At 70.6% G+C, this 112,667-nt stretch carries 109 protein-coding genes and 1 tRNA gene (2 of these 110 cut by a window edge); 49 read left to right on the top strand and 61 right to left on the bottom strand.

Annotation, left to right across the window (positions count from 1 at the left end):
• On the top strand, positions 1-463 hold the final stretch of the coding sequence (locus tag ACYQ77_RS20920) for a molybdopterin-dependent oxidoreductase (protein WP_459713722.1). The gene continues 1,676 nt to the left of window position 1, outside the view; 463 of the gene's 2,139 nt are visible here — the last part of the coding sequence; its start codon lies off the left edge, out of view; its stop codon occupies positions 461-463.
• A gap of 117 nt (positions 464-580) precedes the next feature.
• Positions 581-1,447 carry a helix-turn-helix domain-containing protein gene (locus tag ACYQ77_RS20915; RefSeq protein WP_459713721.1) on the top strand — a complete coding sequence of 289 codons (867 nt, stop codon included), beginning with the start codon at positions 581-583 and terminating at the stop codon, positions 1,445-1,447.
• 34 nt (positions 1,448-1,481) lie between these two features.
• Here the strand turns inward: ACYQ77_RS20915 and ACYQ77_RS20910 are convergent, their stop codons facing one another.
• The gene (locus ACYQ77_RS20910; protein WP_459713719.1) at positions 1,482-1,688 is read right to left on the bottom strand and encodes a DUF397 domain-containing protein; all 207 of its coding nucleotides are present in this window, start codon (positions 1,686-1,688) and stop codon (positions 1,482-1,484) included.
• Between the two features lie 149 nt (positions 1,689-1,837).
• On the opposite strand from ACYQ77_RS20910, the gene ACYQ77_RS20905 reads away from it, so the two are divergent.
• Positions 1,838-2,467: an AfsR/SARP family transcriptional regulator gene (locus ACYQ77_RS20905; RefSeq protein ID WP_459713717.1), complete on the top strand. Its 630-nt coding sequence runs from the start codon at positions 1,838-1,840 to the stop codon at positions 2,465-2,467.
• A 7-nt stretch (positions 2,468-2,474) separates the two neighbouring features.
• Here the strand turns inward: ACYQ77_RS20905 and ACYQ77_RS20900 are convergent, their stop codons facing one another.
• The 8 genes from ACYQ77_RS20900 to ACYQ77_RS20865 form a co-directional block, all read right to left on the bottom strand.
• Entirely contained in the window at positions 2,475-2,846 is a 372-nt protein-coding gene (locus ACYQ77_RS20900; protein ID WP_459713716.1) for a transposase family protein, read from the bottom strand.
• Positions 2,847-2,952: 106 nt separating this feature from the next.
• The gene (locus ACYQ77_RS20895) at positions 2,953-3,603 is read right to left on the bottom strand and encodes a TrmH family RNA methyltransferase (protein ID WP_459713714.1); all 651 of its coding nucleotides are present in this window, start codon (positions 3,601-3,603) and stop codon (positions 2,953-2,955) included.
• Positions 3,549-3,938 carry a DUF2784 domain-containing protein gene (locus tag ACYQ77_RS20890; RefSeq protein ID WP_459713712.1) on the bottom strand — a complete coding sequence of 130 codons (390 nt, stop codon included), beginning with the start codon at positions 3,936-3,938 and terminating at the stop codon, positions 3,549-3,551. The genes ACYQ77_RS20895 and ACYQ77_RS20890 overlap by 55 nt, the downstream gene beginning before the upstream one ends.
• Positions 3,939-3,958: 20 nt before the next feature.
• A complete protein-coding gene (locus ACYQ77_RS20885) occupies positions 3,959-4,627 on the bottom strand; it encodes a LemA family protein (protein WP_459713709.1) in 669 nt (222 codons plus the stop codon).
• Positions 4,628-4,669: 42 nt separating this feature from the next.
• Positions 4,670-5,224 (bottom strand): orotate phosphoribosyltransferase, encoded by a 555-nt coding sequence (gene pyrE / locus ACYQ77_RS20880; protein WP_459713706.1) that lies wholly within the window; start codon positions 5,222-5,224, stop codon positions 4,670-4,672.
• Positions 5,225-5,282: 58 nt separating this feature from the next.
• On the bottom strand, positions 5,283-6,107 hold the full coding sequence (locus ACYQ77_RS20875; protein ID WP_459713704.1) for a phospholipid scramblase-related protein: 825 nt from the start codon (positions 6,105-6,107) through the stop codon (positions 5,283-5,285).
• Positions 6,108-6,166: 59 nt separating this feature from the next.
• Positions 6,167-6,946 (bottom strand): SDR family NAD(P)-dependent oxidoreductase, encoded by a 780-nt coding sequence (locus ACYQ77_RS20870; RefSeq protein ID WP_459713702.1) that lies wholly within the window; start codon positions 6,944-6,946, stop codon positions 6,167-6,169.
• Entirely contained in the window at positions 6,946-7,644 is a 699-nt protein-coding gene (locus tag ACYQ77_RS20865; protein WP_459713700.1) for a type III secretion system chaperone family protein, read from the bottom strand. The genes ACYQ77_RS20870 and ACYQ77_RS20865 overlap by 1 nt, the downstream gene beginning before the upstream one ends.
• Before the next feature lie 120 nt (positions 7,645-7,764).
• Between ACYQ77_RS20865 and ACYQ77_RS20860 the strand changes: the two genes are divergently transcribed.
• From ACYQ77_RS20860 to ACYQ77_RS20845, 4 genes are read left to right on the top strand one after another with little or no spacing between them, the layout of a single operon-like run.
• Positions 7,765-8,157: a GntR family transcriptional regulator gene (locus ACYQ77_RS20860; protein ID WP_459713698.1), complete on the top strand. Its 393-nt coding sequence runs from the start codon at positions 7,765-7,767 to the stop codon at positions 8,155-8,157.
• Positions 8,154-9,035 (top strand): ABC transporter ATP-binding protein, encoded by an 882-nt coding sequence (locus tag ACYQ77_RS20855; protein ID WP_459713695.1) that lies wholly within the window; start codon positions 8,154-8,156, stop codon positions 9,033-9,035. The genes ACYQ77_RS20860 and ACYQ77_RS20855 overlap by 4 nt, the downstream gene beginning before the upstream one ends.
• Positions 9,032-10,009, top strand: coding sequence for a transporter (locus ACYQ77_RS20850; RefSeq protein ID WP_459713692.1), 978 nt, complete (start codon positions 9,032-9,034; stop codon positions 10,007-10,009). The genes ACYQ77_RS20855 and ACYQ77_RS20850 overlap by 4 nt, the downstream gene beginning before the upstream one ends.
• Positions 10,010-10,018: 9 nt before the next feature.
• The gene (locus ACYQ77_RS20845; RefSeq protein ID WP_459713690.1) at positions 10,019-12,145 is read left to right on the top strand and encodes an alpha/beta hydrolase family protein; all 2,127 of its coding nucleotides are present in this window, start codon (positions 10,019-10,021) and stop codon (positions 12,143-12,145) included.
• Between the two features lie 43 nt (positions 12,146-12,188).
• Here the strand turns inward: ACYQ77_RS20845 and clpB are convergent, their stop codons facing one another.
• Both clpB and ACYQ77_RS20835 read right to left on the bottom strand, forming a co-directional pair.
• Positions 12,189-14,780: an ATP-dependent chaperone ClpB gene (gene clpB / locus ACYQ77_RS20840; protein ID WP_459713688.1), complete on the bottom strand. Its 2,592-nt coding sequence runs from the start codon at positions 14,778-14,780 to the stop codon at positions 12,189-12,191.
• A 294-nt stretch (positions 14,781-15,074) separates the two neighbouring features.
• Positions 15,075-15,683, bottom strand: a complete 609-nt coding sequence (locus tag ACYQ77_RS20835) for a pyridoxamine 5'-phosphate oxidase family protein (RefSeq protein WP_459713686.1) — start codon at positions 15,681-15,683, stop codon at positions 15,075-15,077.
• 438 nt (positions 15,684-16,121) lie between these two features.
• Here ACYQ77_RS20835 and ACYQ77_RS20830 point away from each other — a divergent pair, with 438 nt between their 5' ends.
• Positions 16,122-17,225, top strand: a complete 1,104-nt coding sequence (locus tag ACYQ77_RS20830; RefSeq protein ID WP_459713984.1) for a globin domain-containing protein — start codon at positions 16,122-16,124, stop codon at positions 17,223-17,225.
• A 106-nt stretch (positions 17,226-17,331) separates the two neighbouring features.
• On the opposite strand, the gene ACYQ77_RS20825 is transcribed toward ACYQ77_RS20830, so the two are convergent.
• From ACYQ77_RS20825 to ACYQ77_RS20805, 5 genes are all read right to left on the bottom strand, one after another.
• A complete protein-coding gene (locus ACYQ77_RS20825) occupies positions 17,332-17,760 on the bottom strand; it encodes a heat shock protein transcriptional repressor HspR (RefSeq protein WP_459713685.1) in 429 nt (142 codons plus the stop codon).
• Positions 17,760-18,944 carry a molecular chaperone DnaJ gene (dnaJ, locus tag ACYQ77_RS20820; protein WP_459713683.1) on the bottom strand — a complete coding sequence of 395 codons (1,185 nt, stop codon included), beginning with the start codon at positions 18,942-18,944 and terminating at the stop codon, positions 17,760-17,762. Before dnaJ ends, ACYQ77_RS20825 begins: the two co-directional genes overlap by 1 nt.
• A 21-nt stretch (positions 18,945-18,965) precedes the next feature.
• Positions 18,966-19,679 (bottom strand): nucleotide exchange factor GrpE, encoded by a 714-nt coding sequence (grpE, locus tag ACYQ77_RS20815; protein ID WP_459713681.1) that lies wholly within the window; start codon positions 19,677-19,679, stop codon positions 18,966-18,968.
• Entirely contained in the window at positions 19,676-21,535 is a 1,860-nt protein-coding gene (dnaK, locus tag ACYQ77_RS20810) for a molecular chaperone DnaK (protein WP_459713679.1), read from the bottom strand. The genes grpE (ACYQ77_RS20815) and dnaK overlap by 4 nt, the downstream gene beginning before the upstream one ends.
• Positions 21,536-21,684: 149 nt before the next feature.
• Positions 21,685-22,395, bottom strand: coding sequence for a DUF4097 family beta strand repeat-containing protein (locus ACYQ77_RS20805; RefSeq protein ID WP_459713677.1), 711 nt, complete (start codon positions 22,393-22,395; stop codon positions 21,685-21,687).
• A 170-nt stretch (positions 22,396-22,565) separates the two neighbouring features.
• Between ACYQ77_RS20805 and ACYQ77_RS20800 the strand changes: the two genes are divergently transcribed.
• Positions 22,566-23,762 (top strand): MFS transporter, encoded by a 1,197-nt coding sequence (locus tag ACYQ77_RS20800; protein ID WP_459713674.1) that lies wholly within the window; start codon positions 22,566-22,568, stop codon positions 23,760-23,762.
• Here ACYQ77_RS20800 and dcd read toward each other — a convergent pair.
• On the bottom strand, positions 23,718-24,299 hold the full coding sequence (gene dcd, locus ACYQ77_RS20795; protein ID WP_459713672.1) for a dCTP deaminase: 582 nt from the start codon (positions 24,297-24,299) through the stop codon (positions 23,718-23,720). The genes ACYQ77_RS20800 and dcd overlap by 45 nt on opposite strands.
• Positions 24,300-24,347: 48 nt before the next feature.
• On the opposite strand from dcd, the gene ACYQ77_RS20790 reads away from it, so the two are divergent.
• Positions 24,348-24,418 (top strand) — tRNA-Gly (locus ACYQ77_RS20790).
• Between the two features lie 123 nt (positions 24,419-24,541).
• Here the strand turns inward: ACYQ77_RS20790 and ACYQ77_RS20785 are convergent.
• The 5 genes from ACYQ77_RS20785 to ACYQ77_RS20765 are packed head-to-tail and all read right to left on the bottom strand — an operon-like array spanning position 24,542 to position 28,694.
• Positions 24,542-24,958: a class I SAM-dependent methyltransferase gene (locus ACYQ77_RS20785; protein ID WP_459713670.1), complete on the bottom strand. Its 417-nt coding sequence runs from the start codon at positions 24,956-24,958 to the stop codon at positions 24,542-24,544.
• Positions 24,951-27,314 carry an ATP-binding cassette domain-containing protein gene (locus ACYQ77_RS20780; RefSeq protein ID WP_459713668.1) on the bottom strand — a complete coding sequence of 788 codons (2,364 nt, stop codon included), beginning with the start codon at positions 27,312-27,314 and terminating at the stop codon, positions 24,951-24,953. The genes ACYQ77_RS20785 and ACYQ77_RS20780 overlap by 8 nt, the downstream gene beginning before the upstream one ends.
• Positions 27,315-27,345: 31 nt before the next feature.
• Positions 27,346-27,756: a VOC family protein gene (locus ACYQ77_RS20775; RefSeq protein ID WP_459713666.1), complete on the bottom strand. Its 411-nt coding sequence runs from the start codon at positions 27,754-27,756 to the stop codon at positions 27,346-27,348.
• 10 nt (positions 27,757-27,766) lie between these two features.
• On the bottom strand, positions 27,767-28,210 hold the full coding sequence (locus ACYQ77_RS20770; protein WP_459713664.1) for a helix-turn-helix transcriptional regulator: 444 nt from the start codon (positions 28,208-28,210) through the stop codon (positions 27,767-27,769).
• 28 nt (positions 28,211-28,238) lie between these two features.
• Positions 28,239-28,694 (bottom strand): DUF4304 domain-containing protein, encoded by a 456-nt coding sequence (locus ACYQ77_RS20765; protein ID WP_459713663.1) that lies wholly within the window; start codon positions 28,692-28,694, stop codon positions 28,239-28,241.
• Between the two features lie 146 nt (positions 28,695-28,840).
• Here ACYQ77_RS20765 and ACYQ77_RS20760 point away from each other — a divergent pair, with 146 nt between their 5' ends.
• The 3 genes from ACYQ77_RS20760 (at position 28,841) to ACYQ77_RS20750 (ending at position 31,984) form a co-directional block, all read left to right on the top strand.
• Positions 28,841-29,560 carry a LuxR C-terminal-related transcriptional regulator gene (locus tag ACYQ77_RS20760; RefSeq protein WP_459713662.1) on the top strand — a complete coding sequence of 240 codons (720 nt, stop codon included), beginning with the start codon at positions 28,841-28,843 and terminating at the stop codon, positions 29,558-29,560.
• Positions 29,561-29,722: 162 nt separating this feature from the next.
• Positions 29,723-31,555: an acyl-CoA dehydrogenase gene (locus ACYQ77_RS20755; RefSeq protein ID WP_459713660.1), complete on the top strand. Its 1,833-nt coding sequence runs from the start codon at positions 29,723-29,725 to the stop codon at positions 31,553-31,555.
• Positions 31,556-31,705: 150 nt separating this feature from the next.
• Positions 31,706-31,984 carry a GlsB/YeaQ/YmgE family stress response membrane protein gene (locus ACYQ77_RS20750; RefSeq protein ID WP_459713658.1) on the top strand — a complete coding sequence of 93 codons (279 nt, stop codon included), beginning with the start codon at positions 31,706-31,708 and terminating at the stop codon, positions 31,982-31,984.
• A 65-nt stretch (positions 31,985-32,049) separates the two neighbouring features.
• Here ACYQ77_RS20750 and ACYQ77_RS20745 read toward each other — a convergent pair whose 3' ends face one another.
• The 8 genes from ACYQ77_RS20745 to ACYQ77_RS20710 all read right to left on the bottom strand — a co-directional run bounded on the left by ACYQ77_RS20745 (position 32,050) and on the right by ACYQ77_RS20710 (position 42,498).
• Positions 32,050-33,879, bottom strand: coding sequence for a VanW family protein (locus ACYQ77_RS20745; protein WP_459713656.1), 1,830 nt, complete (start codon positions 33,877-33,879; stop codon positions 32,050-32,052).
• Between the two features lie 13 nt (positions 33,880-33,892).
• Positions 33,893-34,186, bottom strand: a complete 294-nt coding sequence (locus tag ACYQ77_RS20740; RefSeq protein WP_459713982.1) for a GroES family chaperonin — start codon at positions 34,184-34,186, stop codon at positions 33,893-33,895.
• Between the two features lie 54 nt (positions 34,187-34,240).
• Positions 34,241-34,714, bottom strand: coding sequence for an SRPBCC family protein (locus tag ACYQ77_RS20735; protein ID WP_459713654.1), 474 nt, complete (start codon positions 34,712-34,714; stop codon positions 34,241-34,243).
• Between the two features lie 13 nt (positions 34,715-34,727).
• Positions 34,728-36,953, bottom strand: coding sequence for a translocation/assembly module TamB domain-containing protein (locus ACYQ77_RS20730; protein ID WP_459713653.1), 2,226 nt, complete (start codon positions 36,951-36,953; stop codon positions 34,728-34,730).
• Positions 36,954-37,029: 76 nt separating this feature from the next.
• Entirely contained in the window at positions 37,030-37,809 is a 780-nt protein-coding gene (locus ACYQ77_RS20725; RefSeq protein ID WP_459713651.1) for an amino acid ABC transporter ATP-binding protein, read from the bottom strand.
• On the bottom strand, positions 37,806-38,726 hold the full coding sequence (locus ACYQ77_RS20720; protein WP_459713649.1) for an amino acid ABC transporter permease: 921 nt from the start codon (positions 38,724-38,726) through the stop codon (positions 37,806-37,808). Before ACYQ77_RS20720 ends, ACYQ77_RS20725 begins: the two co-directional genes overlap by 4 nt.
• 2 nt (positions 38,727-38,728) lie before the next feature.
• The gene (locus ACYQ77_RS20715; RefSeq protein WP_459713647.1) at positions 38,729-39,715 is read right to left on the bottom strand and encodes an ABC transporter substrate-binding protein; all 987 of its coding nucleotides are present in this window, start codon (positions 39,713-39,715) and stop codon (positions 38,729-38,731) included.
• 95 nt (positions 39,716-39,810) lie between these two features.
• A complete protein-coding gene (locus tag ACYQ77_RS20710; protein WP_459713645.1) occupies positions 39,811-42,498 on the bottom strand; it encodes an MGH1-like glycoside hydrolase domain-containing protein in 2,688 nt (895 codons plus the stop codon).
• Between the two features lie 156 nt (positions 42,499-42,654).
• Between ACYQ77_RS20710 and ACYQ77_RS20705 the strand changes: the two genes are divergently transcribed.
• Positions 42,655-43,404: an ESX secretion-associated protein EspG gene (locus ACYQ77_RS20705; RefSeq protein ID WP_459713643.1), complete on the top strand. Its 750-nt coding sequence runs from the start codon at positions 42,655-42,657 to the stop codon at positions 43,402-43,404.
• On the opposite strand, the gene ACYQ77_RS20700 is transcribed toward ACYQ77_RS20705, so the two are convergent.
• On the bottom strand, positions 43,393-44,490 hold the full coding sequence (locus ACYQ77_RS20700) for an MFS transporter (RefSeq protein WP_459713640.1): 1,098 nt from the start codon (positions 44,488-44,490) through the stop codon (positions 43,393-43,395). The genes ACYQ77_RS20705 and ACYQ77_RS20700 overlap by 12 nt on opposite strands.
• 80 nt (positions 44,491-44,570) lie before the next feature.
• On the opposite strand from ACYQ77_RS20700, the gene ACYQ77_RS20695 reads away from it, so the two are divergent.
• The gene (locus tag ACYQ77_RS20695) at positions 44,571-45,623 is read left to right on the top strand and encodes an ADP-ribosylglycohydrolase family protein (RefSeq protein ID WP_459713638.1); all 1,053 of its coding nucleotides are present in this window, start codon (positions 44,571-44,573) and stop codon (positions 45,621-45,623) included.
• Here the strand turns inward: ACYQ77_RS20695 and ACYQ77_RS20690 are convergent.
• The gene (locus ACYQ77_RS20690) at positions 45,608-47,044 is read right to left on the bottom strand and encodes a M20/M25/M40 family metallo-hydrolase (protein WP_459713636.1); all 1,437 of its coding nucleotides are present in this window, start codon (positions 47,042-47,044) and stop codon (positions 45,608-45,610) included. The two genes, ACYQ77_RS20695 and ACYQ77_RS20690, sit on opposite strands and share 16 nt — an antisense overlap.
• A gap of 15 nt (positions 47,045-47,059) precedes the next feature.
• Positions 47,060-47,209, bottom strand: a complete 150-nt coding sequence (locus ACYQ77_RS20685; protein WP_459713634.1) for a hypothetical protein — start codon at positions 47,207-47,209, stop codon at positions 47,060-47,062.
• A 429-nt stretch (positions 47,210-47,638) separates the two neighbouring features.
• Between ACYQ77_RS20685 and pdhA the strand changes: the two genes are divergently transcribed.
• The 3 genes from pdhA to ACYQ77_RS20670 are packed head-to-tail and all read left to right on the top strand — an operon-like array spanning position 47,639 to position 51,189.
• Positions 47,639-48,844 (top strand): pyruvate dehydrogenase (acetyl-transferring) E1 component subunit alpha, encoded by a 1,206-nt coding sequence (gene pdhA, locus ACYQ77_RS20680; protein ID WP_459713633.1) that lies wholly within the window; start codon positions 47,639-47,641, stop codon positions 48,842-48,844.
• Positions 48,844-49,860: an alpha-ketoacid dehydrogenase subunit beta gene (locus ACYQ77_RS20675; RefSeq protein ID WP_459713630.1), complete on the top strand. Its 1,017-nt coding sequence runs from the start codon at positions 48,844-48,846 to the stop codon at positions 49,858-49,860. The genes pdhA and ACYQ77_RS20675 overlap by 1 nt, the downstream gene beginning before the upstream one ends.
• A gap of 3 nt (positions 49,861-49,863) precedes the next feature.
• Complete coding sequence (locus tag ACYQ77_RS20670) at positions 49,864-51,189, top strand: dihydrolipoamide acetyltransferase family protein (protein ID WP_459713628.1); 1,326 nt, start codon at positions 49,864-49,866, stop codon at positions 51,187-51,189.
• 80 nt (positions 51,190-51,269) lie between these two features.
• On the opposite strand, the gene ACYQ77_RS20665 is transcribed toward ACYQ77_RS20670, so the two are convergent.
• Positions 51,270-51,461: a hypothetical protein gene (locus ACYQ77_RS20665; RefSeq protein ID WP_459713627.1), complete on the bottom strand. Its 192-nt coding sequence runs from the start codon at positions 51,459-51,461 to the stop codon at positions 51,270-51,272.
• A 67-nt stretch (positions 51,462-51,528) separates the two neighbouring features.
• A complete protein-coding gene (locus tag ACYQ77_RS20660; protein WP_459713626.1) occupies positions 51,529-52,143 on the bottom strand; it encodes an SCP2 sterol-binding domain-containing protein in 615 nt (204 codons plus the stop codon).
• A 102-nt stretch (positions 52,144-52,245) separates the two neighbouring features.
• Here ACYQ77_RS20660 and ACYQ77_RS20655 point away from each other — a divergent pair, with 102 nt between their 5' ends.
• The gene (locus ACYQ77_RS20655; protein WP_459713624.1) at positions 52,246-52,902 is read left to right on the top strand and encodes a TetR/AcrR family transcriptional regulator; all 657 of its coding nucleotides are present in this window, start codon (positions 52,246-52,248) and stop codon (positions 52,900-52,902) included.
• Here the strand turns inward: ACYQ77_RS20655 and ACYQ77_RS20650 are convergent.
• Positions 52,899-53,381 carry a MarR family winged helix-turn-helix transcriptional regulator gene (locus ACYQ77_RS20650; RefSeq protein WP_459713623.1) on the bottom strand — a complete coding sequence of 161 codons (483 nt, stop codon included), beginning with the start codon at positions 53,379-53,381 and terminating at the stop codon, positions 52,899-52,901. The two genes, ACYQ77_RS20655 and ACYQ77_RS20650, sit on opposite strands and share 4 nt — an antisense overlap.
• 63 nt (positions 53,382-53,444) lie before the next feature.
• On the opposite strand from ACYQ77_RS20650, the gene ACYQ77_RS20645 reads away from it, so the two are divergent.
• The gene (locus tag ACYQ77_RS20645; protein ID WP_459713621.1) at positions 53,445-54,341 is read left to right on the top strand and encodes an EamA family transporter; all 897 of its coding nucleotides are present in this window, start codon (positions 53,445-53,447) and stop codon (positions 54,339-54,341) included.
• The gene (locus ACYQ77_RS20640) at positions 54,293-54,886 is read left to right on the top strand and encodes an NAD(P)-dependent oxidoreductase (RefSeq protein ID WP_459713619.1); all 594 of its coding nucleotides are present in this window, start codon (positions 54,293-54,295) and stop codon (positions 54,884-54,886) included. Before ACYQ77_RS20645 ends, ACYQ77_RS20640 begins: the two co-directional genes overlap by 49 nt.
• Here ACYQ77_RS20640 and ACYQ77_RS20635 read toward each other — a convergent pair.
• Positions 54,870-55,709 (bottom strand): MaoC/PaaZ C-terminal domain-containing protein, encoded by an 840-nt coding sequence (locus ACYQ77_RS20635; RefSeq protein WP_459713980.1) that lies wholly within the window; start codon positions 55,707-55,709, stop codon positions 54,870-54,872. The two genes, ACYQ77_RS20640 and ACYQ77_RS20635, sit on opposite strands and share 17 nt — an antisense overlap.
• Positions 55,709-57,031, bottom strand: coding sequence for a 3-oxoacyl-ACP reductase (locus ACYQ77_RS20630; protein WP_459713617.1), 1,323 nt, complete (start codon positions 57,029-57,031; stop codon positions 55,709-55,711). The genes ACYQ77_RS20635 and ACYQ77_RS20630 overlap by 1 nt, the downstream gene beginning before the upstream one ends.
• A 105-nt stretch (positions 57,032-57,136) precedes the next feature.
• Here ACYQ77_RS20630 and ACYQ77_RS20625 point away from each other — a divergent pair, with 105 nt between their 5' ends.
• The gene (locus tag ACYQ77_RS20625; RefSeq protein WP_459713616.1) at positions 57,137-58,408 is read left to right on the top strand and encodes an acetyl-CoA C-acetyltransferase; all 1,272 of its coding nucleotides are present in this window, start codon (positions 57,137-57,139) and stop codon (positions 58,406-58,408) included.
• Positions 58,409-59,056: 648 nt separating this feature from the next.
• On the opposite strand, the gene ACYQ77_RS20620 is transcribed toward ACYQ77_RS20625, so the two are convergent.
• Both ACYQ77_RS20620 and ACYQ77_RS20615 read right to left on the bottom strand, forming a co-directional pair.
• On the bottom strand, positions 59,057-59,203 hold the full coding sequence (locus ACYQ77_RS20620) for a hypothetical protein (protein WP_424231566.1): 147 nt from the start codon (positions 59,201-59,203) through the stop codon (positions 59,057-59,059).
• A gap of 228 nt (positions 59,204-59,431) precedes the next feature.
• Positions 59,432-60,628, bottom strand: a complete 1,197-nt coding sequence (locus tag ACYQ77_RS20615) for an AAA family ATPase (RefSeq protein ID WP_459713614.1) — start codon at positions 60,626-60,628, stop codon at positions 59,432-59,434.
• A gap of 137 nt (positions 60,629-60,765) precedes the next feature.
• Here ACYQ77_RS20615 and ACYQ77_RS20610 point away from each other — a divergent pair, with 137 nt between their 5' ends.
• Genes ACYQ77_RS20610 through ACYQ77_RS20595 form a run of 4 tightly spaced genes read left to right on the top strand, consistent with a single transcriptional unit; the run spans position 60,766 to position 67,471 of the window.
• Positions 60,766-64,878, top strand: coding sequence for a glycoside hydrolase family 38 N-terminal domain-containing protein (locus ACYQ77_RS20610; RefSeq protein ID WP_459713613.1), 4,113 nt, complete (start codon positions 60,766-60,768; stop codon positions 64,876-64,878).
• Entirely contained in the window at positions 64,875-65,636 is a 762-nt protein-coding gene (locus ACYQ77_RS20605) for a peptidylprolyl isomerase (protein WP_459713611.1), read from the top strand. The genes ACYQ77_RS20610 and ACYQ77_RS20605 overlap by 4 nt, the downstream gene beginning before the upstream one ends.
• Positions 65,637-65,640: 4 nt before the next feature.
• On the top strand, positions 65,641-66,510 hold the full coding sequence (locus ACYQ77_RS20600) for an ROK family protein (RefSeq protein WP_459713609.1): 870 nt from the start codon (positions 65,641-65,643) through the stop codon (positions 66,508-66,510).
• Between the two features lie 34 nt (positions 66,511-66,544).
• On the top strand, positions 66,545-67,471 hold the full coding sequence (locus ACYQ77_RS20595; RefSeq protein WP_459713607.1) for a bifunctional helix-turn-helix transcriptional regulator/GNAT family N-acetyltransferase: 927 nt from the start codon (positions 66,545-66,547) through the stop codon (positions 67,469-67,471).
• On the opposite strand, the gene ACYQ77_RS20590 is transcribed toward ACYQ77_RS20595, so the two are convergent.
• Positions 67,461-68,042, bottom strand: a complete 582-nt coding sequence (locus tag ACYQ77_RS20590) for a peroxidase-related enzyme (RefSeq protein ID WP_459713606.1) — start codon at positions 68,040-68,042, stop codon at positions 67,461-67,463. The two genes, ACYQ77_RS20595 and ACYQ77_RS20590, sit on opposite strands and share 11 nt — an antisense overlap.
• Before the next feature lie 62 nt (positions 68,043-68,104).
• On the opposite strand from ACYQ77_RS20590, the gene ACYQ77_RS20585 reads away from it, so the two are divergent.
• Entirely contained in the window at positions 68,105-68,434 is a 330-nt protein-coding gene (locus ACYQ77_RS20585; protein ID WP_459713604.1) for a YciI family protein, read from the top strand.
• A gap of 680 nt (positions 68,435-69,114) precedes the next feature.
• The gene (locus ACYQ77_RS20580) at positions 69,115-70,296 is read left to right on the top strand and encodes an RNA polymerase sigma factor (protein WP_459713602.1); all 1,182 of its coding nucleotides are present in this window, start codon (positions 69,115-69,117) and stop codon (positions 70,294-70,296) included.
• Between the two features lie 176 nt (positions 70,297-70,472).
• Here the strand turns inward: ACYQ77_RS20580 and ACYQ77_RS20575 are convergent, their stop codons facing one another.
• The 8 genes from ACYQ77_RS20575 to ACYQ77_RS20540 form a co-directional block, all read right to left on the bottom strand.
• The gene (locus ACYQ77_RS20575) at positions 70,473-70,691 is read right to left on the bottom strand and encodes a hypothetical protein (RefSeq protein ID WP_459713600.1); all 219 of its coding nucleotides are present in this window, start codon (positions 70,689-70,691) and stop codon (positions 70,473-70,475) included.
• A gap of 119 nt (positions 70,692-70,810) precedes the next feature.
• Positions 70,811-72,634, bottom strand: coding sequence for a phosphoenolpyruvate carboxykinase (GTP) (locus ACYQ77_RS20570; RefSeq protein ID WP_459713599.1), 1,824 nt, complete (start codon positions 72,632-72,634; stop codon positions 70,811-70,813).
• Between the two features lie 315 nt (positions 72,635-72,949).
• A complete protein-coding gene (locus ACYQ77_RS20565; RefSeq protein WP_459713597.1) occupies positions 72,950-73,708 on the bottom strand; it encodes a DUF6802 family protein in 759 nt (252 codons plus the stop codon).
• 88 nt (positions 73,709-73,796) lie between these two features.
• Positions 73,797-75,641, bottom strand: a complete 1,845-nt coding sequence (locus ACYQ77_RS20560) for a dynamin family protein (RefSeq protein ID WP_459713596.1) — start codon at positions 75,639-75,641, stop codon at positions 73,797-73,799.
• Complete coding sequence (grpE, locus tag ACYQ77_RS20555; protein WP_459713594.1) at positions 75,638-76,165, bottom strand: nucleotide exchange factor GrpE; 528 nt, start codon at positions 76,163-76,165, stop codon at positions 75,638-75,640. Before grpE (ACYQ77_RS20555) ends, ACYQ77_RS20560 begins: the two co-directional genes overlap by 4 nt.
• Positions 76,166-76,170: 5 nt before the next feature.
• The gene (locus ACYQ77_RS20550; RefSeq protein WP_459713591.1) at positions 76,171-77,745 is read right to left on the bottom strand and encodes a dynamin family protein; all 1,575 of its coding nucleotides are present in this window, start codon (positions 77,743-77,745) and stop codon (positions 76,171-76,173) included.
• A 77-nt stretch (positions 77,746-77,822) separates the two neighbouring features.
• Positions 77,823-78,203, bottom strand: coding sequence for a GntR family transcriptional regulator (locus ACYQ77_RS20545; RefSeq protein ID WP_459713590.1), 381 nt, complete (start codon positions 78,201-78,203; stop codon positions 77,823-77,825).
• Positions 78,200-78,982 carry a hypothetical protein gene (locus ACYQ77_RS20540; RefSeq protein WP_459713588.1) on the bottom strand — a complete coding sequence of 261 codons (783 nt, stop codon included), beginning with the start codon at positions 78,980-78,982 and terminating at the stop codon, positions 78,200-78,202. The genes ACYQ77_RS20545 and ACYQ77_RS20540 overlap by 4 nt, the downstream gene beginning before the upstream one ends.
• A 142-nt stretch (positions 78,983-79,124) precedes the next feature.
• Here ACYQ77_RS20540 and ACYQ77_RS20535 point away from each other — a divergent pair, with 142 nt between their 5' ends.
• From ACYQ77_RS20535 to ACYQ77_RS20500, 8 genes are all read left to right on the top strand, one after another.
• A complete protein-coding gene (locus ACYQ77_RS20535; RefSeq protein WP_459713978.1) occupies positions 79,125-80,282 on the top strand; it encodes a sensor histidine kinase in 1,158 nt (385 codons plus the stop codon).
• Between the two features lie 10 nt (positions 80,283-80,292).
• On the top strand, positions 80,293-80,949 hold the full coding sequence (locus ACYQ77_RS20530) for a response regulator (RefSeq protein WP_459713587.1): 657 nt from the start codon (positions 80,293-80,295) through the stop codon (positions 80,947-80,949).
• A gap of 230 nt (positions 80,950-81,179) precedes the next feature.
• Positions 81,180-82,133, top strand: a complete 954-nt coding sequence (locus ACYQ77_RS20525; protein ID WP_459713585.1) for an ABC transporter ATP-binding protein — start codon at positions 81,180-81,182, stop codon at positions 82,131-82,133.
• A gap of 4 nt (positions 82,134-82,137) precedes the next feature.
• Positions 82,138-82,899 (top strand): ABC transporter permease, encoded by a 762-nt coding sequence (locus ACYQ77_RS20520; protein ID WP_459713584.1) that lies wholly within the window; start codon positions 82,138-82,140, stop codon positions 82,897-82,899.
• A 328-nt stretch (positions 82,900-83,227) separates the two neighbouring features.
• Positions 83,228-83,836 (top strand): hypothetical protein, encoded by a 609-nt coding sequence (locus tag ACYQ77_RS20515; protein ID WP_459713582.1) that lies wholly within the window; start codon positions 83,228-83,230, stop codon positions 83,834-83,836.
• Positions 83,837-83,898: 62 nt separating this feature from the next.
• The gene (gene trmB / locus ACYQ77_RS20510; RefSeq protein WP_459713976.1) at positions 83,899-84,543 is read left to right on the top strand and encodes a tRNA (guanosine(46)-N7)-methyltransferase TrmB; all 645 of its coding nucleotides are present in this window, start codon (positions 83,899-83,901) and stop codon (positions 84,541-84,543) included.
• 135 nt (positions 84,544-84,678) lie between these two features.
• Complete coding sequence (locus ACYQ77_RS20505; protein WP_459713580.1) at positions 84,679-85,719, top strand: nitric oxide synthase oxygenase; 1,041 nt, start codon at positions 84,679-84,681, stop codon at positions 85,717-85,719.
• Positions 85,720-85,728: 9 nt separating this feature from the next.
• Positions 85,729-87,027: an amidohydrolase family protein gene (locus tag ACYQ77_RS20500; RefSeq protein ID WP_459713579.1), complete on the top strand. Its 1,299-nt coding sequence runs from the start codon at positions 85,729-85,731 to the stop codon at positions 87,025-87,027.
• Here ACYQ77_RS20500 and ACYQ77_RS20495 read toward each other — a convergent pair.
• The 6 genes from ACYQ77_RS20495 to ACYQ77_RS20470 all read right to left on the bottom strand — a co-directional run bounded on the left by ACYQ77_RS20495 (position 87,024) and on the right by ACYQ77_RS20470 (position 92,418).
• The gene (locus ACYQ77_RS20495; RefSeq protein WP_459713577.1) at positions 87,024-87,659 is read right to left on the bottom strand and encodes a hypothetical protein; all 636 of its coding nucleotides are present in this window, start codon (positions 87,657-87,659) and stop codon (positions 87,024-87,026) included. The genes ACYQ77_RS20500 and ACYQ77_RS20495 overlap by 4 nt on opposite strands.
• Complete coding sequence (locus ACYQ77_RS20490; RefSeq protein ID WP_459713575.1) at positions 87,659-88,348, bottom strand: SDR family oxidoreductase; 690 nt, start codon at positions 88,346-88,348, stop codon at positions 87,659-87,661. The genes ACYQ77_RS20495 and ACYQ77_RS20490 overlap by 1 nt, the downstream gene beginning before the upstream one ends.
• Positions 88,349-88,379: 31 nt before the next feature.
• Positions 88,380-90,428, bottom strand: a complete 2,049-nt coding sequence (locus tag ACYQ77_RS20485; RefSeq protein WP_459713574.1) for a PhoX family protein — start codon at positions 90,426-90,428, stop codon at positions 88,380-88,382.
• 124 nt (positions 90,429-90,552) lie between these two features.
• Complete coding sequence (locus ACYQ77_RS20480; protein ID WP_459713572.1) at positions 90,553-91,242, bottom strand: hypothetical protein; 690 nt, start codon at positions 91,240-91,242, stop codon at positions 90,553-90,555.
• Positions 91,239-91,754, bottom strand: coding sequence for a sigma-70 family RNA polymerase sigma factor (locus tag ACYQ77_RS20475; RefSeq protein WP_459713571.1), 516 nt, complete (start codon positions 91,752-91,754; stop codon positions 91,239-91,241). Before ACYQ77_RS20475 ends, ACYQ77_RS20480 begins: the two co-directional genes overlap by 4 nt.
• Before the next feature lie 31 nt (positions 91,755-91,785).
• On the bottom strand, positions 91,786-92,418 hold the full coding sequence (locus ACYQ77_RS20470) for an LUD domain-containing protein (protein WP_459713569.1): 633 nt from the start codon (positions 92,416-92,418) through the stop codon (positions 91,786-91,788).
• 109 nt (positions 92,419-92,527) lie between these two features.
• On the opposite strand from ACYQ77_RS20470, the gene ACYQ77_RS20465 reads away from it, so the two are divergent.
• Positions 92,528-92,902 carry a winged helix-turn-helix transcriptional regulator gene (locus ACYQ77_RS20465; protein ID WP_459713568.1) on the top strand — a complete coding sequence of 125 codons (375 nt, stop codon included), beginning with the start codon at positions 92,528-92,530 and terminating at the stop codon, positions 92,900-92,902.
• On the opposite strand, the gene ACYQ77_RS20460 is transcribed toward ACYQ77_RS20465, so the two are convergent.
• A complete protein-coding gene (locus ACYQ77_RS20460) occupies positions 92,899-93,990 on the bottom strand; it encodes an inositol-3-phosphate synthase (RefSeq protein ID WP_459713565.1) in 1,092 nt (363 codons plus the stop codon). The genes ACYQ77_RS20465 and ACYQ77_RS20460 overlap by 4 nt on opposite strands.
• 86 nt (positions 93,991-94,076) lie before the next feature.
• Entirely contained in the window at positions 94,077-94,640 is a 564-nt protein-coding gene (locus ACYQ77_RS20455; protein WP_459713564.1) for a PadR family transcriptional regulator, read from the bottom strand.
• Between the two features lie 266 nt (positions 94,641-94,906).
• Here ACYQ77_RS20455 and ACYQ77_RS20450 point away from each other — a divergent pair, with 266 nt between their 5' ends.
• The 3 genes from ACYQ77_RS20450 (at position 94,907) to ACYQ77_RS20440 (ending at position 100,031) form a co-directional block, all read left to right on the top strand.
• A complete protein-coding gene (locus tag ACYQ77_RS20450; RefSeq protein ID WP_459713562.1) occupies positions 94,907-95,311 on the top strand; it encodes a DUF5318 domain-containing protein in 405 nt (134 codons plus the stop codon).
• Between the two features lie 82 nt (positions 95,312-95,393).
• The gene (locus ACYQ77_RS20445; protein ID WP_459713561.1) at positions 95,394-98,354 is read left to right on the top strand and encodes a transglycosylase domain-containing protein; all 2,961 of its coding nucleotides are present in this window, start codon (positions 95,394-95,396) and stop codon (positions 98,352-98,354) included.
• Positions 98,355-98,441: 87 nt separating this feature from the next.
• Positions 98,442-100,031, top strand: a complete 1,590-nt coding sequence (locus tag ACYQ77_RS20440) for a glycosyltransferase family 87 protein (RefSeq protein WP_459713560.1) — start codon at positions 98,442-98,444, stop codon at positions 100,029-100,031.
• Between the two features lie 851 nt (positions 100,032-100,882).
• On the opposite strand, the gene ACYQ77_RS20435 is transcribed toward ACYQ77_RS20440, so the two are convergent.
• Genes ACYQ77_RS20435 through ACYQ77_RS20425 form a run of 3 tightly spaced genes read right to left on the bottom strand, consistent with a single transcriptional unit; the run spans position 100,883 to position 103,620 of the window.
• Positions 100,883-101,374: a hypothetical protein gene (locus tag ACYQ77_RS20435; RefSeq protein ID WP_459713558.1), complete on the bottom strand. Its 492-nt coding sequence runs from the start codon at positions 101,372-101,374 to the stop codon at positions 100,883-100,885.
• A 24-nt stretch (positions 101,375-101,398) separates the two neighbouring features.
• Positions 101,399-102,853, bottom strand: coding sequence for a glycosyltransferase family 87 protein (locus tag ACYQ77_RS20430; RefSeq protein WP_459713557.1), 1,455 nt, complete (start codon positions 102,851-102,853; stop codon positions 101,399-101,401).
• Positions 102,850-103,620 carry a deoxyribonuclease IV gene (locus tag ACYQ77_RS20425; protein WP_459713556.1) on the bottom strand — a complete coding sequence of 257 codons (771 nt, stop codon included), beginning with the start codon at positions 103,618-103,620 and terminating at the stop codon, positions 102,850-102,852. Before ACYQ77_RS20425 ends, ACYQ77_RS20430 begins: the two co-directional genes overlap by 4 nt.
• A 190-nt stretch (positions 103,621-103,810) precedes the next feature.
• On the opposite strand from ACYQ77_RS20425, the gene ACYQ77_RS20420 reads away from it, so the two are divergent.
• The 8 genes from ACYQ77_RS20420 to ACYQ77_RS20385 all read left to right on the top strand — a co-directional run bounded on the left by ACYQ77_RS20420 (position 103,811) and on the right by ACYQ77_RS20385 (position 111,046).
• Positions 103,811-104,827, top strand: coding sequence for a hypothetical protein (locus ACYQ77_RS20420; RefSeq protein WP_459713555.1), 1,017 nt, complete (start codon positions 103,811-103,813; stop codon positions 104,825-104,827).
• Positions 104,828-104,900: 73 nt separating this feature from the next.
• On the top strand, positions 104,901-105,197 hold the full coding sequence (rpsF, locus tag ACYQ77_RS20415; protein WP_459713553.1) for a 30S ribosomal protein S6: 297 nt from the start codon (positions 104,901-104,903) through the stop codon (positions 105,195-105,197).
• Between the two features lie 16 nt (positions 105,198-105,213).
• Positions 105,214-105,705, top strand: coding sequence for a single-stranded DNA-binding protein (locus tag ACYQ77_RS20410; RefSeq protein WP_459713552.1), 492 nt, complete (start codon positions 105,214-105,216; stop codon positions 105,703-105,705).
• 42 nt (positions 105,706-105,747) lie between these two features.
• Positions 105,748-106,002 carry a 30S ribosomal protein S18 gene (gene rpsR / locus ACYQ77_RS20405; RefSeq protein ID WP_396108879.1) on the top strand — a complete coding sequence of 85 codons (255 nt, stop codon included), beginning with the start codon at positions 105,748-105,750 and terminating at the stop codon, positions 106,000-106,002.
• A gap of 14 nt (positions 106,003-106,016) precedes the next feature.
• Complete coding sequence (rplI, locus tag ACYQ77_RS20400) at positions 106,017-106,469, top strand: 50S ribosomal protein L9 (RefSeq protein WP_459713550.1); 453 nt, start codon at positions 106,017-106,019, stop codon at positions 106,467-106,469.
• A gap of 398 nt (positions 106,470-106,867) precedes the next feature.
• A complete protein-coding gene (dnaB, locus tag ACYQ77_RS20395; protein ID WP_459713973.1) occupies positions 106,868-109,135 on the top strand; it encodes a replicative DNA helicase in 2,268 nt (755 codons plus the stop codon).
• A 43-nt stretch (positions 109,136-109,178) separates the two neighbouring features.
• Positions 109,179-109,757 carry an SLATT domain-containing protein gene (locus tag ACYQ77_RS20390; RefSeq protein WP_459713549.1) on the top strand — a complete coding sequence of 193 codons (579 nt, stop codon included), beginning with the start codon at positions 109,179-109,181 and terminating at the stop codon, positions 109,755-109,757.
• On the top strand, positions 109,754-111,046 hold the full coding sequence (locus tag ACYQ77_RS20385) for a nucleotide-binding domain-containing protein (protein WP_459713547.1): 1,293 nt from the start codon (positions 109,754-109,756) through the stop codon (positions 111,044-111,046). The genes ACYQ77_RS20390 and ACYQ77_RS20385 overlap by 4 nt, the downstream gene beginning before the upstream one ends.
• Here the strand turns inward: ACYQ77_RS20385 and ACYQ77_RS20380 are convergent.
• Positions 111,043-112,152: an FAD-dependent oxidoreductase gene (locus ACYQ77_RS20380; protein ID WP_459713546.1), complete on the bottom strand. Its 1,110-nt coding sequence runs from the start codon at positions 112,150-112,152 to the stop codon at positions 111,043-111,045. The genes ACYQ77_RS20385 and ACYQ77_RS20380 overlap by 4 nt on opposite strands.
• Before the next feature lie 65 nt (positions 112,153-112,217).
• On the opposite strand from ACYQ77_RS20380, the gene ACYQ77_RS20375 reads away from it, so the two are divergent.
• Positions 112,218-112,667: the 5' portion of a TetR/AcrR family transcriptional regulator gene (locus ACYQ77_RS20375; protein WP_459713544.1), read on the top strand. The gene runs 231 nt beyond the window's last position; the window shows 450 of its 681 coding nt (coding positions 1-450); the start codon lies at positions 112,218-112,220; its stop codon lies beyond the right edge, outside the window.

The following is a 112,667-nucleotide window of genomic DNA, read 5'->3' as shown; positions in this document are numbered from 1 at the left end:
GATCGAGCTGGCGCCGGAGGCGATCACCGCGGACGTGCCGCGGCTGCGGGACGTCCTGGCCACGCCGGTGAACGGCGAGCTGCTGCTGATCGGGCGGCGGCAGCTGTCCTCGAACAACTCGTGGATGCACAACCTGGCACCGTTGGTGCGCGGGCAGAACCGGTGCACGGCACAGCTGCACCCGGCGGACGCGAGCAGGCTCGGCCTCGCCGACGGCGGGACCGCGGTGGTCCGCTCACGTGCCGGGGAGATCAAGATCCCGGTGGAGGTCACGGACGCGATCCGGCCGGGTGTGGTGAGCATCCCGCACGGCTGGGGGCACGACGTCGACGGCACCCGCGCGTCGGTCGCGAAGGCCCACGCGGGCGTGAACACGAACGTGCTGGCGGACGACCGGCTGCTCGACGCGCTCTCGGGCACGGCGGCGCTGAACGGCATCCCGGTGGAGATCGAACCCGTCTGATTCGTTTTGATGCGCGATCGCCCTTGACAATGCACGTGCGCCTTTGTTGTGATGCTGCATCATAACGCATCATCTTGGATCATCCCGGGCTCGGATGACCGGGAAGGTTCACGGGACATGGACACCTCCGGCGAGGCAACGGGCAGAGAGCTGCTGGCGGCGGAGCTGCGGCGAGTCCGCGACCTCGCCGGGGTGTCCGGCCGCGACCTGGCGCAGCGGATCGGCATCAGCCAGTCCAAGGTCTCCCGGATCGAGTCGGGCGCGGTCGTCCCGTCCCTGCCGGAGGTCACTGCCTGGGGAAAGGAGCTGGGGGTGTCCGCCGAGACGCAGGAGCGGCTGACCGCCCTGATCGAGGCCGCCTACGACGAGGTCCACCCGTGGCGCACGGTCGTGCGCAGGCGCCGCAACCTGCAGGACAGCGTGCACGACCTGGAGGCGACCGCGGCCCGGGTCCGCACGTTCCAGCCCGCGCTGGTGCCGGGACTGTTGCAGACGGCGGAGTACGCGCGCCGCGTGATCACCATGTTCCGCAGGCAGTACGACGCGGCCGACCCCGCCGCCGAGGTCGCGGGCAGGATGAACCGCCAGCTCGCGCTGTACGAGCCGAACCGGCGCTTCGACTTCCTGATCACCGAGACGGCACTGCGGTGGCGTCCCGGACCGGTCGCGCTGCAGCTGGCGCAGCTCGACCGCATCGCGTCGGTCAGCACGCTGGAGAACGTCACCGTCGGGGTGATCCCGCTGGACGTCGAGGCCACCGCGCTGACGACCCACAACTTCGTCGTCTACGAGGGCGACGAAGGCGCGGACGCGACGGTCACCGTCGAGACCATCCACGCGGACATGACCGTCGACACCGCGGAACACGTGGAGCTGTACCGCACCCGCTGGTCCGAGTTGTGCCGGACGGCGCTCTTCGGCGACGACGCGCGGGAATTCCTGCGGGGCGTCGCCACCGCACTCCGCGACAGTCACGCCGAATAGGACGATGGGGTCACCGATGGTTCGAAACGGGGAATTATCCGCGGCAGGCGCGGGCGATTGATCCGCGCGCGAAGGCCTCCCAGGCACTCCGGGTGATCAGGAGCACGGGACCGTCGGGATCCTTGGAGTTCCGCACGCCGATGACCTCCGTCCTGGCCACCTCGACGCAGTTGCCGCCCTCGCTGAAGCTGCTCTTCGCGAAGGTCGCGTGCGCTCGTATCCAGTTCTCGATGCCGTACATGAGTCCATGGAAACCGAAGGCAGAAGATGACGAAAGAGGCCGGCATTCTTTCGCCCGAAAATGTCATGTTTCACCTCTTCGGCGAGGTCGGAACGGCACGGGAAAACGCACGTGCAGTTCTCGGTCCCGCCGATGAACAACGTTTGGTCGTGCCACTCCTGCTCGCGCGGGGCCGGGCGGTGTCCCGCCTCGAGCTGGCCGACTGGCTCGGCGACGACAGCTCCTTCGACGACATCGACACGCACCTGAGCGACCTCCGCCGCAGGCTCACCGCGCTCGGGTGCAGGCAGGTGCTGGTCAACCGGGACCAGTTGTGGCGCTTGAACATCGCGCCCGACCGGGTCGACGTGCACCGGCTCAGCGCGCAGGTCGCCGCGGCGGGCCGCCTCGACGACCGGACGGCCGCCGCACGGCTGCGCGCGGTGCTCGACCTGTGCGCGGGCGAGCCGCTCGCCGGGCTGACGGGCCGCCGGATCGCGAAGTGCCGCCACGCACTGCGCGAGGAACGCCGCAACGGGGAGATCGCGCTGGTCCGCGTCGAGTACCGGCTCGGCCGCGTCGGGCAGTACGTCCCCGACCTGGTCCGGCTGTCGCACGAGCGGCTGGCGGACACCGAGGTCGTCGGGCTCGCCATGCACGCGCTCGACGTGACCGGCAAGCGGGACGAGGCCGTCGAGCTGTACCACCGCTACCACGAGCACCTGATCGAGCTGGGTGTCTCGGTGCCGGAGCCGATGCGGGACCTACGGATGCGGATCAGCAAGGTGGAGAGTCACTGAGCGTTGTTCAGAAGTGGGTTGTTCCAGTGAGCGATTCGGTGCGGCGGTTCCCGACCGGCACGATCGTGCCGTCCACGACAACCACCCGCCCGCGCAGCACGTCGGGCAGGGGTGGCCGGTGCAGGCCGGTGACCTGCTCCAGCAGCGGCAACATCGCCCGGTAGACACGGGACACCGTGGGCTGGGAGATCCCGAACCAGTCCGCCAGCATCGTCTGCCCCGTGTTGGACCGCAGCAACACCAGCGTCAGCACCACCCGCCGGTACAACCCCAGCACCGGCCGCCGCCCCCGCTTCGCGGGGGCCGTGACCTGCTGGATCCGGGCGACCAGCTCCTGAATCCGAGCATGATCAAGACCCGTCGTAGCCTCGTACCGCAACAGCCCCACCCTGGTCGATCGTGTTCTGTGGAAGGAAAACGATCCTGGCCAGGCGGGGCTGTTGCGCTGTCTACAAGATCAACACTTCTGGATAACGCCCACTGAGTCACCACGCCTTGTCCAGGTCGGCGTGTTCGCGGATCCACGCGTGCATGACGATGCCCGCCGCGACACCCGCGTTGATCGAGCGCGTCGAGCCGAACTGGGCGATCGACACGACCTGGGTGGCCTGCTTGCGTGCGTCCTCGGTGAGGCCGGGGCCCTCCTGCCCGAACACGAGCACGCAGCGGCGCGGCAGCGACACCGTCTCCAGGCGGGCCGCGCCCGGGGTGTTGTCGACGGCCACGACGGCGAGGCCCGCCGCGGTCGCGAAGTCCAGCAGCGCAGCCATGTCCGGGTGGTGGTGCACGTGCTGGTACCGGTCGGTGACCATGGCGCCGCGGCGGTTCCAGCGGCGCCGGCCGACGATGTGGACCGCGCGGGCCGCGAACGCGTTGGCGGTGCGGACGACCGTGCCGATGTTGTGGTCGTGCTGGAAGTTCTCGATGGCGACGTGGAAGTCGTGGCGGCGGGTGTCGAGGTCCGCGACGACGGCGTCCCGACGCCAGTAGCGGTAGTGGTCGACCACGTTGCGGCGGTCGCCCTCGGCGAGCAGCGCGGGGTCGTAGCGGTCGTCCGCAGGCCAGTCACCTTCCCAGGGACCTACGCCGACGGGCTCGCCGAACTCCCACTCGGTCGGACCGGACTCCTCCGCCACCGCACCCACACTCCTGCGTACGACACGACCAGCAGCACGACCGCGCCGACCGCGACCACGGGGAGCAGCGGGCGGGGAATGATCTCGTCGTAGATGTAGTACTCGTTGAAACCGCCGGGCAGCGGGCCGAGGCCCTGCATGCCGCGGAACCAGTCTTCCAGGGCGGTCAGCGGGCACGGGACCGGCGTGACGTTCACGATGACGCCCCATGCCGCGAAGAACACGTGCACGAAGATCGATCTTGGCCAGTGCCAGGCCAGGAACCCGCCGAGACCGATGTACAGCAGCGCGACGAAGTGCACCACCATCGTCACATCGGCGAGTAATCCGGCCATACCGCCACGCTACCGAAAAATCAACCCTGGGGCGGCTGCTGCGCTGGTGGCGGGCCCGCGGACGGCGGCACGGCCCGCTGGCCGAGCGGCGGCGTCGGCGTGTTCAGCGCGTCGAACGCGCCCTCGAGCGACGGCGCCGCCCGCACGGTGGGGTCGTCGACCTCGTAGTACTCGCGCTTCTGGAACTTGCCGACGTTCGCGACGATGCTCGACGGGAACGTGTCGAACCGCGTGTTGTAGGCACGCACGTTGTCGTTGTAGGACCGCCTGCCCGCCGCGATCCGGTCCTCGGTCTCGGCCGTCTGCCGCTGCAGGTCGAGGAAGTTCTGGTTCGCCTTCAGGTCCGGGTACTGCTCGGCGACGGCGAAGAGGTTCGACAGCGCGCCGCTCAGCGCCCGCTCGGCCTGCCCCTGGGCGGCGGGGCCCGCGCCGTGCGCGGCGAGGGCCTGCGAGCGGGCGGCGACGACCTGCGTCAGCGTCTGCTGCTCGAACCGGGCCGACGCCCTGGTGACCTCGACCAGGTTGCCGATCAGGTCGTGCCTGCGCCGCAGCTCGACGTCGACCTGGCGCCACGACTCCTCGACGGTGTTCCGCTGCCGCGCGAACCTGTTGTACATCGAGATGAACGCGACCACGCCGACGACGATGATCGCCACCACGACCACGACGATGATCAGTACCGCTGTCACGCCGGTGAGGCTATACCGCGCACCGCGGGTCCGCGGCGTGACTCACAAACCCAGGTCGGCGAGATCCAGCAGGTAGCGGTAGGGGAGGCCGCGTGCCTCGATCGCCTCGCGCGCCCCGGTGTTCCGGTCGACGACCGTGGCGACGCCGACGACCCGCGCCCCCGCCTCCTCGAGCGCGTCGACCGCGGTGAGCACGCTGCCGCCGGTGGTCGAGGTGTCCTCGACGGCCAGCACGGGCTGCCCCGCGACCTCGATGCCCTCGACGCGCCGCTGCATGCCGTGCGACTTGGTCTCCTTGCGCACCACGAACACGTCCAGCACCTCACCGACGTTCGCGGCGGCGTGCATCATCGCGTACGCGACCGGGTCGGCGCCGAGCGTGAGCCCGCCGGCGGCGACGTAGTCCCAGTCGGCGGTGAGCTGGCGCAGCAGCCTGCCGATGAGCGGGGCGGCCGCGTGGTGGAGGGTGGCGCGGCGGAGGTCGACGTAGTAGTCGGCTTCCTTGCCGGACGCGAGCGTCACGCGCCCGTGTACCACGGCCAGTTCGGTGACGAGACGGGCGAGCTCGCCCTTAGCGGTGACGTCGAGGGTGCGCACAGGTCCACACTGTCTCACGGACCTGCGCCCTCGGCGTAGCGGCACGCCAGAAGTCACATCAGCCGAAGCCGCGTTCGTCCTGCTTGAGCGCGGTGTCCACGGTCAGCGCGGACGCGACGACCATGCTCGCGAGCGGGTCCTGCAGCGGCCGGTGGATCTGCACCACGTAGTTGTCGGCCGTGGTGAACATCGTCTTCGCGAAGCCCTCCCACGTCTTCGTGATGCGGGCGATCTCGGCGCCCGTGTGGTCGAGCACGGCGAAGTTCCACGCGCGCCAGTTCTCCGCCTGGATGCCGCCGACCTGCTGCTCGCCGACGACGAACGAGAACCGGATCTTGCCGAACACGTTCTCCTGCACGATCTGGCCGACCTCGTACCCGTCCGGCCGCTGCACGATGATCCGCGACTTGAACACCTTCGCGGGCCTGGTCAGCATCAGCACCGGCTGGTGGTTGACGTCCCGGACCTCCAGGCGGTGGGTGAGGAACTGGTCGTAGCTGGTGAAGAACCGGACGGCCTTCTTGAACGCGTTCTGCCCGACCTGGGCGACCGACCCGAGCTGCCTGCCGTGCTGGTCGAACACCGCGTACTCGTTGGCCATCTCGATGAGCTTGACCTTCTGGTTGACCACCAGCACGGGCTCGGTGAACAGCGTGCCGCCGCCGTACCCGGCCTGCCCGACGCCCGCGGCGCGGGTCTGCTCCCGGATCTTGTCCGGGTCAGGGCCCCTGCCGACCTGGATCTCCCAGGGACTGGCGTCGCTGCGCGGCGCCTGCTGGTGTTGCTGGGCCTGCTGCGTGTGCTGGGTCCACTGGCGGCCGTCCCACCAGCGGAGAACGGTGGACCCGGGCTGCTCGGGGTACCAACCAGGCGGCTGCGTCATGGGGGCAGCTTGTCATCGCGGACGGCCCGGCGCAGCCATTGTCCGAATACTCACGTACGTCAGGTGCGGTCCCGGCCGCTCGTCACCCTGGCCTCGAGGCGGCGCAGCACCGCGTTCGGCAGCAACCTGGGCACCGCCAGCAGCGCCTTGTACACGGCACCGGGCACGGAACGGGTCCGTCCCCGCCGGAGATCACGCAGGCAGTCGGCCACCACGCGGTCGGCGTCCAGCATGAAGCGGTCCGGCAGGGGTGCCTTGTCGTCGCCCGCCCGGTCGTGGAACTCCGTCTTCGTGAACCCGGGGCACAGCGCCATCACCCGCACGCCGGTGCCCGCGAGGTTGACGGCCATGCCCTCGGAGAACGCGGTCACCCACGCCTTCGACGCCCCGTAGGTCGGGCCGGTGGCCGGGAAGAAACCCGCCACGCTCGACACGTTCACGACCGCGCCGTGGCCGCGGTCGATCATGCCGGGCAACGCGGCGCGGGTCAGCCGCAGCACGCTGGTGACGTTCACGTCCAGCTGGGACTGCAGGTGGTCGATGCCGGTGGTGGCGAACGCGCCCCGGGTGCCGAAGCCCGCGTTGTTGACCAGCAGGTCGATCGGCTGCTCGTCGTCGGCCAGCCGCTCCTCCACACGCTTGCGGGCACTGGCGTCCGACAGGTCCGCGGCCATCGGCGTGACCGCGACGCCGTACCGGCCGGACAGCCCGGCCGCGACCTCCCGCAGCCGTTCCTCCGTGCGGGCGACGATCACCAGGTCGTAGCCCTCCTCGGCGAGCTTCCTCGCGAAGGCGGCCCCGATCCCGGCGGTGGCCCCGGTGACGAGTGCGGTGGGCATCAGTCCTGCCGCTCCCCGTGCCGTCCGGTCGGGTGCTCGTGCTCGCCGACCGGGTCGACCTCGGCGTCGAACGGGTCGATGACGTCCGCGATCTCACCCACGCCGCGCAGCAGCCGCTCCAGCCGCGACGGTGACGCGTGCGGCGCGACGCTCGCCAGCACCCAGCCCGCCTCGATCCACGCCACCGGGATGTCCGCGCCGATCTCCTCGGTCGCGTCGACCAGGTCCGGGGTGATCAGGCCGCGGGCGGCGGCGATGTCGGACACGAACGCGTAGCGCTGGCCGACCGGGCCGAGCAGCTCGGGCATCGTGTCCCGCTGGAACGGCGCGCTCGGCAGCCACAGCTCGACCACGGCGGGCAGCACACGCCTGCACTGGACGGCCACGACGACCGCGACGACGCGGCCGTTCGTCTCCAGGTCGAACACGTACACCTTGCGGCGCCCGTCCGCGGTGAACGTCGACCCGGCGACCACGTCGTGCGCGACGCCGCCGCCGTGGAACGCGATCGCGCCGCCCTCCCACTGGGTCGGCAGCAGGTGGTCCGTTTCCGCGAACTGCCAGCCACGCAGCGCGGCCCAGCGGCGCCGCTCCCGGTTCCGCGAGGTCAGGCGGGCGCGGTCACGCAGCAACAGCGCGGCGCCGGCCAGCCCGGCGACCACCGCCACGACGAACCACACCCATGCCGGTATGCCCACCCGCCAAAGAGTAGCCGTCACGGCGCCGGAACGAAGATCACAGGCCCCCTGTCATCCGGAGTGGCGCGCCGGCCGCCTGTTTATCTATAGTGCTAGTTAGCTAGATAAATGGAGGAACGCGTGATCGAGTTTCACCTGGACGGCAGGTCCGGCCTGTCGCCCTACCAACAGGTGGTCCAGCAGGTGCGCCACGCGCTCCGGCTGGGCCTGCTCCGCGAGGGCGACCAGCTGCCGAAGGTCAAGGACGTGGTGGCGGCGCTCGCGATCAACCCGAACACCGTGCTCAAGGCGTACCGGGAGCTGGAACACGAGGGACTCGTCGCGGCGCGGCCGGGCGTCGGCACGTTCGTGACGGCCACGCTCGCGAACAACACGCTCGCCGCCCACGGCCCGCTCCGCCAGGACCTGCGGCGCTGGCTCGCCAAGGCCCGCAAGGCCGGTCTCGACGACGAGAGCATCGAGGCGCTGTTCGTGTCCACGTTTCGCAGCGCCGCGAGAGAGGACATAGCGTGACCGTCTTGCGGGCCCGGGGACTGGGCAAGGAGTACAAGCGGCGGCAGGCTCTCGCGGGCTGCACGCTGGAGATCGAGCCGGGGCACGTGACCGGTCTCGTCGGCCCGAACGGCGCGGGCAAGTCGACACTGCTGAACCTCGCCGCCGGCATGCTCGAGCCGACGACGGGGACCATCGAGGTGTGCGGCGGCGTGCCGGGCAGCGGCCCGGAGCAGCTCGCGAAGGTCGGCTACGTCGCGCAGAGCACGCCGGTCTACCCGGGGCTGACCGTCGCGGACCACCTGCGGCTCGGCGAGCGGCTCAACCCGAACTGGGACGCCAAGCTCGCGCAGCGGCGGGTGGAACGGATCGGGCTCGACCCGCGGCAGCAGGCGGGGAAGCTCTCCGGCGGTCAGCGGGCACAGCTCGCGCTCACCATCGGCGTCGCGAAGCGGCCCGAGCTGCTGCTGCTCGACGAACCGGTGGCGGCGCTCGACCCGCTCGCCAGGCGGGAGTTCCTGTCCGACCTCATGGAGTCGGTCGCCGAGCACGGGATGTCGGTCGTGCTGTCGTCACACCTGGTCGCCGACCTGGAACGGGTGTGCGACCAGATGATCGTGCTCGTCGACTCGCAGGTGCGGATCACCGGTGACGTCGAGGACCTGCTCGCCACGCACCACCGGCTGACCGGTCCCCGGCGGGACCTCGACACGCTGCCGTCGGACCAGCACGTGATCTCCGCGAGCCACACCGACCGGCAGACCACCGTCGTCGTGCGCGCCGAAGGGCCGGTCCTCGATCCGTCGTGGACGGTCGGGCAGCTCACCCTGGAGGACCTGGTGCTCGAGTACATGAGCAACCCGGTCACCGCCCGTCCCGCACTGGAGGTGCTGCGATGACCTGGTTGACCTGGCGGCAGTTCCGCGTCCCGGTCGCGTCGGTGTTCCTCCCGGTGGTCGTGGTCTGCGTGTTCCTGGCGGTCACCGGCGCGGACCTGGTGCACCGCAACGACTTCTCCGACATGGACGCCGTGTACGGCGGCACGGCGTTCCTGCTGTACGCGCTGCCCGGCGTCATCGGGGTCTTCTGGGGTGTGCCGCTCGTGGCGCGCGAGCTGGAGACCGGCACGCACAACCTGATCTGGAACCAGAGCATCACGCGCACCCGGTGGCTCACGGCGAAGCTGGGTGTCGGCGTGGTGGCGGCGATGGTCGTCGGCGGGCTCCTGAGCGCCGTGGTCAGCTGGTGGGCGAGCCCCATCGACGCCGCGGCCGCCGAGCAGACGGACTACTTCTCGATCACGCGCATGTCACCGGTGATCTTCGGGGCACGGGGGATCGTGGCGATCGGGTACGCGGCCTTCGGGTTCGTGCTCGGGGTCGCGGCCGGGATCCTGTTGCGCCGCACCGTCGCCGCCATGGCCGTCACCCTCGTCGCGTTCGCCGCGGTGATGGTCGCGGTCCCGTTCCTTGTCCGCCCGTACCTCCTGCCGCCCGTGGAGCAGTCGCTCCCGATCACCGCGACGGCGATCGAGGGCATCAGGGGGAACGACTCCGGCGTGATCGACGAGATCGTCCTGCACAAGCCCGCGGGCGCGTGGATGCTCGGCAACGCGACCGTCGACCCGGCCGGCACGGCGGTCGCGCCGCTGCCGACGTCGGTGCAGGACTGCATCCCGTCGCGGGACCAGTTCCCGGAGCCGGGGACGTTGATCGACTGCGTCGCGCAGCTGGGCGAGCTCGGCTACACGCAACGCATCACCTACCAGCCGGGCAGCCGGTTCTGGCCGCTGCAGTGGATGGAGACGGGGCTCTTCCTCGTGCTGTCCGGGCTGCTGACCTGGTTCTGCTTCCGGCGAATTCGCCATGTGTAAGGGGGATCCATGCGCACGCTCACCGCGCTCACCGCACTCGCCGTCGCCATGACGGCCGTCGCCGCGACGCCCGCGGCCGCCGCACGGACACTTCGATTACCGGCACCGACGGGCACACAGGCGGTCGGCACGACCGCGCTGTACCTGAAGGACACGTCCCGGCCCGACCCGTGGGTGACTGACGTGCCCTACCGGGAGCTGATGGTCTCGCTGTTCTACCCGGCCGCGTCCGCCCACGGACCGAGGGCGCGGTACATGACACCCGAGGAATCCCGGCTGTTGCTGGCCGACGGCGGTCTCACCGACCTGCCGCCGGACCTGCTGAGCACCGTGCGCACCAACTCCGTCCAGGACGCCCGACCGTCCGGACGCGCACACAGCCTGCCGCTGGTCGTCCTGTCGCCCGGGCACAGCAAGCCGCGCGCCACGCTCACGTCGACCGCGGAGGACCTGGCGAGCCACGGGTACTTCGTCGCGGTCGTCGACCACACCTACGAGAACGTCGGGCAGTCCTTCCCCGACGGCCGCGTCACCACGTGCGTCACGTGCGAGATGGCGAAGGACGAGGCGGTCTGGATCAAGCTGAACCAGGGCCGGGCCACCGACGTGTCGTTCGTGCTCGACGAGCTGCTCCCGCGGTACCGGCAGATCGACCCGTCCCGCGTCGTGATGGGCGGCCACTCCGCGGGTGGCGCGAGCAGCGTCGCCGGGCTGCTCGGCGATCCCCGGCTCAAGGCCGGGTTCGACATCGACGGCAGCACCTACGACATCGTCCCGGAAACCGGGCTGGCGAAACCGTTCCTGTTCCTCGGGCGGGCCGAGCAGTACACGCCCGGCAGCGGCGACCCCGCGGCCACGTGGGACCGCACGTGGGCCGGCCTGACCGGCTGGAAGCGGTGGCTGCTGGTCGACGGCGCGAAGCACGTGTCGTTCACCGACGTCGGGATCCTGCTGGAGCAGATGGGTTTCGACACCGGCGCCACGATCGCGGCCGAGCGCGCGCAGGCCATCACACGCACGTACGTCCGGGCGTTCCTGGACCTGCACCTGCGCGGGAAGGCCCAGCCGCTGCTGGACGCGCCGTCGGCGCGGTACCCCGAGGTGTCGTTCCCGAAGGACCTCGCGCTGCCCCGCCCGACCGGGAACCGGCCCGTCGGGTCCCGGACGCTGTACCTGAAGGACACGTCCAGGGCCGACCCCTGGGTGCCGTCCGTGCCGTACCGGGAGCTGATGGTGTCGCTGTTCTACCCGGCCGCGTCCGCCCACGGACCGAGGACGCGGTACGTGACCGCGGCGGAATCGGCGGCACTGCTGGACGACGGCGGTCTCACCGACCTGCCGCCGGACCTGCTGACGACCGTGCGGACGAACTCCGTGGCGAACGCCCGGCCGGTGGGCCGGTCACCGCTCGTGGTGCTGTCCCCGGGCTACACGAAGCCACGCGCCACGCTCACCGCGCTGGCCGAGGACCTCGCGAGCCACGGCTACGTCGTCGTGGTCGTCGGTCACACGTACGAGAACTACGGCACGAGCTTCCCCGACGGCCGGTTCCTCGGGTGCGCGTCGTGCGAGGTCGACCACCTGCCCGGGTTCTGGGAGAAGCTCGCGCAGGGCCGCGCGCGGGACGTGTCGTTCGTCATCGACGAGCTGCTGCGCCGGTACCGGCAGATCGACCCGTCGCGGATCGCGATGGGCGGGCACTCGGCCGGTGGCGGCAGCGCGACGACGGCACTGGTCGCGGACGAGCGGATCACGGCCGGGTTCGACATCGACGGGCGGGCGTACCTCCCGCTGACCGAGGACCTGGACCGGCCGTTCCTGTACCTGGTCAAGTACCCGCCGGGGGCGCCGTTCCCGTCCTGCTCGGAGCAGTTCGTCGAGGACGACTGGGAGCACCTGACCGCGTGGAAGCGGTGGCTCACGCTGAACGGGGCGCAGCACGCGTCGTTCACCGACGTCGGCCTGCTGGCCGACAAGCTGGGTGTCGACATCGGCGCCACCGTCAGCGGGGCGCGGGCCACGGCGATCACGCGGGCGTACGTGGGCGCGTTCCTCGACCGGAACCTGCGCGGTGAGGAGCCTCCGCTGCTGGCGGCGCCGTCACCGGAGTACCCGGAGATCTCCTTCTGCGCATAGGAAAAGCGGCGCCTTCCAGGGGGAGGCGCCGCTTTCGCGTGTCCTAGAGTGCGCGGCCGACGATCAGCGCCGCGTTGTCCGGTGTGACGTCCACGCGGACCGTGTCGCCGTCGCGAATCTCACCGGCCAGCAGGGACTTCGCCAGCTGGTCACCGATCGCCGAGGACACCAGCCGCCGCAGCGGCCGGGCCCCGTACACCGGGTCGAAACCGTTGATGGCGAGCCAGTCCCGCGCCGCCGGGCTCACGTCCAGCGTCAGGCGCCGGGCCGCGAGACGACGGCCGAGCGCAGCCACCTGGATGTCCACGATGGACGTCAGCTCCTCGGTCGCGAGCGAGTGGAACACCACCACGTCGTCGAGCCGGTTCAGGAACTCCGGCTTGAAGTGCCGCTGCACCACCGACAGCACCGCGTCCTTGCGCTGCTGCTCGTCGAGCGTCACGTCCGCGATCGCCTGCGAGCCCAGGTTCGACGTGAGCACCAGGATCGTGTTGCGGAAGTCGACCGTGCGGCCCTGCCCGTCGGTCAGGCGACCGTCGTCGAGGACCTGCAGCAGCACGTCGAACACGTCCGGGTGCGCCTTCTCGACCTCGTCCAGCAGCACCACGCTGTACGGACGCCGCCGCACGGACTCGGTGAGCTGGCCGCCCTGGTCGTAGCCGACGTACCCGGGCGGGGCGCCGACCAGCCGCGCGACCGAGTGCTTCTCCGAGTACTCGGACATGTCGATGCGGATCATGGCCCGCTCGTCGTCGAACAGGAACTCGGCGAGCGCCTTCGCCAGCTCGGTCTTGCCGACACCGGTCGGGCCGAGGAACAGGAACGAACCCGTCGGCCGGTCCGGGTCGGCGACACCGGCCCGCGCCCGGCGCACCGCGTCGGACACGACGCGCACGGCCTCGGCCTGGCCGACGACCCGCTGCGCGATGGCGTCCTCCATGCGCAGCAGCTTCGCGGTCTCGCCCTCGAGCAGCCTGCCCGCCGGGATGCCGGTCCACGCCGACACGACGTCCGCGACGTCGTCCGGGCCGACCTCCTCCTTCAGCATGGCCTGCTCCTCGGCGCGCTCCGCGGTCGCCGTGGCCGCCTCGAGCTCCTTCTCCAGCTGCGGGATCCGGCCGTAGCGCAGTTCTGCCGCGCGGCCGAGGTCGCCGTCGCGCTCGGCCCGCTCCGACTCGCCGCGCAGCTGCTCCAGCTGCTCCTTGAGGTCGCGGACCTTCTCGATGGCGCCCTTCTCGTTCTGCCAGCGGGCGGTCAGCGCGGTCAGCGCCTCCCGCTTCTCGGCCAGCTCGCCGCGCAGCGCGGCCAGCCGCTGCTTCGACGCGGGGTCGTCCTCCTTCTCGAGCGCCATCTCCTCGATCTCGAGGCGCCGCACGGCCCGCTCCACCTCGTCGATCTCGACGGGCCGGGAGTCGATCTCCATGCGCAGGCGGGACGCGGCCTCGTCGACGAGGTCGATGGCCTTGTCCGGCAGGAAGCGCGCGGTGATGTAGCGGTCGGACAGCGTGGCCGCGGCGACCAGCGCGCCGTCGGTGATCCGCACACCGTGGTGCACCTCGTAGCGCTCCTTGAGGCCGCGCAGGATGCCGACGGTGTCCTCGACGGACGGCTCGCCGACCAGCACCTGCTGGAAGCGGCGCTCCAGCGCGGCGTCCTTCTCGATGTGCTCGCGGTACTCGTCGAGCGTGGTCGCGCCGACCATCCGCAGCTCACCGCGGGCGAGCATCGGCTTGATCATGTTGCCCGCGTCCATCGCGCCCTCGCCGGTCGCGCCCGCGCCGACGATCGTGTGCAGCTCGTCGATGAACGTGATGACCTGGCCCGCCGACTCGGTGATCTCCTTGAGCACGGCCTTGAGCCGCTCCTCGAACTCGCCGCGGAACTTCGCGCCCGCGACCATGGACCCGAGGTCCAGCGCCACGACCCGCTTGCCGAGCAGCGACTGCGGCACGTCGCCGCCGACGATCCGCTGGGCGAGGCCCTCGACGATCGCCGTCTTGCCGACGCCGGGCTCACCGATCAGCACCGGGTTGTTCTTGGTCCGCCGCGACAGCACCTGCACGACCCGGCGGATCTCCGCGTCGCGGCCGATGACCGGGTCCAGCTCGCCCTTGCGGGCCCGCTCGGTCAGGTCGAGGCCGTACTTCTCCAGGGCCTTGTAGGTCGACTCGGGGTCGGGGCTCGTGACCCGCGCGGAGCCGCGCACGTTGGCGAACGCCTCACGGAGCGCCTCGGGGGTCGCGCCGTGGCGGTTCAGCAGCTGCCCGACGGCGCCGCCCTGCGCGGCGAGGCCCACCAGCAGGTGCTCGGTGGACACGTACTCGTCGCCCATCTCGGTCGCGAGCTTCTGCGCGTGCGTGACCGAGCGCAGCGCCTCGCTGTCCAGCTGCGGCGCGGACACGGTCGAGCCGGTCGCGGACGGCAGCGAGCTCGCCAGCTGGTCCAGCTCCTTGCGCACCACGTTCGGGTCGGCTCCGACCGCCTGCAGCAGGGGCGCGGTCAGCCCGTCGCCCTGCGCGAGCAGCGCGCCGAGCAGGTGCACCGGCTTCACGTCCGGGTTGCCGGCCACGGTGGCGGCCTGCGCGGCCGCCGAGATGGCCTGCTGTGTCTTGGTGGTCGGGTTGAAAGCGTCCATGGGTCCCCTCACGTGCAACGCAGTCGTACTCACTATGCCTAACGTCAGCAAAGTTGAGTGTGTTCCGCTCAACTCCGACTTAGCGCAAGGTCACGATGGTTTGGTTCCGTCTCACCCACATGTCCCATCAGGGTTGTCCACAGCGGGTGCCCACTTGTCCACAAACCCCAGGTGCTTATCCACAGGCCGGTGTGCATGATGCACGTCCGCACCAAGGTCGAGAGTCCCGGAGCCGGAGCGCTACCGCCACCCGGGTGAACGAGTGCGGAACCGAGGGGACGGCCTGATCAACTCTCAGCGGTAGCCGGCAGGCGTGTTCTGGCGCGCGCGGACGTTGAAGTAGTCCCCACCCTTGCGCCGCGTGTCGTCGGTGCCCCAGTCCCGGTCGCGGGAGACCGGCTGCAACCGGGGGATGTGCTTGCGGCAGTGGACGTAAGCCTCCTCCACGTGCACGACGACCCAGCGCTCGGGGGTGCGGCCGCGTTCGTCGGTCACCGGGAGCGCGGGGTGCTCGAGGCGCAGCTCGGTGTCGTCGATGATGCTGGCGCGCCCGTTGACGTGCAGGCCGATCAGGTCCCGCACGAAGTCGATCATCAGCACCGCGACGTGCGGGTTCTCACTGATGTTGCCGAGGCTCGCCAGGACGCCGTTGCCGCGGTACTCGGGGTAGGCGACGCGGCGCGGGTCGAGGACGTGCAGGAAGCCGGGCGGGCCCGCGCGGAAGCTGGCGTCGCACTCACCGCCCGCGTCCGCCGTGCCGATGAACGCCATGTCCATCCGCCCGACGAACTCGATCATCTCGGGGTTCAGGTGGTCGAGCACCTGGTCGCGGTAGAAGCGCTCGGCACGCTCGGTCGTGCCGTAGGCCCGCTGCAGCAGCCGCTCACCATCGCACCCTGGCACCGGAGGTGGTCCGATCGGGCGAAGCTGGACCGTCGGTGGGGCCACTGACGGTGGCGGCGCCGGCACCGGAGGTTCCGCGATCTCGAGGTCGAGCAGGGCCGCATCAGCGACACCCGTGGGAGTCACCAGATCAGGACGCACGGCGGACACGTTTTCATAACGGCGAGGTAAATGCGAACATTGGACCCGGCATGTCGCCTGAACGTCCCAGCTCGACCACGCGCGGTAGTTGCCCGTCACACGAAAGTGGATGGAGGGCGGACAACCGGGGAGTTTCCGTCTAGTGTCTCGATGTCGGGGACGGACGACGACCGAGGTGACCTGGCGTCGAGCCCCGGACGCCGAGAGGTGGACTGTGTCCCGACCATGACAGCCAACGCCGTTGTGAGCCCCTTACCGAACCAGGACAGCCGGCAGAGCGAGGAACCACTCGCGACGATGGTGCGCCTGGTCCGTGACAGCTGGACCGTCGTCGAGCCGCGCGCCGACCAGGTCGCGAAGCACTTCTACGCGACGCTGTTCAGCATCGCGCCCGCCACCCGGGAGATGTTCCCGGTGAACATGGAGGTGCAGCGCTCGCGGCTGCTGCGCGCGCTCGTCCACATCGTGCAGATGGTGGACCGCCCCGACGACCTGCTGCCGTTCCTGCGGCAGCTCGGCCGCGACCACCGCAAGTTCGGGGTGATCCCGAGCCACTTCGAGGCCGTCGGCATGGCGCTGCTCGCCGCGATCAAGCAGCACGCCAAGGCCGCGTGGACCGAGGAGGTCGAACGCGCGTGGGCCGAGGCGTACACGATCATGGCCAGGGCCATGCTGGAGGCGTCCAGCTCCGACGAGGGCCCGGCCTGGTGGAACGGGACCGTCGTCGAACGCCACCGCCTGACAAGGGACCTGGCGGTGGTCAGGGTGCAGCCCGACCAGCCGGTGCCGTACCAGCCGGGGCAGTACCTGAGCGTCGAGGTGCCGCAGCGGCCCAGGATGTGGCGCTACTTCACGCCGGCCACCGCCCCGCGCGAGGACGGCCTGCTCGAGTTCCACATCCGCGCCGTGCCCACCGGCTGGGTCTCCCGCGCCATCGTCACCCACGGCGAAGTCGGTGACGTGTGGCGCATCGGCCCGCCGATGGGCAGGCTGGCGGTGAACCGCGAGTCCGGCCGGGACGTGCTGATGATCGCGGGCGGCACGGGCATCGCCCCGATGCGCGCGATCATCGAGCACCTCGCGCAGTGGGGCAAGAACCCGAAGGTCCAGCTCTTCTTCGGCGGCCGCGTCCGCGCCGACCTGTACGACCTGGAAAACCTCCAGGCCACCGCGGCGACCAACCCGTGGCTGAAGGTCGTGCCGGTGCTGGAATCGGACTCGACCCTGCCCGCGGTGGAGAAGGGCACCCTGGCCGACGTCGTGACCCGCCACGGCGCCTGGCAGGACCACGACGTGCTCGTGTCCGGCTCCCCGGCCATGGTCCGGTCCACGGTGTCGCGGATGCTGGTCGCGGGGACGGCACTGGACCGCATCACGTACGACCCGTTCACCGTGGACTGAGCGCCGGTCACGCCGTCACCGTCCCGGTCCTGACGTCGATCGAAGGACCCCACAAGACGCCGAAGGGGCCATGTCCCACGGACACAGCCCCTCCGGTTCGGTACAGCTACTTCTTGCGCGGCTTCCACACCACCAGTGCGGTCTGCCGCGTCACGGGCACCAGTTCGTTCCGGTACGAGCGGTGGATGGCCGCCGCGGCCTGTTCTGCCGCCGCGTGGACCGCCGCCAGTTCCTCCGTCAGTTCCGCCACCCTGGCGCGCAGCGCGTCGACCTCGTGCTCGAGTTCGATGATGCGCTTGATGCCCGCCAGGTTGACGCCCTGCTCCTGGGACAGCCGCTGCACCTCGCGGAGCAGGGCGATGTCCCGCATGGAGTACCGGCGGCCACCGCCGGACGTGCGGCCCGGTGACACGATCCCCATCCGGTCGTAGCCGCGCAGGGTCTGCGCGTGCAGGCCGGACAGCTCGGCGGCCACCGAGATCACGAAGACGGGCGTGTCCTCGTCAGCTCCGGGCGGAAACGGGATCCCGGTCATCACCGACTCCGTTCAGACAGCATCGCGGTCAGGTCCGGTCGCGGGTCGTGGTCCGCGGTCGCGGCCGCGTACTCCTCGAGCGCGGCCTTGGCCTTGTCGTCCATGTTGGACGGGACCGCCACCTGCAGGGTCACCAGCAGGTCGCCCGCCTGCCCGTCGCGCCGGACGATCCCCTTGCCGCGCACGCGCAGGACCCGGCCGCTGGCCGTGCCGGGCGCCACCCGCAGGGCCACCTTGCCCTCGAGTGTCGGCACCTCCAGTGTCGTGCCCAGCGCCAGCTCGGTGAAGGTCACCGGCACCTTCAGCGTCAGATCGTTGCCCGACCTGCCGAACACCGCGTGCGGCGTGACGTGCACCCGGACGTACAGGTCGCCCGCGTTGCCGCCGCCGGTGCCCGGTTCGCCCTGGCCCGCGAGGCGGATCCGCTGGTCGTCGTCGACGCCCGGCGGGATCCGCACGGTCAGCGTGCGCTGCTTCGTGCTGACGCCGTCGCCGCCGCACTCCGGGCACGGGTCGTCGACGATCCGGCCCGTGCCGCGGCAGTCCCGGCACGGCTCGCTGAACGCGAACGCGCCCTGCGACCGGCTCACCAGGCCCGCGCCGGCACACGTGGGACACGTGCGCGGCGAGGTGCCCGGCTTGGCGCCGGAGCCGTGGCAGGTGTCGCACGTGGAGGGGCTCGACAGGCGCAACGGGACCGTCGCGCCCTTCACCGCCTCCACGAAGTCGATCCGCACCTCGGTCTCCACGTCGGCGCCCCGGCGCGCCCGGTTGGCGGACGCCGAACCGCCGCCGCGGCGGCCGAACAGGTTGCCGAGCAGATCGCTGATGCCACCGCCCGCACCCGCGCCGGGCTGGCTGCCGGCGAAGATGTCGCTGAAGTCGAACGTCGATCCGCCGCCGCCCCCGCCGAAACCGCCGAAGCCGCCGGGGCGGAACCCGCCGGATCCGAAGAGCCGGCGGGCCTCGTCGTACTGCTTGCGCTTCTCCGCGTCGCCGAGGACCCCGTAGGCCTCGGACACCGCCTTGAACCGCGCCTCCGCCTGGGCGTTGCCCGGGTTGGCGTCGGGGTGCAGCTCACGAGCGAGCTTGCGGTACGCCTTCTTGATCTCGGCGTCGGTGGCGTCGGACGAGACGCCCAACTCGCGGTAGAAGTCCTTGTCGATCCAGTCCCGCGCACTCACCGGACGTCCCCTCCCTCCGGATCAGATCTGCTCGTTCGTCTTGTCGTTCGGGTCGAACCAGTCGCTCGACCCGTTCTCCCCGGCCTCCTCCGGCTGCTCGGCGGGTGCCGCGGCGGCAGGCTCGTGGTCGGTGACCGCGACCAGCGCGGCCCGCACGACCCGGTCGCCGAACCGGTAGCCGCGGCGCAGCACCGCGGTCACCGTCGGGCCCGCCACGTCCGGTGACGTGTCGTGCTGGACGGCCTCGTGCACCGACGGGTCGAACGGCTCGCCCTCGTGCCCGAACGCCTCCAGCCCCGTGCGCTCCAGCGTCGCCACCAGCTTGTCGGCGACCGCCTTGAACGCACCGGTGAGGTCGCCGTGCTGGGCGGCCCGCTCGATGTCGTCGAGCACGGCCAGCAGCTCGCCCGCCACCGACGCCTTCGCGGTGTTGACCACGGACTCGCGGTCCCGGTCGATCCGCTTGCGGTAGTTGGCGTACTCGGCCTGCAGTCGCTGCAGGTCCGCGGTCCGCTCGTCGAGCTGTGCCTTCAGCTCCGCCTCCTGGCTCGGCACCGGCTCCGCCGCGGTGACGGCCTCCGGTGCGGCACCGGCCTCGGCCGCGGGCGCGCCCGCCTCCTGTTCGGGGGCGGGCGGCCGGACCTCGCCGGTGTCCGGATCAATGCGACGCCGGTCGCGCACCACTACGCGTGGCTCCTCTCCGTTGTCGTCGGTCGATCGCGGTTCGGAACTCACTTCTTGCCGTCCTCGTCGACGATCTCGGCGTCCACCACGTCGTCGGCGCCCGCGGTGCCGCCTGCCTGCTCACCACCGGCCGCGCCGGCACCCGCGCCCGCGTCCTGCGTCGCGCCGGTCTGCGCGTAGATCGCGGAGCCCATGGCCTGCGACTCGGTCGCGAGCTTCTCCATCGAGGACTTGATGGCCGCGACGTCGGTGCCCTTGAGCGCCTCCTGCGCGTCCTTGATCGCGGTGTTGACCTTGTCCTTGACCTCGGCCGGGATCTTCTCGTCGTTCTCCTTGACGAACTTCTCCGTCTGGTAGACGAGCGTCTCGGCCTGGTTGCGGACCTCGGCCTCCTCGCGGCGGCGCTTGTCCTCCTCGGCGTGCGCCTCGGCGTCCTTGATCATCCGGTCGATGTCGTCCTTCGGCAGCGCGGAGCCGCCGGTGATGGTCATCGACTGCTCCTTGCCGGTGCCGAGGTCCTTCGCGCTCACGTGCACGATGCCGTTCGCGTCGATGTCGAAGGTGACCTCGATCTGCGGCACGCCGCGGGGTGCCGGCGGGATGCCGGTGAGGTCGAAGGTGCCCAGCTTCTTGTTGTGCACCGCGATCTCGCGCTCACCCTGGAAGACCTGGATGCCGACCGTGGTCTGGCCGTCGTCCGCGGTGGAGAAGATCTCCGACCGCTTGGTCGGGATGGTCGTGTTCCGCTCGATGAGCTTGGTGAACACGCCACCCTTGGTCTCGATGCCCAGCGACAGCGGGGTGACGTCCAGCAGCAGGACGTCCTTGACGTCACCGCGCAGGACACCGGCCTGCAGCGCCGCGCCGACCGCGACGACCTCGTCCGGGTTCACGCCCTTGTTCGGCTCCTGGCCGCCCGTCAGCTCCTTGACCAGGTCGGTCACGGCGGGCATGCGGGTCGAGCCACCCACCAGCACCACGTGGTCGATGTCGCCGACCTTGATGCCGGCGTCCTTGATCACGTTGTTGAACGGCGCGCGGGTGCGGTCCAGCAGGTCGCTGGTGATGCGCTGGAACTCGGCACGGGACAGCGTCTCGTCGAGGAACAGCGGGTTCTTGTCCGCGTCGACCGTGATGTACGGCAGGTTGATGTTGGCGCTGTTGCTGCTGGACAGCTCGATCTTCGCCTTCTCGGCGGCCTCACGGATGCGCTGCAGCGCCATCTTGTCCTTGGTGAGGTCGATGCCCGAGGACTGCTTGAACTTGTCGACCAGCCAGTCGACGATCCGCTGGTCCCAGTCGTCACCACCGAGGTGGTTGTCACCGGACGTCGCGCGGACCTCGACCACGCCCTCGCCGATCTCCAGCAGCGACACGTCGAACGTGCCACCACCGAGGTCGAACACGAGGATGGTCTGCTCCTTCTCGCCCTTGTCCAGGCCGTACGCCAGGGCGGCCGCGGTCGGCTCGTTCACGATCCGCAGCACGTTCAGGCCGGCGATCTGCCCGGCCTCCTTGGTGGCCTGGCGCTGGGCGTCCTCGAAGTACGCGGGGACGGTGATGACCGCGTCGGTGATGGGCTCACCGAGGTAGGCCTCCGCGTCGCGCTTCAGCTTCATCAGCACGCGCGCGCTGATCTCCTGCGCGCTGTACTTCTTGCCGTCGATCTCCGTCGACCAGTCCGTGCCCATGTGCCGCTTGACCGACCGGACCGTGCGGTCCACGTTGGTCACGGCCTGGTTCTTCGCCGGCTGGCCCGTCAGCACCTCGCCGTTCTTGGCGAAGGCGACGATGGACGGGGTCGTCCGCGAACCCTCGGAGTTGGCGATCACCGTCGGCTCACCGCCCTCGAGGACAGCGACGACGGAGTTGGTCGTCCCCAGGTCGATACCGACCGCTCGCGCCATTGGTTTCCCTCCTGCTTTCTGCTGCTGGCTGGGTTGAGTGCCTACCGCTCAAGTTTGCCGTCGGATCTGATCGACCGTCAAACCGAACTTGAGCCCCTCGCACTCAACCTTTCTGATCCCCTCAACGACCGGGCGGGCCGCCGTGTTCCCTAGGCGGCGCGAATGGTGACGTTGCCGCTCTGCGCGCTCGCCTCGATGGGCGTGCCCGACGGGTCGTCGTCCAGGTCGTTGGTCAGGTCGCCGCTCTCCGTGGACGCCGTGACGTGGTACTGCCCACTCGGCACGGTCACCTCGATGTTGCCGCTCTGCGTCTCGACGGCGACGCTCTCGACCGCGTCGAGCCCGACGCGCACGTCGCCCGACTCGGCGCCCGCGACCACCGCGCCGCCGATGCCGTCCAGGTCGACCGACCCGGACTGGACCGACGCGTTCACCACGCCCGCGACGTCCCGGACGGTGATGTCACCCGACTCGGCCGCCACGTTCGCCGTCGCCACCCCCGTGACCTCGACGTTCCCCGAGTCGACGTGCCCGCTGACCTTGACCTCGGCCGGCACCGTCACGTCGTAGTCGATCGTGCAGTTGCGGACCGGGCACGCCTCGACGATCAGCACACCGTCCTCGACCCGGTAGGTCTTGCCCGGCTTGTCGTCGCCGTACCGGACGGTGCGCCCGACCCCGGCACCGTCGCCGACCTTGATCCGCACGTCGCCCGAGTCGTTGGCGAACCGCACCTCGGTGATCGTCTGACCGAGCGCCTCGTGGTCGTCGAAGCTGTTCTGCCCGACCCACCCGCACCCGGCGAGGAGGAGACCGGCCGCTCCGACCGTGATCCCCGCCACCACCCGCATGCTCCCCATCTGCCACGCCTCCGCTCAGCTTTCCTGTGTGAGCACGACGTTATGGCCGACCGCCGGGTCCGGACATCCGGGACGCCCCCGAGTCACCCCTGGGGCTACCCCCACATGGCTGTCCCATATGACGGGAAACTGTTCCCACTATTCAGGAGAGCGGGGTTACCGTGCTGACCATGCGACGCTGGTTCATCCTCGCCACCGGACTCCTGGCACAGGCGACCACGTCGAGCTTCCTCTACGGTCTCCCGTTCCTCATCCCGGCGCTGCAGACCGACCACGGCCTGTCCCTGACCTCGGCGAGCGTGCTGATCTCGGCGCCGCTGCTCGGCCTGCTGCTCGCCCTGATCGCGTGGGGCGCGGCCGCCGACCGGTTCGGCGAGCGGGTCGTGATGGCGGCCGGGCTCGCGCTCACCGGTGTACTGCTGCTCGCGAGCCTCGCGTTGCCGGGGTTCGTGCTGTTCGGGTTCGGGCTGCTGCTGGCGGGCGCCGCGTCCGCATCGGTGAACGCGGCCAGCGGGCGCGTGGTGCTCGGCTGGTTCAGCGCCCGCGAGCGCGGCCTCGCCATGGGTATCCGCCAGACCGCCCAGCCGGTGGGCGTCGGCATCGCGGCGGCGAGCCTGCCGCCGCTGGCACACCACTTCGGCTTCGCGACGGCGGTCGCGCTGCCCGCGGCCCTGTGCCTGCTGTCGGCGGTGCTCGTGTGGTTCGTGGTCGTGGACCCGCCGCGCCCCGAACGCACCGTGGCGGCCGCCGCGTCCCCGTACACCGGCCGCGTCGCGTCGACACTGGTCCGCCTGCACACGGCGAGCGCCATGCTGGTGGTCCCGCAGTTCGTGGCGGCGACGTTCGCGGTGACCTATCTCGTGTCGGAGCGGGGCTGGAGCCCGGTGGCCGCGGGTCAGCTCGTCGCGGTCGTGCAGGTCGCGGGCGCCGCGGGCCGCATCCTGGCGGGCGTGTGGTCCGACCGGGCGGGCAGCCGCATGGGCCCGATGCGCCGCATCGCGTTCGGCGCGCTCGCGACCATGGTGCTGTGGGGCGTCGGCGACGCGCTGGACCTGCCGTGGCTGGCCATCGCCGCCCTGCTGGCCGCGCTGGTCGTGTCGGTGACGGACAACGGGCTGGGCTTCACCGCCACCGCCGAGCTGGCCGGCCCGTTCTGGGCGGGCCGCGCGCTCGGCGTGCAGAACACGGGCCAGAACATCGCGGCCATGGCGGCGGCGCCCCTGTTCAGCGCGCTGATCACCGCGTTCGGTTACCCACTCGCCCTGGCCATGGCGGCGGTGTTCCCGGCGGCCGGTGCGGTGCTGACGCCCGTCGCCGGCGAGTCAGCGGCGCGTGTCGACGCGGTGGAAGTTGAGGTACGCCCGTGACGGCGTGGGGCCGCGCTGCCCCTGGTAGCGCGAGCCGGCGATCGTGGAGCCGTAGGGGTTCTCCGCCGGGCTGGTCAGGCGGAACAGGCAGAGCTGCCCGATCTTCATGCCCGGCCAGAGGGTGATCGGCAGGTTCGCGACGTTGCTCAGTTCCAGCGTGATGTGCCCGGTGAACCCGGGGTCGATGAACCCGGCCGTCGAGTGCGTCAGCAGCCCGAGCCGCCCCAGAGAGGACTTGCCCTCCAGCCGCCCGGCGAGGTCGTCGGGCAGGTTCACCGACTCGAACGTGGACCCGAGCACGAACTCCCCGGGGTGCAGCACGAACGGCTCGTCGTCGACCGTCTCGACCAGCGCCGTGAGGTCGTCCTGCTGCTGACGCGGGTCGATGTGGGTGTACTTCGTGTTGTTGAAGACACGGAAGAACCGGTCCAGCCGCACGTCGATACTCGACGGCTGGATCATCGCCTCGTCCAGCGGATCCAGCCCCAACCGACCCGAAGCCAGCTCTTTGCGGAGGTCACCATCGCTCAACAACACCCGCTCACCCTAGCGAGACGGGGATCCGATAGGATCTGGCGGCACACTGCGGATGTAGTTCAATGGTAGAACATCAGCTTCCCAAGCTGAGAACGCGGGTTCGATTCCCGTCATCCGCTCGGCGATGGGCGACAGGTGTCCGCGGAGAGCGCGGACCTTGTCGCCTCGCGCGTTTTCTGGGGTGCGACCCCAGACCCGCCCGGCGGGCTTCGCCCCCGGACCCCCTTCCGGTTGTCGCCTTCTCAGATGAGCTTTCGGCTGCTGACGAGCACGTAGCGCTCGTCGGTGATCGGCCTTCCCGGGCCCTCCACCAGGACGAGGCGGCCGCCTGGGCGTAGTAGCTCGATCCACCTGCCCACCACCGCCTCCGGGGCCGGGAGGGTCCACAGCACGTGGCGGGCGAAGCCCGCGTCGAAGGTCGACGGGGCCAGGGTTGGATGGGCGGCGTCGCCTTCGCGGTCCTCTGCTGCTCCGGCCGCCTTTGCTTTGGCCAGGGCCACCGTGGCTGGGGACAGGTCCACGCCTGTCACCTCGTAGCGCTGTTCCGCGAGTAGCGCGCTCGACAGCAGCTTCCGCCACGTCGCTCGTGCCTTCGGGGCGCGGAGGCCGTGGTCCGGTTGCTCGTCGAACCTCGTGGCCTCCGCGGCCCGGTCAGACACCGACGTACGTCGCGAGGTGTTCGCCGGTCAGGGTCTTGCGGTTCTTCACCAGGTCGGTCGGGGTGCCTTCGAAGACGATCCGGCCACCGTCGTGGCCCGCGCCCGGGCCCAGGTCGATGATCCAGTCCGCGTGGGCCATCACCGCCTGGTGGTGTTCGATGACGATGACCGACTTGCCCGCGTCGACGAGGCGGTCCAGCAGGGCCAGCAGCTGTTCCACGTCCGCCAGGTGCAGGCCGGTCGTGGGCTCGTCGAGGACGTAGACACCGCCTTTTTCACCCATGTGGGTGGCTAGCTTGAGGCGTTGGCGTTCGCCGCCGGACAGGGTGGTCAGGGGTTGGCCCAGGGTGAGGTAGCCGAGGCCCACGTCTGCCAGGCGGTCGAGGATCTTGTGGGCCGCGGGGGTGGCCGCCTCGCCGGCCGCGAAGAACTCCTCGGCCTCCGCCACCGGCATCGCCAGGACCTCGCTGATGTTGCGGCCGCCGAACTTGTACTCCAGCACCGACGCCTGGAAGCGCTTCCCCTCGCACTCCTCGCACGTCGTCTCCATCGTGGCCATGATCCCGAGGTCCATGTAGATGACCCCGGCGCCGTTGCACGCCGGGCACGCGCCCTCGGAGTTGGCGCTGAACAGCGCCGGCTTCACGCCGTTGGCCTTGGCGAACGCCTTGCGGATCGGCTCCAGCAGGCCCGTGTAGGTCGCCGGGTTGCTGCGCCGCGAACCGCGGATCGGGGTCTGGTCCACCACCACGACGCCCTCGCGGCCCTCGACGGAACCGTGGATCAGCGAGCTCTTGCCCGAGCCGGCCACCCCCGTGACCACCACCAGCACGCCCAGCGGGATGTCGACGTCCACGTTCCGCAGGTTGTGCGTCGACGCGCCGCGCACCTCCAGGGCGCCGGTCGGGGTCCGCACCTCGTCCTTCAACGCCGTGCGGTCGTCGAAGTGGCGGCCGGTCACGGTCTTGCTGGCCCGCAGCCCGTCGACCGTGCCCTCGAAGCACACCTCGCCGCCGCCGGTGCCCGCGCCCGGCCCTAGGTCGACGACGTGATCGGCGATCGCGATGGTCTCCGGCTTGTGCTCCACCACCAGGACCGTGTTGCCCTTGTCCCGCAACCGGAGCAGCAGGTTGTTCATCCGTTCGATGTCGTGCGGGTGCAACCCGATCGTGGGCTCGTCGAACACGTACGTGACGTCGGTGAGCGACGACCCGAGGTGGCGGATCATCTTGGTGCGCTGCGCCTCACCACCGGACAGCGTGCCCGCGGGCCGGTCCAGCGACAGGTACCCCAGCCCGATCTCCACGAACGAGTCCAGCGTGTGCCCCAGCTTCTCCAGCAGCGGCGCCACCGACCGGTCCTTGATGCCGCGCACCCACTCGGCGAGGTCGCTGATCTGCATCGCGCACACGTCGGCGATGCTCTTGCCCTTGATCTTCGACGACCGCGCCAGGTCCGACAGCCGCGTCCCGGCGCACTCCGGGCACGTCTGGAACGTGACCGCCCGCTCGACGAACGCCCGGACGTGCGGCTGCAGCGAGTCGACGTCCTTCGACAGCATCGACTTCTGGATCTTCGGGACCAGGCCCTCGTAGGTCAGGTTGATGCCCTCGACCTTGATCTTGGTCGGTTCCTTGTAGAGCAGGTCGAACAGCTGCTTCTTGGTGAACTTGCGGATCGGCTTGTCCATGTCGAAGAACCCGGAGCCGCTGAAGATGCGCCCGTACCAGCCGTCCATGCTGTAGCCCGGGATCGTGATCGCGCCCTCGTTGAGCGACTTCGACTCGTCGTACAGCTGCGTCAGGTCGATGTCGTTGACGCTGCCCCGGCCCTCGCAACGCGGGCACATGCCGCCGGTGATGGAGAACTCACGGCGCTCCTTGAACTTCTGCCCGCCCTTCTCCAGCGTCACCGCACCGGCGCCGCTGATCGACGCCACGTTGAACGAGAACGCCTGCGGCGACCCGATGTGCGGCTTGCCGAGCCTGCTGAACAGGATCCGCAGCATCGCGTTCGCGTCCGTCGCGGTGCCGACCGTGGACCGCGGGTCGGACCCCATCCGCTGCTGGTCGACGATGATCGCGGTCGTCAGCCCCTCCAGCACGTCCACCTCGGGACGGGCCAGCGTCGGCATGAACCCCTGCACGAACGCGCTGTACGTCTCGTTGATCAACCGCTGCGACTCGGCGGCGATCGTGCTGAACACCAGGGAGCTCTTGCCGGAGCCGGAGACCCCCGTGAACACCGTCAGCCTGCGCTTCGGCAGCTCGATGCTGACGTCCTTGAGGTTGTTCACGCGCGCGCCGTGCACGCGGATCAGGTCGTGGCTGTCAGCGACGTGGGGTTTGGCAGGCATGACGGTGTCGATCTCCAAGGGTCGGGCGGGCTCAGGCCACTTGCTGGATGCGGAGCAGGTTGCCCGCGGGGTCGCGGACGGCGCAGTCGCGGATGCCGTACGGCTGGTCGGTCGGCTCCTGGACGATCTCGGCGCCCTTCGCCTGCATGTGCTCGAACAGGCCGTCGAGGTCCTTGGAGGCCAGGTTGATCCCGGCGTAGGTGCCCTTGGCCATCATCTCGATGATCGTGTTGCGCTCGTCGTCGGTGAGGCCGGGGTCCACGGCCGGCGGCGTCAGGACGATCGACGTCTCCGGCTGGTTCGGCGGGCCGACGGTGAGCCAGTACATGCCGTTGTAGCCGACCTCCTTGCGGAGCTCGAAGCCGAGGATGTCGCGGTAGAAGGCCAGGGACTCGTCCCGGTCGTTGTGCGGGAGGTACGCGGAGTGAATCGTGATGTCCATGTCGGTCACACTATGAGCGGCTCGCGGCCTGCGCTTCTCGATTCCTGACCGGTCTGGTGACCTGTTTCGCGACGCACGGCGGCATGCCCTCGGTCGCCTGCCGCGCCTCCCGCCGGTACGTGCTCGGCGGCACCCCGACGAGCTCGGTGAAGCGGGTGCTGAACGTGCCCAGCGACGAGCAGCCGACCGCGAAGCAGACCTCGGTGACGCTCATGTCACCGACCCGCAGCAGCGCCATCGCCCGTTCGATGCGCCGCGTCATCAGGTAGGAGTACGGCGACTCGCCGTACGCGGTCTTGAACGCGCGGCTGAGGTGCCCGGCGGACATGTTCACGCCCCGCGCCAGCGCCTCGACGTCCAGTGGTTTCGCGTACTCGCGGTCCATCCGGTCGCGGACCCTGCGCAGCAGCGCGAGATCACGAAGGCGCTGCTGGGGCGCGGGTCTGCTGGTCACGACGCGATCGTGCCACAGATGCGCGCGTTCAGGCGTCCATGCGTTCGCGCATGGCGGGCAGGGCGTACTCGCGGACCGTCGTCAGCACCTCGCGCGCCAGCGCCTGGAACGGACGGCCGACCTCCAGTTCCCACCACAGCTCGCCGATCGGGTAGCCGCCGACCTCGACCACCGACCCGATCGGGGCCTGCCAGCCCATCCACTGGGCCTTCGCCGCCTCGCTCGCCGGGTAGTAGGGGCGCACCCGCAGCTGCTCGGCCCACTCGTCGCGGGACATGACGCCGATGTGCAGGGTGAAGCGGACGGCCCGCGCGGTGAAGGAACGCGCCTGTTCGACCGCGACCTCACCCCAGTGGTTCGGGCCCTCGATGCGGAAGCGGCGGCCGACGCCGAAGAATCCGAGCGCGCGCAGACCCGGGGCCAGGTTCGTGTCGACCATGAACCTGAACCAGTCCTGGGCGTTGCGCTCGATCTCGGATTCCACAGTGCCACTAACAGTAGCGCCGCAAACCCGTGGAGTGCTAAGCGTTCGCTATCCAGAATGGATCGTGAGAACAAACTCACCGATCGCGTCACGCGCGCGGTGCTCGCTCGTCCCTGTCCCGGAGTAGTGCCGGCCAGGAGGACGAGATGCCACCGAACACCAACCCGCCGATGGGGCGCCCGGCGAACGGCGCTGTCGGTGTGGCGCTCATCGACGGTGTCCCGCTCGTCCGCGAAGGCCTGTCCGCGCTCGTGCACCGGACACCGGGGCTCCGCTGGGTCGGTGCGGCCGAGACCCCCTCGGTCGGTCTGCGGTTGTGCGAACGGCTGCGGCCGGACGTGGTGCTCGTCGACTCCGGGCTGGACCCGCGCGGGCAGCTGAGCCACCTGCTCGCGGGCAACCGCGGCCTCGGGGTGGTCCTGATGGTGGACGAGGCGCACCGGACCACGCAGTACGTGGCTGGCGCCGTCACGGGTGGCGTGCGCGGGGTCGTCCTCCGCACCGCGCAGCCCGCACAGCTCGTGAAGGCCATCCAGAGCGTGCACCAGCCCGACGGCCGGTTCGTCGACAGCGCGCTGGCGGACAACCTCACCGCGCCCGTGGCCGGTCCCCGCCGCCCGAACGGCAGCCGCCAGCCGCTGTCGCAGCGCGAGCACCAGGTGCTGCAGCTGATCGCCGACGGGCTGGAGAACCAGGCGATCGCGAACGTCCTCTTCGTGTCCGTGGAGACGGTCAGGACGCACGTGAAGAGCATCCTGCGCAAGCTCGCGTCGCGGGACCGCACGCACGCGGTCGCCGTCGCGTTCCGTTCCGGGGTGCTCACCGTCGATGGCGCGGTGCCGAGCGCACGGCGTGGCGTGAACTGACTCACCCCGCTCCCACCTGCGAAAAGTCACCTTCTCGAGTGGTGTCCTTGCCGTGCTCTACTGGCAAGTAATATCCTGAAGTTACCGACGGGTAGCACAAGCGGAGCTCGCACGGCGTCAAGCAGATCGTTCGCGGAACCGCGGAGAACGGGGAGCCAGGAGATGGGCCACTACAAGAGCAACGTCCGCGACCTCGAGTTCAACCTGTTCGAGGTGTTCAAGGTCCAGGACCGGCTGGGCAAGGGCGTCCTCGCGGAGTCCGACGAGGAGACGGCGCGCGGCGTGCTCGCGGAGCTGAACCGGCTGGCCACGGGTCCGCTGGCGGAGTCGTTCGCCGACGCGGACCGCAACCCGCCGACGTACGACCCGAAGACCTTCTCCGCGACGCTGCCCGAGTCGTTCAAGAAGGCCTACCAGCTGATGTGGGAAGGCGACTGGTGGCGCATCGGCCTGACCGACGACCTCGGCGGCCTCGGTCTGCCCCCGACCGTCCAGTGGGCGGCCGCGGAGCTGATGCTGGGCGCCAACCCGCCGCTGTTCATGTACATGTCCGGGCCGAACATGGCGCAGGTGCTGTTCCGCAACGGCACCGACGAGCAGAAGCGCTGGGCCCAGTTCATGATCGACCGCGGCTGGGGCGCCACCATGGTGCTGACCGAGCCGGACGCGGGCTCCGACGTGGGCGCCGGCCGCACCAAGGCCGTCCAGCAGGAGGACGGCTCGTGGCACCTCGACGGCGTCAAGCGCTTCATCACCTCGGGTGAGCACGACCTGACCGAGAACATCATCCACCTGGTGCTGGCGCGCCCCGAGGGCGGCGGTCCCGGCACCAAGGGCCTGTCGATGTTCGTGGTGCCGAAGTTCCACTTCGACAGCGAGACGGGCGAGCTGGGCGAGCGCAACGGCGCCTTCGTGACCAACATCGAGCACAAGATGGGCATCAAGGCGTCCACGACCTGTGAGCTGTCGCTCGGCCAGCACGGCACGCCCGCCAAGGGCTGGCTCGTCGGCGACGTGCACAACGGCATCGCCCAGATGTTCCAGGTCATCGAGTACGCCCGGATGATGGTCGGCACGAAGGCCATCGCGACGCTGTCCACCGGCTACCTGAACGCGCTGGACTACGCCAAGGAGCGCGTGCAGGGCGCGGACCTCACGCAGATGCTGGACAAGACCGCCCCGCGCGTGACCATCACCGCCCACCCGGACGTCCGCCGCAGCCTGATGATGCAGAAGGCGTACGCCGAGGGCCTGCGTGCCGTGTACATGTACACCGCCACGTTCCAGGACCAGGTGTGGACGGGCGAGGGTGACGAGGAGACCCAGCAGCTCGCGCACCGGGTCAACGACCTGCTGCTGCCGATCGTGAAGGGCGTCGGGTCGGAGCGGGCGTACGAGCAGCTGGCCCAGTCGCTGCAGACCCTGGGTGGCTCCGGCTTCCTGCAGGACTACCCGATCGAGCAGTACATCCGCGACTCGAAGATCGACTCGCTGTACGAGGGCACCACGGCCATCCAGTCGATGGACTTCTTCTTCCGCAAGATCGTCCGCGACAAGGGCCAGGCGCTGACCTACGTGGCGGGCGAGATCACCAAGTTCATCGAGTCCGAGGGCGGCAACGGCAGGCTCAAGGAGGGCCGCCAGCTGCTGAAGCAGGCCCTCGAGGACGTGCAGGGCATGCTCGGCTCGCTGATCGGCTACCTCACGGCGTCCCAGAACGACGCGGCGAGCGTCTACAAGGTCGGCCAGCACAGCGTGCGGTTCCTGATGGCGGTCGGCGACCTGCTGATCGGCTGGTTGCTGCAGCGCCAGGCCGAGATCGCGATCGCCCGCCTCGACGAGGGCGCCACCGGCAAGGACAAGGCGTTCTACGAGGGCAAGGTCGCCGTGGCGACGTTCTTCGCCAAGAACGTGCTGCCCGAGCTGTCCGCGGGCCGCAAGATCGTCGAAGCGGCGGACAACGCGCTGATGGAGGTCGACGAGTCGGCCTTCTGACCCCCGTTCGAACCGGCGCCGGCCGCGGACCCGAGTGGTCCGCGGCCGGTGTCGCGTTCGGACAAGGAAACAGTCAGGTCACGGTCGAGGTGTGGCCGGGCGCGATCGGTGGTACCTCTGTGCCACCAACCCTTTGGCTGAGGAGCAGTCATGTGGTCAGTAGGCGCAATCATCGGACTTCTCATCGCGGGCATCGTCCTGGGCATCCTCGGACGACTCCTGGCTCCTGGTGAGCAGAAGATCCCATTCTGGTTGACGATCCTGGCTGGGATCGTCGGCGCACTGATAGGCAATCTGATCGCCGGCTGGGTGGGTGTGCGGGACACCCCGGGCATCGACTGGTGGCGCCACATCTTCCAGGTCATCGCGGCCGTGGTCGCGGTGATCCTGGCGGCGTCGCTGTACCCGAGGGCACGCGCACGCGCCTAGACACCACCGCATGAAAGGGGCCTCCGGAGCACCACGCTCCGGAGGCCCCTTTCATGGCGGGTCCGTCACTCAGGTGGCTTCGGGGCCCCGCACACGATCTTCGGCTGCGGGTTGTACCGGACGGTCCTGGTGTGGCGGGAGACCTCGCGGCCCGAGCCGACCTCCCGGATGATCCGGGTGTCGGTGGTGGTGAAGCCGGGCGCGCCGTTGCTGGCGTGGCAGTTCTCCGCCGGGCCCTGCTTCTCCTGCGGCGGGGTCTGGTCGGTGCGGCCGCCGGTGATCGACTCGACCTCGTACTTCTTCGTGCCCCACAGCTTCACGGTGATCGTCGACGGCGTCCAGATCGTCTGGATCGCGACACCGGTGTCCGAGGTGTTCTTGAACTTGAGGTCGATGACGCTGTTGCCCGCGTGGTCCTGGAACACGGTCGCCTCACGCGCCGCCGGGTAGCGGCTGATGTAGTAGCTGTGTTCCTTGTGCCCGGCGTCCTCCATGGCCGCGAAGTACGCCGCGTTGTAGAGGGTCGTCGCGAACTGGGAGATGCCGCCGCCGACCTCGCGGCCCGGCGCCCCCTCCTTGATCACGCCCGCCTCGACGTACCCCTCCGCCGCGGTCCTCGGGCCGGTGTGGCCGTTGAGGCTGAACGTCTCGCCCGGCTTCACGATCGCGCCGTTGACCTCGGCCGCGACCGTGCGGATGTTGATGCCGGAGTCGGCGGCGAAGCCCTGGGTGGTGAACTCGCCGATGACCTCCTTGATGCCGAGCTTGTTCGCGGCCTCGGTGGTCACCTTCGCCGGCTTCGGCGCGTACGTGGCCTTCAGCTCGCGGCCGTCGGTCTTCTTCAGCACGTCCATGATCGGCTTGAGCGTCTTGGCCCAGTCGACGCCCTTGCCGTCGACCGACGGCTCCACCGTCGGTGCGCCGGAGCTGAACACGATCTCCGCGTCCTTGCCCTCGACCTCGGTGGACTTGAGCTGCGGCCCGACCGCGGCGACCAGCTTCTTCTGGTCGACGCTCGCGGTCAGCCCGCCGTCGTCGGCGGGCTTGAACACCAGCGCCTTCGCGATCACGGCGGGCTCGATCGTCGCGTCCTTGCCCTGGCCGTGGACGACGACCGGCCCGGACACGGCGACCTTCGCGATCTCGTCGACCGCCTTCTGCACGCCGGCCGCGGTCGTCTTGACCTTGGTGACCGACACCGGCAACTGCACCGGCTTGCCGCCGGCCCAGTGGTCGACGAGCGCCTGCCGGGCGCCCGCGACGTCGAGCTGCTGGCCCGGCTTGGGAGCGACCGCGACCGGTTTGACGCCCTCGAACTTGACCGTGCCCTCCGCGGGCTTGCGGTCGATCTTCGGCTGCAGCGCCTTGACGGCGGCGTCCAGCTTCTTGTCGTCGGTGCGGGTGACGACCCCCATCTCCTGGGTGCTGAAGAACGAGGTCAGGCGCGTGATCGGGTTCAGCGGCTGCGCACCGGTGTGGGCGAGGGTGGCCTCCCAGTCGATGGACAGGCCCGCGTCCGCCGCGTTGACCTCGACCTCGACGTCGCCGCCGCGCACCTGCACGGGCTCCGCGAGCCGCGGCTCGATCCGGTCGCGCAGGATCCGCTCCGCGTCCTCGTGGGACTCGCCGCCCACGTCGACGCCGACGACGCTGACCCCGCGCGGCACCTCGCCGCTGCTCAGCAGCAGGTCGACGCCGTACAGCACGACCAGTGCGCCGAAGACCGCGCCCGCGATGACGCCCGCCTTGCGCAGCCCCTTGCCCTTGCCCTGCTCGCCGCCCGGGGGTGGTCCCGGGGCGTGGATCTTGACCGTGGGCTCGTCACCAGGGGTGCGCGTGATCGGTGTGAGCACGTCCGTCTGCTCGGCGTGCGACTCCGGCCATTGGTGCTCCACGACTTGCCTTCCCCTAGAGATACAAACCCGTGCCGTGCTCGATCCGCTCGCTGGCGATGGCGTGCAGGTCGCGTTCGCGCATCACCAGGTAGGTCTGCCCCTGGACCTCGACCTCGAGCTGGTCCTCGGGGTTGAACAGGACCCGGTCGCCGACCTTGACGTTGCGCACGCTCGTGCCGACGCCCAGCACGTCCCCCCAGGCCAGCCGCCGAGCCATCTGCGCGGTCGCCGGGATGACGATGCCACCGGTGCTGCGCCGTTCCCCTTCCTCGGGAGTGAGCTGCACCAGCACCCTGTCGTGCAGCATCTGGATCTCGAGTTTGAGTTCTGGCACCGAGGAATGGTAACCGCCGACCCCCGGCTAACCGCGTGCCGCCTCCACTGCCGACTTGAGCCGCGACAGGGTGTGCGCCATGTTGCGCCGGTTCTGGTCCGCGCGGTCGCGCACACCCGTCACGAGGTTGGCGAACGGCCGGAACCACGCGGGCCTGCGGTCCCACGTGTGCTCCTCGACGACGCACCCGTCCTCGGCCGCCCGGATGTCGTACTGCCAGCGGGAAACCGGGATGCCCGCGAACGACGACACCTCGAACGCGAACCGCCGTCCCGGCTCGGCGTCGGTGACCGTCGCGGTGGTGCTCCAGCGCCGCCACGCCCGCCGGTTGTGCCCCCGGAACCGGGCGCCGACGGCGGCCTCGCGGACCCCGCCGAGCCATGTGGCGCGCTCGAGCTCCTCGGTCAGCGCCGACATCCGCGGCGGGTCGCTGACCAGCGAATACACCTCATCGGGTGACGCGTGCACCGTGGTCCGCGCGGACGCGCTCGGTTCGTTCATCGTTCCCTCCGGCTCAGGTCGACCGGCGCAGCATCCGCGTGATGCCCGCCGCGACGGTGGTCGCGAGTATCCAGCCCGCCGCCACGAGCCCGGCCGTGATCCACTGGGACGCGCCGTCGAAGTGCCACCTGTTCTTGTGGCCGAAGTCGACGATCGGGACGAGCTGGTCGATCGTGAACAGCACCGGGTTCCACACCAGCTTGTCGTCGGCGTTGGACTCGACCGGCACCGGCTGCAGGGAGAACCACACCGAGCCCGCGACCAGCAGCGCGACCAGCCACAGCAGGGCACGCATCGGCCGGTACCCGTAGCCGACCATCCACCGCTGCAGCCAGCTCCACAGCAGCACCGGGAAGCCGAGCAGGCGGTAGCCGTCGGCGAGCGCCGCGTAGCGCCAGCGCTGCTTGTCGATGAGCACGGTCGACGCGTGCTCCTCGTTGCCGTTGGCGCGCAGCATCGTGGCGAACTGGTCGTACGGACCCGGCCGGTAGTTGTCGCCCATGGCGTTGCGCAGCAGCTTGAGCCGGTGCTTGACCTGGGCGTCGTCGTCGAGCTCGATCGGCTTGGCGAGCGCGTCGTAGCGGAAGTCGTGCAGTGCGATGTGCCCGGAGGCGTCCCAGAACTTGTCGTTGTCCGCGAGGTTCGCGCAGCGGGCGTGCTGCAGGTTCACGTGGCCGCGGGGCGCCGTGGCCACGTCGACCCGCAGCTCCTGGGTGATCAGGCCGAAGGCGTTGATCGCGGTGACGTTGAGGCGGGAGCCGAGCTCGGCGCCCTGGAAGTTCGTCTGCCTGCCGATCTCCGCCCGCCGGATCCGGATCTCGCCGTGCGCCGAGAACGGCCTGCCGTCGCCACGCGCGCAGACGAGGTCGCGGCCGATGTGGGCGACGCGCAGGTCCACCGACGGCTTCTGGGACTGGTCGCGCCGGTACCGGCCGGGGCTCAGCAGCCGGGAGGCGCGGAGGTCGAAGTTGGCCCCGATCTCCGCCTCGGGCAGGAGGATGGACCCGAACACCACCAGGCCGCGGGCGTCCAGGTTGCCACCGGTGGTGAAGCGGCGGCCCTCGACCACGTCGCCGTCGCGGTTGCTCAGCACCGACCCGTCCAGCACCACGCTGCCGCGCGTGTTCACGTCCACCAGCCGCACCTGCCCGGCGATCCGGGTGTTCCTGGCGTCGATGCCGCCGTCGATCTCGGTGCCGTCGAGGTGCAGCGCGCGGCAGGGGTACGGCCCCGGCGCGTCCGCCTTGCCGGTCCGCTCCTCGAACGGCTCGGCGCCCTCGGACATGTCGATGGTGGCGCCGGACAGCCGCAGCGAGCCGCCGATCCGCGCGTTGACGATCCGCAGCGTGCCGGTGCTGGTGAAGTCCTTGTCGAGGTCCACGTTCCCGGAGACCTGCATCCGGTCGGCGATCAGCGTGGCCCTCGGGTCGAAGAACCGCTGGTTGCCGCCGTCGCTGTAGTCCTCGTCGGCCGGCCGCAGCAGCGCGCCGCGCAGGGAGAAGTCACTCTCGATGCGTGCGCTCGGCAGGGACAGCCGCCCGATCGCGGTGAACCGGCGGGTGCTCGTCGGGACGCACTGGAAGTTGCCGCCGACCTGCAGGCCGTTGCCGTCGAGCGCGTACCCCTCCGGGCTGTCGAGCAGCGCGCCCGCCAGGTTGACGTTGCCGCCGGTGCGCAGGCCGGGGATCCGCAGCTGGCCGCGGACCACCACGTTCGCGGCCAGGAGCGCGCCCGCGAGCTGCAGCCGGTCGGCGTGCAGCGCGTACCCGCCCGGGTTGACCAGCTGCGCGCCGGTCAGCTCCAGCGACCCGCTGACCTCGGCGTCGGTGAGGTCGATCCGGCCCTCGACCCGGGTGCCGCCGACGAACCGCAGGTCGTTGTCGCTGTAGAGGTTGCGGCCCTCCAGCCCGGGCAGCCTGCACGTCGCGAACTCGCAGCCCGCGAGGTTGGTCTGCCGCAGGTCCGGCGGGTCCTCGAACCGGCAGCGGACGAACTCGAGCAGGTGCGGGAACTCGACCGCGCGCAGGTCGAGGACGCCGACGATGTGCTTGTCCGCGAACCGGAGCACGGGTGGCGTGGTGGCCCGTCTGCGCCCCCACGCCCCCGCGGGCCGGGACCCGCCCGGGCCGGGTTCGAACGCGAAGATCTGGCGCACGATCTCCTCGGCCCGCACCCTGGCCCACTCGGGCGGCCGCGGATCGAACGGTGCCAATCTCCGGCCGGGTGGCTCCTCGGTCATCGACCCCCCTCGTACGCACGTGCACGACGCGACACTCCGACGTGCCCCGGTCACGCAGGGTTCCCGAGAGCGGGTACTAGATCAGCACCTTGCCGAGGAAGGACTTCGTGCGTTCGTGCTGCGGGTTGGCGATGACGTCGCGCGGGTTGCCCTGCTCGACGACCACGCCGCCGTCCATGAACACCAGCGAGTCGCCGACCTCGCGCGCGAAGCCCATCTCGTGGGTCACCACGATCATGGTCATGCCGTCCTCGGCCAGCTGGCGCATGACCGCGAGCACCTCGCCGACCAGCTCGGGGTCGAGCGCGGAGGTCGGCTCGTCGAACAGCATCAGCTTCGGGTCCATGGCGAGCGCCCGCGCGATGGCGACGCGCTGCTGCTGGCCGCCCGACAGCTCCCTCGGGTAGGCCTTGGCCTTCTCGGCGAGCCCGACCCGGTCGAGCAGGTCGAGCGCGCGTTCCCTGGCCTTGGCCTTGGCGACGCCCTTGACCTGGACCGGGGCCTCCATGACGTTCTCGCACACGGTCATGTGCGGGAACAGGTTGAACCGCTGGAAGACCATGCCGATCTCGCGGCGCTTCGCGGCGACCTCGTTGTCGCGCAGCTCGTAGAGCTTGTCGCCCTTCTGCCGGTAGCCGACGAGCTCGCCGTCGACCCACAGCTTGCCCGCGGTGAGCTTCTCGAGGTGGTTGATGCACCGGAGGAACGTGGACTTGCCCGACCCGGACGGGCCGATCACGCACATCACCTCGCCGGGCATGACCCGCAGGTCGATGCCCTTGAGCACCTCGAGGCGCCCGAAGTACTTGTGGACACCCTCGGACAGGACCATGGGGGTCACGGTCGCTTCGCTCATGCCAGCCCCGTTTTCGGCCGGCCGAACCCGAGGAACCCGCCCTGCCGGGCGGGCACCGTGCCCCGGGAGTACCGGCGTTCGATGAAGTACTGGACGACCGACAGCAGCGAGGTCAGCACCAGGTACCAGATGCTCGCCACCACCAGCAGCGGCACGTACTTGAGGTTGCCGCCGTAGATCAGCTGCACCTGCGTGAACAGGTCGCCGACCGCGATCACGCTCGCGAGCGAGGTGGTCTTGAGCATCGAGATGGTCTCGTTGCCGGTCGGCGGGATGATCACGCGCATCGCCTGCGGCAGCACGATCCGGCGCAGGATCTTGAGCCGGGTCATGCCGAGCGCCTCGGCCGCCTCGGTCTGCCCCTGGTCGACCGACAGGATGCCGGCGCGGACGATCTCCGACATGTACGCGGCCTCGTTCAGCCCGAACCCGAGCACCGCGCCCGCGAAGATCGGGATCAGCAGGTTCGAGTCGAAGTAGACGAACTCCGGGCCGAACGGGATGCCGAGCGACAGCGTCGGGTACAGGACCGCGATGAACGACCAGAAGATGACCTGCACCAGCACGGGCGTGCCGCGGAAGAACCACGCGTAGAGCCAGGCGATCGTGGAGACGATCGGGTTGCGGGACAACCGCATCACCGCCACCACGATGCCCAGCACCACACCGATGACCATGGCGAGCACGGTCAGCTCGATGGTCACCCAGAGTCCCTTGAGGACCCGGTCGGAGAACAGGAACTGCCACACCACGTCCCAGCGCCACGCCGGGTTGGTGACGAGGCTGTTGACCAGCATCGCGGCCAGGACGAGCAGCACCGCGGCCGCGATCCAGCGGCCGGGGTGCCGCACCGGCACCGCCACGATCTTCTCGGGTGGGGTCGTGTCCTGCCGTTCGTCGGTCTCGGGGGCGGTCATGCTCAGTAGATGGCGCCGTTGACCTTGGACTCGGTGATCGCGCCGCCGCCGACGCCCCAGTTGTCCAGGATCTTCTGGTAGGAACCGTCGTCGATCAGCTTCTGGATCGCGCCCTGCACGGCTTCCTTCATCGTGCCCGCCGTCTTCGGGATCGCGATGCCGTACGGGGCGGTGTCGGTGTCGTCACCGGCCTTCTCGAAGGCGTCGCCGGTCTTCTTGACGGCGTAGTCGACGACCGGGCTGTCGGCCATGTAGGCGTCGATCCGGTTCGCGGCGAGCGCGGCGTTGACGTCGGTCTGCTTCGGGAAGCCCTGCGCGGTCGGCGGCTCCTTGCCCGCGTCCTGGCAGGCCTTCACCACGGAGCCCTCGACGTCGGGCTTGGTGAGCTGGTCGAGCTGGGTGGTGCCGTTCTGGGCGCCCACCTTCTTGCCGCAGAGGTCCTCGATGGTCTTGATGTTCTTCGGGTTGCACTTGCGGACCATCGTCGAGGTGCCCGCCTCGAAGTAGGTCGCGAAGTCGACGGTCTGCTCGCGCTCCTTGGTGTCGGTGAACGACGACATGCCGAGCTCGTAGCGGCCCGCGTCGAGGCCGGCGAGGATGCCGTCGAAGGAGGCGTTGACGAACTCGACCTCGGTGCCGAGCACCTTGCCGATGGCCTTGCCGAGGTCGATGTCCATGCCGATGATCTCGTCGGAGCCCTCGAGGGTGTACTCGTTCGGCGCGTACGAGGCGTCGGTCGCGATGACGATCTTGCCGTCGGCCTTGATCGCCGCGGGCACCTTGGCGCCGAGCGCGCTGTCCGCCGCGGCGTCGACGGCGAGCGGCTTCGGGTCCGGGACGTCCGACGGCTTGCCCGGCGTGCACTCGCTGCCCCCGCCACCGCCACCGCCCTGGTCAGAGGGTTTGTCGGTCGTGGCGCCGCAGCCGGCCGCGAGCAAGGTCGCGGCGGTGCACAGCACGGTCAGCACGGACAGGCGGGTACGGGACACGTCGTCACTCCTCGAGCCTTTACTGGCGGTCTGAGTTCAGCGCATCCTGCCATTTGGGACGCCGCTGAGCACAGGCTCAGCATGTTACGGACGTGTCACCATGCGCGCGGCCACCCTGTGATCAAGGCCGCGACCAGGGCGGTCCACCCGGTCTGGTGGGTCGCGCCGAGCCCCTCGCCCGTGTCGCCGTCGAAGAACTCGCTGAACGTGACGTGCTCGGTCCACAGCGGTGAGTCGCTCGCCTCGATGCGCTTGCCGTCCGCCGGCCTGCGCCCGTCCGGTCCCGGCAGGAACAGCGCGGCGAGCCTGCGGGACAGCTCGTCGGCGGCGGCGCCGAGCGGCATGGTGCGGCCGGAACCGGTCGGCAGTTCGACGGTGAACTCGCCGCGGTGGAACGCGTCGATGGTGTGCAGTGCCTGGACCAGCAGGGCGTTGGTGGGGAACCAGACGGGACCGCGCCAGTTCGAGTTGCCGCCGAACATGGGGGTGTGCGACTCGCCCGGCTCGTAGCGCAGCCAGTGCTCGCGACCGGCCACGTTCACCACCATGCCCTCGCGGTGCGCCGCGGACAGCGACCGGACGCCGTGCGGGGAGAGGAACTCGGCCTCGTCCAGCATGCGGGCGAGGACGCGGCGCAGCTTGCCGTCATCCAGCAGCGACAGCAGCGCGCTGCGCTCGCCGCCCGCCCGCCACGTGATGAACTGGCCGAACTCCGGCTGGTGGTGCAGCAGGTAGTTGAGCCGGGCCGCGAAGTGCGGCAGCTCGGCGAACACCCACGGCTCGAGCTCGGCGGTCGCGAGCAGCGGGATGAGCCCGACCATCGAGCGCACGCGCACCGGCGCGGACTCGACCGAGCCGTCGCCGTGGGTGCGGGAGACGAGGTCGTAGCAGAAGCCGTCCTGCTCGTCCCAGATCCCGCGGGCCGCCGAACCGAACCGCGACGACACCTGCGCGATCGACAGAAAGTGCTCGACGAACTTCGTGGCGACGTCCTCGTACGCCTCGTCGTGGCGGGCCAGTTCCAGCGCGATGCGCATGAGGTGCAGCGCGTAGGTCGCCATCCACGAGGTCGCGTCGGACTGCTCGAACCGCCACCCCTCCGCCAGCCGCTCGGAGCGGTTGACCGGCCCGATGTTGTCCATGCCGAGGAAGCCGCCCTCGAACAGGTAGTTGCCCTCGGGGTCCTTCCGGTTGACCCACCAGGAGAAGTTGAGCAGCAGCTTGTGGAACACCCGCGCCAGGAACACCCGGTCGCCCGCGCCGGTCCGGTGCCGCTCCGCGAGGTACACCTGCAGCGCCGCCCACGCGTGCACCGGCGGGTTGACGTCGCCGAACTCCCATTCGTAGGCGGGCAGCTGGCCGTCCGGGTGCATCATCCACTCGCGGCACATCAGCAGCAGCTGGTCCTTCGCGAACGCCGGGTCGACCATCGCGAACGGGATCATGTGGAACGCGAGGTCCCACGCCGCGAACCAGGGGTACTCCCATTCGTCCGGCATGGACAGCACGTCGGCGACGTCGAGGTGGCGCCAGTGGACGTTGCGGGCGCCGGGCCGCGTCCGTTCCCGCGGTGACGGCGGGTTGGCGGGATCGCCCTCCAGCCAGTGCCGCAGCCGGAACCGGTAGATCTGCTTCGTCCACAGCAGACCGGCGAGCGCCTTGCGGACGACCGCGCGCTCGGCCGGGTCCTCGTTGGGGATGACGGACGTGTAGAACTCGTCGGCCTCCCGCTCGCGGGCCGCCATCGCGTCGCGGAACGTGCTGCCGAACGCGCGCCCGTGCCCGTTGCCCGCGATGAGCCGCAGCTGCACGGACACCGACTCGCCGGGTGCGACGGACTCGAAGCGGTACCAGGCCGCGGCCTTCGTCCCCGGCTGTGACGCCGTACCCGGCTCGACGACCTGGCACGCGTCGGCGATCCCGTGCACGACGTGGTCGTCGATCCCGGCTTTCGTGTACCGGCTGGGGTTGCGGCCGCGCCCGAACAACCCGACCTCGTCGGTCTCGTTGTCGGTGACGAGCATCGTGGGCGACCCGCTCACCTGCAGCGTGTACCGGCCGATCCGGGAGTGCTCGGCGACCACGCGGGTCCACCCCTGCGCGGTCGACGCGATCAGCGCCGGCCGCCGCGCGTCCCGGCCCCACGACCACGTGTTGCGGAACCACAGCTGCGGCAGCAGGTGCAGCGGCGCGGGCTCCGGGCCCTGGTTGGTGGCGGTGATGTCGACACAGATGTCGTCCGGGGCCGCCTTGGCGTAGGTGACCTGGACGTCGAAGAACCGGTTGCCCGCCAGCACACCCGTGTCCGCCAGCTCGGGCTCCCGCTCGTCGCGCCGGGCCTCGGCCGCCCGCGCACGCAGCTCCTTGTAGGGGAACGCGGCCTGCGGGTAGCGGTAGAGCACCCGCATCCACGAGTGGGTGGGCGTCCCGTCGAGCACCCACCAGTGCTCCTTGACGTCCTCGCCGTGGTTGCCCTCGCCGTTGGTGAGCCCGAAGTACCGCTCCTTGAGGATGTCGTCCTGCCCGTTCCACAGCGCGACGGCGAGGTTGAGGAACCCGTGCCGGTCGCAGATCCCCGCGATCCCGTCCTCACCCCACCGGTAGGCCCGGGACCGGGCGTGGTCGAAGGTGAAGTACCCCCACGCGTCGCCGTGCGGCGAGTAGTCCTCACGCACCGTGCCCCACTGGCGGGCGGCGAGGTACGGGCCCCAGAACCGCCAGGGCGACGTCATCTCCTCCGACTCGGCCAACCGGGCGTGTTCAGCAGTGCGGTCGGTGACCATGACCTCCATGATGCCGTCCGCGGGACGCCGCCACCTCGAATCCCGATATGACGGCACCGCCACCAGCTCTGTCGTATCCTCGGCTACCGAGCGCATCCGCGAGATCACTGGCGGGACCTGGGGGAGGCCGAGGATGTGGAACGGGGCGGAGCACTGATGCGGACCGGGCGGAAGGTCGAGCTGTCCGTCTACCCGCTGCTCAGTGTCATGCGGAAGGAACGCATGGGGGAGCCGCACCCGGTGTTCGCGGGGGGTGAGCGGTACGTCTCGCCGCGGTTCGCCGAGGAGGCGGAGCGGGCGATCCAGCAGGAGCTGCGGGACGCCGGGCTGGGGGAACGGCGGGACTACGGGGAGTTCCTCGACCTCGTCGGGGTCGTGCAGCGCGCGAGCCTCGAGTACTACGGCTGGGTCACCACCACCGACGAGGCGTACTCGGTGCTCGTCGCCGCCCACGGCCGTGCCGCGGTCCTCGTCGTGCGCTCCGGCACACGGGTCCGGTTCGAGCCGTGTGACCTCGACCGGATGGTGGAGACGCTGGTGTGGCGGCTGCCGGACGTCGGGCCGGCCCGCGGGGAGGCGTTCTCCGTGCCGCAGACCGACTTCCACGCGCCGAAGGTGCGGACCGACGGCGGGGTGATGCGGCGGTCGACACCCGCGCGGCCCGAGGGCGCCCGCCGCCTGGACACCCTCCTGCGGCTCGACCGGCGCACGGTCGCCAAGTTCTACGCGGCCAAGCGGGACGTGACCGGGACGCGGCACCGGTCGGAGCGGTGGCTCACCGTGCTGGACACCGCCGACGGCCGGTGGGCGGTGTCCGTGGCGCGGTCGCGGCGGCAGGAGTGGATCCACGTGGCGCCCGGGACGCACCAGTACCTCGGCGACCAGGTGGCCGCGCTAGCGCGCTGAGGCCACGAACACCGCCGCGACCGCGACGTACAGCCACATCGCGGGGCCCAGGCCCGTGTGGTCGGCCAGCAGGCCGATCACCAGCGGTGTCGTGACGCCGATCTGCGCCACCGCCTCCGCCACCGACGACGTCGCGCCCGCCTGCCCCGGCCGCAACGTCATGTAGCGGGCCTGCAGGATGATCCACGCCAGGTTCACCGCCGCGCCCACGAGCGCCATCGCGATCGCCGCCGTCACCACGGCCGGCCACAGGACCAGCAGCAGGACCCCCGCCAGCAGGGCGACGGAGCACACGCGCAGGCCTGCGCGCCGCCGTTTCGTGCGGCTCGCCCACGCCGCCGCGGCCACGCCACCCGTGAGGCCGGCGCCGGTCGCCACCGTGGCGAGCGCCGGGCTCATGTCGTGCCCGGTCGTCAGGAACGCGACCGCGAAGCCGACGAACGTGTCGTCGAACGCGACGACCACCGCGACCAGCAGGCCGGCGACGATCACCCTGCGGTCGCGGACCACCGACATGAGCGCGCCGAACGCGCTCTGTTCCTCCTCGTCGGGGACCGGCCGCGGCAGCTGCTGCGTGGCCAGCACGACGCCGTACGCCAGCATCATCGCGCCCGCCGCCCAGAACGCGGCCCGCCAGCCGAGACCCGACCACAGCGCCGTCGCCAGCAGTGCGGGACCCATCAGGTCACCCACCGCGGCCAGCAGGTTCGCGCGGGCCAGCGCGGGTTCCGCGTTGTCGCCCGCGACCTCCACGAGCGACACCTCGCCCGCGGTCACCAGGATGTCGCCGAGCGTCCCCATCACGCACACGGCGGCGAACAACGTCCAGAAGTCGCCCGCGGCGGCGAAGAGGAAGAGACCGGCGCCGTAGCCGACGCCGCCGATCGCGGCCAGCACGCGGCGGTTCGCCCGGTCGACGAGCACGCCGAGCGGCGTGGTGAGCAGGCCGATGCCCGGGTACAGGAACAGCAGCACGCCGGCCTGTGCGTACGTCAGGTCGACGTCCGCGCGGATGGACTCCACCGCCGCGTACGGCAGGTAGGCCACCGTTTCGTCGAAGAAGCGCACCAGCAGCAGCGACACCACGAGTGCCGCCGGGAACCTCGGCGCCAGATCAGATCAATGTCGGAACCATGCACGCATGTGATCGATCGTAACCTTGCCCCATGATCGACGACGACCGTTTTCTGGGCAGCATCCTCGCGGGTGCCGTCGGGGACGCCCTCGGTGCGCCCGTCGAGTTCCTCACCATCGAGACCATCCGCCGCCGGTTCGGGCCGGACGGCACCACCGGGTACGAGGAGGAGTACGGCGGCCGGGGCACCATCACCGACGACACCCAGATGACCCTGTTCACGCTCGAAGGGCTCATCCGGGGACACCGCGGTGAGCACGCGGACCTGTTCGCGCCCATGCAGCACGCCTACCAGCGCTGGCTCCACACGCAGGCCATCGAGCCGGACTGGGCACGCAACGGCGGCGTGTTCGCCACGAAACCCGAGCCGGACGGCTGGCTGATCACCAACAAGGGCCTGTTCGCGCTGCGCGCGCCCGGCAACACGGTCACGCAGGCACTCCGCGCGTTCGCCCGCGGCGGGCAGCGCGGCTCGTTCGACCACCGCCTCAACAACTCCAAGGGCTGCGGCGGCGTCATGCGCGCCGCGCCGTACGCGCTGCTCGGCGAGGACGGGTTCGCGTTCGCCGTCGGCAACGCGCTCCTGACCCACGGCCATCCGAGTGGGTTCCTGTCCGCGGGCGCGCTGGCGCACATGGTGCACCTCCTGCTGCGGGACGCCTCGCTGCCCGAGGCGATCGCCGCGACCCGCGCGAAGCTGCTGACCTGGGAGGGGCACGAGGAGCAGGTCGCCGCCCTCGACGCGGCCGTCGCGCACGGCAGGCCGACGCCCGAGTCGATCGCCGAGAAGCTCGGCGGCGGCTGGACCGGCGAGGAAGCCCTGGCCATCGCGGTCGCCGCCGCGCTGGCCGCCGAGGACATGCGGGACGGGCTGCTGCTCGCGGTCAACCACTCCGGCGACAGCGACTCGACCGGCGCGATCTGCGGCAACCTCCTCGGCGCCATGCAGGGCACGGCCGCGATCCCGCCGGAGTGGCTCGCCGAGCTGGAACTGCGGGACGTGATCGAGCGGGTGACCGGGGACGCGCTCGCCGAGTTCGGCGCGGCGCCCCCGGCCTGGGGTGATCGTTATCCCGCTTGGTGAGCCCTGGCGTGCGCGTCCAGGATGTGCGCCACCGACTCGGTGACCCGCTTGGCCTGCGGGATGTGCAGCCACTCGTCCGGCACGTGCGGGTTGCTGTCGTTCGCGAGCGCGCCCGTGACCACGAACTGCGCGTTCGGGTAGGCCTCCGCCAGCGCGCCCATGAACGGGATCGAGCCGCCGAGGCGCATGGTCAGCCACTGGTTCCCGCCGAACACCGACTCGCTCACCCCGTCCAGCGCGTCCTGCAGCCACTGCGCGGTGGGCGGTGCGTTCCAGCCCGGCCCGTCCTCCGGGTCGGACAGCGTGACCTCGGCGCCGTACGGGACGTCGGTGGTCAGGGTCCGTTCGATGGCGGCGAGCGCGGCCTTCGGGTCGGCCGACGGCGGCAGGCGGAAGCTCAGCTTCAACGTGGTGAACGGGCGCAGCACGTTGCCTGCGTCCTCCGGCAGCGGCAGGCCCGCCGCGCCGGTGATCGACAGCGTCGGCTGCCACGCGTTGTTGACCATCAGCTGGTAGTCGTCGTCCGAGACCGCCGACATGCCGTCGACCAGCTTGAACGCCGCCCTCGCCGCGCCGGGCGCGAGGTCGGCGAGCGCCTTCATCTCCGCGTCGCGCTCCGGCGGGATCTCGCCGTGCAGCTCGGGCAGGAGGATCTCGCCGGTGGCCGAGTCCTCGATGCGGTCGAGCAGCTGCCGCATGATGCGGAACGAGCTGGGCACGATGCCGCTGGCGGACCCGGAGTGCTGGCCCGACTCCATGACCCGCACGGTCACGGTCGTCGACACGAGACCGCGCAGCGACGTGGTCAGCCAGAGCCGCTCGTAGTCCTGCCCGCCGGAGTCCAGGCACACGACCAGCGAGATGTCGCCGAGCCGCGCCCGGTAGGCCTCGAGGTAGGCGTCCAGGTCCGGGCTGCCCGACTCCTCGGACAGCTCCAGCAGCACCAGGCAGCGCGCGTGCCTGCCGCCCGCGGCCCGCAGCGCCTCGATCGCGGCCGACGCCGCGTAACCGGAGTAGCCGTCGTCAGCGGCGCCGCGGCCGTACAGCCGGTCGCCGCGGATCACCGGGGTCCACGGGCCGAGGCCCTCCGACCAGCCACCGACGGGAGGCTGCTTGTCCAGGTGGCCGTACAACAGGACGGTGCCGCCGTCGGCGGGCATGCCGTCGGACGCGGGCACGTCCATCAGCACCACCGGGGTCCGCTCGGGCAGCCGGAGGATCTCGACCGTCGCGCCCGGGATGTCCCGGGCGGCGAGCCAGTCGCGCACGTGCTCGGCGGCGGCGTCGAGGTGGCCGTGCTCGGCCCACTTCGCGTCGAACACCACCGACACGGCGGGGATCTTCACCAGCTCGGACAGGCTCGGCAGGATCTCCGCGTCCCACGTCCGGTCAACCGTCGTACGTACCTGTGCGTTGTCCACCCGGCGATAGTGCCACTACCAGGCATCGCGCAGCACGGTGTGCTCCGGCTCCGGGTCCTGCACGGGTCTGGGCGCGATCGACGACAGGATTTCCTCGGCCGCCTGCGCGGCCTCGTCGAGGGCCTCCTCGGCCCGCCGCACCCGATCGGTTCGCCAATCCGCCACCACCGCAGCGTAGTTCGCCTCCGGCGGTCATCGAGCGAAGACGACTACCATGACCAGTGACGCAGATCACTTCGGGCAGCGGGGTGGTCAGCCGGACGACGGGACCGGCGCCGCGCGTGCCCGGGGGCCGCACGCCGGACGACGGCTCTGAGCTGCCGCGTTCACTGCCCGCCAGGAGGTGGTCACGCACTCCCCGATGAAGGTCCTAAAGTCGGTTGTCCTACGGTTTCCGCAGCTCAGCGGCTCGCGAACCGCTGAATGCCGACGTTCGGACCTCACCGGATCGAGCGAACGCATGCCAGGATGAGTCCCGAAACCGTCAGCGCCAGCGACGGTCGAACCGCCCTCTACCCCGGGCAGGTGACCGCCGGTGGCGCGGCCGCGCGGACGCCACAAGCGAACGCCCGGCGTCGACAACTAGGAGAACGCATGTCGTCCCCAGAACAGTGGACGCACCCGGAGCCCGGAGTCGGACCGGCCGCCACCGCGGCCAAGCCGACCGCGGAACAGGTGATCGCCGGATTGCGCGCAACGAGTGAGGGTGGCCCGGAGCTGGTGCAGCTCCTCACGCCGGAAGGCGAACGGGTCGCCGACAGCCAATGGGACCCCTACGTCGCCGACGTCACCGCCGAGGACCTGCGGAACCTGTACCGCGACATGGTCCTGACGAGGCGGGTCGACCGCGAGGCGAACGCGCTGCAGCGGCAGGGGCAGCTCGGCATCTGGGTGCCGCTGCTCGGCCAGGAAGCCGCGCAGATCGGTTCCGGCCGGGCGCTGAAGCCCCAGGACATGGCGTTCCCGAGCTACCGGGAGCACGGCGTCGCGTGGACCCGCGGCGTCAAGCCGACCGAGCTGCTCGGCATCTTCCGCGGCACCGACCACGGCAGCTGGGACCCCCTCGCCAACCGCTTCCACCTGTACACGATCGTCATCGGCAACCAGGTGCTGAACGCGGCCGGTTACGCGATGGGCCAGCGGTTCGAGGGCAAGGTCGGCGACGACGAGGGTGAAGCGACGATCGTCTACTTCGGCGACGGCGCCACCTCGCAGGGCGACGTGCACGAGGGCTTCGTGTGGGCGTCGGTGTACGACGCGCCGCTCGTGTTCTTCTGCCAGAACAACCAGTGGGCCATCTCCGAGCCCACCGAGCGCCAGTCGCGGCTGCCGCTGTACCAGCGCGCACGCGGCTACGGCTTCCCCGGCATCCGGGTCGACGGCAACGACGTGCTCGCGACCCTGGCCGTGTCCCGCTGGGCGCTGGACGAGTGCCGCCACGGCAACGGCCCGGTCCTGATCGAGGCGTTCACCTACCGCATGGACGCGCACACCACGACCGACGACCCCACGCGCTACCGGCTCTCCGACGAGCTGGAGGCGTGGAAGCTGAAGGACCCGATCGAGCGGGTGCGGGTGCACCTGGTGCGCCACATGGACACCGAGAACGAGTTCTTCGACCAGGTACAGGCGGAGTCCGACGCGCTCGCTGCCGAGCTGCGCGAGTTCTGCCAGAACATGCCCCAGCCGGAGCACGGGCGGATCTTCTCCGAGGTCTACGCCGAGGGCAACCCGGTGCTGGAGGCGCAGCGCGACAACTTCCTCGAGTACACCGCGGGGTTCGCCGGGGGTGAGCACTGATGGCGGCGCCAGTCATGAACAAGTCAGAGCAGTCGATGAAGACCCAGACCGTCACGCTCGGCAAGAGCCTCAACCTCGGCCTGCGCGCCGCCATGGAAGCGGACCCGAAGGTCATCGTCATGGGCGAGGACGTCGGCAAGCTCGGCGGCGTCTTCCGCATCACCGACGGGCTGCAGAAGGACTTCGGTGAGCAGCGCGTGCTGGACACGCCGCTCGCGGAGTCCGGGATCATCGGCACCGCCGTCGGCCTCGCGATCCGCGGGTTCCGGCCGGTGTGCGAGATCCAGTTCGACGGGTTCATCTTCCCCGCGTTCGACCAGATCGTGTCGCAGGTGGCGAAGCTGCACTTCCGCAGCCAGGGCAAGATCAAGCTGCCGATGGTGATCCGCGTGCCGTTCGGCGGCGGGATCGGCGCGGTCGAGCACCACTCCGAGTCGCCCGAGTCGTACTTCGCGCACACCGCGGGCCTCAAGGTCGTGTCGTGCTCCAACCCGGTCGACGCCTACTGGATGATCCAGCAGGCCATCCAGTGCGACGACCCGGTGCTGTTCTTCGAGCCGAAGCGGCGCTACTACGAGAAGGCGGAGCTGGACTTCGACGCGAAGCCGGAGCCGCTGTTCGCCTCGCGCGTGCTGCGCACGGGCACGCACGCCACGCTCGCCACGTACGGGCCGATGGTGAAGACGTGCCTGGAGTCGGCGGCCGCCGCGGCCGAGGAGGGCAAGGAGCTGGAGGTCATCGACCTGCGCACACTCTCCCCGCTGGACCTGCGGCCGGTGTTCGACTCGGTGCGCCGCACCGGTCACCTGGTGGTCGTGTCGGAGGCGCCGTCGGAGGCGTCGCTGACGTCGGAGATCGCCGCGCGTGTGCAGGAGGAGTGCTTCTACTCCCTGGAGGCGCCGGTCCTGCGCGTCACGGGCTTCGACACCCCGTACCCGCCGTCGAAGCTCGAGGAGGAGTTCCTCCCCGACCTCGACCGGGTGCTGGACGCCGTCGACCGTTCGCTGGGCTGGTGAGGCATGCCTGACTACAAGGTGTTCCCCCTGCCCGACACGGCGGAGGGGCTGGTCGACGCCGAGATCCTCACCTGGCACATCAAGCCGGGCGACGAGGTGAAGGTCAACCAGATCATCGTCGAGATCGAGACCGCCAAGGCCGCGGTCGAGCTGCCGTGCCCGTGGGCCGGTGTGGTGACCGAGCTGCACGCCGAGCCGGGCCAGACGGTCAACGTCGGCGAGCCGATCGTGACCATCGACGTGGACCCGGGCGGTGCCGCGGCACCCGCGGCGGCCGCACCCGCCGCGCCCGCGGCCGAGACGAACGGGCAGGCCATGCTCGTCGGCTACGGCCCGAAGGCGTCGGCGGCCAAGCGGCGCCCGCGCAAGGGCGCGGCGCCCGCGCCGGTCGCCACCGCGCCCGCACCCGCGTCCGCGCCCGTCGCCGAGCCGGCGCCGATCACGGTGCCCGACTCCCCGGCCGCGCTGCTCGAGCCCGCGTCGCTGGTGCCGCTGGCGAAGCCGCCGGTCCGCAAGCTGGCGAAGGACCTCGGTGTGGACCTGCGGTCGCTCGCCGGCTCCGGCGTGATCACCCGCGAGGACGTCGAACGGGCCGCCCGCGGCCCCGCGACCGCCCCGGCGCCGGTCACCTCCGGCGACCGCGAGCGGCGGGTCCCGGTCAAGGGCGTGCGCAAGATGACCGCGCAGGCCATGGTTGAGAGCGCGTACTCGGCCCCGCACGTGACCGAGTTCCTGACGGTCGACGTCACGCCGATGATGGAGCTGCGGGCGAAGCTGAAGACCCACCCCGCGTTCCGCGACGTGAAGATCACCCCGCTGACCTTCGCCGCGAAGGCCGTGTGCCTGGCGGCCAAGCGCACGCCGGACATCAACTCGGTGTGGGCGGGCGAGGAGATCGTCTACAAGGACTACGTGCACCTGGGCATCGCGGCCGCCACACCGCGCGGCCTGGTGGTCCCGAAGATCCGCGACGCGGACGGCATGTCCCTGCGCGAGCTGGCGGTCGCGCTCGAGGAGCTGACCAAGACCGCCCGCGACGGCAAGACCGCGCCGGCCGACATGCTCAACGGCACGTTCACCATCACCAACGTCGGCGTGTTCGGCGTGGACACCGGCACCCCGATCATCAACCCGGGCGAGTCCGCGATCCTCGCCCTCGGCGCGATCAAGGACATGCCGTGGGTGGTCGACGGTGAGATCAAGGTGCGCAAGGTGTGCCAGCTGTCGCTGAGCTTCGACCACCGCGTGATCGACGGCCAGCAGGGCTCACAGTTCCTCGCGGACGTCGGCGCCATCCTCGCCGACCCCGCGATGGCCATCACGTTCTGACGAGAGGGGCGCGTCCTCCGGGGCGCGCCCCTTCCAGAACGAGCCGGTCGACGCGTCGGCGTGATCATCGACCCCGCAGCCTACCCGCGATCGAGGCCCGCGATCTCCAGTGCGCCGCCTGCGGCGCCGGTGGTCGCGTCGATGACGACCGTCGTCACGCCGTAGGTGAGGCCTACGCCGTCGGTGGTCGGGAGTTCGGCGTTCGCGGCCGGGGGGAGCGCCAGCAGTGCGGCGGCGGACAGCCCGGTCAGCGCGGTGAATCGGCGAAGCATGGCAACCTCCACAGTGGACCTCGCGCGACGATAGCCCTGTGGTGGCGCGGAATCCGGTTTCGTCCCTCTAATGGGTGGGTCGCGGGAGGTCGAAGTAGTTGATCAGGCCTGCCGCGAACGCGATGTCACCCTTGACCTTCACCTTGCCGCGCATGAACAGCATGGCGACGTTGACGCTGCCCGTGACCGCGCGCAGGAAGTCCGTCGGCGCGAGGGTGAGCGTGACGCGGGCGTCCGCGGTCGGGGACTGGCCGGACGTGCAGGTGCCGTTCTCGATCACGGTCTCGAAGCGGTCGTAGCCGCCGGGGCCCGCACCGCCGGACAGGCGCCAGTGGACGACCGCGTTCAGTGTCGCCGCCTTCACCGGGTCCAGGTGCTCGCCCATCCGCCGGAAGATCTCGTCGAACACGACCTTCCGCAGGTGCGGGTGCGCCATCAGGTGCTCGAGCTGTTCCGTGGACGCCCTGGACACGAACCAGACGAACGTGTCCGTGCGCATCGCCGCCAGCTCGATGCCCGTGCCGACCCGGCCGAGCATGTCGAGCACGTCGATGAGCTGCACGAACTGCTTCTCGTCGAGCCGCACCGGGTCGACCGCACGCGCGAACGCATCGATGTCGACCGTGCTGTCGACCGCCGGACCGCTCAACCCCGAGGCGGTCGGTTTGCGCCTGAATCGCATATCCCACCTTATCTACTGGCGGGTAACGCTACGTTCGACTCTGTACGCTGGCAAGGATTGATCGACCGCAGGAGGATCGGTGATCGTGGAGAAGAGTGCTTGATGGATCACTCCGCAGGCTCCGTTCACGAACGGCGGCGAGTCAAGCGGCTCCCGCGTGAGGTTCGCGAGCGGCAGATCCTCGACGCCGCGGTCCGGGTGTTCTCCGACCACGGCTACCACAACGCCTCGATGGACGAGATCTCCGACGTGGCCGGCGTGTCCAAGCCGATGATCTACGCGTACCTGGGTTCGAAGGAGGACCTGTTCGCCGCGTGCATCCACCGCGAGGCGACCCAGCTGCTGGCGGCCGTCGCGACGGGTGTGCGCACCGAGTTGCCCGCGGACATGCAGCTCTGGCACGGCCTCGGCGCGTTCTTCGAGTACGTCGGCGCGCACCGGGAGAGCTGGCGCGTGCTGCACCGGCAGGCCATCTCCCAGGGCGGGCCGTTCTCCGAGGAGCTGCTGGACATGCGCCGCCAGGCGATCAGCCTGGTCGACACGCTCCTGGTCCGCGTCGCCACCAAGGAGGGCCTGGAGCGCAGCGCCACCGAGTCGCTCGCCGCGGCCCTGGTCGGCGCGGCCGAGTCGCTCGCGGACTGGTGGCTCGACAACCCCGACGTGCCCAGCCGGGCGGTCGCGTCGCGGCTGATGAACCTCGCGTGGATCGGGTTCGGCGGGCTCGTCGAGGGCACCACCTGGCACCCGAGCGAGAGCTAGGTTTCCAGGCTGGTCAGCAGCCTGCGCAGGACGTCCGCCAGCGCGGCGCGGTCCTCCTCGTCCAGTGCCGCCAGGATCCGGTGCTCGTTCGCCACGTGATCGGGCAGCGCCCGGTCGATCAGGGCACGCCCTTCGTCCGTCAGTGACACGTGGACCACCCGCCCGTCGGTCGGGCTGGGCGTGCGCGCCACCAGGCCGCGGGCCGCGAGCCGGTCCACGCGCTGGGTCACCGCGCCGGACGTGATCATCGACGAGCGCATCAGTTCGGCGGGGGTCAGCGGGCGGTCGTTGCGCCGCAGGGTCGCGAGCACGTCGAACGACGAGCGGTCCAGGTCGTGCGCGGCGAACGTGCGCTGCAGCTCCACGTCGATCACCCGGGCCAGCCGGGACAGCCTGCCGATCACGCCCATCGGCGACGCGTCGAGGTCCGGCCGGACCGCCGCCCACTGCTCGAGCACCGTGTCCAGGTGGTCACCCATGCCGACACCTTAGCGATGAGATAACTCCTTGCAGTTCTCTTAGCGGTGAGATACTTTATCTTAGTGCTAAGCAATCGTCTCCTGCTCACCGCGGTCGCCCCGATGGTCTGGGGCACGACCTACCTGGTGACCAGCGAATTCCTGCCGCCGGACCGCCCGCTGCTGGCGGCGGTCGCCCGCGCCCTCCCGGCCGGGCTCCTGCTCGTCGCCGTCACCCGCACACTGCCCAGGGGCGACTGGTGGTGGCGGGCGCTCGTCCTCGGCACGCTCAACATCGGGGCGTTCCTCTTCCTGCTGTTCGTCGCCGCGTACCGGCTGCCCGGCGGCGTCGCGGCCACGGTCGGCGCGATCCAGCCCGTGCTCGTCGGCGCGCTGTCCGCCGGCCTGCTCGGGGAGCGGCTGCGAACCCGCACGGTCGTGGCCGGCGCGGCCGGCGTCGCGGGCGTGAGCCTGCTCGTGCTGCGTGCCGACGCCCGGCTCGACACGATCGGCGTGCTCGCCGCGGTCGGCGGCGCGGTCGTGATGGCACTCGGCGTCGTCCTCGCGAAGCGGTGGCGGTCGCCCGCGCCGGTGCTCGCCACCACCGGCTGGCAGCTCACCGCGGGCGGTCTCGTGCTGGTGCCCGCGTTGTTCCTGGTCGAGGGCCTGCCGTCGGCGGTGACCGGGGTGAACGTCGCCGGTTACGCGTACCTGTCGCTGATCGGCGCCGCGCTCACGTACTCGCTGTGGTTCCGCGGGATCCGCGCGATGTCACCGGTGCGCGTCACGTTCCTGAGCCTGCTCAGCCCGCTCGTCGCCACCGTCCTCGGGTGGCTCGCGCTCGGCCAGGGGCTCACGGCCCCGCAGGTGCTCGGCGCGCTGCTCGTGCTCGCCGCTGTCGTCGCTCCCCAGCTCGTGAAGGAGAAGAAGCCGTGCGCATCACCGTCTTCGGCGCTACCGGTGCCGTCGGCCGCGAGGTAGTCGCGGAGGCTGTGGCCCGAGGACACGACGTCCTGGCCGTCAGTCGCTCGACCGGAGTCGACGCCACCGACCCGGCGCAGGTGGCGCGGCTCGCCGCCGGGCAGGACGTCGTGATCAGCGCGACCCGGCCGCGGCCGGGGCACGAACCGCAGCTGGTGGCCGTCGCCCACGCGTTGTTCGCCGGGCTGCGGGGCAGCGGGGCTCGGCTCCTGCTGGTCGGCGGCGCCGCCACCCTGCGCACCCCGGAGGGGTTCCTGGTGCGGGACGCACCCGGCTTCCCGGCGGAGTTCCTCCCCATCGCAAACGCTTGCGCGGACCAGCTCGCGGTGTGCCGGGGGCAGGTCGAGGTGGACTGGGCGTACCTGAGCCCGCCCGCGTCGCTCGAGCCGGGCCCGCGCACCGGCCGCTACCGGCTCGGCGCGGACGACCTGGTCGTCGACGAGTCCGGCACGTCCCGCATCACGAACGCGGACCTGGCCGTCGCGCTGCTCGACGAGGCGGAGCGGCCGAAGCACCACCGCACCCGCTTCACCGTGGGCTACTGATGGTCCCCGTCAGGTGCGGCTTGCCGTTCTTGGCGCCGAACAGGTCGAAGCGCCAGCCGTCGTCGGTCGCACCCGCCGCGAAGCCGACCTTCGCGGGCAGCAACACGGGCGTCTTGAACGCCACGTCCACCGTGCAGGCGTCCGGCAGGCGCCCCTCGAACGCCGCCAGGCAGCGCGCCTTCGTCCACATGCCGTGGGCGATCGCGCGCGGGAAGCCGAACATCTTCGCGGTCGTCTTGTACAGGTGGATCGGGTTGCGGTCGCCCGACACCTCGCCGTAGCGGCGGCCGATGTCGTCGGGCACGTGCCAGATCGCCGTCGGCGCGGGCGGCTCGGTCCGTTCGGACTTCTCGGACTTGCCGGTCCCGCCGCCGCGGCGCAGGTAGGTCGACACGTCGGTCCACACGACCTCGCCGTCCACCAGCGCCTCGCCGACCACGTCGAACTGGCGGCCACGCGGGTGGTCCCGCAGGTTCTCCAGGTGGACGCGCAGGTCGAACGACTCGCCGACGCGCAGCGGCCGGGTCTGCGTGATCCGGTTCGCCACGTGCACCGACCCGACCAGCGGGAACGGGAAGTCGGCGCCCGCCATCAGCTTGATCTGCAGCGGGAACGTGAGCAGGTGCGGGTAGGTCGCGGGCAGCTCGTCGGACAGCCGGAACCGGCACACCCGGTCGTACGCGGCGAGGTGCGCGGGGTCGGCCCGCACGCCGCTCAGCGTGTACTCCGTGTCCGGCAGCTCGCCGCCCTTGCGGCGGAACCCGGTGAGCACGGCCTTCGGGTACAGCACCCGCAGGCTCGGCGGCGACGACAGCTCCACCATCACGCCCCCAGCAGGCTCTGGCCGCACACCCGCACGACGTTGCCGTTGACCGCGGCCGACGCGGGACTCGCGTACCAGGCGATGGTCTCGGCGACGTCGACCGGCAGACCACCCTGCTGCAGGCTGCTCATGCGGCGGCCCGCCTCGCGGATGAACAGCGGCACGGCGGCGGTCATCTTGGTCTCGATGAACCCGGGCGCGACCGCGTTGATCGTCGCCCCGCGCTCGGCGAGCACCGGCGCGTAGGCGTCGACCATGCCGATCACGCCCGCCTTGCTGGTGCCGTAGTTGGTCTGGCCGTTGTTGCCGGCGATGCCCGCGATCGAGGAGACGCCGATGATGCGTCCGTTCGGCTTGAGCACGTCCTCGGCGAGCAGCGCGTCGTTGACCGCGAGCTGGCTGGACAGGTTGACCGCGAGGACGGCGTCCCAGGCGCCTTCCTTCATGTTGGCGAGCCGCTTGTCCCGGGTGATGCCCGCGTTGTGGACGACGATGTCGACGCCGCTGTGCCGTTCCCGCAGGTACGTGACCAGCTCCGCGGGCGCGGTGGGCGCGGTGATGTCGAGCTGGAGCGCGGCGCCCTTGATCTTGTTGGCGACGTCGGACAGCTCGGCGCCCTGCGCGGGGATGTCGAGCGCGACCACGTGCGCGCCGTCGCGGGCCAGCACCTCGGCGATCGACGCGCCGATGCCCCGCGACGCGCCGGTGACCAGCGCGACCTTGCCCGCGAGCGGCCGCTCCCAGTCGTCTGGCGTGACGGTCTCGCCGCCGTGGGTGCCGATGCGGACGACCTGCGCGTCGACGAACGCGGACTTGGCGGAGAGCAGGAACCGCAGCGTCGACTCGGCCGCGGCCTCGAACCCGGGCGTGACGTAGACGAGCTGGACGGTGGCGCCCTTGCGGAGCTCCTTGCCGACCGAGCGGGTGAAGCCCTCGAGCGCCCGCTGCGCGATCGCGTCCCGGCCGGTGCCGGACGGCGGCGTGCCCAGCACGACGAGGCGGCCGCAGGTGCCGATCCTGCGCATGAGCGGGTGGAAGAAGTCGTACAGCTCGCGCAGCCGGGCGGGGTCGTCGATGTCGGTGGCGTCGAAGACCAGCGCGGCGTAGCGGTCGGCGTCGGCGACCTCCTCGGCGCCGACGGCCTTGAGCACCGTGTGCACGGTGTCGATGAGCCGTCCCTTGCCGCCGACGATGGCGGGCCCGTCGAGCGCGGGCTGTCCCGGCTGGTGGCGCCGCAGCGGGGTCGGGTCGGGCAGTCCGAGCCGGCGGACGAGCTGCCGACCGAGGCCGGACCGGGCAAACTGCTGGTAGCGGTCGGTCATGATGCTCCGCTTCTGACGTGTTCGGGGCCTCACTCGACGCCAAGCCTACTCGCGAGTAGGTTAGAAGTGCCAGCCGGGACCAGTTCGCAAGGGTGTGATCGAGACATGACGCGCAAGGTGGCGATCGTCGGTGGGAACCGGATCCCGTTCGCGAGGTCGAACAAGCACTACGCCACGGCGTCGAACCAGGACATGTTCACCGCGGCGCTCGACGGCCTGGTGAGCCGTTTCGGCCTGCAGGACGAGCGCCTCGGCGAGGTGGCCGCGGGTGCCGTGCTGAAGCACAGCCGCGACTTCAACCTGGCCCGGGAGAGCGTGCTCGGCTCGAAGCTGTCCCCGGAGACCCCGGCGAACGACGTGCAGCAGGCGTGCGGCACGGGTCTGCAGGCGGTCATCCAGGTGGCGAACAAGATCGCACTGGGCCAGATCGAGTCCGGTGTGGCCGGCGGCGTGGACACCACGAGCGACGCACCGCTGGGTGTGAACGAGGACCTGCGCCAGGTCTTCCTGGAGCTCAACCGCGCGAAGTCGCTGGGCGCCCGCCTGAAGGCACTGGCGAAGATCCGCCCGACGCAGATCGTCCCGGACATCCCGAGGAACGCCGAGCCGCGCACGGGCCTGTCGATGGGCGAACACGCGGCCATCACGGCGAAGGAGTGGGGCATCACCCGCGAGGCCCAGGACGAACTGGCGGCGGCGTCCCACCAGAAGCTCGCGGCGGCGTACGAGCGGGGCTTCTTCGGCGACCTGCTCACCCCGTACCTGGGCCTGACCCGGGACGCGAACCTCCGCCCGGACTCGACCGCCGACAAGCTGGCCACCCTGAAGCCCGTCTTCGGCGGTAAAGAGGGAACGATGACCGCGGGCAACTCGACTCCGCTGACGGACGGCGCGTCGACGGTCCTGCTGGCGTCGGAGGAGTGGGCGAAGGAGCGGAGCCTGCCGGTCCTGGCGTACTTCACCCACTCGGAGACGGCGGCGGTCGACTACGTGCACGGCAACGAGGGCCTGCTGATGGCCCCGGCGTACGCGGTGCCGAGGATGCTGTCGCGGGCGGGCCTGACCCTGCAGGACTTCGACTTCTACGAGATCCACGAGGCGTTCGCGTCGCAGGTCCTGGCCACCCTGGCGGCGTGGGAGGACGCGGACTTCGCGAAGACCCGCCTCGGCCTGGACGAACCACTGGGCGCGATCGACCGCACGAAGCTGAACGTGAACGGCTCGTCCCTGGCAGCAGGCCACCCGTTCGCCGCCACGGGCGGCCGGATCGTGGCAACCCTGGCCAAGCTGCTGCACGAGAAGGGCAGCGGCCGAGGCCTGATCTCGATCTGCGCAGCGGGCGGCCAAGGCACAACAGCAATCCTGGAAGCCGCCTGACGCCCGACGTTCGGTGGTTGTCCCCGCCTTGGGGTTCCCAAGGAGGTCTTCGCCGTCCTGGGTGATGTCCTCGCCGGAGGGCGTCCTGCCGGACGGGCCTCCTCGCCGGAGAGGCTGGTCTCCGGGATGGCGGAGGTCGGGCACGAGGTTGGCTTGGCAAGGACTGGTGTCCGTCGCGTGATCGGGCTTCGCCAGGTCGACGGGATGGCAGGCAGGCAACACACGTGAAGGTCTGACGCCCAAAGGAACCCCCGTCAACGCGCGAGGGTCAAGGGGCGAATCCCCGAAGACCGGGGTGACCAAGAAAGAAGAAGAAGCAAGGCAACCACGCCAGCAAGGCAACCACGCTGGCAGGGCCACGCCGGCAAGGCACGCCGGCAAGGCAACCACGCTGGCAGGGCAACGCCGGCAAGGCACGCTGGCAAGGCAACCACGCTGGGTCGGAAGAGACCGCACCGTGGGGGGTTTGGGGGGCTCGGCCCCCCAGCATGATGACGAAGGGGTCACCTGCGAAGGCGCCCCAGCGCCGAGCAGGTATATGGAAACCCCGCAGTGCTGCCAGGTCGGGGGTCCGCCAGCACTACGGGGTCAACCGGAACATCGTGGGGCGAGCCACGGGTGTTACACGGGTTCGAGAAAAGTTTTTGGTTACCGGATCGTGGTGGCCTGGCGCTGCGCCATGATCAGGATCTCGTCGCGCATGGCCGGGGTGGCGGCGGTGGCGATCGCGTGGTTCACCGCCCGGCGGTTGCGGGACTCGACGCGGCGGGCGCGGAGCTTGGCGGCGATGTTCATGGTGGTTCTGCGCTCCTCTTTCGGTTCTTCGCTGGTTCTTCAGCTACTGACCATTATGCCTCTTCCAACGCAGCAAGTCACCCGTTTATTCGGTGAAGCGGGGCACACTCCGGTGAATCGTCGGTGACTTCGCGGTGACACAGGATGTGGGACGATCCTACGATCGGCGTCGATGCAGACGTATGCGGCTCTCTAGCGTCAGCGCTAGAGAGCTGGATAGAGGGGGATTCAGTCGTCCATGTTGAGCAGGTACCGGCCGAAGTGCGGCACCGTGAAGGCGATCCGGCCGCGTTCGGCCGAGAAGATCAGGCCCTTCTTGATGAGGCTGTCGCGGGCCGGGGACAGGGACGACGGCTTCCTGCCCAGGTGGGACGCGATGTCGGCGGTGGCGGCGCCCTCGTCCGCCTTGCCCTTCGTCAGCTCGGCCATGGCGCGCAGGTACTCGCGTTCGGCGGGGGTGGCCCGTTCGTAGCGGGAGCCGAAGAAGCCGACCGCCAGCTCCGCCTCCGCTTCCGGGGCCGCCACCGCGACGTCCTCCGCGGTGATCGGGTCGCTCGGGGCCGCGTCCCACGCCGCCTTGCCGTACGCCTGGATGAAGTACGGGTAGCCGCCCGCCGCGTCGAACAGGGCGTCCAGCGCCTCGTCCGTGATGCCCGCCTCCTCGCGGGCGATCGGGGCGACCACCGCCTGGTCGGCGTCGGCGCGGTCGAGGCGGTCGATCCGCACGTAGCGGAAGAGGCGTTCCGAGTACGACTTCGACGCCGACAGCACCGCGGGCAGGTGCGGCAGCCCCGCGCCGACCACCACGAACGGCGCGCCCGACTGCGACAGCTCGTGGCACGCCGCGCACAGCGCCGACACGTCGTCGGCCATGACGTCCTGCATCTCGTCGATCAGCAGCGCCACGCCCGTGCCGACGTCCTGGGCCAGCTCCGCCACGTCCGTGAACAGCTCGACCAGGTCGATCTCGATGTCACCGGAGTCGGCACGGCCCTGCGTCGGTGGCACGTCGATGCCCGGCTGCCACCGGTCGCGCAGCTTCGAGTCGCTGGGGCTGGCCCGCAGTGCGAACGCCTTCAGCACGCCGAGGACGTGCTCGACGCGGTCGGGCGCACGATGGCGGACGGCCAGATCCCGGACGGCCCGGTGCAGCGCGGCCGACAGGGGGCGGCGCAGTCCCGCGTCCGGGCGGGCCTCGATCTTGCCCGCGCCCCAGCCGCGCCGGATGGCCATGGAACGAAGTTCTCCGAGCAACACCGTCTTGCCGACGCCACGCAGTCCGGTCAGCACGAGGCTCCGCTCGGGTCGCCCGCGGGCCACCCGTTCGAGGACGACGTCGAACGCCGCCACTTCCTTCTCGCGACCCGCGAGTTCGGGGGGTCGCTGTCCGGCTCCAGGGGCGAACGGGTTGCGCACCGGGTCCACACATCAGACCGTATCCGGGTTTCTAGCAAGATCCCGATATTGGCTCAGAAAGGCCTACGGCGTGTCGCACGACACAGCCGGACAAGATCCGTTTTCCGGCTTGTGCCTTCCCCGGAGAAGGCAGCACAGTGCGAGACATGGGTGTTGTCTCCGTGGAGTCGACCGAACTGTTCGTCGGGTCGGTCGAGGCTCCGCTTCAGGTTGTCCGGGTGTCGTGGGAGGCGGTCGGTGCCGCCCGGGTCCACGTCGAGGGCCCGGGTGTCACCACGCCGGCGCCGGTGGAGGTCGCCGCGACGGGTCACGTCGGGATCGAAGTGGGGGTGGACACCCAGGGCGCCGCGCCGGGCACGCGGATCCCCGCGAGAGTCGTGATCGACGGCGTCGGCGACACCGCGTTCGAGCTGGTCGTCGCCGAACCCGGCTGGACCATGCACATGGTGTCCCACTTCCACTACGACCCCGTCTGGTGGAACACGCAGGCGGCCTACACGACCGCGTGGGACGAGCTCGACTTCCCCGGCTCGCCGCGCGGCGCCGTGCAGCTCGCCGGGTTCGACCTGGTCAAGGCGCACCTGGACCTGGCGCTCGCCGAGCCGGACTACCGGTTCGTGCTCGCCGAGGTCGACTACCTCAAGCCCTACTGGGACGCCTACCCCGAGGACCGCGCGGTGCTGCGGCGGCTGCTGGCCGAGGGCCGCATCGAGGTCATGGGCGGCGCGTACAACGAGCCGAACACGAACCTGACCGACCCGGAGACCACGATCCGGAACTTCGTGCACGGCATGGGGTTCCAGCGGGACGTGTTCGGCAGCCAGCCCGCGACGGCGTGGCAGCTCGACGCGTTCGGGCACGACCCGGCGTTCCCCGGGTTCGCCGCCGACGCCGGGCTCACCAGCAGTTCCTGGGCGCGCGGGCCGTTCCACCAGTGGGGCCCGATGGAGAAGACGGCCGCGGGCAAGGGTGACCCGACGCGGATGCAGTTCCCGAGCGAGTTCGAGTGGATCTCCCCGTCGGGCAAGGGACTGCTCACCGCGTACATGACCGACCACTACGGCTCCGGCTGGGGCATGAACTCCGCCCCGTCCCTCGACGCCGCGATGGAGGCCGCCTACCAGGAGTTCCTCGCGCTGAAGCGGGTCACGACCGCGAAGCACGTGCTGCTGCCGGTCGGCGGGGACTACACGCCGCCCAACAAGTGGGTCACCGACCTGCACAAGCACTGGGCACGCCGGTACGTGTGGCCGCGGTTCGTGTGCTCGCTGCCGAGGGACTTCTTCGCCGCGGTCCGCGCCGAGCTGGCCGAGCGGGGTGTGGAGCCGACGCCGCAGACGCGGGACATGAACCCGATCTACACCGGCAAGGACGTCTCCTACATCGACACCAAGCAGGCACAGCGCGCCGCCGAGGCCGCCCTGCTGGAGGCGGAGCCGTTCGCCGCGTTCGCCTCGATCCTCGCCGGCGCCGGCTACCCGGACGCCGCGCTCGCCAAGGCGTGGGTGCAGCTCGCGTACGGCGCGCACCACGACGGCATCACGGGTTCCGAGTCCGACCAGGTGTACCTGGACCTGGTCACGAGCTGGCGCGACGCGCACGACCTCGCGACCGGCGTCCGCGACAACGCGCTGCGAGCACTGTCCGGGCTGGTCGCGCTGCCCGGCGGCGCCGGGAAACCGGTCGTGGTCTGGAACCCGCTCAACCACGAGCGGACCGACGTCGTGACCGTGACGGCCGAGGGCACGATCACCGACGACACCGGCGCGACACTGCCGGCGCTGGTGGAGAACGGCACCACCACGTTCCTCGCCGAGGGCGTGCCCCCGTTGGGGTGGAAGGTGTTCCGGCTCGCGGAAGCGGACGGCGAGGGCTGGACCAGGGTGGACGGCGAGACCGCGGCGAACGGCCGGTTCCGCGTGACCGTCGACCCGGCCCGCGGCGGCGGGGTGCGCAGCCTCGTCGACCGGGGGCGGGAGCTGATCACGCACGGCGCGGTCGGCAACGAGCTGGCCCTGTACGAGGAGTACCACCAGCACCCGAGGTTCGGCGAGGGTCCGTGGCACCTGCTGCCGAAGGGCCCGGTCACCACGTCCTCGGCCACGACCGCCGAGGTGACGGTCGAACGCTGCCCGGTCGGTGAGCGGATCACCGCGAAGGGCCGGGTCGGGACGGTCCGGTACACGCAGACGATCACGTTGTGGCACGGCGTGGACCGGGTCGACTGCACCACGACCGTCGACGAGTTCACCGGCTCCGACCAGCTCCTGCGGGTCCGCTGGCCGTGCGCGGTGCCGGGCGCGCTGCCGGTCAGCGAGGTCGGGAACGCCGTGGTGGGCCGGGGTTTCGGGCTCATCGACGTGGACTCGGCGCAGCACCCGTGGACGCTCGACAACCCCGCCCACACGTGGTTCGGCCTGTCCGCCACCGCGTCGCTGAAGCTCGCGGACGGGGCACTGCGGCCCATCGGCGTCGCGGAGATCATCGTGCCGACCGAGGCGGAGGCCGCGCCGCTGGCCCGTGAGCTGGCGGTCGCGCTCGCCAGGTCGGGCGTCACGGCGACGGTCAGCAGCGCGGCAGGCGCCCGCTACGGCGACCTCGGCGTCGACTCGAACCTGCCGGACGTGCGGATCACGCTGGGCGGGCCGGACGTCAACGCGTTCACCGCGGAGGTCGTGGACCGGTCGGGGATCAGCGAGGACGGCGTCTACTGGGTGCCGCCGGAGAAGCCGCTGCCGGAGGTGTGGCTGCCGAGCGCGGACCTGCGGGACGCGCGTGCGCTCGGCGTGCTGATGGTGCCGACCGAGCACATCCAGTCCGTTGTGGACGACCTGGCGGACAACGTGATCGACGTCGGCGCCGGCGACGCGGGACAGGACGAGTACGCGGGCCGGTCGGTGGCGCTGATGAACCGCGGGCTGCCCGGGTTCGCGGTCGACGCGGCGGGCACGCTGCACGCGTCGCTGCTGCGGTCGTGCACCGGCTGGCCGTCGGGCGTGTGGATCGACCCGCCGCGGCGGACGGTGCCGGACGGGTCGAACTTCCAGCTGCAGCACTGGACGCACGAGTTCCGGTACGCGGTCGCGGCCGGGGACGGGGACTGGCGGGCCGCCGGGATCGCCGAGAACAGCGCCGAGTTCAGCCGTCCGCTGCACGCGGTGATCACGTCGGACGGCGGCGAGCGCGGACTGCCCGGGCGTGGGTCCCTGTTGCGTGCCGAACCGGCCGACCGCGTGCGACTCGGTGCGGTGAAGGCCGCGGGCAACCCGCTCGTCCGGGGTTCCGCCGAGCCCGCCGATCCCCGGGCACGTCTGGCGATCCGGGTCGTCGCGCACACCGGCGCGCCCGTGGCCGCGACGCTCGCGTCCGACGTGGTCACGCTGTCCGACCTCACCACGGCGAACCTGCTCGAGGAGCCGGGTGACGCGGTGGGCGGCACGATCGACGTCGCCGGGTGCGACGCGGTGACCGTGCTCGCCACCCCGGCCGCCGAGTGGTCCACAGTGGATGGTGGGGTGCTGGGGCCGGAGGCCGAACCTGTGTTGCCCTTGTACGCCAAGTACTGGCTGCACAACCGCGGCCCGGCGCCACTGGGCGGGTTGCCGCTGGCGGTGCACGTCACCCCCACGCGCGCCGAGGCGGGCGAGACGTTGACGGTGACGGTCGCGTCCGACGCCACGGACGTCGACCTGCACGGGTACGTGCGGCTCGCGCTGCCCGGCGGGTGGACCGCCGAGCCCGCCGAGCTGCCGTTCGGGTTGCCGCCCGGCGGGCACCTGACCACCGAGGTCACGGTGACCGCGGCAGCCGACGCCGTGCCCGGCCGCTACCCCGTGCGGGTGCGGGTCGAGCCGGCCGGGGACGGGCTGCCCGCGAGCTGGCGACAGGTCGTCGAGGACGTGGCCGTGGTGAGCGTCGGCGCGGGGTTCGAGCAGGACGGCCTGATCCGGCTGTCGGCCGACCCGGAGCCGGTGCGGCTGGCGCGCGGGGAACGCGGGCGGCTGGCCGTGCGGGTCGCGTCGGCGGCGCACGCGCCGATCACGCTCGAGGCCGCGCTCGTGAGCCCGTGGGGGACCTGGGAGTTCGCCGGGCCGCGGCTCGTCGGCGCCGAGGTGCCCGCGCGGGGCGAGGTGGAGCTGGCCTTCGACGTGGCCGTGCCGAGGTGGGCCGCGCCGGGGTGCTGGTGGGCGCTGGTCCGGGTGGCCGGGGCGGGCCGCTTGCTGTACTCGCCCGCGGTCGCGCTGGAGGTGACGGCGTGACGGCCGTGGCCTGGGTGTCCGGCAGCCCCGTCGATGTGTCCGAAGTGGACAGACTGGAGGCGGACCTGCGGGCCGGGCCGGTCGGGCCGACGCTGCCGAGGGAGCGCACGAGCGAGGGGCGGCAGCTGCGGCGGTGGATCGTGCAGGTGCTGGTGGCGGAACGCATCGTCGCGGCGGAGGCCGCCGCGCGCGGCCTGGACGCGGCCGACGCCCCCGCGTTGTCCGCGCTCGCGCCGGACCGGGCCGCGATGCTCGGGCTCGGCAGCGTGGCGGCGGACCTGCTGACCAGGAGTCCGTTGGCGCGCAGGGTGTTCGTCGCGGTGACCGAGGACGTGGTGGTCGCGCCGGCCGCGGTCGCGGCGTTCCACGAGCGGAACCCGGAACGGTTCCTGGTGCCGGAGGAGCGGGTCGTGACCCACACGATCGGGGACGCCCCGCCGCGCCGCCGCGTGCTGCGGCGCGGGGAGCTGGCCGGACCGGTCGAGGACGCGGTGTTCGCGGCCCGCGAGGGCGACACGGCCGGGCCGGTGCGGGACCCGCTCGGCACGCACACCGCGGTGGTCGAGGAGGTGCGGCCAGCCAGGACGCGGTCGCTCGCCGAGGCCCGCGACGAGATCACCGCGCACCTGCTCGCCGGCGCGCGACGGCAGGCGTTCACGATCTGGCTCGACCAGCACGTGGCCGCCGCGGTGGAACTGGCGCCCGGGTTCGAGCACCCGGGCGACCCCGGCCAACCCGACAACACCCACAGGCACTGAGGACATGCTGGCACTGGACATCGGCGGCACGAAGATCGCCGGAGGGATCGTCGGGGCGGACGGCGCACTCGCGCGGAGCGCGACGCGCCCGACCGGCACGGAGCCGTTCGCGGCGCTGCGCGCCGTGGTGGACGAGCTGGCGCCCGGGGACGTCGACGGCGTCGGCATCGCGTGCGCGGGGCCGGTCGACTCGGTCGCGGGCACGGTCTCGCCGATCAACATCCCGTCGTGGCGGGACTTCCCGCTGGTCGCGCGGGTGCGGGAGCTGGTCGGCGCGCCGGTCGCGCTCGCCGGCGACGGGTTGTGCATGGCGCTGGGCGAGCACTGGGTCGGCGCCGGGCAGGGGTCGACGGCGATGCTCGGGATGGTCGTGTCGACCGGGGTCGGCGGCGGGCTCGTGCTGGACGGGCGGCCGTTCGGCGGGCGCACCGGCAACGCGGGGCACGTCGGGCACGTGGTGGTGGAGCCAGACGGGGTGCCGTGCACGTGTGGCGGACGCGGGTGCGTGGAGACCGTGGCGAGCGGGACACACCTGGTGCGGTGGGCGCGAGCGCAGGGGTGGACCGGTGCGGACGCCCGCGCGCTCGCGGCCGACGCCCACGCCGGTGACGCCGTGGCCGCGGCTGCGTTCCGGCGGGGTGGCCAGGCCATCGGGCTGGCGATCACGGCGACCGCGGCGGTGTGCGACCTGGACCTCGTGGTGATCGGCGGCGGCGTGGCGCAGGTCGGCGACCTGCTGTTCGAGCCGGTGCGGGCGACGCTCGCGGAGCACGCCCGGCTGTCGTACCTGCGTGGGTTGCGCGTCGAGCAGGCGAAGCTCGGCGGCGCGGCGGGTCTGTACGGGGCGGCGGCATTGGCCTATTCTTTGACTTAGTCAACGAATTGTTTCACGGGAAACGAGGCTCGCCATGGTCGCCACGGTCTCGCCGGACCGCATCGCCGCAGTACGCGCGTTCAACCGCAGTTACACGAAGTTCCTCGGCGCACTCAACGAACACCTGCTCAGTACGCCATTTTCGTTGACTGAGGCAAGAGTACTGTTCGAACTCGGCCAGCGGGACGAGACCGAGGTGTCCGCGCTGCGGCAGGTGACCGGCCTGGACGCGGGCTACCTGAGCCGGCTGCTCAGCCGGTTCGAGGACAACGGGTTCGTCCGGCGCGACCGGTCCGGCTCCGACGCGCGGCGGCAGGTCATCCGGCTCACCAACAAGGGCCGCGACGCGTTCCGGGTGCTCGACACCAAGTCGGTCGGGCAGATCCGTGAGCTGCTGGCCGACCTGACCGAGGACGAGCAGGTCCGGCTGATCGAGGCCATGGAGATGATCCGCAACCGGGTCGACCGGCCGACGGCCCGGCCGGACGTGGCGCTGCGCGACCCGTTGCCCGGCGACTTCGGCTGGGTGATCGAGCGCAACGGCGCCCTGTACGCGGCCGAGCACGGCTGGGACTCGTCGTACGAGGCGCTGGTCGCGCGGATCGTGGCCGACTACCTGGCAGGCCACGACCCCGAGCGCGAGCGGGCGTGGGTCGCGGAGCTGAACGGGGAACGGGTCGGCGCGATCTTCTGCGTGCGCAAGGACGACACGACCGCGAAGCTGCGGCTGCTGCACGTGGAGCCGAGCGCGCGGGGCGCGGGCGTCGGCACGGTGCTGGTCGAGGAGTGCGTGCGGTTCGCCAAGTCGGCCGGGTACCGGTCGATGGAGCTGTGGACGGTGTCGCTGCTGGCCCCGGCCCGCCGGATCTACCAGCGGGCCGGGTTCACGCTCGTCGAGGAGGACACGGCGACGCGGTTCGGCCACGAGCTGACCGGGCAGACGTGGCGGCTCACCCTCTAGGGATGCGGCCCATCAGGTAGAACTCGTCGTTGGGCCGCAGCGCGGTCAGGTGCGCGATGCGGTTGGAGAGGGCGAACAGGGCGGTGATGGCGCCGACGTCCCAGATCTCGTCGTCGGACAGGCCCGCGTCGCGGGCGTCGTCGAGGTCCTGCTCGCTGAAGGTGTTCGGCTCGACGGCCAGCGCCAGCGCGAGGTCGACGATCGCGCGTTCCCGGTGGCTCAGCTCGACGGTCCACGGGTTGGTGGCGACGCGGTCGGCGATGGTGGGGTCCTTGGCGCGGATGCGCAGGATGGCGCCGTGCGCGACCACGCAGTAGGTGCAGCTGTTGGCCCCGGACGTGGCGACGACGACCAGCTCGCGCTCGGCCTTGGAGAGCGTGCTGTCCTCGCGTTCCATGACGGCGTCGTGGTAGTCGAGGAAGGCACGCAGCTCCCGCGGCCGGTGACCGAGCGCCTTGAAGACGTTGGGCACGAACCCGGAGCGGTCGGCGATCGCGTTGACGCGTTCCCGCAGGTCGTCGGGCAACTCGTGGGGTTCCGCCACGGGGAACCTGCTGATGTTCTCGGCCATGTGTCGATTGTGGGTCGCCTCGCGCATCTAGGTGGTGTTGGGTCGATGCACAGGAGGTGGACATGGCGCAGTTTGTCGGGTTTCTCCGGGGTGCCCCGTCGGGTGACCTGAGCCCGGACGAGGCGCAGCGGGTGCTGGAGCGGTACCTCGCGTGGAACGCCGCGCGAACGCCGGCACCGGGCGGCGGCGGGTTGTCGCGGCAGGGACGCGTGGTGGACGGGTTGTCGGTGTCCGACGGGCCGTTCGCCGAGGGCGCCGAGGTGGTGGGCGGCTTCATCACCATCGAGGCGACGTCGCTCGACGAGGCGGCCAAGGTTTTCGGCGACCACCCGCATTTGGAGTTCGGGACCATCGAGGTGCGGAAGATCGGGGAGCAGGGCTGCGAGGACTGACCGCCTCCGGGATGCCGGGGGTCGGCCTCCGGCCCCCGGTTTCCAGCGTATCGGCGACCACCGACAGTTTTCGCCGCTCAGGCGGGGCTGTGGACAACTCCGGACAACGAGTCCGAACGAACGGTCCATTCACACGCCCGAGGGGGTCCCCCGATTTCCACGCTACCGGGCGGCACCGACAGTTTTGGTCGCTCAGGCCGGGCTGTGGACAACTTTGGATGGCGAGTCCGAACCATCGGTCCTTTCGCACGCCCGGGGGGTCCCCCGATTTCCACGCTACCGGGCGGCACCGACAGTTTTCGCCGCTCAGGCCGGGCTGTGGACAACTTCGGGCGACGAGTCCGAACCATCGGTCCTTTCGCACGCCCCGGGGGTCCCCCGATTTCCACATTACCGGGCGGCACCGACACTTTTGGCCGCTCAGGCGGGGGGCTGTGGACAACGTCGTTCGGTGCGTGCGGTCAGGGCCTGGACCTGGGCCTGGGCCTCGTCGGCGGGGCGGACATCGGCACGGGTCGCCGCGCGCCGGTTCGGGAAGCGGGCGCGAGTGCGCCTCAGGTCTGTCTTTCGGCGTGGACTTCCTCGTCCCGCGGAAGTCGACACAGCCCGGGCGGCCTCCGGCCCCCGAAATCCAGCGTACCGGCGGGCACCGACAGTTTCGGCGATGAGTGAGGTGGGGTGTGGACAACTCGCGGGTCGTGGTGGAGCGGCTCTTTCGGCGTAGTGCCGGGCGGATCACCGCCACCCTGGTGCGGGTGCTCGGGCCCGCGCGCCTCGATCTCGTCGAGGACGCGGTTCAGGAAGCCATGCTGCGGGCGCTCCGGCGCTGGCCGTTCACCGGGGTGCCCGCGAATCCCGCCGGGTGGTTGTTCACCGTCGCTCGTAACCACGTGCTCGGGGTTCTTCGGCATGACGACGTCGTGCGGGCTGCCTTGCCGGTGCTCGCGGCGGACGGCATCTCGGTGCTGCCCGACGGGGACGACGAGCTGGCGCTCGTGTTCCTGTGCTGCCACCCGCGGTTGCCCGTCGCCTCGCAAGTCGCGTTGACGTTGAAGACGGTCGGGGGGCTGGGGGTGGACGAGATCGCCGTTGCCCTGCTCGCGACGCCCACGGCGGTCGCCCAGCGGATCGTCCGGGCCAAGCGGGTGTTGCGGGACGTCGACCTCGACATCGCCGGTGCGCGGCTCGACGGGGTGCTCGCCGTCCTCTACCTCCTCTTCAACGCCGGGTACGACGCGCCGTCGGGGGACCGGGCGGTGCGGTGGGAGCTGTGCGCGGAGGCCATCCGGCTGTGCCGGCTGCTCGTCGCCGACCCTCGGACCGATCTGCCACCGGTGCGGGCGCTGCTCGGGCTCATGCTCCTGCACGGCGGCCGGCTCGGCGCGCGGCTCGACGACCGCGGTGACCTGCTGCTGCTCGCCGACCAGGACCGGGCGCGCTGGGACCACGGGATGATCAGCGAAGGGATGCGTGTGTTCGCCTCCGCGTGCGTGGGTGACGAGCACTCGCCCTCCCACACCGAGGCCGCGATCGCGCTCTGCCACGTCGTGCCCGAGACCGACTGGGACCTCGTCGTCCGGCTCTACGACGAGTTGCTCGAGGTGAAGCCCTCCCCGGTCGTCGCGCTCAACCGGGCGGTTGCCGCGACCATGGCGCGGGGCGCCGACCCCGAGGAGTTGCGGCGGCTGCGCAACGACCCCGTGCTGCGCGACTACCACCGCCTGCCCGCCGCGCTCGGGGCGCTCTGGTTGCGGGCGGGCGAACCGGGCATCGCCGCCGAGCTGTACGCCGAGGCCCTGACCAAGGAGTGCTCGGCACCCACCCGGAGGTTTCTCCTCAGGCAACTCGAGCGGTGCCGGTAACTCGTTCGGCCGTACGGGCTGTCACCCACCGTGAAAGCCCTGCGCTGTGGACAAAGTGGGTGTCCGGCGCGTGAAGTCGACATGTCGCCCGCATGTCGTGCGCGTCACGCCTGGTCACGGCCTGGGGGTCGGATCAACAGGCTGTGCACAGGTTTGTCCACAGGCTGTGGACAAACCTAGAGCGCCATACCGGATCGGTGATACTCGGCCAGGTGATCGCCGACGATGAGCAGGCACGCCACGCACCGGGCGCCCTCGTGGCCGGCCACGGTCTTGTCGACCGGCACGCTGTGGCTGCACACCGCCTCGAGGAAACTCGCCAGACCGTCCGTCTTCTCGAAGGCGTGCACCCTGCCGTCGTACCCGGAAAGCTGCCACCGCCATCTGTCGCACATCGCTGACCTCCCACGATCGCTCATGGTGTCGACGACGCCGCTCCGTGATCATGATGCAACTTGCAGCAACAGAAAACGGGGACCGCCTGGCGGCGGTCCCCGTCATCCGATGACGAACCTCAGCCGAGGCGGGTCTTCAGTGCGTCCAGCTCGGCACGCAGCAGCGTCGGCAGCTTCTCGCCGATCTTGGCGAACCACTCCTCGATCAGCGGGATCTCCGCGCGCCACTCGTCGGCGTCGAACCTCAGCGCCGCCTCGATGTCCGCGCGCGACGCGTCCAGGCCGGACAGGTCCAGGTCGTCGGCGGTCGGGATGTAGCCGATCGGCGTCTCCTTCGCGGCGGCCTTGCCCTCGATGCGCTCGATGGCCCACTTCAGCACGCGCGAGTTCTCGCCGAAGCCCGGCCACAGGAACTTCTTGTTCTCGTCCCGGCGGAACCAGTTGACGTAGAAGATCTTCGGCAGCTTGTCCGAGTCGGCGCGCTTGCCGGTGTCGATCCAGTGCTGGAAGTAGTCACCGGCGTGGTAGCCGATGAACGGCAGCATCGCCATCGGGTCGCGGCGCACGACGCCGACCTTGCCCTTCGCGGCGGCCGTGGTCTCCGACGACAGCGTGGCGCCCATGAACGTGCCGTGCATCCAGTCGCGCGACTCGGTCACCAGCGGGATGGTGTCCGCGCGGCGGCCGCCGAAGAAGATCGCCGAGATCGGCACGCCCTTCGGGTCGTCCCACTCCGGCGCGAGGATCGGGCACTGCGCCATCGGCGTGCAGTACCGCGAGTTCGGGTGCGACGACGGCTCGTCCGCGTCCGGCGTCCAGTCCTGCTTCTTCCACGACGTGAGGTGCGCGGGCGGTTCGCCCATGCCCTCCCACCAGATGTCGCCGTCGTCGGTCAGCGCCACGTTCGTGAAGATCGAGTTGCCCTTCTCGATCGTGCGCATCGCGTTCGGGTTGGTGTGGTAGTCGGTGCCCGGCGCGACGCCGAAGAAGCCGGCCTCCGGGTTCACCGCGTACAGGCGACCGTCCTCACCGAACCGCATCCACGCGATGTCGTCGCCGAGCGTCTCGACCTTCCAGCCGGGGATGGTCGGCTCGAGCATCGCGAGGTTCGTCTTGCCGCACGCGCTCGGGAACGCGGCCGCGATGTAGTAGACCTTGTTCTCCGGCGAGATCAGCTTGAGGATCAGCATGTGCTCGGCGAGCCAGCCCTCGTCGCGGCCCTGCACCGAGGCGATCCGCAGCGAGTAGCACTTCTTGCCGAGCAGCGCGTTGCCGCCGTAACCGGAGCCGTAGCTCCAGATCTCGCGGGTCTCCGGGAACTGGGAGATGTACTTCTCCTCGTTGCACGGCCACGGGACGTCGTCCTGGCCGGGCTCGAGCGGCGCGCCGACGCTGTGCAGCGCGGGCACGAAGTCGCGTTCCGTGCCGTCCGGTGCGATGAACTGCTCCAGCGCCTTGGTCCCCATGCGCGTCATGATCTTCATCGACACCACGACGTAGGCCGAGTCGGTGAGCTGCAGGCCCAGCATCGGCTTCTCGGCGGTGAGCGGGCCCATGCAGAACGGGATCACGTACATCGTCCGGCCACGCATCGAGCCGCGGTACAGCTCGGTCATGGTGGCCTTCATCTCGGCCGGGTCCATCCAGTTGTTCGTGGGGCCCGCGTCGTCGGGGTCCACGGAGCAGATGAACGTGCGCTGCTCGACGCGGGCGACGTCGTCGGGGTCGGAAGCGGCCCAGAACGAGTTCGGCTTCTTCTTCAAGCGAGTGAACGTCCCCGCCTCGACCAGCTCGTCCGTGAGGCGGGTCCACTCCTCATCCGAGCCGTCCACCCAGACCACGCGGTCCGGAGTGGTCAGCTCGGCCACCTCCCGCACCCAGGAAAGAAGCCGTCCGTGCGTAGTCGGTGCGTTGTCGACACCTGGGATTGCCACTGCCGTCATCTCGCTTCATCTCCTGACTGGACGCCGAATGACTCAGGACGCCAGGGTCCGTGGGCCCGGACTCCGGCGTCCTGAGTGAACGGCGAGGAACCCGTCCGGGGCCGCCGAACGGGACTTCGCTTGGGGATGCTCACGAGGTTAACCACATGGCGAGCGCTCAAACGAGAGCTGACGTGTCGGCTCTGCCACAAGACCGATTCGGGTATCGATTCAGTACACAGATGTACGAGTGGTCTACCGCACAAAAGCCGATCCCGGCAGGCAGAGCGCCTGCCGGGATCGGCTTTTGGCTGTTTCTTGCAGAAGTGGTTCAGGTCACCGCCACGCCGCGTCCGAGGTCGTCGAACCGGACGTTTCGGACTCGTAGTTGCCCTGCTCGTCGATGTGGCCCTCCTCGACGGTGGTCCACTCGTCCTCGCCCGTGTGCTCGGCGACGGTGACGTCGCCGTCGGACTCGATGATCACGGCCTGGTCGGCCTCGCCGTCGCCGTCCACGTCGGTGAAGGCGTAGGTGGTGCCGTCCGCGTCGGTCACGACCGCGGTGTCGTTGGTGCCGTCGCCGTCGGTGTCGTACGTGGCCGGACCCGCGTCCACGTCCTCACCCGGCATGTCGACGGTGATGTCCTCGCCGCTGCCCGTGTCCGTCGTGTCGGTGGTGTCCGTCGTGTCGGTCGTGTCGGTGGTGTCGGTGCCGGACCCATCGGCATCGTCAGCACCACCGTCGGTGGGCGCCGGGAGGTTCTCCACGTCCTCCGCCGTCCACTCGCCGGTCGACTCGTCGTACTCGGCGCCCGCGATCGGGTTGCCGTCCTCGTCGTACTCGACCGCGACGTCGGCGGTGCCGTCACCGTCGGTGTCCGCGAACGCGATGTAGCCGTCCTCGGTCTCCACCACGGCGGTGTCGTTCTGGCCGTCGCCGGTCAGGTCGACGTTCTCCTCGGCGTGGTACTCCTCGCCGTCGATCTCGACGACGAGGTCGTCCTCGCCCGTCGAACCGGTCGAGTCGTCCTCGTAGCCGGTGGTGTCCTCGGTGGTGTCGGTCGTGTCGGCCGAGGTGTCGTCGTCCACGTACACGGGTCTGCCCCCTTATGAAGTGCTTTCGGTGTTGCTGGATGTATGACTGACGGTGGGGCCGGTCGGTTCCCTCGACAATTCGCGAGGGTCACGCCCGGTCCCGGACGGAGCGGATGGCGGCGAGCAGCTTCTCCGCCCGTTCCTGGCCTGCGTTGACGTCGACCAGGCGCTTGTTCACCGCGTTCAGGCGCTTCGTCCGCTCCGCGGTGTCCAACCGTAGTGCCTTGTCTACCTCACGGAGCTCTTCTTCGATACCCGCGATGCGTTTTCCGAGGGCCTCGTCCAGCGAGAGCGACAGCTGCTGCTCGGCCTCGATGAGCTGCTCGGCCAGCAGCTGGTCCACTGTGGAACGCGCGTCGGCGATGGCCTCGGTGAGCCACTGCTTCATGTGCTGCTTGTCGGCGGAGTGCTTGCGGGTCGTGGACAGCCACCAGCCCGCGCCGAGCGCGATGGCGATCGTCGGCACGAGCAGGATCGGCGCCGCGACCACGCCGGCCAGCGGCAGGAGGGCCATCTTGCCCGCGCTGAGACCGCCCGTGGCGCCCATGAACACGAGCAGCTTGTCCTCGGTGGTCGGCGGTCGCTTCTCCACCTGGCGCACCATGATCGGCTGGCCGGTCCGCGCGAACTGCGCGCGGATCATCGCGACCTCGTCCGCCGTGAACAGCTCGCCGAGCACCGCCTCGGCCACCTGGTTCAGCCGGTAGGCCACGGACTGGCTGATCCGGCCGGACACCATCTGCAGCGCGGCGTCGACCTGCGGCGGCAGCTCGCGCAGCTCCTCCTTGCCCGCGGCGTCGATGGCCTGCCGGAACCACGACTGCACGTCCCGCATCTGCCGCTGGACCTCGTGGTTGTTCTCGATGCGGGTGCGCTGGATCTCCGTGCGCATCCGGACCTGCCACCCCTTGGTGGACGACCGCCGCTCGCCGGTCAGCTCGTCCTTGCGGGCACGCAGCTTCTCGGCCTCGTCCTCACCGGTGGACAGCGCCCGCTTCTCGCTCTCCAGCCGGACCTTCAGTTCGGCCAGCGCGGTCGACAGGGCACGCATGGTGTTGGCCTCGCCGAGCATGGCCGCCCGCCCGGCGATCAGGCCGACGAGCGCCTCCCGCAGCTCCTCCACACCGGACCGCTCGCGCAGCATCGCGGCGGCCTCCGGGCTGGGCGCCTTGGCCGCCATCTCGTACATCCGGGCCGAGACCGGGTGGAACGTGGCGCCCGCGAACCGCGGCGCGTGCTCGGCGAGCAGCGCCTGGTCCTCCTCCATCACCTGCCGCCAGCCGCGGTACTGGTCCACCTTGGACAGCGCGAAGACGACGGTCTCGACGCGCTCGCCGACCTCGGCGAGGAAGTTCAGCTCGCCGATCGTGAACGGCGCGGACGCGTCGACCACGAACAGCAGCGCGGTCGCGGAGGAGGCGGCCTCCTTGGCCAGCTCGCCGTGCATGGAGTCGAGGCCGCCGACGCCGGGGGTGTCGACCAGCGTCAGCTTCCCGAGCAGCTCCGACGGCCCGTCGATCTCCACGTACCTGGGCGGCAGCTGCCCGCCGGGCAGTTCGTGCGCCGCGGACACCCAGTTGATCAGCTCCGGCAGCTCGATCGGCACCGGCGGCACCTGGCCGGGGTAGCAGGCGCGGGCCTGCCACTCCTCGGCGTGGCCGAACATCAGGTACGTGGCGGTGGCGACCTCGGCGTCCACAGGGGACAGCCCGGCCTGCCCGATGAGCGCGTTGACGAGGGAGCTCTTGCCGCGGTTGGTCTCGCCGACCACCACCGCCGACGGGGTGGCCTTGCGCTTGGCCCTGATCTCCTCGACCCAGGCCGCCGCGGCCGGGTCGGCCTCCTTGAGGAAGGCCAGCAGCTTCTCGCGGGTCGCCTTGACCTGCTGCGGCAACGAGGGTTTCTGCTGCTTCTGCGGTGCGGGCGCGGTCACGAGGCGCCCTTGCTGTAGACCGTCACGATCGGCACGCGCAGCACCTCGCCGCGGTCGGAGAAGCCGACCACCTCGGTCTCGGCGACCACGCCGTCCAGTGCCTCGTCCGTGGTCGCGACCGTGCCGCCCGCCTCGTGGTACGCCGGGTCGAACCGGACGCCGTCGGGCCGGATGGCGTCGACGCCGACCCCGGCGAGCCCCTCCTCGAGCCGCTCGACCACCCCGGCACTCTTCGCCCGGTCGAGCGCGTACAGGCACAGCTGCACCAGCGACCTGCGCTCCGCCAGCGCCTGGTCGAGCGCGATCGCCTCGGGGCCCGCGGGCTGGTCGTCCGGCTCGGCGAAGTCGCCACCGGTCACCAGTCCGTCGGCCGCGATGCCCGCCTGCGGCCCGACCCGCTGCTGCTGGTCGGCCGCGCGGACCGCGTCGGCGATCACCTGGGCCTTCACCTCGATGGTCGACTCGGCGCCGACGTCGTCGCCCGGGTCGTCGCCCTCGCCGCGGCGCTTGAACCACGATGCCATGTGCCTCACCCCGCCTGTTCGCGAAGCTGTTGCCAGATAAGGAAATACGCGCGGTGCACCACGTGCGCGACGCGGCTCTGCGCCGGTGTCGCGCCGAACGACGCGAACGACCGCCACCACCCGGCCCGCTCCAGGGCGTAGGCGGAAAGCTCCTTGAGGGGTCTGCCCCTCAGCCCGAGCTGCTCGCCGATGTCGGCGCTGCTGCCCACCCGCAGCACCTCCTCGGCGAGGTCCTCCGGCATGGCGACCGCGCCGGACGTGACGAGCGTCAGCGCCTCCAGCAGGCGCAGCTGGTGCGCCTCCGGTTTGGCGAGCAGCACCTCGATCGCGTCGTGGACCCGTTGCCGCTCACCGGGATCGCCGGACGCGTGCGCGAGCGCGGTCACCGACGCGAGCGCGGCGGCGGCCTTGATGCCGTCGGCGCGGGCGCGGAACACCGCGTCGAGCTTGCTCCGCACACCGGAGAGCCCGGAGGCGTTCAGCAGCACGCGGCGCAGCGTGCCCGCGGTCATGTCGGGGTCGCGGCGCAGCGCGTCGACGGCGGTGCGGACGCCGTACAGGTCGAGCTTCTCGAGCAGCTGGGTCCTGATGCCCGGCGGCACCTCGCAGTCCCAGGTGACGAAGATGTCCGCGGACATCAGCATCGTCTCCCAGGTCGCGTCGTCCAATTTGGACAGCGTGCGCAGCGCGTCCGCGTCGGCGGAGGTGAACCCGCCGGACTCGGCGGACTCGGCGAGCAACCCGATGACCGGGATGACGTCGGCGACGCGGGGCTTGAGCGTCGCCGCCTGCTTCTCGGCGAGCAGCGTCGCCGCCTTCCAGGTGTCGCCGTCGGAGCCCGCGACGGACTCCGGCGCGATCGTGTCGGCCTTGTTGAGGATGGCGATCGCGTTGACCGGGCCCGCTTCGCGGCTCGCGGTGGCGGCGGTGAACGCGGCGAGCGCCTGCTGGTCGTCGGCACGCACGCCCTGGGTCACGACGTAGAGGACGGCCTCCGCGCCGGCGACGGCGTTGCGGGAGGTGTCGTCCAGCTCGTCGGAGCCCTCCTCGTCCGTGTCGTCCTCCGGCTTGCGGTGCTTGGCCGCGCCCAGGAGCTGCTCGGTGCGCTTGACCGACGCGGCGTCCAGCGAACCGAGGCCGGGGGTGTCGATCACGGTGAGGTCGCGCAGCACGGCGTTGGTCAGGTACGCCTCGAGGTGGGAGACCTTGTCGAAGTCGACCTCGAGGTCGTTGGGGATCATGCCGTCGGCGGAGAACGGCAGCACCTGCTTGCGCCCGTCGTCGAAGACGATCTCGACGCGGTCGACGGTGCCGTACTGGAAACGGGTGACCAGCCGGGTGCACTCACCGACGTCCGTCGGCGCGACCCGCCGCCCGATCAACGCGTTGACCAGCGTGGACTTGCCGGACTTGATGCGCCCGGCGACCGCGACCTGCAGTGGCGCCGACAGCCGGCGCAACACCTCCCGGAACCCGGCGGCCGTCCGCGCGGAGACCTGCGGCTGCAGGCGGGTGCACAGGTTGGCAACCGCGGCCGACAACGGACCGGCGAGGTGCTGCTGCTCGGTAGCCGTCGTCATGTCACCCCCGTTTCGAACAGCATGCGACCGTGCTGGGGACGATCGTGCCATGTGGGTCCGGTACGCGGGGGCGGGTCCTACCGATCAGGCGGCCACGCGGCGAGCACGGCCGCCGCGGCCGTCCGCGCGTCGGCCCCCAGCGCGGCCGCGCGTGCCGCGTACTCGGCGGCGGCACGCGCCAGCTCGCCGTCCGGCTCCGACGGCGCCGACGGCACCCCGGCGACGACCGTGCCCTGGCGACGTGCGGTGTGCAGCACCCCGTCAGCCTCCAGCTCCCGGTAGACCCTCGCGACCGTGCCCGCGGCGAGCCCCAGGTCACCGGCGAGCTGGCGGATCGCCGGGAGCCGCGAGCCGACGGGCAGCGCACCGATCCGGACGAGGTGCAGCAGCTGGTCGCGGACCTGCCGCCACGGCGCGACACCGCTGCCGGGGTCGACCGTGATCCGGGGTGCGCTCACCGGGCCGCGGCCAGGGATCGCCTGCTCGGCAGCGCCACCCACATCCAGCAGACGATCATCCCGATGACGATCACGAGCGCGGCGACGTCCAGGACGGTGGCGACGGCGCCGGACGGGGCGTGCGACCGGAGGTGTTCCGTCCCCATCGTCAGCGCGGTCCCGAGCCACCCGAACCCGATCCCGACGGCGACCCGCGCGGTCCTGGTCCGCAGGGCGGCGTCGACGGCCGCGTCGGGCACCGACGGCCTGCGCACCGCGAGCGCGACCAGCAGCGCGACGAACGACAGGCACGCCACGACGTACCCGAGCACGAGCCACGCGGTCCCCGGCCCGGCGGCGATCCCGGATACCGCGAGCACGACGCACGCGCACGCGGCCCCCGCTCCGGTGCGGACGGCCCAGCGGGGCACCAGGTCCCGCCAGCTGCGCCGGTCGAGCGAGGCGGTGCGGATCCCGGAGACCGGCCGCAGGGTGGCGATCAGCTCGGCGACGAGCATCGCGACGAGGAGGGGGACGAAGATCCCGATGCCGGGGAGCCGCTCGCTGTCGCGGTCGACCAGCCCGGCCAGCGGCGGGAAGACGAGGAACAGGACCACGTAGAGGAAGCGCCGCTGCCGCAGGTAGCGGACGGCCTCGTGGACCTGCGCCGGGTCCGGTCGCGGGATGCCCCAGGTCTGCAGGAGCCGCCTGCCGCTGCGCTCCGTCGGCCAGAGGACGAGGAGGAGAACCACGGCCGCCAGCGCGGCGGGCAGGACGGACGTCTGAAGCCAGTGAGCCATTTTGTACCACCCCCTTGATACAAAGTAGCACCCCCGCCGACGTCGTGTCAGCCCTGCGGTGGAGGGGCGATCAGACCTCGGCGTGACGCTTCCGGTGGCGCGGGCTGCTTACCCTTGGGACGTGCGGCGGCTCAGCCTGTGGATGAAGGCCCACCCGATGGTCGGGGACACGCTGCTGGCTGCCGTCATCGCGATGTTCGACCTGCTGATCTTCATCAGCAGGACCGCGGTCACGCCCTCCGAGGCGCCCGCGCCCGAACCCTGGTACATCACGCTGCCGGTGATCCTCGGGGTGGTCGCGCCGATCGTGTTCCGGCGGAAGTACCCGATCACCGCCGCCTACGTGACGCTCGGGTTCGGGGTCGCGCACTCCATGCTGGAGATCGGTGTCGCCAGCATGATCACCACGTGCATCGCGCTGTACACGCTCGTCGCGTACGTGAGCAGGCGCAGCGGGTTGCTGTACGTGGCCGTCAACGAGGTCGTCTCGCTCGTGCAGACGCCGTGGCAGTTCCCCGAGCAGTGGATCCCCATGTTGATCGTGGTGAACCTGTCGATCGCGTTCTCGTGGGCACTCGGGGAGTTCGTCGGCGCGCGGCGGGCCTATCACGCGGAACTCGAGCAACGGCTCCGCCTGCTGGAGACCGAGCGGGACCAGCAGGCCCGCATCGCGGTCGCCGAGGAACGGGCGCGCATCGCCCGCGAGCTGCACGACGTGGTGGCACACGCGGTCAGCGTGATGGTGGTGCAGGCCGACGGCGCCGCCTACGCCGTGCGGTCCCAGCCCGAGCTCGCCGAGCGGGCCGTCAAGACGATCTCCAGCACCGGGCGGGAGGCGCTCACCGAGCTGCGGCGGCTGCTCGGCGTGCTGCGCAGCGAGGACACCGGCGGTGAACGCACCCCGCAGCCGGGTACGCAGTCGCTCTCCGAGCTGGCGGGCCGGGTCCGCGCCGTGGGGCTGCCCGTGCAGCTCGACATCGTCGGGAACGTCGACGACCTGCCCGCCGGGGTGGGGCTCGGCATCTACCGGATCGTGCAGGAAGCGCTCACGAACTCGCTCAAGCACGCCGGCCCGGGCACCTCCGCGACCGTGCGGGTGGCGCGGGTCGGCGACCGCGTCGATCTGTCCATTGTGGATGACGGGAAGCGGACGAGCCGCTCGCTCGTCGGGGTCTCCGGCGGCAACGGGCTGATCGGCATGCGGGAACGCGCGCTGGTGTTCGGCGGCACCCTGGAGGCCGGGCCGCGGTCGGGCGGGGGCTGGCAGGTCACCGCGACCCTGCCCTTCGGGGGCAACTAGCGTGGGCTACGTGATCCGGGTGGTGCTGGTCGACGACCAGGAGCTCATGCGTGTCGGCTTCCGCATGGTGCTCGGCGCGCAGGAGGACATGGAGATCGTCGGCGAGGCGGGGAACGGCGCGGAGGCCGTCGAGCTCGCCGAGGACCTGCGCCCCGACGTCGTGCTGATGGACGTCCGCATGCCCGTGCTCGACGGGGTCGAGGCCACCAAGCTGATCACCGAGCGCGGTCTCGCGAAGGTGCTCGTGATGACGACGTTCGACCTCGACGAGTACGCGTTGTCCGCGCTGCGCAACGGCGCCAGCGGCTTCCTGCTGAAGGACACCCCGTCGGTGCAGCTGGTCGCCGCGCTGCGGTCGGTCGCGAGCGGCGACGCCGTGGTCTCGCCGAGCGTCACCCGGCGGCTCCTCGACCGGTTCCTCGGCGCGGCGGGCGGGCAGCTGCGGGACGCGTCGGTCCTCGACGTGCTGACCGACCGCGAGCGCGAGGTGCTGCTGCTGATCGCGCAGGGGCTGTCCAACATCGAGATCGCGCGGAAGCTCTTCCTGTCCGAGGCGACGGTGAAGACGCACGTCGGCCGGGTTCTGTCCAAACTGGACCTGCGGGACCGGGTGCAGGCCGTCGTGCTCGCGTACGAGACGGGACTCGTGCGCCCGGGCGAGGCCTGAGCCGGGGGGTTACCCCTACCTGAGGGTGACCCTGAATCAGGGTCGCCTCAGGGTGGTTACGGATTCCACCACACTTTCGGCTGATGGAGGCTACTCCCAGAAGTTGACCCGAACTGGGGACCACAGGTGGACGTGCGCGCACCCCGCGAGCGACCAGTATCTGTGCCGAGGGGAAAACGACCGTCGCGGAGCTCGCGAAGCGATGGTTCAGAGACTTTCAGGGAGAGACCATGATTGAGGCAGAAGGCCTCAGCAAGCGGTACGGCAAAACGCTGGCCGTCGACAACCTGTCGTTCTCGGTGCGGTCGGGACGGGTCACCGGCTTCCTCGGTCCCAACGGCGCGGGCAAGTCCACCACCATGCGGATGATCCTGGGGCTCGACAAGCCGTCCGCGGGCACGGTCCGCATCGACGGCAAGCGCTACCGGGAGCTGCACAACCCGCTGCGCACCGTCGGCGCGCTGCTCGACGCGAAGTGGGTGCACCCGAACCGCTCGGCCCGCGCCCACCTGCGCTGGCTCGCGAAGTCCAACAAGCTCTCGCCGAAGCGGGTCGACGAGGTGCTCGACATCGTCGGCCTCACCGAGGTGGCGAACCGCCGGGCGGGCGGGTTCAGCCTCGGCATGTCGCAGCGGCTCGGCATCGCGGCCGCACTGCTGGGCGACCCGCAGGTGCTGCTGTTCGACGAGCCGGTCAACGGCCTCGACCCGGAGGGCATCCTCTGGATCCGCCGGTTCATGCACCGGCTCGCCGACGAGGGCCGGACCGTGTTCGTGTCCAGCCACCTGCTCTCGGAGATGGCGCTGACCGCGCAGGAACTGGTGGTGATCGGCAGGGGGAAGCTGATCGCGCAGTGCAGCACCGAGGAGTTCGTCGCGCAGGCGACGGAGAGCACGGTCGTGGTGCGCAGTCCGCAGCTCCCGCTGCTGCGCTCGGCGCTCGGCCAGCTCGGTGCGAGCGTCCGCGACGAGGGCGACAGCCTGGTCGTCTCCGGCATGGACATCGCCAAGATCGGCGACCTGGCCGCGGAGAAGGGCGTCGCACTGCACGAGCTGAGCCCGCAGCGCGGCTCGCTCGAGGAGGCGTTCATCCAGCTCACCGGGGACGCCGTCGAATACCACGCCGCGGTGGACCTCGGTGACGCCGCCGCGCTGCCCGCCGACCTGACGCCCGCTGGGAAGTGACCCGATGACTCTGCTCGCTGTCGAACGCATCAAGCTCTTCACCACGCGCTCGCCGCTGTGGTGCACCCTGGCCGCGCTCGCGGTCACCATCGGTTTCGCCGCGCTGCTCGCCGGCGTGGACACCGAGAACCTGCCCACGATCGCCTCGACCCAGTTCGGCATGAACTTCGGCCTGATGGTGATCATGGTGATGGCCACCCTGGCGATCACCACCGAGTACCGGTTCGGCACGATCCGGGCCACGTTCCAGGCGGTGCCCAACCGGTCCGCCACGCTGCTCGCCAAGACGACCGTCGTCGCGCTGTTCGCCGGCATCGTCGGTGAGCTGGCCGCGTTCGGCGCGGTCGGGATCTCCAAGCTGATCCAGTCGGGCGCGGACCTGGGCATCAACACCCCGTTCGAGTGGCGTGCCACCGCGGGCGTCGGCCTGGTGTACGCGCTGGCGGCGGTCGTCTCGGTCGCGGTCGGCACGCTGATCCGCCACTCGGCGGGCGCGGTGTCGCTGACGCTGATCTACGTGCTGCTCGTCGAGAGCCTGGTCGCGCTGATCCCGAACGTCGGCGACGACATCCAGAAGTGGATGCCGTTCTACGTGGTCAACAAGTTCCTGACCGGCGACCCGGACGTGACGAACCGGGCGATCACCGAGGGCCCGCCGCCGTCGCTGTCCACGCTGAGCCCGTGGTGGGCGCTCGCCTACTTCGCCGGGTTCGCGGTGGTGATGCTGATCATCGCGTTGTTCACGGCCAACAAGCGGGACGCGTAGCGCTCGGGGGAGCCGCTGCTCGTCACGGGGGAAGAGGGACCCGGGTCACCTTTCGGGGGGTGGCTCGGGTCCTTCACGTTTCGCACCGGTGGGCCAATCGGGTGAAAAGTCCACCAAATATCGGGCCCGGGGTAACAAGTGCGAAAGGCCCGGCGATGTGCCTGATGGGCCGGGGTCCGGTGTTCTCCACCACACCGCGTGGTTAATACCACGTAAAGCCGCCGTGATCCTGCCCACAGCGTGCGGACAGACCTTGTTTACTGAGGTCATATCGAATCAGTGGTCCCCAACCGGCCCAATTGCACAGGGCGTCCTTGGAGGTGGACTTGTGACGGTGGTTGACACCGGCCCCACTACTGATGCCGCCGCGGCGGCTGAGGAGCAACGGCGCTCGTCACACCAACCGTCCTCGGCCGAAGCGCTGCGGGTCGAACCGCTGCTCGGCCTCGAGTGGTCGCAGGCCATCGAGCAGTGGGGCGGTGAACAGGACGCCACCACGCCCGCCGAGACCCGGCGCTCCTGGCTGCACCGCGCGCCCGAACCGCAGGTCCTCACGCTGTACCGCGCCATCCGGGAAGCCGACCCGGACGCACCGGCGCCCTGGTGGCTGCGCGCGCTCGCCGCGGGCACGCTGACCTCCCGCCTCGAGGGGTTCAAGGTCGAGGACCGCGTGTCGAAGCTCCTCGCCGCCCGCACCGGCTGGGTGTACGTGCCGTGGGGCGCCGACGGCGACTCCGGGTTCTGGGAGTACGTGCCGTCCGAACGCAAGCTCGCCGAGCCCGGCGTGCCGACGACGCTCATGCTGACCGACCGGCACACCGGCTGGATCGACGTGATCCGCGTGCACCCCAGCGAAGCGAGCCCGGCGCCGATCGCGGTGGCCGGCCTCGCGGACCTGCGCGCGAACCTCGCGAGGGTGGAATCGCTCGCCCCTTAGGCTCTCCACCCGTGGAGGCACCCAGGCGCACAGTTGTCAGCTTCGTGAACCGCGGCGGTCGGATGACCGCCGGGCAGACCCGTGCGTGGGAACGGCACTGGCCTTCGCTGGGGCGGGACGTCACCGCGCTGCCGGAAGGGCCGGTGGACTTCGACGAGTGGTTCGGCCGTGGCGCGCCGGTCATGCTGGAGATCGGGTCCGGCATGGGCGAGACGACCGCGAAGCTCGCCGAGGCCGCGCCGGAGGTCAACTACGTGGCCGTCGACGTGTACCCGCCCGGGCTCGCGCAGCTGATGATGCGGGCCGAGGCCGCGGGGCTGACGAACCTGCGGCTGCTGCGCGGGGACGCGGTGGTGCTGCTCGAACAGCACGTGGCGGAGGGGTCGCTGTCGGGGGTGCGGATCTTCTACCCGGACCCGTGGCCGAAGAAGAAGCACCACAAGCGCAGGCTGGTGCAGCCGTCGCTGGTGTCGGTGATCGCGTCGCGGCTGGTGCCCGGCGGCACGCTGCACCTCGCGACCGACTGGGAGCACTACGCGGAGCACATGATGGAGGTGTGCTCGGCGGAGCCGCACCTGCGCAACCTCCACCCGGACGCGCCCGGCGGCTGGGCGCCCCGGCCGGAGTGGCGTCCGCTGACCAAGTTCGAGAGCCGTGCCGAGGACGAGGGCCGGGTCAGCCGGGACCTCATTTTCGAACGCGTGTGACGCTTTTGGGTGGTCCGCGTGTCACATACGCGGCGAAATGACCGGTTCAGCACCGACCGTCGGTAGCTTTCTCACGCGACACGCCACACGTCCAGGTAATCCAGTACTGCACAACCGGGGCCGATACCCAATGGTGTGACCGCACTGCGCGACGAGCCCGTACTCACCCCGGTGCCCGCACCCGGGCGACCGCGGCTGCGGGCGCAGTCGCTCTACGACGAGGCCGAGGAGTTCGTCCGCGCGTTCCACCACGCCAGGCCCAAGGCCGGGCAGGTGGAGGCGCGGCTCGCGAAGGTGCGCGAGGAGATCGCGGCGACCGGCACCTACCGCCACAAGCCCGCCGAGCTGGCGTACGGGGCGCGGCTCGCGCTGCGGGACAGCGGCTGGTGCCCGGCGGACGTGCCGTGGCGCGGGCTGCTGGTGCGTGACCTGCGGCAGGTCCGCGACAGCGCGGAGGTCGCCGCCCAGTGCGTGCAGCACCTGCGGATGTCCACGAACGACGGTGCCGTGCGGCCCATGGTGAGCGTGTTCGCGCCGGACACGCCGTGGCGGCCGGGTCCCCGCATCCGCAACGACCAGCTCGTCCGGTACGCGGGCTACGCCGAGCCGGGGCGGGTGCTCGGCGACCGCAGGTACGTCGACTTCACGACCGCCGTGGTCCGGCTCGGCTGGCGACCGCCGACCGGGCGGACCGCGTTCGACAAGCTGCCGCTGGTGGTGCAGACCCCGCACGAGGGGGTCGCGGTGTTCCCGTTGCCGAGGGACGTCGTGCGCGAGGTGCCGCTCGAACACCCCGAGCTGCCGTGGTTCGCCACGCTCGGGCTGCGGTGGCACGCGGTGCCCGTGATCAGCAACCGCAGGCTGCGGATCGGCGGCGTCACCTACCCAGCCGCGCCCTACAACGGGGTCTACATCTGCCAGGCCATCGGCGAGGACGTGCTGGCCGACGACGCCGCGTACGGGCTCGCGCGGGTGATCGCCGACCGGCTCGGCCTGGACACCACGTCCGACCGGACGCTGTGGCGGGACCGCGCGGTCGTCGAGCTGAACCGCGCGGTGGTGCACTCGTTCGACGCGGCGGGTGTGACGATCAAGCACTCGGTGGACGGGTTCCTGCCCACGAACGGCGGCGGCAACCGCCCCGCGTTCACGCCATGGGAGGACGCCCCTCTCTAGGATCTCGGCATGTTCCGTCTGCGTGCCCCGATCGTCCTGCCCTGCGACCCGTCGTGCACGGTGCTGCGTGACGGGGTGGTGGACGTCGACGCGTCCGGTCGCCTCGGGTACGTGGGACCGGCCGACGGCGCGCCCGAGACCGGGGCGCCGGTGCGGCAGCTCGACGGCGTCCTCATGCCCGGCATGGTCAACACGCACGCCCACAGCCCGATGACCGTGCTGCGCGGCATGGGTGGCGACCTGCCGTTGATGCGGTGGCTGCGGGAGGTCATCTGGCCCGCCGAGGCGCGGCTGACGCCGTCGGACATGGAGGCCGGGATGCTGCTCGGCTCGGTCGAGATGCTGCGCAACGGCATCACCACGAGCGTCGAGCAGTACTTCCAGCCCGACCACGTGATCCGCGCGGTGCTCGCGACCGGCGGCCGGATGATCCTGGGCCCCGCGGTCGTCGACACCCCCGGGCACAGCTGGCGCGCGCAGCTCGACGAGATCAGCGCGCGCATCGACGTCGACGGGCTGCGCCCGCACGACCGGATCGAGATCGGCTACGGCCCGCACGCCGCGTACACGCTGTCGCCCGAGGCGCTGACGATGGTCGCCGAGGCCGCCCGCGCACGGGACGCGCTGCTGCTGATCCACGTGGCGGAGTCGCCCGGCGAGGACGCGGCGCAGCGGAAGGCGCACGGCTCGGTGCCGAAGCTGCTGGCGGGGATCGGGTTGCTCGGCGGGCGGGTGCTGGCCGCGCACTCGGTGCACCTGTCGGACGAGGACATCGCGGTCTTCGCCGAGCACGGGGTCGCGGTGGCGCACTGCCCGGGCTCGAACGCGAAGCTCGCGTCGGGCATCGCGCGGGTGCCGGAGCTGCGGGCGGCCGGGGTGCCGGTGGGGCTGGGCACCGACGGGCCCGCCAGCAACGACGACCTCGACCTGTGGGAGGAGATGCGGCTGGCGGCGCTCGTCGCCCGCCTGTCGACCATGGACTCGGCGGTGCTGACGGCGGCGGACGTGCTGCTGATGGCGACCCGCGGCGGCGCGGCCGCGGTGGGCCGGGACGACATCGGGGAGCTGGCCGAGGGCCGGTGGGCGGACGTCGTGCACGTGGACACGACGGGCGAGGCGTTCGCGGCCGGACTGGACGTGCCGGACGAGCACCTGCTGGCGAACCTCGTGTGGGGCGCGAACGCGCGCGGCGTGCGGAACGTGTGGGTCGGCGGCGAGCAGGTCGTCGCGGACCGCGAGCCCACGAAGGTCGAGCGCGCGAAGGTGCAGGCGCAGGCGGGCGCGGTCACGAGCCGCCTGCGCGGCTAGGAACTGCTCGCGAACTCGTACACGATCGTCGTGCGGTGTTCCGGGGCGGCGAACGCCTCGGCCTCGCCGGTGTAGACCGCGATCAGCGTGTCGTCGTCGCGCCACCACGAGTCGGCGAGGCCCTCGACCTCGGGCACCAGCTCGTAGTCGTCGAGGTGGATCGTCGCCACGTCGTCGCCGGTGAGCCGGGTGATCGACTGCGCGGACGTGTTCGCGTGGTGGGCGAGCGCCAGCGACTCGACCCAGCCCTCGACGGTCGCGTGCAGCGGCACCCAGTGGTCGCCGTGGATGCCGAACTCGCCGGTCGGGCCGATCATGAAGCCGTAGGGGACGGCCGTGCGCTGCGGGCCCGCCTCGAACCACCAGCCGTCGTCGGGGGACGGTTCGGGGGTGTCGGCGTTGAGGTAGCGCGGGCCGCCGTCGCAGACGGGTGCGGGCGGGAAGACCATGCCGCCCCACCGCCGCTGGTACGCCTCGACCCGGTCGATCTCCTCGGGCGGGATGCCGAAACCGAGCCACCGTTCCCGCCACGACGCGACGTCGAGGGCGTCGACGCGGACGCAGTGGGCGCGCACGAACGCGCGGGCGCGCTGGGTCAGGCCGTCCGGCACACCGACCGGGTCCCAGTTCATCAGCGGTTCGGCTGCCGGATCACGATCTCGTGGACGTGGGCGTCGCGGGGCGTCTCGATCGCCGCCTTCACCACGCCGGCCACGGACTCGGGGCGCATGTACCGCTCCGGCACGTACTCGCCGCCCTCGAAGTCGCGCACGGCCTTCTGCATGTCGGTGGCGGTGCGCCCGGGGTGGACCGACGTGACGCGCAGGCCGTGGGGTTCCTCCTCGGCGCGCAGGACGTCCGCGTAGGCCCGCAGTGCGAACTTGCTCGCCGCGTAGGCGCCCCACTTCGGGTTCGCCTTGAGGCCGGACCCGGAGTTGATCAGCACGACGTGGCCCTCCGCGGCCCGCAGCGCGGGCAGCAGGAGCCGGGTCAGCTCGACGACCGCGACCACGTTCAGGTCGTAGGACTCGCGCCAGTCCGCGGCGGTCACCTCGGTCAGCGCACCGAGGCGCGAGATGCCCGCGGAGTGGACCAGCACGTCGAGCCGGTCGATGCCCTTGACGGCCGCGGCCAGGGCGTGGTCGTTCGTGAGCTCCACCGGCCACGGGCGCGCCGACGGCAGCCCGGCGGCCTGCGAGGAGAGCTCACTCTCGTCGCGGCCGCCGAGCAGCAGGTCGTGCGTGCCGGCGAGGGCATCGGCGATCGCCTTGCCGATTCCCCTCGACGCGCCGGTGATCAGGGCGAGCGGACGATCAGTCATGCCCCCACTCTACGAACGACGGAAACGCCGGTCAGCGGCGCTTCTTCCACACCGCGACGACCGACGGCCGCGGCTGCGAGTCGCCGCCGTCCGGCCAGTGCGACAGCGGGTTGTCGGCGCTGGCGCCGTCCAGCTCGCCCGGGTGCTGCACGGAGACCAGCACGAAGTCGTCGGTCACGACCGGGCCGCAGGTCTCCGCGCCGTCGGGCACCGTGAGGAACTGCTTGACGTGCCCGCGTTCGCGGCCCTCGACCGGCACCGCGAACAGGCCGTCGTTGTGCGACAGCGCGTTGCCGTCCGTGGAGATCCACAGGTTGCCCTTGCTGTCGAAGGCGACGTTGTCGGGGCAGGAGATCGGGCTGACCTGGGTCTTGTCGTAGCCTGCGAAGTAGGTGTCCGGCGAGTTCGGGTCACCGCAGAGCAGCAGCAGCTTCCAGGAGAAGCGGGTGCCGGTGTGGTCACCGCGCCGCTCCTCGATCTCCAGCACGTGGCCGTGCTTGTTGCCGGCACGCGGGTTCGGCTCGGTCGCGCCTTCCTTGCCCGCCTTGCCGCGGTCGGTGTTGTTGGTGAGCGCGGCGTAGATGCGGCCGTTCTTCAGGCTCGGCTCGACGTCCTCCGGGCGGTCCATCTTCGTCGGGCCCACCGCGTCGGCGGCGAGGCGCGTGAAGACGTACACCTCCTCCGCGGTGAAGCCCGGCACGAACGACGTGTCGTTGTGCGCCAACGGGATCCACTCGCCGGAGCCGTCGAACTCGCCGTCGGACGGGACCTTGCCGGTGCCGTCGATCTCGGCGGCCGGGCTGTCGCCGGTGAACTTCGCGACGTACAGCGTGCCCGAGTCGAGCAGCTTCTTGTTGTGCTCGCGGGCGTAGCGGCTGTTGCCCGGCTTGTACTTGCCGTCGGTGACGAACTTGTACATGTAGTCGAAGCGCTCGTCGTCACCCATGTACGCGACCACGTGGCCGTCGCGCGCGACGATCACGTTGGCGCCCTCGTGCTTGAAGCGGCCGAGCGCGGTGTGCTTGACCGGCGTCGAGTGCGGGTCGAGCGGGTCGATCTCGACGACCCAGCCGAACCTGTTGGCCTCGTTGGGGTTCCTGGCGAGGTCGAACCGCTCGTCGAACCGCTCCCACTTGCGCTGCGACGCGCCGCCGGAGATGCCGTAGCGGCTGTTGCGCGCCTTGGCGACCGGGTCGGTGACGCCGTCGGCGTTCGCGAAGTACTGGTTGAAGTTCTCCTCGCCGGACAGGACCGTGCCCCACGGCGTGACGCCACCGGCGCAGTTGTTCTGCGTGCCGAGGACGCGGCGGCCGGTCGGGTCCGCCTTGGTCTTCAGGTACTTCGAGCCTGCCGCCGGGCCACGCACCTCGAACGGCGTGGTCAGCGTGATGCGCCGGTTGTAGTGGCGGTCCAGCTTCACATCGAGGCCGCCGCGGCGGTTCTTCTCCACCACCACAACGGAAAGACCGTGCGCGGCCCAGGCGATCTCGGCCTGCTCGCGCGTCGGGTTGGCCGGGTCGTAGCCGTGGAACATGGCCGACTCGGTCGTGTACTCGTGGTTGGACACCATGAGGTACCGATCGTGGCCCAACGGGACCAGGCCGCAGAAGTCGTTGTTGAAGCCGAACTGCTTGGCCTGCGCGGCCGCGGTCTGGTTCGCGAAGTCGAACCGCGGCGCGCCCGGCACCACCGGGTCACCCCAGCGGATCACGATGCCCTGCTCGTAGCCCTCCGGCACGACGACCGCGTCGAGGTCGTTCGGCGCGACCGGTGCGAAGTCGAGGCCGGTGCCGCGGCCGCTGTGACCGCCGTGCCCCCGGCCGGGGGTCGCGGCCGCGGTCCCCGCGCCGACGGCGGCCATGCCCGCACCCGCGACGGCGATCACCGCGCCTGCCTTGAGCATCTTGCGGCGGCTGACCACGTCGGCCACGACGTCCGCGAAGTAGGTGTTGTCCGAGGTGTTCGGCGCCTCGTGCGAGCAGGCGTTGCCGCACCGGTACAGGCAGGTGATCGAGGACCGCCCGCCCTTGGGGTTGGTGGTGAACAACGGGAGGAGCCGGGGTTCGTCGGCTGGGGACACGCTTGGCCTCCACTGTCAGGTCTGGGAACGGCCCGACGCTAGGAGGCCAACACCAGCGGCACGCGTGGAGCAGGTGAAGACGAGATGAACAGCTGGGACATCCGCGCAGGTCAACGGAGTGTGATCAGGTGATCGCCGTCACCAGCACGGTCCCGTTCGCGTCCTTCGCGGTGTACCCGAAGCCCTGCGACGAGCCACCGAAGTCGGCGAGGTAGAACCGGGCGCCCCGCGTCTGTGCGACGAGTTCGAGAGGTACCGGGTCGCCGTCGCCCGCCTGGACCTCCAGCTCGTGCACCTGCGGCCCGACCACGAACAACATCAGGTGCGGCAGGGGCCCGCTGTCCGGGGTGTTCCCGCCGAGCACCGACCTCTCGAGCACCCAGCCCATGGGCTTGGCAGGCCACGACGGAGGCACCTGCTCACACCTCAGGTCGAGCCCCTGCGGACGTTCCGGGCCCTCCTCCGCAACGCACATCTCCTCGCCGCTGCCCTTCTCCAGCACGTACAGCACGGCGCGGTACGGACCGAACCGGCCGAGTTCCACCGGCCCCGCGAGGTAGCCGGGCGAACTGGCGGCCTCCGTCGACGCGGGTGCGCTCGCGACCGGCGCGCTCCCGGGCCCGTCGCCGCTCATGGCGACGGGCACCGCCGCGGCGGCGACCACCACGGCGGCGGCCGCGGCCATCAGCAGGACACGCCGCCGCGATCCGCCGGTCAGCCGCTCGTCGAGGTCGGCACGGGCATGGGGGGTTTCCGGCACGGTGTCCGCGAGTTCGCCGAGTGCGGTCCGCAGGCGGTGCTCGAGGTCGTTCATCGGTCGTCCTCCCCGGCCAGCGCCTCGCGCAGCGCGGCCATGGCCTGACTGGTGGTTGCTTTGACGGTGCCCACGGCGATGCCCAGCGTGTCCGCGATCGACCGCTGGTCGAGGTCGAGCCAGTAGCGCAGCACCACGACCTGCCGCTGCCTGCGGGTCAGGCGGTCGAGCGCGTCCCGCACGGCGCGGTTGGCGAGCGCCACGGACTCGGCGGACGCGTTGTCCCGGTCGCGGTCGCGCGGCGCCCTGCGCACGACGCGCAGGTGCCGCAGCCGGGACCGGGACAGGTTCACGACCGTCCTGCGCAGGTAGGGGAGCGCCTTGTCCGCGCTCGCGAGCTTCGCCCAGCGGCCGTGCAGGCGGACGAACGCCTCCTGCGCGATGTTCTCCGGGTCGTCCGCGCCGAGCAGGAACGCGAGCCGCTTCATGGGCTCGAAGTTCTGGTCGAACAACGCGTCGAACCCCGCACGTTCCGTGCGGGGTTCCGACGTGTGCTCGGTAACCGTGTCCACGCCCCTCTGACTCCTGGCACGGCTCCCGGGTTTAGAAGCCGATGGCCTCCTTGATGAGGACGACGGTCGCACGGTCGGCGAGGAACTCGCGCTCCAGGATCAGGGTCTTGCCCATGAACGAGTCCTGGCCCCGCTCCCGCATCACGTTCCGCACGATCGGCAGGCTGTGGGTGCGGACGCGGCGCAGCGCGGTGGCGAGGTCGGGCACGACCTTCTGCCCGCCGACGAGGTAGATCACCTTCTCGGCGCCCGCCGCGTACGGGCCGAGCTGGCTGCCGCTGAACGAGGTCACGACGAGCTCGCCGTCCTCGGTGACCGCGTGCACGCTGCCGACGATGACGTCCGGCACGGCGCCCATGGTGATCTGCCCGCGGACGTCGGCCGGGTCCAGCCCGGACAGCTGGGCGCGGACCGAGACGAACTCGCCGCCCTCGTCGATGTCGGCGCCCAGCCCGGACAGCCGCACGCTCTCGCTGTTGGCGGTGAAGATCGCCTTGTCGCGCGGCAGCAGGTCGCGGACGAGCAGGCGGGCGTCGGCGACGGTGTCGACGACGTGCGTTGCGTAGTTGCGCCCGCGGAGGCCCTCGGCGGCCCGGTGGATCGAGTCGACGTGGGCGACGCGGGCGAACGTGTCGTCGACGGGCAGCGCCTCTGTGGTGGTCATGGTTCCTCTCCGGCAGTCAGTACCTATTGGTAACTGACCCCATCGTGAGGAACTATGGTGGTGCCGGGAAGACGGCACCTTTTTCTGCCTCGGTGAGCCGGAGGTAACCGTGCAGCTACCGGACGTGGAGCAGGACCGGATGTGTCACGCGCGACAGATCCTGGACCGCGTCGGCGACAAGTGGTCGATCTCGGTGATCTACGAGCTCGGCGGGAAGACGCTGCGCTTCACCGAGCTGCGCCGCGCGATCGACGGCATCAGCCAGCGCATGCTGACCTCGACCCTGCGCGCGCTCGAACGCGACGGCATCGTCGAGCGCACGGTGCACCCCGTGGTGCCGCCGCGCGTCGACTACCGGCTGACCGAGCTGGGCCGGACCCTCTCCGAGACGGTGTGCTCGCTGATGCGGTGGGCCTACGTCCACGCCGACGACATCGACGAGGCCCGCGCGGCGTACGACCGCCGCGCGGACCAGGCGATCTAGCGCTCCAGCTCGCCCGCGATGAACTTCTCCACCGCGTCGTAGGCCTCGGCGTCGGAGTACTGCTCCGGCGGCGACTTCATGAAGTACGAGGACGCCGACAGGATCGGGCCGCCGATGCCGCGGTCCAGCGCGATCTTCGCGGCGCGCACCGCGTCGATGATCACGCCCGCCGAGTTCGGGGAGTCCCAGACCTCGAGCTTGTACTCCAGGTTCAGCGGGGTGTCGCCGAAGGACTTGCCCTCCAGGCGCACGTACGCCCACTTGCGGTCGTCCAGCCACGGCACGTGGTCCGACGGGCCGATGTGCACGTCCGCCTTCGCCATCTCGTGCGGGATCTGCGAGGTCACCGACTGCGTCTTGGAGATCTTCTTCGACTGGAGCCGCTTGCGCTCCAGCATGTTCATGAAGTCCATGTTGCCGCCGAAGTTGAGCTGGTACGTGCGCAGCAGCTCGACACCGCGGTCCTCGAAGAGCTTGGCCAGCACCCGGTGCGTGATGGTGGCGCCGACCTGCGACTTGATGTCGTCGCCCACGATCGGCACGCCGGCCTCGGTGAACTTGGCCGCCCACTCCGGGTCGGACGCGATGAACACCGGCAGCGCGTTGACGAACGCGACCTTCGCGTCGATCGCGGCCTGCGCGTAGAAGCGGTCCGCCTCCTCCGAGCCCACCGGCAGGTACGACACCAGCACGTCGGCCTTCGCCTCGCGCAGTGCCGCCACGATGTCGACCGGCTCCTCGTCGGACTCGGTGATGATGTCGCGGTAGTACTCGCCGAGGCCGTCGAACGTGTGCCCGCGCTGCACGGTCACCCCGAGCGGCGGCACGTCACAGATCTTGATGGTGTTGTTCTCGCTCGCGACGATCGCCTCGGACAGGTCGCGGCCGACCTTCTTGGCGTCCACGTCGAACGCCGCGACGAACTCCACGTCCCGCACGTGGTAGTCGCCGAACTGGACGTGCATCAGGCCGGGGACGCGGGTCTCCGGGTCGGCGTCACGGTAGTAGTGGACGCCCTGCACCAGCGACGCGGCACAGTTGCCGACGCCGACGATGGCCACCCGGACGCTGCGACGCTGTTCGCCCATGCCGGTTCTCCTTCTCCCTGTGTGAACCGCGACGCCCGAGTCGCGGTGGTCCGAAGTCGCAGATCCGCATTGACCTGCCGGCGTCGTCATTCGACGCCGTCCTGCCGTTCCTTCTGCTCTCTCTGCTCGGTCGCGATCAGCTCGTTGAGCCAGCGGACCTCCCGCTCGCTGTGCTCGAGCCCGAGCCGGTGCAGCTCGCGGGTGTAGCGGTCGATCTGCTCACCCGCCCGCGCCATCGACGAGCGCAGCCCTTCCCGGCGTTCCTCCACCCGGCGCCTGCGGCCTTCGAGGATGCGCATCCGCACCTCGGCGGGCGTGCGGGAGAAGAACGCCATGTGCACGCCGAACCCCTCGTCGTCGTAGGCCTGGGGGCCGACGTCGGCGAGCATCTCGGCGAAGCGTTCCTTGCCTTCCGCGGTGAGCTTGTAGACCCGCTTGGCGCGCTTGCCCCAGGCACGCGCGGTGGCGTCCTGCTCCTTCTCGTCGTCCTCGACGATCAGGCCGGCCTTCAGCAGCCGCCGCAGCGTCGGGTAGAGCGACCCGTAGGAGAACGCGCGGAGCGTGCCGAGCATGTCGAACAGCCGTTTCCGCAGCTCATAGCCGTGCATGGGGGCCTCGTGCAGCAGGCCGAGGATCGCGAACTCGAGCATCCGCCACTCCTCCCGTGCGCACTTGACCTACTCGGCCACTATATCGCGCCGATACATCAGGGTGGCCGCCGAAGAGGCGGACGTGGCGGTGATCACGAACTCTCAGGACACGGGGACGTCTCGGGCAGGTCACGACACAACCGCAGGTCACGGGCGTTGACAGGTGGTTACCACATCACTTCTTCAACGCAGAGTGGCGACATTGCCGCGCGCCGTGTGCCAATCGGCGCGTGGACGTGATAACGGCGCCGCGTAGGCTGTGCTCCGTGCGTACACAGCGGCAGGTGGTCGACTACGCGTTGCAGCGCAAGGCGCTGCTCGCGGAGGTGCACTCCGGTCGTGTCGGCACCATGGACGTGTGCGACGCGAACCCGTACCTGCTGCGTGCCGCCAAGTTCCACGGCGAACCGAGTGACGTGACCTGCCCTGTCTGCCGCAAGGAACCGGTGACGAAGGTGTCCTGGGTCTACGGCGACGAGCTCAAGCACGCGGCGGGCTCGGCCCGCGCGACCGACGAGCTCGTGCGGATGGCGGCGCTCTTCGCGGAGTTCACCGTGTACGTCGTCGAGGTTTGCCGCACCTGTGGATGGAACCACCTGGTGCAGTCATACGTCCTGGGGACGGGTGGAGTAGACACCCACAAGCCACGGAGGAGGACAGCGGCGGAGTGAGACTGACGGTTTTGCCTGCTCAGCTGCCCTCGACCACCACGCGGCGTGCCCTGCCGTGCGTCGCTCTGGGAGGCCTGTTCACGTGAACGACCATCGCAACCACCGGTATCGCGAGGGCGAGCCGGCATGGCCGACTGGTGACAAACCGCACTCGCGAGGGAAGCGGGGAGAGGAAGCACAGGAGCGCACCGGCTTCTGGAGCCCCCTCTGGGAAGACGACGACGAGCCCGCCCGCCCGGCCAACGGGCACGCGAACGGGCACTCGAACGGACGTCCCCGGCACGAGGCAGCGAGCAACGGCCGCTCCGGCGGCAGCCACGCCCGCCGGGACGACGGCCCGCAGTGGCCGGGCGCCGACAACAACGGCGGTGGCGAGCACCGCTGGCCGGACGCCGAGCCACCCGCGCCCGCCCGGCCGCCCGCACCGCCGCGCCCCGCGCCGCGTTCGTCCGGCCCCGTCGCGTGGCCGAGCGCGGAATCCGGCACGCCCGGCGGCCGCCGTCCCGGTGGCCCGCACACGCCGCCGCCCGGCCCGAACGGCTTCCCGAACGGCGCCCCCGGCCCGAACGGCGCACCCGGCCCCGCCGGTGCCCGCCCGCCCGGCGGTCCCGGTCAGGCGACCCGCGTGGTCCGCCCGCGTCCCGCAGGCCCGCCGCGCCCCGGCATGGCCCCGCCCGGCGCCGTCCCCGACGGTCCGACGGAGCTGCTGCCGCCCGTGCACCGCGGCACCGGCCCCGAGCCCGAGCTGCTGACGCACCGCGAGCCGGACTACGACGAGGACCTCAACGACGATCCGGACCTCTACTACGACGACGACGAGGACCGGCCGCTCAGCGACGACGACCGCAGGCGCAGGCGGAAGAAGATCTGGCGCCGCGTGCGGCGCACCGGCTACGTGCTGACCGCGCTCGGCATCATCACGCCGATCATCGGGTTCTTCGTCGCCTACCAGATGGTCGAGGTGCCCGACGCGCAGGCGGTCGCCGACAAGCAGGGCCAGGTCGTGACCCTGACCTACTCGAAGGGGTCCGGCGGCAAGCTGCTGTCGCAGATCCTGCCTCCCGGCGGCAACCGCCGGATGGTGACGTACGAGCAGATCCCGGACACGATCAAGCACGCCGTGTACGCCGCGGAGGACGCCGAGTTCGAGACCAACCCCGGCTTCGACATCGGCGGTGTGCTCCGCGCCGGCTACAACCAGGTCACCGGCGGCGCCGGTGGTGGTTCCACGATCACCCAGCAGTACATCAAGCAGGCCACCGGCGACGACGAGGCAAGCGGGCTCGGGGGTTACTCCCGCAAGGCCGTCGAGGTCGTCAAGGCCTACAAGATGAACAACACGTACACCAAGCGCCAGATCCTCACGTCGTACCTGAACACCATCTACTTCGGGCGCAGCGCGTGGGGCATCGCCGCCGCGGCGAAGGCCTGGTTCGGCGTCGACGACCTCAACAAGGTCACGCCGTCACAGGCCGCGCTGCTCGCGGGCATGATCCAGCGCCCGGGCCAGGACGGCGAGGACAAGGAGGACGTCGCCTACCAGAACCGGCGCTGGAAGTTCGTGATGGACCAGATGCTGGACAAGGGGTGGGTCACCGCCGAGGAGCGCAAGGCCGCGACGTTCCCCAAGCTGATCCCGAAGGACAAGGCACGGCCGAAGGCCATCACCGGTCCCGGCGCGCACATCCAGGCGGCCGTCCTCGAGGAGGCCGAGGCGGCGGGCTACCCGCTGAAGGAGCTGCAGCAGCGGGGCTACCGGATCCAGACGACGATCCACCAGGGCGCCCAGAAGATGGCCCAGGAGGCCATCAACGAGGTGATGAAGGACCAGCCGAAGAACCTGTTCCCGGGCATGGTCGTGATCAACCCGAAGGACGGGTCCGTGCTCGCCTACTACGGCGGCAAGGACGGCATGGGTCTCGACTGGGCGAAGGCGCGGCAGGAGCCGGGTTCGTCGTTCAAGCCGTTCGACCTGGTCGCGCTGCTCGAGAAGGGCAAGGGCCTCAACGACACCTACGACGGCCGGACCGACCGGATCTTCGACGGCCGCAAGGTCCGCAACTCCGGCGGCGCGTCCTGCGGTGAGCACTGCACGGTCGCCGAGGCGATGAAGCGGTCGATCAACACCGTGTTCTACGACATCGCCCTGAACGAGGTCACCACGAAGAAGGTCGCGGCAGCGGCCGCGCAGGCGGGCATCACCTCGCCGCTGGAGGGCGAGAACGGCGGCGCGCCGGACGCCAACATCTCCATCGGTGGTGGTAAGACGCTGGTCAGCACGTACGAGATGGCCTCGGCCTACGCGACGTTCGCCTCCGGCGGCATCTACCACAAGCCGCACATGATCGAGGCCATCCTCGGCCCCGACGGCAAGACGGTGTGGAAGCCGGACCAGGCGACGATCGACGGCAAGCAGGCGTTCGACCAGGACCCGGAGAAGAACCGGCAGATCGCGCGGAACGTCACCGAGTCGCTCCTGCCGATCCCCGAGTACTCCCACATCCCGTGCGACGACGGCCGCCAGTGCGCGGGCAAGACCGGCACGCACCAGTTCGGTGCCACCGAGGACAACGCCAAGGCCTGGATGGTCGGCTACACCCCGCAGGTGTCGACCGCGGTGTCGCTCGCGGCGGAGGAGAACCGCAAGCAGGTGCCGTTGAAGGACGCCGACGGCGACATCATCTACGGCTCCGGTCTGCCGGGGAAGATCTGGCAGAAGTTCATGAACAAGTGGCTCAAGGGCGCCGAGAAGATGACCTTCGGCCAGTTCGAGCCGATCGGCAAGGCCGAACCGGAACACAACGACGAGGGCGACAACGACAACAAGCCGTCGGACAACCGCCCGTCGGACAACCGCCCATCGGGCAACCGGCCGACCGACCACAAGCCGACGGACGACAAGCCGACGGACCCGACCGACACGACCACCACCGACCCGACGACCACCGACCCCTCGGATCCGGACGACCCGGGTGGCCCGGTGATCCCGCCCATCGGCGGCGGCGGCGGTGGCGGCGGCGGCGGATCGCCGGCAGGCAACTGACGACAGAGGCCCCCGAGCGGGGCCTCTGTCCGTTTCCGGGGAGAGGTGCGCGGCCGGACGATCACCGGGCCCCGTAGCATCGCGGCCGTGCCAGGCGAGACGGAGCCAGACAAGGTGGCGGACGACGCGCCGACCGGGACGGGCGACGTCAGCGACACCGCGACACTCGGCCCGGCCGAGCGGGTGATCCCGACGTGGACGGAACCGCTGGCACGCGCGGGCAGCGCCCCGATCGGCGGCCCGCTGGGCGTCCACGCCGTGATCGGCAGGCACTGGTTCTGGACGCCGCTGCGGGTGGCGCTGCTGATCGCGATCATCGGCCTGACGATCGGCTGGTTCGGCAAGGCCGCGTGCGTGCAGCAGTACTACAACGAGGACGCGAAGCAGCTGGAGCTGGACTGGCGGTCGAACCGCCCGTTCACCGCCATGTGCTACTCGGACATCATCCCGCTGTACTCCGCGGAACAGCTGGACAAGGGCGGCTTCCCGTACAAGACCAGCTGGTACGACGACGAGGGCAAGCCGACGCAGCACGAGCGCTGGATGGAGTACCCGGTGCTGACCGGCCTCTTCCAGTGGGTGAACGCGAAGCTCACCGACGGCTGGCTGAAGATCGCGGACGCCGGCTGGCTCCCCACCGGCCTCGCCGTCACCGTGTTCTTCGACATCTCCGCCTTCTGGCTCGCGCTGGCGTGGCTGGTGACGATCTGGGCCGTCACGAGAACCGCTCGCCGCCGCCCGTGGGACGCCGCGCTCATCGCCGCGTCACCACTGGTGATGGTGCACGCGTTCACGAACTTCGACACCCTGGCCACGGCGTGCGCCGCCACCGCGCTGCTGGCATGGGCGCGGCAACGCCCGCTCCTGGCAGGCGTGCTGCTGGGCATCGGCGGCGCGGCGAAGCTCTACCCGCTGTTCCTGCTGGGCGCGCTGCTCGTGCTGTGCCTGAGAGCCGGGCGGATGCGTGCCTTCTGGACCACCACGGCGGCCGCGCTTCTGACGTGGGCGGTGGTGAACCTGCCGATAGCCGTGCTCTACCCGAGGGGCTGGTGGGAGTTCTTCCACCGCAACAGCCTCCGCGGCGCGGACCCGGACTCGATCTACAACGTGATCGCCCAGTTCACCGGCTGGCAGGGCTTCGACGGCCCACTCGCGTTCGGCGAGACCCCGGCCGTGCTGAACGCGGTGACGGCGGTGCTGTTCCTGGCGTGCTGCGCGGGCATCGCGTTCGTCGCGTTGCACGCCCCGACCCGCCCCCGGGTGGCGCAACTGGCGTTCCTGATCGTGGCGGCGTTCCTGGTCACCAACAAGGTGTGGAGCCCGCAGTACTCGCTGTGGCTGGTCCCGCTGGCAGCGCTCGCACTCCCGAGGTGGCGCCTGCTACTGGGCTGGATGACGCTCGACGCGCTCGTCTGGGCCCCGAGAATGATGTTCTACCTGGGCGACGACAAGAAGGGCCTGCCGATCGACTGGTTCCTGTCGTTCGTCGTGCTCCGGGACCTCGCGGTGCTGGGCCTGTGCGCCCTGATCATCCACGAGATCTACCGCCCCGCTAAGGACCTGGTCCGCGCGACGGGAGAGGACGACCCGGCGGGCGGCGTGCTCGACGGCGCCCAGGACAAGGTGGTCCTGAAAGGTAGGCGGGGCCGTCGGGAGGAAGAGGAAGTCCCGGCGTGAGGGCGGCCTCCGGCCCCCTCGAACCACGCTACCGGACGCCGCTGACATTCCGGCGGGACAAGCGCCGGTCTGTGGACAACCCACCCTGCTGTGGACAACCCCGCCACGAGCGACCGGGAATGTCACCCCCGGCCCGTACGCTGGCAACCGGGGGCCGGAGGCCACCGGTGGCTGGATGATCAAGGGTGAGCCGAGGGAATCAGGCCCGCGCCCGGAGCCGACAACACCGGCATCGAGGACAACCGCGGAACGCGGCCGAAGGCCAACCACGGCAAGGCAAACCCGCGCAGAGTCGACGCCGACCCACCGCAACGGGGACCACGCCACGAAGTCGACGCGCCACCGGTCTTGGTGAAATCGCCCGAGGTCGAAGGTCCACCCCGAACAAGGCACAGACCTACTGCGGACCGAGCCTGACCACCCGCGCGGCAACCACCGACCAAGCCGCAGCCCCGACGAAGCGAACCGCCGAGGCCGGAAGCCCGGCCCGCCTGCGACCCAACGTGGCCGCGAGAGCCACCCCACACGTCGGCCCTGGATGGCAGGCAGACACGGACACCAGTCCTTGCCAAACCAACCCCGTGTCTGCCCCCTGCCATCCCGGAGACCTGCCTCTCCGGCGAGGAGGCCCGTCCGGCGAAGACCCCACAGAGAGAAACACCCTGTGGACAACTAGCCGACCTGTGGACAACTCCAGGAACCGGCCGACCCGCCGGCACCGAGAACCCACACGCCGTCACTCAGCGAAAACCCTTGCCCCGCAACGACAGGCCTGGCCTCCGGCCCCCGGTCACCACGCTACCGGAGGCCACCGACAGTCCCGGCGAACCAACGAGCGTCCTGTGGACAACTCAGCGAGTGCGGAGCTTCAACCGCCCATCGGCAGCGGCCAGCACCTCATCCAGCAGCCCATCCGCGGACAACGGCTGCAACCGCCTGCGCATTGCGTTGAAGTACTGCTCACCCGGCCACCACACGGCCGCCAGCACCAGCGTGCCGAACAACCCGGTCAACAACACCCCGCGCTCCCGCCCCGCGAACGCGATGACCAGGCCGGACAGCACCGGCAGTTCCGTCACCGGCAGGCGGTAGAGCACCGTCTTCGACAGCCACACGTGGATCTGGTCGCGGGTGGGGCGTCGCTTCGGGGTGATCACCGGGTCGACGAACAGCATCATCACCAGGAAGCCCGCCGCGCCCAGCAGCAGTGGGATCAGCGCCGCGCCCGTGATGCCCAGTGTGGCGTCCGGGAGGGCGAACAGTCCCACGACGCACACGCCCACCGAGGACGCCAGCACCGCGCCCGCCAGGACGCTCGCGTCCGTGCCCTCCGCTGCCGCCATGCGCGCATGTAAGGGCAGCACCACTCAGACTGTCAAGCGGTCCCGTTCGAACGTCTCCTTCGCGGACAGGAACGCGAAGAACAGCGCCACCAGCAGCGCCGCCCTGCCCCACACGCCGATCATCACCGCCTGGGCCGCGAAGCCGTCGAAGATGTCGCCGCCGTGCTTGTCGTAGAAGATCTCGTAGTACCAGCGGAAGATGCCGATGCCCATCGCCAGGTCGGCCACCAGGTACGCGAAGATCCAGCCCCCCCGCACGCGCAGCAGCACGAACATGGGGATGAGCCACAGCGTGTACTGCGGCGAGTGGACCTTGTGCAGCAGCAGGAACCCGCACAGCATGGCCGCCGACACCGGCACCCACGGGTACGTCCCCTCGCGCTGGTACCTGGCCCAGCCGATCGCGCACGCCACGACGAACGACATGAGCATGAGCACCGGTGACAGGACCCCGATCAGCTCCTGCACCGGCACGTTGTCCGGGTTGGAGCTGGGCCGCAGCCCCCAGAACCAGATCGAGTTCGTCGTGATGTCGGCCTTGCGCAGCAGCTGGAACGTGAACGACGCGCGCCAGCCCTCGAAGCCGGCCACCATGAACGGCACGTTCACGACCACCGCGGTGCCGAGCGCCGTGACCGCGACGCGCAGCGCGCCCTTCCAGTCCGGGCCCGGCCGGCCGTCGAACTCACCGCCGCCGCGGCCGCCGGTGAGCACGTAGAGCATCAGCGGCAGCACGAAGATCGCCGGGTACACCTTGAACGCGAACCCGAGCCCCAGCAGCACGGCCGCGACCGTCGCGCGGGTCAGCAGCGGGCGGTCGGCGCCGCGCTTGCCCCACCCCTGGTGCACGACGTAGAACGCCGCCGTCGCGCACAGGACGACCGGCAGCTCCCAGTTGTGGAACGCGTACATCACGAGCGGCGGGCCGATCGCCCACAGCAGCGCGCGCCACCCCGACATGCGGCCGAGCAGCCACGCCGTGGCCAGGCCGAACGGGGCGAGCAGCAGCGCGGAGTAGAGCAGGAACTCGGCGTCCGTGCCGGCCGGGATGGCCGACGCCCAGATGAACACGCCGGTCAGCACCGGGTACTCGACGACACCGCCGACCGGCTGGCCCTCGTCGGTGAGGCTGCCGTGGACGTACGGGAACACGTGCCGGTCGATGTCCCGGCCGATCCACAGGGTCTGGATGTCCGAGTAGCAGACGTCCTCGTAGCGGCGCTTGTCGAAGTCGGGCTGGCTGCGGCCCCACTCGTCGAAGCGCGGGCCGGAGCAGCGGTCCTTGTTGACGAACCCGAGCACCAGCGTGATCCCGCACAGCACGGTCAGCAGGACCAGCCCGAGCGAGGTGAGACGGGCGCCGAGACCCGGCCGGTCGGCGGCGGCGTCCGCCGCCGCGCCCACCTCCTCGGGCACGTCGTCCTCTCCTGACCTCGGCTGCGACTCTGGTGCCGCCGCACCGGCCGGCACCGTGCTCACCGGCCCATGGCCTCACGCAGGTACGCGATGTCGTCGGCCTGCCCGTCCGCCGGGGTCTCCACCACGACGGGCGCGCCTGCCTCCCTGACCACGGCGGCGAGCTGTTCGGCATCGATCATGCCAGTCGCGATGTTGGCGTGCCGGTCCCGTGAGGACCCGAACTCGTCGCGTGAGCTGTTGAGGTGCACCAGGTCGATGCGGCCGGTGATGGCCTTGACCCGCTCGACGATGCCGACCAGGTCCTCACCGGCGGCGAACGCGTGGCAGGTGTCCAGGCAGAAACCCGCGCCGAACTCGCCCACCTCGTCCCACAGCCGGGCCAGCATGTCGAAACCGCGGGCCATGGCGTTGTCGCCGCCCGCGGTGTTCTCGATGAGGATCGGCAGCGGGAAGCCGCCTGCCTCGGCCTGGCGCTCGAAGAACTTGCGCCAGTTGACCAGGCCCTCGGCCGGGTCGTCCTTCTGCGTGACGTGCCCGCCGTGCACGATCAGCCCCTTCGCCCCGGTCTTCGCCGCCGACTCGGCGTACTGGATGACCGTCTTGCGGGACGGGATGCGGATCCGGTTGTTCGTCGAGGCGATGTTCACCGGGTAGGGCGAGTGCACGAACACGTCGATGCCCGCCTCGCGCAGTGCGTCGGCCTGCGGGTGGGGCGGCTGTGCCTTCCAGCTCTGCGGGTCGCCGAGGAAGAACTGCACGACGTCCGCGTTGCGTTCCCGTGCGGCGCCGAGTGGGTCGTCGCTGTGGATGTGGGCGCCGATGCTCATGGCCCGCGAGCGTAGTCGGCCGGAACGAACACCAAGAGGAGGTGTCCGGCGTACGCCGGCCGAGTGGTCGGTTGCGCCGGATGGTGGAACGGACTCGTTCAGGTCACGGATTCGCCTGGTCACCGTCACCAACCCGGGTTACCGTCGTTGAATCCGTAGGTGTTACCGGCGAGTACCAGGAGGGACGGGCATGCGCACTCGCGTGAAGAGGCTTGCCGCCGCGATGGCACTCGTCCTGACCACGACCCTCACGGGTCTGCTGGCAGGCAGCGGGACCGCGACCGCGGCGGAGCCGATCGTCATCGGTTCCTGCGCCGCGTCGGTCCAGGGCCTGCCAGGTCAGCCGGTGTCCCTCGCGCCGGCGGCCGTGCTCGGGGTCGTGACCGACGCGGTGCGTGCCGTGCCGATCCTCGGTCCGCCGCTCGCGGGCGCCGCCGGCCAGGCGTTCGCCGCGCTGCCGCCCATCCCGCTCGGCGCCCTGCCGAACGGCGAGGGCTACATCACCGGCGGCACCATCGCGAACGCGGTCGTCGACCAGCTGTACAAGATCCCGCTGCTCGGGCCCGTGCTCGCGGCCGTGGTGAAGACCGTGCAGTCCGTGCTGACGCAGGCCTGCGGCGTGAGCGTCAAGGGCGTCAACGCGGTGTCCGCCCCCGTCCAGGACGGCGTGGACGCGGTCGCCGACGCGTCCGAGAACACCACCGCGAAGGTCATCGAGAGCCTCCCGGGCCTGCCCGGCGCCGGGGGCGGCGGTGGCACCGGCGGTGGTGGCGGCACCGAGACCCCGCCCGGCAACGGGACCGGCGGTGGCGGCACCGGCGGCGGCATGCCCGCGCCGAACCAGCCGCCGCTCGGCGGGCTGCCCGGCATCGGGCTCGACCTCTACCAGCCCGGCCTGTGGGACTTCGGCCGCTGGCCCATGGCCGACTACTCGAACATCCCGTTCGCCCGCGCCGGCCTGTGGGCGCCCGCCCCCGGCGTCCGGTACGGCGGTGGCGTGCCCGGGTACTCGCCGGAGTTCGGCATCGTCGGCGACACGCCGCCCGACGACGGCGTCTCCGTCGCGGGCCGCGCCGAGGCGATCAATCCGCCGGTCGGTCAGCGGGTCGAGTTCCCCGTGCTGCTCGCGGTGCTCGTGCTCTCGTGCGTGACGGCCGCGCTGGTCCGCACGTGGGTCCTCCGCAAGGCGCCGCGACCCGCCCTGTAGCCTGTTCAGCGCAAGACCCCTCCTGCCACGGAACGTCCGTGGCCGCCGAGTCCACAGGAGGTGAGTGGTCTTCATGCGTCATTACGAGGTCATGGTCATCCTCGATCCCACTCTGGACGAGCGGACCGTGCAGCCGACCCTCGACACCTTCCTCAACGTGATCCGCACTTCGGGCGGGAACGTGGAGAAGGTCGAGGTGTGGGGCAAGCGCCGTCTCTCGTTCGAGATCAAGAAGCACACCGAGGGCATCTACGCCGTGCTCGACGTGAACTCCGACCCCGACGCGGTCAAGGAGCTCGACCGCCAGCTGGGCCTCCAGGAGTCGGTGCTGCGGACTAAGGTCCTGCGGCGCGACACCGCGGGGGCCTGAAACCGGAGGTAACAACATGGCCGGCGACACGATCATCACCGTCATTGGCAACCTGACCGCGGACCCCGAGCTGCGCTTCACGCAGTCCGGCGCGGCGGTGGCCAACTTCACGGTGGCGTCGACACCGCGCACCCTCGACCGCCAGAGCGGCGAGTGGAAGGACGGCGAAGCCCTCTTCCTGCGGTGCAACATCTGGCGGCAGGCCGCGGAGAACGTGGCGGAGTCACTCACCCGTGGCGCCCGCGTCATCGTCAGCGGCCGGCTCAAGCAGCGGTCCTTCGAGACCCGTGAGGGCGAGAAGCGGACCGTCGTGGAGCTCGAGGTCGACGAGATCGGCCCCTCGCTGCGGTACGCCACCGCGAAGGTCAACAAGGTCGCCCGTGGTGGCGGCGGTGGTGGTGCGGGCGGTGGCGGCGGCTACGGCGGCGGTGCCCCGGCCGACGACCCGTGGGGTTCGGCCCCGCCCGCCGGTTCCGGCGGCGGGTTCTCGGACGAGCCGCCGTTCTGACCCTCAGCTTCTTTCGGATAGACCAGACTCAGGAGTAACACCGTGGCCAAGCCACCCATCCGCAAGCCGAAGAAGAAGGTTTGCGTTTTCTGCAAGGCGGACAAGAAGGCCAAGGCCAACTTGGACCAGATCGACTACAAGGACACCACGCTGCTGCGGAAGTACATCTCCGACCGCGGCAAGATCCGTGCCCGCCGGGTGACCGGCAACTGCAGCCAGCACCAGCGCGACGTCGCCATCGCGGTGAAGAACGCGCGGGAGATGGCTCTGCTGCCCTACACCTCGACCGCGCGCTGATCCGGGGAGTCACGATGAAGCTCATCCTCACCGCCGACGTGGCGGGTCTCGGTGGCCCCGGCGACATCGTCGAGGTCAAGGACGGCTACGGCCGCAACTACCTGCTGCCGCGTTCGCTCGCGATCGTCGCCTCCAAGGGCGCCGAGAAGCAGGTGCAGACCATCCGCCGTGCGCAGCAGGCCAGGGCCATCCGCGGCCTCGACCACGCGCAGGAGGTCAAGGCGGCGATCGAGAAGATCGCGCCGGTGCAGCTGAAGGCCAAGGCGGCCGCCGGTTCCGGCAAGCTGTTCGGTTCGGTCACCACGGCCGACGTCGTGTCGGCCGTCAAGGCCGCGGGCGGCCCGGTGCTGGACAAGCGTTCGGTCGAGCTGCCCGGTCACATCAAGACCGTCGGCAAGCACTCGGTCAACGTGCGCCTGCACCCCGAGGTCAACGTCGCGTTCAAGCTCGAGGTCACGGCCTCCTGAGCGGAGCTCGCGGAGCGAACATCGCTACCGGGCCCCGCGAGAGCAACGACGGAGAGTAGTCGTCAACTCGTCAGCCCCGTGTCGGGTCACCCAACTCGGCCGGGGCTGACGGGTGTCGGCGCCCCGTCCGACGACGACACGCCGAAGGCACGCCGCCTCACGACACGCCGGTCGGCGCCAGGTTAGTTTTTCCACAGCCTGTTCACAGCCCCTGAGCTGGGGTTTCTTTGGCGACGGCGCAAGCTGTCCCCAAGTTATCCCCAGGCATGGGGACCGCCTGTGACTGGTTGCCGCGAGGCATCCACACGCTGTCCACAAGGGTGTTTTGCGTGGACCGGGGCAGCCGCCTACGGTCCCTGTGGTCGCTCGCTCTGCGTGTGCCTTGCCGCTGAATGCTAATGTGGGATGTCGAACAGGTGTTCGACGGTCGAGGGGGTGTCCCGGTGGCTCTGACCGATGACCGCGCGCCCGCGCCGGGAGCGGAGGGCGGCAACGGGTTCGATCGGCAGCCCCCGCAGGACCTCACCGCGGAACAGAGCGTGCTCGGCGGCATGATGCTGTCCAAGGACGCGATCGCCGACGTCGTCGAGGTGCTCCGCCCCAACGACTTCTACCGGCCCGCGCACCAGCTGGTGTACGACTGCATCCTCGACCTGTACAGCCGCGGCGAGCCCGCCGACGCCGTGACCGTGGCCGCCGAGCTGGAGCGGCGCGGCGAGATCAGGCGGGTCGGCGGCGCCCCGTACCTGCACACGCTGATCGCGACCGTGCCGACCGCCGCGAACGCCGCCTTCTACGCGGAGATCGTCGCCGAGAAGGCGACGCTGCGCAGGCTCGTCGAGGCGGGCACCCGGATCGTGCAGCTCGGCTACGCGGGCGCCGAGGGCGCGGACCTCAACGAGATCGTGGACCGCGCGCAGGCGTCGATCTACGAGGTCACCGAACGCCGCACCACCGAGGACTACGTGGCGCTGGAGGAGCTGCTCCAGCCGACCATGGACGAGATCGACGCGATCGCCTCCCGCGGCGGCACCTCGCTCGGCGTGCCGACCGGCTTCGCCGACCTTGAGGCCGTCACCAACGGGCTGCACCCCGGCCAGATGATCATCGTCGCGGCGCGGCCCGGTATCGGCAAGGCGCTGGCCCTGGACACGCCGCTGGCGACCCCCACCGGCTGGACGACCATGGGCGCCGTCCAGGTCGGCGACCAGCTGATGGGGGCGGACGGCCGCCCGACCCGGGTCGTCGCCGCCACCGACGTGATGGTCGGCCGCCCGTGCTACGAGGTCGAGTTCTCCGACGGCACGGTCATCGTCGCCGACGCCCAGCACCAGTGGCTCACCGAGACCCGGGTGTCCCGCGGGGTGCGGACCACCGAGGAGATCGCCGCCGACCGGCCGCTGACCCACACCGTCCCGGACGCCGAGCCGCTGGACCTCCCGGAGCGCGAGCTGCCGCTGCCGCCGTACGCTCTGGGCGCCTGCCTCGGCGGGGTCACCGCGGCCGACCCGGAACTCGTCTGGCACATCGAGGACGAGGGACTGACCGTCGAGGCCGTCGGTGCGCTCGACCACGAGCGGATTCCCGCCGACTACCTGCGCGCGAGCGCGGCACAGCGGCGCGCGCTGCTCGCGGGGCTGCTCGACGCAGCCGGCACGGTCGACACGACGGGTGCCGTCCAGGTGCCGGTCGCCGACCGGTGGCTGGCCGAGGACGTCGGCGAGCTGCTCGTCAGCCTCGGGTACCGGTGCTCGCCGGCCGGCGGCCCCGGGTCGCACGTGATCACCTTCAGCACCGACGACGAGGTGTTCCGGGTCGAGCACAAGCGTCTCCTGCACAAGGAGCGCGGCCGGGCCGAGCACCGGGGCTCCCGGTACATCGTCGACGTGCGGCCGGTGCCGAGCACGCCCGTGCGGTGCGTCGAAGTCGACAACGACGACCACCTCTACCTGGCCGGCAGGGCGATGGTGCCCACGCACAACTCGACGCTGGGACTGGACTTCGCCAGGTCGTGCTCGGTCGCCCACGGCATGACCAGCGTCATCTTCTCGCTGGAGATGAGCCGGACCGAGATCGTCATGCGCATGCTGTCGGCCGAGGCGAAGATCCGGTTGCAGGACATGCGCGGTGGCCGCATGACCGACGACGACTGGACGCGGCTCGCGCGGCGGATGAGCGAGATCAGCGAGGCGCCGCTGTTCATCGACGACTCGCCGAACATGACGATGATGGAGATCCGGGCGAAGGCGCGGCGGCTCAAGCAGCGGCACGACCTCAAGCTGGTGGTGGTCGACTACATGCAGCTGATGACGTCCGGCAAGCGGGTCGAGTCCCGGCAGCAGGAGGTCTCGGAGTTCTCCCGCCAGCTCAAGCTGCTCGCCAAGGAGCTCGAGGTGCCGGTGGTCGCGATCAGCCAGCTGAACCGCGGTCCCGAACAGCGCACCGACAAGCGGCCGATGCTGTCCGACCTGCGTGAGTCCGGCTCCCTGGAGCAGGACGCCGACATGGTCATCCTGATCAACCGGCCGGACGCCTTCGAACGGGACGACCCACGCGCGGGCGAGGCGGACCTCATCCTGGCCAAGCACCGCGCCGGCCCCACGGCGACGATCACCGTGGCCCACCAGCTGCACTACAGCCGCTTCGCCGACCTCGCCCAGTCGTGACTCAGCCGCGTGAGGGTTCGTGGTGACAGAGCCAGCAGCCAACGTGGAGCGAGAGGAGTACCTGCTCGCGCAGGTCCGCGAGGCGTTCGGCCGAGTGGTCTACAGCCACAAGACCCACGAGAAGCAAGCGGACATCTGCTTCGGGAGATACCGGTGGCAGCAGGGTGTGCTGGTTGCTTTCACGGCTGTAAGCACCGGCACGTTCCTCGTGTCCGTGCTCGGCATGCTGGGCAACCAGGTTCTGACCAGCCTCGCGACGTCGTTCATCGCCCTCGTCGTCAGCGCACTGAGCCTGGCCTCCAAGAGCTTCAAGTTCAGCGAGGAGTCTGAGGCTCACCGCAAAATCGCCTCGCGGCTGTGGGACGTACGCGAGTCGTACCTGTCGTTGATCGCAGATCTGATGTCCGGCGCGACGGCGCCCGCGGATGCTCGTGTGCGCCGTGCCGAGCTCCAGGAGGCCACGCGTGCGGCTTACGCCGACGCGCCCCGGACCACGTCCAAGGCTTACGGCCGGGCGCAGGACGGGCTCAAGAACAACGAGGAGATGACCTTCACCTCCCGTGAGATCGACCTGTTCCTCCCAGAGGCGCTTCGTCTGAACGAAGGTGAGGCGGGACGATGAAGGTGGACGAGATCTTCGATGCCCTGCTCGAGAATCTGAAGGTGGGCGATGCCAGCATCTCCGTCGCCGCACGTCGCGACGAGATCACGAAGGCGTTGAACAAGGACTTCCGTTCGGTCGAGGGCTCCACAGCGAATCGGCTCATGGTCGGCTCCTACGGCCGGCACACTGCGATCCGCGGCGTCTCGGACCTGGACATGATCTACATCCTCCCAGCCAGCCTCCGCTCGAGCTACAGCAGCGAGACGGGACCGCGGAGGACGCTCAACCGTGTTCGGGACGTCCTTACCGCGCGGTACCCGAACACCGACATACGCGTCGACCAATGTGTCGTGCGTGTGCAGTTCACAAGCAACAAATTCAAGTTCGAGGTGCAGCCGGCATTCGAGAACAACGATGGCAGCTTCGACTACCCCGACACGAAGGCCGAGGGCTGGAAGGTCACCAAGCCGCGCGAGGAGATCGCTGCGACGAAGGACTGCAACGACCGTACGTCGACGAACATGCGCCACCTCGCTCGGACGGCCCGGGCGTGGAAGGACACGAACGGCGTGGTGATGGGTGGCCTGCTCATCGACACGCTCGTCGACCGTTTCTTCTCGGCCACGTCCGAGTATGACGACAAGGGGAGCCTCTGGTTCGACTTCATGGTCAGGGACTTCTTCGAGTTCCTCATGAACGAGCCGGTCAAGGACTACTACCTCGCGCTGGGAAGCAAACAGCGGGTTAACGTGAAGAAGCGGTTCCAAACGAAGGCGAAGAAGGCGTACAGCCACTGCCTCGAGGCCATCGCCAACCAGGGCACCGCTTCCGCGAACAAGAAATGGCGAGTGGTGTTCGGGTCGGCGGTTCCGCTGGAGGTCACCGAGTCCGCCCGCTCGTTCAAGGACACCGAGGAGTTCATCGAGAGCAGGTACCCCGTCGACATCAGTGATTCGCTCGCGATCGACTGCAAGGTCACACAGAACGGATGGCGAACGGCGTCACTCCGGGAGATGCTCAAGCACAAGGCCTTGCTGCTCCCCAACAGGGAACTCGACTTCACCATCACCGAGTGCAGCGTCTCGTACCCGTATGAGGTGAGGTGGAAGGTGCTGAACCGCGGAGACGAGGCCGAGCGTCGGAACACCATCCGCGGGGAGATCATCTCGCCCAATCGTGCCGGCAACGCTCGACACGAGCGGACCAGCTTCCGTGGCGAACATGTCGTCGAGTGCTACATCATCAAGGACGGGATCGTGGTCGCACGGGACGTCATCGACGTGCCGATCAGGACCAGCGCCGCTTAGGACGGCCGGAAGAACGCGAGCATCCGCCTGCTCGCGTCCGGCAGTGTCAGGAGTTCCTGCACCCGCGCGGACTGCCTGCCCACGGCGCTGGTGCGTTCGAACATCTCCTGTTCGTACTCCTTCACGGCGGCCGGGTAGTCGTCCCGGCGGGCCGCGAGTGCGCGGCCGAGCACCGCGCCGTCCAGCAGCGCCATGTTGGCGCCTTCTCCCACCGGCGGCATCAGGTGCGCGGCGTCGCCGACCAGGGTGACGTCCGGCCGTGACGGCCAGGTCAGGCCGACCGGGAGCGTGGTGATCGACCGGGGCACGACCGTGTCGTCGCAGGCCGCGATCAGCGCGGTGAACCGCGGGTCCCAGCCTGCGAACAGCTCGATCAGCCGTGCGCGGGCGGCGGCGGGGTCGTCGAACGGGATCTCGCTGGTGGTGAACCAGTCCGCCGGGGTGTTGTAGAAGTTGAGGCCGATGCGCACGCGGCCGTCGCCGTTGCGTTGCGCGGCCAGGGACTGCCCGTCGCCGAGCACCCAGTAGTTGCCGCGGCCGACCATCGCCGCGAGGTCGGGGTGGGTGCGGTCGATGTCGGGGATGCCGAGTTCGACGGCGTTGTGGCCGGTGTGCACCGGTGTCGCGGCGGTGAGCAGGGGGCGGATCCGGGAGTTCGCGCCGTCCGCGCCGACGAGCAGGTCGTACGTCGCGGTGCTGCCGTCGGCGAAACGCAGCACGCCGTCGGCGGCGGACTCGACGGCGTGGCCCCACCGCACCGTGTGGGCCGGGAGCGAGTCCAGCAGCAGGTCGCGCAGGTCGGCGCGGTCGACCTCGGGGCGCAGGAGCGGCGCGTCGTCGGGTGTGTCCTCCCGCAGCAGCAGGGTGCCGTCCGGTTCCAGGAGCCGCATGTCCTGGCCTTCGCCGCGGGCGATGGCGAAGAACTCGTCGATCAGGCCTGCCTCGCGCAGCGCCTCCTGACCGGAGTGGATGTCGAGCATGCCCCCCTGGTCACGGGCCCCGCGCGACGGTTCCCGTTCGTAGACGACGGCGGCGACGCCGTGCACGTGCAGTACGCGGGCGAGTGCCAGCCCGCCCATCCCGGCGCCCACGATGGCGATGGTCATGGCGTCCTCCGATACGTCGTATCTGTCGATACACTGTATCGCGATAGCCGATGTATCGTCTGCGCATGCTGGTGTGGGAGCGGCCGGAGCCGCCGGATCGACCGGTGCCCGCCCCGCTGAGCCGGGAGCGGATCGTCCGGACGGCGATCCGGCTCGCCGACGCGGACGGCCTGGACGCGGTGTCGCTGCGCAAGGTCGCCGCCGCGCTGGACGTCGGGCCGATGCGGCTGTACGGCTACATCGCCACCAAGGAGGAGCTGCTCGACCTGATGGTCGACGCGGTCTACGCCGAGATCCGGCCGGCCGGGGACGGCTGGCGCGCGGTGCTGCGCTCCCTCGCCGAGACCACCCGGCAGGCCGCGCACCGGCACGAATGGCTCGCCGACCTGCTCGGCGGGCGGCCCCAGCTCGGGCCGAACACGCTGGCGGGCGGGGAGGCCGTGCTGTCCGCGATGGACGGCGTCGACCTGGACACCGTCGTGCCCGCGGTCGCCGCGGTGAACGCGTACGTGATC

This window comes from Actinophytocola sp. KF-1 (assembly GCF_054661535.1).
The sequence above is the reverse complement of the archived record's forward strand: the minus strand, read 5'-3'. Positions and strand labels throughout refer to the sequence as shown.

Coding starts and splice junctions, on each gene's coding strand:
- ACYQ77_RS20915 (WP_459713721.1), top strand. CDS start 581: ATGGACACCTCCGGCGAGGCAACGGGCAGAGAGCTGCTGGCGGCGGAG.
- ACYQ77_RS20910 (WP_459713719.1), bottom strand. CDS start 1,688: ATGTACGGCATCGAGAACTGGATACGAGCGCACGCGACCTTCGCGAAG.
- ACYQ77_RS20890 (WP_459713712.1), bottom strand. CDS start 3,938: ATGGCCGGATTACTCGCCGATGTGACGATGGTGGTGCACTTCGTCGCG.
- ACYQ77_RS20875 (WP_459713704.1), bottom strand. CDS start 6,107: ATGACGCAGCCGCCTGGTTGGTACCCCGAGCAGCCCGGGTCCACCGTT.
- ACYQ77_RS20870 (WP_459713702.1), bottom strand. CDS start 6,946: ATGCCCACCGCACTCGTCACCGGGGCCACCGCCGGGATCGGGGCCGCC.
- ACYQ77_RS20850 (WP_459713692.1), top strand. CDS start 9,032: ATGACCTGGTTGACCTGGCGGCAGTTCCGCGTCCCGGTCGCGTCGGTG.
- ACYQ77_RS20845 (WP_459713690.1), top strand. CDS start 10,019: ATGCGCACGCTCACCGCGCTCACCGCACTCGCCGTCGCCATGACGGCC.
- clpB (WP_459713688.1), bottom strand. CDS start 14,780: ATGGACGCTTTCAACCCGACCACCAAGACACAGCAGGCCATCTCGGCG.
- ACYQ77_RS20830 (WP_459713984.1), top strand. CDS start 16,122: ATGGTGCGCCTGGTCCGTGACAGCTGGACCGTCGTCGAGCCGCGCGCC.
- ACYQ77_RS20825 (WP_459713685.1), bottom strand. CDS start 17,760: ATGACCGGGATCCCGTTTCCGCCCGGAGCTGACGAGGACACGCCCGTC.
- dnaK (WP_459713679.1), bottom strand. CDS start 21,535: ATGGCGCGAGCGGTCGGTATCGACCTGGGGACGACCAACTCCGTCGTC.
- ACYQ77_RS20805 (WP_459713677.1), bottom strand. CDS start 22,395: ATGGGGAGCATGCGGGTGGTGGCGGGGATCACGGTCGGAGCGGCCGGT.
- ACYQ77_RS20800 (WP_459713674.1), top strand. CDS start 22,566: ATGCGACGCTGGTTCATCCTCGCCACCGGACTCCTGGCACAGGCGACC.
- ACYQ77_RS20780 (WP_459713668.1), bottom strand. CDS start 27,314: ATGCCTGCCAAACCCCACGTCGCTGACAGCCACGACCTGATCCGCGTG.
- ACYQ77_RS20775 (WP_459713666.1), bottom strand. CDS start 27,756: ATGGACATCACGATTCACTCCGCGTACCTCCCGCACAACGACCGGGAC.
- ACYQ77_RS20760 (WP_459713662.1), top strand. CDS start 28,841: ATGCCACCGAACACCAACCCGCCGATGGGGCGCCCGGCGAACGGCGCT.
- ACYQ77_RS20755 (WP_459713660.1), top strand. CDS start 29,723: ATGGGCCACTACAAGAGCAACGTCCGCGACCTCGAGTTCAACCTGTTC.
- ACYQ77_RS20750 (WP_459713658.1), top strand. CDS start 31,706: ATGTGGTCAGTAGGCGCAATCATCGGACTTCTCATCGCGGGCATCGTC.
- ACYQ77_RS20740 (WP_459713982.1), bottom strand. CDS start 34,186: ATGCTGCACGACAGGGTGCTGGTGCAGCTCACTCCCGAGGAAGGGGAA.
- ACYQ77_RS20735 (WP_459713654.1), bottom strand. CDS start 34,714: ATGAACGAACCGAGCGCGTCCGCGCGGACCACGGTGCACGCGTCACCC.
- ACYQ77_RS20730 (WP_459713653.1), bottom strand. CDS start 36,953: ATGACCGAGGAGCCACCCGGCCGGAGATTGGCACCGTTCGATCCGCGG.
- ACYQ77_RS20725 (WP_459713651.1), bottom strand. CDS start 37,809: ATGAGCGAAGCGACCGTGACCCCCATGGTCCTGTCCGAGGGTGTCCAC.
- ACYQ77_RS20720 (WP_459713649.1), bottom strand. CDS start 38,726: ATGACCGCCCCCGAGACCGACGAACGGCAGGACACGACCCCACCCGAG.
- ACYQ77_RS20710 (WP_459713645.1), bottom strand. CDS start 42,498: ATGGTCACCGACCGCACTGCTGAACACGCCCGGTTGGCCGAGTCGGAG.
- ACYQ77_RS20705 (WP_459713643.1), top strand. CDS start 42,655: ATGCGGACCGGGCGGAAGGTCGAGCTGTCCGTCTACCCGCTGCTCAGT.
- ACYQ77_RS20695 (WP_459713638.1), top strand. CDS start 44,571: ATGATCGACGACGACCGTTTTCTGGGCAGCATCCTCGCGGGTGCCGTC.
- pdhA (WP_459713633.1), top strand. CDS start 47,639: ATGTCGTCCCCAGAACAGTGGACGCACCCGGAGCCCGGAGTCGGACCG.
- ACYQ77_RS20675 (WP_459713630.1), top strand. CDS start 48,844: ATGGCGGCGCCAGTCATGAACAAGTCAGAGCAGTCGATGAAGACCCAG.
- ACYQ77_RS20670 (WP_459713628.1), top strand. CDS start 49,864: ATGCCTGACTACAAGGTGTTCCCCCTGCCCGACACGGCGGAGGGGCTG.
- ACYQ77_RS20665 (WP_459713627.1), bottom strand. CDS start 51,461: ATGCTTCGCCGATTCACCGCGCTGACCGGGCTGTCCGCCGCCGCACTG.
- ACYQ77_RS20660 (WP_459713626.1), bottom strand. CDS start 52,143: ATGCGATTCAGGCGCAAACCGACCGCCTCGGGGTTGAGCGGTCCGGCG.
- ACYQ77_RS20655 (WP_459713624.1), top strand. CDS start 52,246: ATGGATCACTCCGCAGGCTCCGTTCACGAACGGCGGCGAGTCAAGCGG.
- ACYQ77_RS20650 (WP_459713623.1), bottom strand. CDS start 53,381: ATGGGTGACCACCTGGACACGGTGCTCGAGCAGTGGGCGGCGGTCCGG.
- ACYQ77_RS20635 (WP_459713980.1), bottom strand. CDS start 55,709: ATGGTGGAGCTGTCGTCGCCGCCGAGCCTGCGGGTGCTGTACCCGAAG.
- ACYQ77_RS20630 (WP_459713617.1), bottom strand. CDS start 57,031: ATGACCGACCGCTACCAGCAGTTTGCCCGGTCCGGCCTCGGTCGGCAG.
- ACYQ77_RS20625 (WP_459713616.1), top strand. CDS start 57,137: ATGACGCGCAAGGTGGCGATCGTCGGTGGGAACCGGATCCCGTTCGCG.
- ACYQ77_RS20620 (WP_424231566.1), bottom strand. CDS start 59,203: ATGAACATCGCCGCCAAGCTCCGCGCCCGCCGCGTCGAGTCCCGCAAC.
- ACYQ77_RS20610 (WP_459713613.1), top strand. CDS start 60,766: ATGGGTGTTGTCTCCGTGGAGTCGACCGAACTGTTCGTCGGGTCGGTC.
- ACYQ77_RS20600 (WP_459713609.1), top strand. CDS start 65,641: ATGCTGGCACTGGACATCGGCGGCACGAAGATCGCCGGAGGGATCGTC.
- ACYQ77_RS20595 (WP_459713607.1), top strand. CDS start 66,545: ATGGTCGCCACGGTCTCGCCGGACCGCATCGCCGCAGTACGCGCGTTC.
- ACYQ77_RS20590 (WP_459713606.1), bottom strand. CDS start 68,042: ATGGCCGAGAACATCAGCAGGTTCCCCGTGGCGGAACCCCACGAGTTG.
- ACYQ77_RS20585 (WP_459713604.1), top strand. CDS start 68,105: ATGGCGCAGTTTGTCGGGTTTCTCCGGGGTGCCCCGTCGGGTGACCTG.
- ACYQ77_RS20575 (WP_459713600.1), bottom strand. CDS start 70,691: ATGTGCGACAGATGGCGGTGGCAGCTTTCCGGGTACGACGGCAGGGTG.
- ACYQ77_RS20570 (WP_459713599.1), bottom strand. CDS start 72,634: ATGACGGCAGTGGCAATCCCAGGTGTCGACAACGCACCGACTACGCAC.
- grpE (WP_459713594.1), bottom strand. CDS start 76,165: ATGGCATCGTGGTTCAAGCGCCGCGGCGAGGGCGACGACCCGGGCGAC.
- ACYQ77_RS20550 (WP_459713591.1), bottom strand. CDS start 77,745: ATGACGACGGCTACCGAGCAGCAGCACCTCGCCGGTCCGTTGTCGGCC.
- ACYQ77_RS20540 (WP_459713588.1), bottom strand. CDS start 78,982: ATGGCTCACTGGCTTCAGACGTCCGTCCTGCCCGCCGCGCTGGCGGCC.
- ACYQ77_RS20535 (WP_459713978.1), top strand. CDS start 79,125: ATGAAGGCCCACCCGATGGTCGGGGACACGCTGCTGGCTGCCGTCATC.
- ACYQ77_RS20525 (WP_459713585.1), top strand. CDS start 81,180: ATGATTGAGGCAGAAGGCCTCAGCAAGCGGTACGGCAAAACGCTGGCC.
- ACYQ77_RS20520 (WP_459713584.1), top strand. CDS start 82,138: ATGACTCTGCTCGCTGTCGAACGCATCAAGCTCTTCACCACGCGCTCG.
- trmB (WP_459713976.1), top strand. CDS start 83,899: ATGACCGCCGGGCAGACCCGTGCGTGGGAACGGCACTGGCCTTCGCTG.
- ACYQ77_RS20500 (WP_459713579.1), top strand. CDS start 85,729: ATGTTCCGTCTGCGTGCCCCGATCGTCCTGCCCTGCGACCCGTCGTGC.
- ACYQ77_RS20495 (WP_459713577.1), bottom strand. CDS start 87,659: ATGAACTGGGACCCGGTCGGTGTGCCGGACGGCCTGACCCAGCGCGCC.
- ACYQ77_RS20490 (WP_459713575.1), bottom strand. CDS start 88,348: ATGACTGATCGTCCGCTCGCCCTGATCACCGGCGCGTCGAGGGGAATC.
- ACYQ77_RS20480 (WP_459713572.1), bottom strand. CDS start 91,242: ATGAACGACCTCGAGCACCGCCTGCGGACCGCACTCGGCGAACTCGCG.
- ACYQ77_RS20470 (WP_459713569.1), bottom strand. CDS start 92,418: ATGACCACCACAGAGGCGCTGCCCGTCGACGACACGTTCGCCCGCGTC.
- ACYQ77_RS20460 (WP_459713565.1), bottom strand. CDS start 93,990: ATGGGCGAACAGCGTCGCAGCGTCCGGGTGGCCATCGTCGGCGTCGGC.
- ACYQ77_RS20455 (WP_459713564.1), bottom strand. CDS start 94,640: ATGCTCGAGTTCGCGATCCTCGGCCTGCTGCACGAGGCCCCCATGCAC.
- ACYQ77_RS20435 (WP_459713558.1), bottom strand. CDS start 101,374: ATGGCGGCAGCGGAGGGCACGGACGCGAGCGTCCTGGCGGGCGCGGTG.
- ACYQ77_RS20425 (WP_459713556.1), bottom strand. CDS start 103,620: ATGAGCATCGGCGCCCACATCCACAGCGACGACCCACTCGGCGCCGCA.
- ACYQ77_RS20420 (WP_459713555.1), top strand. CDS start 103,811: ATGCGCACTCGCGTGAAGAGGCTTGCCGCCGCGATGGCACTCGTCCTG.
- rpsF (WP_459713553.1), top strand. CDS start 104,901: ATGCGTCATTACGAGGTCATGGTCATCCTCGATCCCACTCTGGACGAG.
- ACYQ77_RS20410 (WP_459713552.1), top strand. CDS start 105,214: ATGGCCGGCGACACGATCATCACCGTCATTGGCAACCTGACCGCGGAC.
- rplI (WP_459713550.1), top strand. CDS start 106,017: ATGAAGCTCATCCTCACCGCCGACGTGGCGGGTCTCGGTGGCCCCGGC.
- dnaB (WP_459713973.1), top strand. CDS start 106,868: ATGTGGGATGTCGAACAGGTGTTCGACGGTCGAGGGGGTGTCCCGGTG.
- ACYQ77_RS20385 (WP_459713547.1), top strand. CDS start 109,754: ATGAAGGTGGACGAGATCTTCGATGCCCTGCTCGAGAATCTGAAGGTG.
- ACYQ77_RS20380 (WP_459713546.1), bottom strand. CDS start 112,152: ATGACCATCGCCATCGTGGGCGCCGGGATGGGCGGGCTGGCACTCGCC.